This is a genomic window from Flavobacterium sp. (genome assembly GCF_027484705.1).
Classification (GTDB): domain Bacteria; phylum Bacteroidota; class Bacteroidia; order Flavobacteriales; family Flavobacteriaceae; genus Flavobacterium.
This window is the reverse complement of the sequence record NZ_JAIXSL010000004.1, coordinates 1-115,343: the sequence shown is the minus strand read 5'-3', so window position 1 is coordinate 115,343 and position 115,343 is coordinate 1. Positions and strand designations below refer to the sequence as shown.

At 37.7% G+C, this 115,343-nt stretch carries 107 protein-coding genes, 1 tRNA gene and 1 pseudogene; 72 read left to right on the top strand and 37 right to left on the bottom strand.

Features of this window, described 5'->3' with window-relative positions; all coding sequences use genetic code 11:
* Positions 1–171 precede the first annotated feature (171 nt).
* The 12 genes from Q0058_RS01420 to Q0058_RS01365 all read left to right on the top strand — a co-directional run bounded on the left by Q0058_RS01420 (position 172) and on the right by Q0058_RS01365 (position 10,671).
* Positions 172–753, top strand: coding sequence for a Crp/Fnr family transcriptional regulator (locus Q0058_RS01420; protein WP_298220948.1), 582 nt, complete (start codon positions 172–174; stop codon positions 751–753).
* A 67-nt stretch (positions 754–820) separates the two neighbouring features.
* Entirely contained in the window at positions 821–1,588 is a 768-nt protein-coding gene (locus Q0058_RS01415) for an MBL fold metallo-hydrolase (protein ID WP_298220946.1), read from the top strand.
* A 119-nt stretch (positions 1,589–1,707) separates the two neighbouring features.
* On the top strand, positions 1,708–2,496 hold the full coding sequence (locus tag Q0058_RS01410) for a PhzF family phenazine biosynthesis protein (protein ID WP_298220944.1): 789 nt from the start codon (positions 1,708–1,710) through the stop codon (positions 2,494–2,496).
* A 251-nt stretch (positions 2,497–2,747) separates the two neighbouring features.
* Positions 2,748–3,275 (top strand): hypothetical protein, encoded by a 528-nt coding sequence (locus Q0058_RS01405; protein ID WP_298220942.1) that lies wholly within the window; start codon positions 2,748–2,750, stop codon positions 3,273–3,275.
* Positions 3,276–3,455: 180 nt separating this feature from the next.
* The gene (locus Q0058_RS01400) at positions 3,456–4,169 is read left to right on the top strand and encodes a DUF3667 domain-containing protein (RefSeq protein WP_298220939.1); all 714 of its coding nucleotides are present in this window, start codon (positions 3,456–3,458) and stop codon (positions 4,167–4,169) included.
* A gap of 379 nt (positions 4,170–4,548) precedes the next feature.
* Complete coding sequence (locus tag Q0058_RS01395; RefSeq protein ID WP_298220937.1) at positions 4,549–5,634, top strand: S41 family peptidase; 1,086 nt, start codon at positions 4,549–4,551, stop codon at positions 5,632–5,634.
* A gap of 166 nt (positions 5,635–5,800) precedes the next feature.
* Positions 5,801–7,258, top strand: coding sequence for a S41 family peptidase (locus Q0058_RS01390; protein ID WP_298220935.1), 1,458 nt, complete (start codon positions 5,801–5,803; stop codon positions 7,256–7,258).
* 180 nt (positions 7,259–7,438) lie between these two features.
* On the top strand, positions 7,439–8,080 hold the full coding sequence (locus Q0058_RS01385) for an FMN-binding negative transcriptional regulator (RefSeq protein WP_298220933.1): 642 nt from the start codon (positions 7,439–7,441) through the stop codon (positions 8,078–8,080).
* Positions 8,081–8,152: 72 nt separating this feature from the next.
* On the top strand, positions 8,153–9,040 hold the full coding sequence (locus Q0058_RS01380) for a hypothetical protein (protein WP_298220929.1): 888 nt from the start codon (positions 8,153–8,155) through the stop codon (positions 9,038–9,040).
* Between the two features lie 261 nt (positions 9,041–9,301).
* Positions 9,302–9,745 (top strand): DUF1801 domain-containing protein, encoded by a 444-nt coding sequence (locus tag Q0058_RS01375; protein WP_298220927.1) that lies wholly within the window; start codon positions 9,302–9,304, stop codon positions 9,743–9,745.
* Positions 9,746–10,080: 335 nt separating this feature from the next.
* On the top strand, positions 10,081–10,296 hold the full coding sequence (locus tag Q0058_RS01370; RefSeq protein WP_298220925.1) for a hypothetical protein: 216 nt from the start codon (positions 10,081–10,083) through the stop codon (positions 10,294–10,296).
* A 201-nt stretch (positions 10,297–10,497) separates the two neighbouring features.
* A complete protein-coding gene (locus Q0058_RS01365; protein ID WP_298220923.1) occupies positions 10,498–10,671 on the top strand; it encodes a hypothetical protein in 174 nt (57 codons plus the stop codon).
* A gap of 560 nt (positions 10,672–11,231) precedes the next feature.
* Here Q0058_RS01365 and Q0058_RS01360 read toward each other — a convergent pair.
* From Q0058_RS01360 to sigZ, 19 genes are all read right to left on the bottom strand, one after another.
* Positions 11,232–14,378: a hypothetical protein gene (locus Q0058_RS01360; protein ID WP_298220921.1), complete on the bottom strand. Its 3,147-nt coding sequence runs from the start codon at positions 14,376–14,378 to the stop codon at positions 11,232–11,234.
* Positions 14,375–15,292, bottom strand: coding sequence for a toll/interleukin-1 receptor domain-containing protein (locus tag Q0058_RS01355; RefSeq protein WP_298220919.1), 918 nt, complete (start codon positions 15,290–15,292; stop codon positions 14,375–14,377). Before Q0058_RS01355 ends, Q0058_RS01360 begins: the two co-directional genes overlap by 4 nt.
* A gap of 13 nt (positions 15,293–15,305) precedes the next feature.
* On the bottom strand, positions 15,306–16,055 hold the full coding sequence (locus Q0058_RS01350) for a hypothetical protein (protein ID WP_298220917.1): 750 nt from the start codon (positions 16,053–16,055) through the stop codon (positions 15,306–15,308).
* Between the two features lie 3 nt (positions 16,056–16,058).
* Positions 16,059–18,716 carry a hypothetical protein gene (locus tag Q0058_RS01345; RefSeq protein WP_298220916.1) on the bottom strand — a complete coding sequence of 886 codons (2,658 nt, stop codon included), beginning with the start codon at positions 18,714–18,716 and terminating at the stop codon, positions 16,059–16,061.
* Positions 18,717–18,764: 48 nt separating this feature from the next.
* A complete protein-coding gene (locus Q0058_RS01340; RefSeq protein ID WP_298220914.1) occupies positions 18,765–20,051 on the bottom strand; it encodes a toll/interleukin-1 receptor domain-containing protein in 1,287 nt (428 codons plus the stop codon).
* Between the two features lie 7 nt (positions 20,052–20,058).
* Complete coding sequence (locus Q0058_RS01335; protein ID WP_298220912.1) at positions 20,059–20,646, bottom strand: hypothetical protein; 588 nt, start codon at positions 20,644–20,646, stop codon at positions 20,059–20,061.
* A gap of 12 nt (positions 20,647–20,658) precedes the next feature.
* Entirely contained in the window at positions 20,659–21,846 is a 1,188-nt protein-coding gene (locus Q0058_RS01330; protein ID WP_298220910.1) for a patatin-like phospholipase family protein, read from the bottom strand.
* 27 nt (positions 21,847–21,873) lie between these two features.
* Positions 21,874–22,194 (bottom strand): hypothetical protein, encoded by a 321-nt coding sequence (locus Q0058_RS01325; protein WP_298220908.1) that lies wholly within the window; start codon positions 22,192–22,194, stop codon positions 21,874–21,876.
* Between the two features lie 60 nt (positions 22,195–22,254).
* Positions 22,255–24,789, bottom strand: coding sequence for an Hsp70 family protein (locus Q0058_RS01320; protein ID WP_298220906.1), 2,535 nt, complete (start codon positions 24,787–24,789; stop codon positions 22,255–22,257).
* Between the two features lie 17 nt (positions 24,790–24,806).
* A complete protein-coding gene (locus Q0058_RS01315; protein WP_298220904.1) occupies positions 24,807–25,289 on the bottom strand; it encodes a hypothetical protein in 483 nt (160 codons plus the stop codon).
* A gap of 11 nt (positions 25,290–25,300) precedes the next feature.
* Positions 25,301–26,794, bottom strand: coding sequence for a hypothetical protein (locus tag Q0058_RS01310; RefSeq protein WP_298220902.1), 1,494 nt, complete (start codon positions 26,792–26,794; stop codon positions 25,301–25,303).
* Between the two features lie 3 nt (positions 26,795–26,797).
* Positions 26,798–28,144: an SUMF1/EgtB/PvdO family nonheme iron enzyme gene (locus Q0058_RS01305; protein ID WP_298220900.1), complete on the bottom strand. Its 1,347-nt coding sequence runs from the start codon at positions 28,142–28,144 to the stop codon at positions 26,798–26,800.
* 929 nt (positions 28,145–29,073) lie between these two features.
* The gene (locus Q0058_RS01300; RefSeq protein WP_298220898.1) at positions 29,074–29,508 is read right to left on the bottom strand and encodes a DUF3995 domain-containing protein; all 435 of its coding nucleotides are present in this window, start codon (positions 29,506–29,508) and stop codon (positions 29,074–29,076) included.
* Between the two features lie 13 nt (positions 29,509–29,521).
* Entirely contained in the window at positions 29,522–30,010 is a 489-nt protein-coding gene (locus tag Q0058_RS01295; protein WP_298220896.1) for a hypothetical protein, read from the bottom strand.
* Between the two features lie 324 nt (positions 30,011–30,334).
* On the bottom strand, positions 30,335–30,715 hold the full coding sequence (locus Q0058_RS01290) for a hypothetical protein (protein WP_298220894.1): 381 nt from the start codon (positions 30,713–30,715) through the stop codon (positions 30,335–30,337).
* Between the two features lie 7 nt (positions 30,716–30,722).
* Positions 30,723–31,244, bottom strand: coding sequence for a hypothetical protein (locus tag Q0058_RS01285; protein WP_298220892.1), 522 nt, complete (start codon positions 31,242–31,244; stop codon positions 30,723–30,725).
* A 206-nt stretch (positions 31,245–31,450) separates the two neighbouring features.
* A complete protein-coding gene (locus Q0058_RS01280; protein WP_298220890.1) occupies positions 31,451–32,044 on the bottom strand; it encodes a Crp/Fnr family transcriptional regulator in 594 nt (197 codons plus the stop codon).
* A gap of 259 nt (positions 32,045–32,303) precedes the next feature.
* The gene (locus Q0058_RS01275; protein WP_298220889.1) at positions 32,304–32,447 is read right to left on the bottom strand and encodes a hypothetical protein; all 144 of its coding nucleotides are present in this window, start codon (positions 32,445–32,447) and stop codon (positions 32,304–32,306) included.
* 181 nt (positions 32,448–32,628) lie between these two features.
* Entirely contained in the window at positions 32,629–33,177 is a 549-nt protein-coding gene (sigZ, locus tag Q0058_RS01270; RefSeq protein WP_298220887.1) for an RNA polymerase sigma factor SigZ, read from the bottom strand.
* 846 nt (positions 33,178–34,023) lie between these two features.
* Here sigZ and Q0058_RS01265 point away from each other — a divergent pair.
* From Q0058_RS01265 to Q0058_RS01245, 5 genes are read left to right on the top strand one after another with little or no spacing between them, the layout of a single operon-like run.
* On the top strand, positions 34,024–37,095 hold the full coding sequence (locus Q0058_RS01265; RefSeq protein ID WP_298220885.1) for a type I restriction endonuclease: 3,072 nt from the start codon (positions 34,024–34,026) through the stop codon (positions 37,093–37,095).
* Between the two features lie 19 nt (positions 37,096–37,114).
* Complete coding sequence (locus tag Q0058_RS01260) at positions 37,115–38,737, top strand: class I SAM-dependent DNA methyltransferase (protein WP_298220883.1); 1,623 nt, start codon at positions 37,115–37,117, stop codon at positions 38,735–38,737.
* Entirely contained in the window at positions 38,730–40,028 is a 1,299-nt protein-coding gene (locus tag Q0058_RS01255) for a restriction endonuclease subunit S (protein ID WP_298220881.1), read from the top strand. Before Q0058_RS01260 ends, Q0058_RS01255 begins: the two co-directional genes overlap by 8 nt.
* A 2-nt stretch (positions 40,029–40,030) precedes the next feature.
* Positions 40,031–42,109, top strand: a complete 2,079-nt coding sequence (locus Q0058_RS01250; RefSeq protein WP_298220879.1) for a hypothetical protein — start codon at positions 40,031–40,033, stop codon at positions 42,107–42,109.
* On the top strand, positions 42,087–43,040 hold the full coding sequence (locus Q0058_RS01245) for a hypothetical protein (protein ID WP_298220877.1): 954 nt from the start codon (positions 42,087–42,089) through the stop codon (positions 43,038–43,040). Before Q0058_RS01250 ends, Q0058_RS01245 begins: the two co-directional genes overlap by 23 nt.
* A 940-nt stretch (positions 43,041–43,980) precedes the next feature.
* On the opposite strand, the gene Q0058_RS01240 is transcribed toward Q0058_RS01245, so the two are convergent.
* Positions 43,981–44,364: a hypothetical protein gene (locus Q0058_RS01240; RefSeq protein ID WP_298220876.1), complete on the bottom strand. Its 384-nt coding sequence runs from the start codon at positions 44,362–44,364 to the stop codon at positions 43,981–43,983.
* On the bottom strand, positions 44,361–44,747 hold the full coding sequence (locus Q0058_RS01235) for a hypothetical protein (protein WP_298220874.1): 387 nt from the start codon (positions 44,745–44,747) through the stop codon (positions 44,361–44,363). Before Q0058_RS01235 ends, Q0058_RS01240 begins: the two co-directional genes overlap by 4 nt.
* A gap of 131 nt (positions 44,748–44,878) precedes the next feature.
* Between Q0058_RS01235 and Q0058_RS01230 the strand changes: the two genes are divergently transcribed.
* The 40 genes from Q0058_RS01230 (at position 44,879) to Q0058_RS01035 (ending at position 73,639) form a co-directional block, all read left to right on the top strand.
* Entirely contained in the window at positions 44,879–45,136 is a 258-nt protein-coding gene (locus Q0058_RS01230; protein ID WP_298220871.1) for a hypothetical protein, read from the top strand.
* Positions 45,137–45,307: 171 nt separating this feature from the next.
* On the top strand, positions 45,308–45,529 hold the full coding sequence (locus tag Q0058_RS01225) for a hypothetical protein (RefSeq protein WP_298220870.1): 222 nt from the start codon (positions 45,308–45,310) through the stop codon (positions 45,527–45,529).
* 3 nt (positions 45,530–45,532) lie between these two features.
* The gene (locus tag Q0058_RS01220; protein WP_298220868.1) at positions 45,533–45,709 is read left to right on the top strand and encodes a hypothetical protein; all 177 of its coding nucleotides are present in this window, start codon (positions 45,533–45,535) and stop codon (positions 45,707–45,709) included.
* 228 nt (positions 45,710–45,937) lie between these two features.
* Positions 45,938–46,228: a hypothetical protein gene (locus tag Q0058_RS01215; protein ID WP_298220866.1), complete on the top strand. Its 291-nt coding sequence runs from the start codon at positions 45,938–45,940 to the stop codon at positions 46,226–46,228.
* A gap of 27 nt (positions 46,229–46,255) precedes the next feature.
* The gene (locus Q0058_RS01210) at positions 46,256–46,459 is read left to right on the top strand and encodes a hypothetical protein (RefSeq protein WP_298220864.1); all 204 of its coding nucleotides are present in this window, start codon (positions 46,256–46,258) and stop codon (positions 46,457–46,459) included.
* Positions 46,460–46,465: 6 nt separating this feature from the next.
* Positions 46,466–46,807, top strand: a complete 342-nt coding sequence (locus Q0058_RS01205; protein WP_298220862.1) for a hypothetical protein — start codon at positions 46,466–46,468, stop codon at positions 46,805–46,807.
* Positions 46,808–46,812: 5 nt separating this feature from the next.
* Complete coding sequence (locus tag Q0058_RS01200; protein ID WP_298220860.1) at positions 46,813–47,325, top strand: hypothetical protein; 513 nt, start codon at positions 46,813–46,815, stop codon at positions 47,323–47,325.
* Positions 47,326–47,350: 25 nt separating this feature from the next.
* Positions 47,351–48,106, top strand: coding sequence for a hypothetical protein (locus tag Q0058_RS01195; protein ID WP_298220858.1), 756 nt, complete (start codon positions 47,351–47,353; stop codon positions 48,104–48,106).
* 2 nt (positions 48,107–48,108) lie between these two features.
* Complete coding sequence (locus tag Q0058_RS01190) at positions 48,109–49,653, top strand: replicative DNA helicase (protein WP_298220856.1); 1,545 nt, start codon at positions 48,109–48,111, stop codon at positions 49,651–49,653.
* On the top strand, positions 49,653–49,988 hold the full coding sequence (locus Q0058_RS01185; RefSeq protein WP_298220854.1) for a hypothetical protein: 336 nt from the start codon (positions 49,653–49,655) through the stop codon (positions 49,986–49,988). The genes Q0058_RS01190 and Q0058_RS01185 overlap by 1 nt, the downstream gene beginning before the upstream one ends.
* An 86-nt stretch (positions 49,989–50,074) precedes the next feature.
* On the top strand, positions 50,075–50,551 hold the full coding sequence (locus tag Q0058_RS01180; RefSeq protein WP_298220853.1) for a P27 family phage terminase small subunit: 477 nt from the start codon (positions 50,075–50,077) through the stop codon (positions 50,549–50,551).
* Between the two features lie 38 nt (positions 50,552–50,589).
* Positions 50,590–51,066 (top strand): hypothetical protein, encoded by a 477-nt coding sequence (locus Q0058_RS01175; protein WP_298220851.1) that lies wholly within the window; start codon positions 50,590–50,592, stop codon positions 51,064–51,066.
* A gap of 10 nt (positions 51,067–51,076) precedes the next feature.
* On the top strand, positions 51,077–51,457 hold the full coding sequence (locus tag Q0058_RS01170) for a hypothetical protein (RefSeq protein ID WP_298220849.1): 381 nt from the start codon (positions 51,077–51,079) through the stop codon (positions 51,455–51,457).
* Between the two features lie 3 nt (positions 51,458–51,460).
* Entirely contained in the window at positions 51,461–51,847 is a 387-nt protein-coding gene (locus tag Q0058_RS01165) for a hypothetical protein (protein ID WP_298220847.1), read from the top strand.
* A gap of 261 nt (positions 51,848–52,108) precedes the next feature.
* Positions 52,109–53,113, top strand: a complete 1,005-nt coding sequence (locus Q0058_RS01160; RefSeq protein WP_298220845.1) for an RNA-directed DNA polymerase — start codon at positions 52,109–52,111, stop codon at positions 53,111–53,113.
* A complete protein-coding gene (locus tag Q0058_RS01155; RefSeq protein WP_298220843.1) occupies positions 53,040–53,336 on the top strand; it encodes a hypothetical protein in 297 nt (98 codons plus the stop codon). Before Q0058_RS01160 ends, Q0058_RS01155 begins: the two co-directional genes overlap by 74 nt.
* Before the next feature lie 23 nt (positions 53,337–53,359).
* Positions 53,360–55,156: a DNA cytosine methyltransferase gene (locus Q0058_RS01150; RefSeq protein ID WP_298220841.1), complete on the top strand. Its 1,797-nt coding sequence runs from the start codon at positions 53,360–53,362 to the stop codon at positions 55,154–55,156.
* A gap of 17 nt (positions 55,157–55,173) precedes the next feature.
* A complete protein-coding gene (locus Q0058_RS01145; protein WP_298220838.1) occupies positions 55,174–56,922 on the top strand; it encodes a terminase TerL endonuclease subunit in 1,749 nt (582 codons plus the stop codon).
* Positions 56,923–57,030: 108 nt separating this feature from the next.
* The gene (locus tag Q0058_RS01140) at positions 57,031–57,285 is read left to right on the top strand and encodes a hypothetical protein (RefSeq protein ID WP_298220836.1); all 255 of its coding nucleotides are present in this window, start codon (positions 57,031–57,033) and stop codon (positions 57,283–57,285) included.
* Positions 57,282–57,473, top strand: a complete 192-nt coding sequence (locus Q0058_RS01135) for a hypothetical protein (protein ID WP_298220834.1) — start codon at positions 57,282–57,284, stop codon at positions 57,471–57,473. The genes Q0058_RS01140 and Q0058_RS01135 overlap by 4 nt, the downstream gene beginning before the upstream one ends.
* A 296-nt stretch (positions 57,474–57,769) precedes the next feature.
* Positions 57,770–59,023 carry a phage portal protein gene (locus tag Q0058_RS01130; protein WP_298220832.1) on the top strand — a complete coding sequence of 418 codons (1,254 nt, stop codon included), beginning with the start codon at positions 57,770–57,772 and terminating at the stop codon, positions 59,021–59,023.
* Positions 59,016–59,666 carry an HK97 family phage prohead protease gene (locus tag Q0058_RS01125; protein WP_298220830.1) on the top strand — a complete coding sequence of 217 codons (651 nt, stop codon included), beginning with the start codon at positions 59,016–59,018 and terminating at the stop codon, positions 59,664–59,666. Before Q0058_RS01130 ends, Q0058_RS01125 begins: the two co-directional genes overlap by 8 nt.
* Complete coding sequence (locus Q0058_RS01120; RefSeq protein WP_298220828.1) at positions 59,667–60,965, top strand: phage major capsid protein; 1,299 nt, start codon at positions 59,667–59,669, stop codon at positions 60,963–60,965.
* A gap of 53 nt (positions 60,966–61,018) precedes the next feature.
* Positions 61,019–61,501: a hypothetical protein gene (locus tag Q0058_RS01115; protein WP_298220826.1), complete on the top strand. Its 483-nt coding sequence runs from the start codon at positions 61,019–61,021 to the stop codon at positions 61,499–61,501.
* A gap of 21 nt (positions 61,502–61,522) precedes the next feature.
* Positions 61,523–62,083, top strand: a complete 561-nt coding sequence (locus Q0058_RS01110) for a head-tail connector protein (RefSeq protein ID WP_298220824.1) — start codon at positions 61,523–61,525, stop codon at positions 62,081–62,083.
* 99 nt (positions 62,084–62,182) lie between these two features.
* The gene (locus Q0058_RS01105; RefSeq protein WP_298220822.1) at positions 62,183–62,515 is read left to right on the top strand and encodes a head-tail adaptor protein; all 333 of its coding nucleotides are present in this window, start codon (positions 62,183–62,185) and stop codon (positions 62,513–62,515) included.
* Positions 62,508–63,086 (top strand): hypothetical protein, encoded by a 579-nt coding sequence (locus Q0058_RS01100; protein WP_298220820.1) that lies wholly within the window; start codon positions 62,508–62,510, stop codon positions 63,084–63,086. The genes Q0058_RS01105 and Q0058_RS01100 overlap by 8 nt, the downstream gene beginning before the upstream one ends.
* Positions 63,083–63,448, top strand: coding sequence for a hypothetical protein (locus Q0058_RS01095; protein WP_298220818.1), 366 nt, complete (start codon positions 63,083–63,085; stop codon positions 63,446–63,448). The genes Q0058_RS01100 and Q0058_RS01095 overlap by 4 nt, the downstream gene beginning before the upstream one ends.
* The gene (locus Q0058_RS01090) at positions 63,448–63,873 is read left to right on the top strand and encodes a hypothetical protein (RefSeq protein WP_298220815.1); all 426 of its coding nucleotides are present in this window, start codon (positions 63,448–63,450) and stop codon (positions 63,871–63,873) included. The genes Q0058_RS01095 and Q0058_RS01090 overlap by 1 nt, the downstream gene beginning before the upstream one ends.
* A gap of 1 nt (position 63,874) precedes the next feature.
* A complete protein-coding gene (locus tag Q0058_RS01085; RefSeq protein WP_298220813.1) occupies positions 63,875–64,246 on the top strand; it encodes a hypothetical protein in 372 nt (123 codons plus the stop codon).
* Positions 64,247–64,713: 467 nt separating this feature from the next.
* Positions 64,714–67,263 carry a hypothetical protein gene (locus Q0058_RS01080; protein ID WP_298220811.1) on the top strand — a complete coding sequence of 850 codons (2,550 nt, stop codon included), beginning with the start codon at positions 64,714–64,716 and terminating at the stop codon, positions 67,261–67,263.
* Entirely contained in the window at positions 67,260–69,632 is a 2,373-nt protein-coding gene (locus Q0058_RS01075) for a hypothetical protein (protein ID WP_298220809.1), read from the top strand. The genes Q0058_RS01080 and Q0058_RS01075 overlap by 4 nt, the downstream gene beginning before the upstream one ends.
* Before the next feature lie 153 nt (positions 69,633–69,785).
* Positions 69,786–71,003 (top strand): hypothetical protein, encoded by a 1,218-nt coding sequence (locus tag Q0058_RS01070; RefSeq protein WP_298220807.1) that lies wholly within the window; start codon positions 69,786–69,788, stop codon positions 71,001–71,003.
* Positions 71,004–71,026: 23 nt separating this feature from the next.
* Entirely contained in the window at positions 71,027–71,584 is a 558-nt protein-coding gene (locus Q0058_RS01065; protein WP_298220805.1) for a dockerin type I domain-containing protein, read from the top strand.
* Between the two features lie 18 nt (positions 71,585–71,602).
* Positions 71,603–71,764 (top strand): hypothetical protein, encoded by a 162-nt coding sequence (locus Q0058_RS01060; RefSeq protein WP_298220803.1) that lies wholly within the window; start codon positions 71,603–71,605, stop codon positions 71,762–71,764.
* 68 nt (positions 71,765–71,832) lie between these two features.
* Positions 71,833–72,165, top strand: a complete 333-nt coding sequence (locus Q0058_RS01055) for a hypothetical protein (RefSeq protein WP_298220801.1) — start codon at positions 71,833–71,835, stop codon at positions 72,163–72,165.
* On the top strand, positions 72,162–72,389 hold the full coding sequence (locus Q0058_RS01050) for a hypothetical protein (RefSeq protein WP_298220799.1): 228 nt from the start codon (positions 72,162–72,164) through the stop codon (positions 72,387–72,389). Before Q0058_RS01055 ends, Q0058_RS01050 begins: the two co-directional genes overlap by 4 nt.
* 10 nt (positions 72,390–72,399) lie before the next feature.
* On the top strand, positions 72,400–72,957 hold the full coding sequence (locus Q0058_RS01045; RefSeq protein WP_298220797.1) for a hypothetical protein: 558 nt from the start codon (positions 72,400–72,402) through the stop codon (positions 72,955–72,957).
* A gap of 18 nt (positions 72,958–72,975) precedes the next feature.
* Complete coding sequence (locus tag Q0058_RS01040) at positions 72,976–73,320, top strand: hypothetical protein (protein ID WP_298220794.1); 345 nt, start codon at positions 72,976–72,978, stop codon at positions 73,318–73,320.
* Entirely contained in the window at positions 73,244–73,639 is a 396-nt protein-coding gene (locus Q0058_RS01035) for a DUF6808 domain-containing protein (RefSeq protein WP_298220792.1), read from the top strand. The genes Q0058_RS01040 and Q0058_RS01035 overlap by 77 nt, the downstream gene beginning before the upstream one ends.
* Before the next feature lie 63 nt (positions 73,640–73,702).
* On the opposite strand, the gene Q0058_RS01030 is transcribed toward Q0058_RS01035, so the two are convergent.
* The 5 genes and pseudogenes from Q0058_RS01030 to Q0058_RS14510 all read right to left on the bottom strand — a co-directional run.
* On the bottom strand, positions 73,703–74,869 hold the full coding sequence (locus Q0058_RS01030; protein ID WP_298220790.1) for a tyrosine-type recombinase/integrase: 1,167 nt from the start codon (positions 74,867–74,869) through the stop codon (positions 73,703–73,705).
* A gap of 133 nt (positions 74,870–75,002) precedes the next feature.
* Positions 75,003–75,087 (bottom strand) — tRNA-Ser (locus Q0058_RS01025).
* 223 nt (positions 75,088–75,310) lie between these two features.
* Entirely contained in the window at positions 75,311–75,733 is a 423-nt protein-coding gene (locus Q0058_RS01020; protein ID WP_298220788.1) for a hypothetical protein, read from the bottom strand.
* Between the two features lie 126 nt (positions 75,734–75,859).
* Positions 75,860–76,252: a hypothetical protein gene (locus Q0058_RS01015; RefSeq protein ID WP_298220786.1), complete on the bottom strand. Its 393-nt coding sequence runs from the start codon at positions 76,250–76,252 to the stop codon at positions 75,860–75,862.
* 15 nt (positions 76,253–76,267) lie between these two features.
* Positions 76,268–76,399: pseudogene (locus tag Q0058_RS14510) on the bottom strand (helix-turn-helix transcriptional regulator); the annotation flags it as partial.
* 223 nt (positions 76,400–76,622) lie between these two features.
* Between Q0058_RS14510 and Q0058_RS01010 the strand changes: the two are divergent.
* The 5 genes from Q0058_RS01010 to Q0058_RS00990 all read left to right on the top strand — a co-directional run bounded on the left by Q0058_RS01010 (position 76,623) and on the right by Q0058_RS00990 (position 79,291).
* On the top strand, positions 76,623–76,943 hold the full coding sequence (locus Q0058_RS01010; protein ID WP_298220784.1) for a metalloregulator ArsR/SmtB family transcription factor: 321 nt from the start codon (positions 76,623–76,625) through the stop codon (positions 76,941–76,943).
* Complete coding sequence (locus tag Q0058_RS01005) at positions 76,940–77,437, top strand: SRPBCC domain-containing protein (protein ID WP_298220783.1); 498 nt, start codon at positions 76,940–76,942, stop codon at positions 77,435–77,437. The genes Q0058_RS01010 and Q0058_RS01005 overlap by 4 nt, the downstream gene beginning before the upstream one ends.
* A 598-nt stretch (positions 77,438–78,035) precedes the next feature.
* A complete protein-coding gene (locus tag Q0058_RS01000; RefSeq protein ID WP_298220781.1) occupies positions 78,036–78,476 on the top strand; it encodes a DinB family protein in 441 nt (146 codons plus the stop codon).
* A gap of 20 nt (positions 78,477–78,496) precedes the next feature.
* The gene (locus tag Q0058_RS00995) at positions 78,497–78,889 is read left to right on the top strand and encodes a DUF1801 domain-containing protein (protein WP_298220779.1); all 393 of its coding nucleotides are present in this window, start codon (positions 78,497–78,499) and stop codon (positions 78,887–78,889) included.
* A gap of 102 nt (positions 78,890–78,991) precedes the next feature.
* Positions 78,992–79,291 (top strand): DUF1905 domain-containing protein, encoded by a 300-nt coding sequence (locus Q0058_RS00990; RefSeq protein ID WP_298220777.1) that lies wholly within the window; start codon positions 78,992–78,994, stop codon positions 79,289–79,291.
* Positions 79,292–79,312: 21 nt separating this feature from the next.
* Here the strand turns inward: Q0058_RS00990 and ribB are convergent, their stop codons facing one another.
* The 6 genes from ribB to tpx are packed head-to-tail and all read right to left on the bottom strand — an operon-like array spanning position 79,313 to position 85,926.
* A complete protein-coding gene (gene ribB / locus Q0058_RS00985) occupies positions 79,313–80,446 on the bottom strand; it encodes a 3,4-dihydroxy-2-butanone-4-phosphate synthase (RefSeq protein ID WP_298220775.1) in 1,134 nt (377 codons plus the stop codon).
* 9 nt (positions 80,447–80,455) lie between these two features.
* The gene (locus Q0058_RS00980) at positions 80,456–81,889 is read right to left on the bottom strand and encodes an LptF/LptG family permease (protein ID WP_298220772.1); all 1,434 of its coding nucleotides are present in this window, start codon (positions 81,887–81,889) and stop codon (positions 80,456–80,458) included.
* Positions 81,890–81,895: 6 nt separating this feature from the next.
* Positions 81,896–82,537, bottom strand: coding sequence for an outer membrane lipoprotein carrier protein LolA (locus Q0058_RS00975; protein ID WP_298220770.1), 642 nt, complete (start codon positions 82,535–82,537; stop codon positions 81,896–81,898).
* A 1-nt stretch (position 82,538) separates the two neighbouring features.
* Positions 82,539–85,013 (bottom strand): DNA translocase FtsK, encoded by a 2,475-nt coding sequence (locus tag Q0058_RS00970; protein WP_298220768.1) that lies wholly within the window; start codon positions 85,011–85,013, stop codon positions 82,539–82,541.
* A gap of 30 nt (positions 85,014–85,043) precedes the next feature.
* On the bottom strand, positions 85,044–85,418 hold the full coding sequence (locus tag Q0058_RS00965) for a diacylglycerol kinase family protein (RefSeq protein ID WP_298220766.1): 375 nt from the start codon (positions 85,416–85,418) through the stop codon (positions 85,044–85,046).
* 10 nt (positions 85,419–85,428) lie between these two features.
* Positions 85,429–85,926 (bottom strand): thiol peroxidase, encoded by a 498-nt coding sequence (gene tpx, locus Q0058_RS00960; RefSeq protein WP_298220765.1) that lies wholly within the window; start codon positions 85,924–85,926, stop codon positions 85,429–85,431.
* Positions 85,927–86,142: 216 nt separating this feature from the next.
* Between tpx and Q0058_RS00955 the strand changes: the two genes are divergently transcribed.
* The 3 genes from Q0058_RS00955 to Q0058_RS00945 all read left to right on the top strand — a co-directional run bounded on the left by Q0058_RS00955 (position 86,143) and on the right by Q0058_RS00945 (position 92,718).
* Positions 86,143–88,065 (top strand): cytochrome c peroxidase, encoded by a 1,923-nt coding sequence (locus Q0058_RS00955; protein WP_298220763.1) that lies wholly within the window; start codon positions 86,143–86,145, stop codon positions 88,063–88,065.
* Entirely contained in the window at positions 88,049–88,414 is a 366-nt protein-coding gene (locus Q0058_RS00950) for a hypothetical protein (RefSeq protein WP_298220762.1), read from the top strand. The genes Q0058_RS00955 and Q0058_RS00950 overlap by 17 nt, the downstream gene beginning before the upstream one ends.
* A 140-nt stretch (positions 88,415–88,554) precedes the next feature.
* Positions 88,555–92,718, top strand: coding sequence for a fibronectin type III domain-containing protein (locus Q0058_RS00945; protein WP_298220760.1), 4,164 nt, complete (start codon positions 88,555–88,557; stop codon positions 92,716–92,718).
* A gap of 103 nt (positions 92,719–92,821) precedes the next feature.
* On the opposite strand, the gene Q0058_RS00940 is transcribed toward Q0058_RS00945, so the two are convergent.
* Positions 92,822–93,199, bottom strand: coding sequence for a hypothetical protein (locus Q0058_RS00940; RefSeq protein ID WP_298220758.1), 378 nt, complete (start codon positions 93,197–93,199; stop codon positions 92,822–92,824).
* A 213-nt stretch (positions 93,200–93,412) separates the two neighbouring features.
* Positions 93,413–93,535, bottom strand: coding sequence for a hypothetical protein (locus tag Q0058_RS00935; protein WP_298220756.1), 123 nt, complete (start codon positions 93,533–93,535; stop codon positions 93,413–93,415).
* A gap of 97 nt (positions 93,536–93,632) precedes the next feature.
* Here Q0058_RS00935 and Q0058_RS00930 point away from each other — a divergent pair, with 97 nt between their 5' ends.
* The 4 genes from Q0058_RS00930 (at position 93,633) to Q0058_RS00915 (ending at position 103,380) form a co-directional block, all read left to right on the top strand.
* Positions 93,633–95,414, top strand: a complete 1,782-nt coding sequence (locus Q0058_RS00930) for a sulfatase-like hydrolase/transferase (RefSeq protein ID WP_298220754.1) — start codon at positions 93,633–93,635, stop codon at positions 95,412–95,414.
* 171 nt (positions 95,415–95,585) lie between these two features.
* Complete coding sequence (locus Q0058_RS00925; protein ID WP_298220752.1) at positions 95,586–101,378, top strand: fibronectin type III domain-containing protein; 5,793 nt, start codon at positions 95,586–95,588, stop codon at positions 101,376–101,378.
* A 143-nt stretch (positions 101,379–101,521) separates the two neighbouring features.
* Complete coding sequence (pepT, locus tag Q0058_RS00920; RefSeq protein WP_298220750.1) at positions 101,522–102,796, top strand: peptidase T; 1,275 nt, start codon at positions 101,522–101,524, stop codon at positions 102,794–102,796.
* A gap of 2 nt (positions 102,797–102,798) precedes the next feature.
* Positions 102,799–103,380 carry a DUF1801 domain-containing protein gene (locus Q0058_RS00915; RefSeq protein ID WP_298220748.1) on the top strand — a complete coding sequence of 194 codons (582 nt, stop codon included), beginning with the start codon at positions 102,799–102,801 and terminating at the stop codon, positions 103,378–103,380.
* Between the two features lie 117 nt (positions 103,381–103,497).
* Here Q0058_RS00915 and yajC read toward each other — a convergent pair whose 3' ends face one another.
* From yajC to Q0058_RS00900, 3 genes are all read right to left on the bottom strand, one after another.
* On the bottom strand, positions 103,498–103,770 hold the full coding sequence (yajC, locus tag Q0058_RS00910) for a preprotein translocase subunit YajC (protein ID WP_298220746.1): 273 nt from the start codon (positions 103,768–103,770) through the stop codon (positions 103,498–103,500).
* A gap of 57 nt (positions 103,771–103,827) precedes the next feature.
* Positions 103,828–104,739, bottom strand: coding sequence for a transcription antitermination factor NusB (gene nusB / locus Q0058_RS00905; RefSeq protein WP_298220744.1), 912 nt, complete (start codon positions 104,737–104,739; stop codon positions 103,828–103,830).
* Between the two features lie 254 nt (positions 104,740–104,993).
* On the bottom strand, positions 104,994–106,097 hold the full coding sequence (locus Q0058_RS00900) for a Glu/Leu/Phe/Val dehydrogenase (protein ID WP_298220742.1): 1,104 nt from the start codon (positions 106,095–106,097) through the stop codon (positions 104,994–104,996).
* Between the two features lie 195 nt (positions 106,098–106,292).
* On the opposite strand from Q0058_RS00900, the gene Q0058_RS00895 reads away from it, so the two are divergent.
* From Q0058_RS00895 to Q0058_RS00885, 3 genes are all read left to right on the top strand, one after another.
* Entirely contained in the window at positions 106,293–108,053 is a 1,761-nt protein-coding gene (locus Q0058_RS00895; protein ID WP_298220740.1) for an ABC transporter ATP-binding protein, read from the top strand.
* Between the two features lie 99 nt (positions 108,054–108,152).
* The gene (locus Q0058_RS00890) at positions 108,153–108,530 is read left to right on the top strand and encodes a PUR family DNA/RNA-binding protein (RefSeq protein WP_298220738.1); all 378 of its coding nucleotides are present in this window, start codon (positions 108,153–108,155) and stop codon (positions 108,528–108,530) included.
* A 431-nt stretch (positions 108,531–108,961) separates the two neighbouring features.
* On the top strand, positions 108,962–115,343 hold a 6,382-nt coding region (locus Q0058_RS00885), incomplete at its 3' end, for an Ig-like domain-containing protein (RefSeq protein ID WP_298220736.1).

Sequence of the window (115,343 nt, the reverse complement as noted above, 5' to 3'; positions counted from 1 at the left end):
TTTATTCAAAAAAAATAATCTAGTTTTATTTTCGAATTTTGAAACCAAATCTTTCAAAATTTGGTGGAAAAATCCGGAAAATAAAACGGCAAATCACAAACTGGAAAAATTGCGCTAGCAACTTGAAACCGCCTTCCGAAACCAACCAGAAAATCAACTTTAATAATAAAAATGACAGAAACCGACAAATTATCTTTATTTTTTAGCAATGAATTTCCTTTTAATAAAGAAGGTTTAGATGAATTTGTATCTACTTTTGTTGTTAAATCATTCAAAAAAGGGCAAATCATTTTAGAAAATGGAAATATAGATAATGAACTTCGTTTTTTAGATCAAGGAATCATTCGAGAATATTATGCAACCACCGACAAAGAAAAAAACATCAATTTTTTTACAGATGCTGGTTTTATAACCGATTTTTCCTCATTTACCCATTCTACCGCTACAAAAAAACACCAAGAATGTTTAACTGATGTAGATTTGAGGGTATTATCGAAAGAAATATTTTCGACTTTTATCAACCAATATAATTGTGGTAAGTTGTTTGTAGAAAGCATTTTCCAACGAATTGTTGTCAATAAAGAAACCGAAGAATTTAACCATTTTGTAAATACCGTGGAAGAACTTTATCATGACATTATGAAGTCAAAACCAGATTGGTTACTAAAAATCCCTCAATATCACATTGCCTCTTATTTGGGAATTACACCCGAAACGTTAAGTAGAATCAGAAAAAAAAAAATGATTTCTTGATTTGAATCAATGGACTCTATTTTAGTATTGAGCAACTTTGCGCTTTCAATTTAAAAATATAAAAACAATGAAAGTACATCATTTGCGAAATGCCACTATGGTAATAGAAACCGGAAATAAAGTCATTTTAGTTGATCCAATGCTTGGAAAAAAAGGAACAGCAGGTCCAACTTTTACACTTTTTCGTTTTAAACCACAACGAAATCCAATTGTAGCTTTACCAACCAATGCAATGAATATCGTGGAAAAAACTACACATTGCTTAATAACACATCTGCACCCAGACCATTTGGACAAGGAAGCGGAACATTTTCTTCGCACTAAACAAATTCCTGTCATTTGTAGTATAAAAGACGAAGCTACATTAAGGAAAAAAGGATTAAACGTTTCCCAAACGGTTGAATATTGGAAAGAAAGCTCTTTTTTAGGTGGAAAAATTCAAGGTATTCCAGCAGTTCATGGATACGGATTTGTAGCAAAACCAATGGGAAATGTGATGGGCTTTTACATAGAATTACCGAATGAAAAATCGATTTATTTGAGTGCCGATACCATTTATACTGATGACGTTCACAAAGTTTTGACACAATTAAAACCTGAAATTTCAGTTGTCGCTTGTGGAACGGCTCAACTAGATATTTTTCAACCTTTATTAATGCGAATGGACGATATTTTAAAATTCGTAAAAAATGCACCGAATCAAGTAATCGCAAATCATTTAGAAGCCGTAAATCATTGTCCGACAACAAGAAAACAATTAGATGCAGAAGTATTAAAAATTGGACTTTCTGATAAGGTTTTTATTCCCAATGATGGAGAAAGTTTAGTGTATTAATAAAGCCTATTACCAACTATGCATTATCATTTTGAGCTATTTTTAGAAACGACATTGTCACATCCGAGAAATGTATGAGTATTGAGTTGAAAATTTGAATACAAACTATAAAAATAAAAATGGAATTAAAACTTTACCAAATTGACGCATTTACAGACACCATTTTTGGTGGAAATCCTGCATGCGTGGTGCCTCTTGACAACTGGCTATCAGACGACATCTTATTGAAAATAACTAAAGAAAATGCAGTGGCAGAAACCGCTTTTTTTGTGGATAAAGGAGATAAAATCCATTTACGATGGTTTACGCCAGAAATTGAAATGGATTTGTGTGGACACGCTACACTTGCAACAGCACATTGTTTAAAGACAATACTTAATTACAAGAAAGAAGAAATTATTTTTGAAACATTAAGTGGCGACTTGATTGTCAAAGCTGAAGATGGACTATACAAAATGGACTTCCCAGCAAGAATGCCTATTGCAGACAATTTACCAGATACCATTTCAAAATCATTAAACTTACAACCTAAGGAAATTTTGAAATCAAGAGACTATGTTTTGGTTTATGAAAACGAAACAGCAATCAGAAATATTAAAATTGATCGACAATTATTTGACCAAATCAATCTTGATCCAGGCGGAGTAATTGTAACCGCAATTGGAGATAACTGTGATTTCGTTTCTCGTTTTTTTACACCACAAGCTTCCATTCTAGAAGATCCTGTAACAGGTTCTGCTCATTGTTCTTTAGTGCCATTTTGGTCAAAAAGACTTGACAAAAAAGTACTTTATGGGCAACAAGTTTCGGATCGAATGGGAAAACTATATTGTGAAGACAAGGGTGACCGAGTTATTATTAGCGGAACAGCAAAAACCTATTCTGTTGGGAACTTTTGGATAGAATAAAACTATTGCCAACACGTGTCAAAGCAATCGCTAAGAATTCGATTTCGAGACGCTTATTTTCCTAACTTGGTTTTCTACTAGTGGAGAAAACCAAGTTCTTCAGCCGCTACCGTCGTCTGGCGCCGGAACGTTATATGACATTTCATGAAAAAATCGTAAATTCAATAACTTAGTGCAAGAAACGAAAAATCTTAAACTTGTTTCATTTGGAAAAAAAGTTGTTTCTTAGCAAACCTTTGAAGTAAATTCTTATGAAAAAAGTACTTTTTATTCTTCTCATTATTTCTGCATTAGGCTGCAATAAAGATGAAAGTAATCCTGTAACTGATCCACTCACTATGAATTTAGTCACTGGAATAAATTTTAGACAAACTACAGATGACTTACCATTGAAACTTGGAAACCCTAACATTTTGGTAAATAACAAGTTTTTAATTTATCCAAATCCAGCAGGACAAGCACTTAATTTTTTAGCCGAAGGAAATGTTACAAATATTTGGTTTGTACCAGCAAATCCTGAAAAAATTCATCAAAATGTAAACTTTAGCAATATTTTGAATACTAATATCTATAGTGAACAATCAATTATTTCAAACTCTGATCTTTCATCAGCCCAACAATCTTCAAATAATATTATTGTAAATATTAAAACTCTTGAAAAAGGATATTATAAAGTATTCGTTAAAATCGGAGGAGAAATTTATTGGGATAATTTTTATAAACATGAAACAGATTGGGACGAAGAAAAATTATCAGAAATTACCAATTTTTGGGATTAAAAGATTAAACGTAAGAACGCTTGCTAAGAGCTCTCAAAAGCAATCGCTCCTACTCTGTTCGTTGTCAGCTTTTTTTCCTATCTTCGTTTTCCAAGCTGCCACTAGGCCTGGCGTAGGAACGCTAGTGGAAGTTTTACCTAACCAACTGAAAAAAAAATTGACAAAATATTTACGAAGTAAATGAACTGTAAAAACTGTAACAACGAAGTAAATTCAAACTTTTGCCCCAACTGCGGACAACCTACAAGCCTTAAAAGAATTGACGGACATTACATTGTTCACGAAATTGAACATATTCTGCATTTTGAACGTGGGATTTTGTATACAATTAGAGAACTCGTAACCAATCCGGGGCAAAACATAAGGAATTATCTTTCTGAAAACAGAAGCCGACTCATAAAACCAATTATTTTCATAATTCTAACATCATTAATATATACCTTAATAAGTCATTTTTTCCATATTGAAGATGAATATGTAAAACATGAAGGATTTGAAAAATCAACTATTGGTAGTATTTTGAAATGGATACAAGCAAATTATGGCTATGCAAGTATTTTGACAGGAGTATTTGTTGCGATTTGGCTAAAAATCTTTTTTAAAAAATATGGATATAACTTTTATGAATTGCTAATAATGTTATGTTTTGTGCAAGGAATTTCCATGTTAATTTTTGCGGTTTTTGCACTTTTAGAGGGAATGCTACATTTTAAATTGCTAAACATTGCAGGTATGATTGGTGTGGCTTATGTAGTTTGGGCATCTGGAAATTTCTTTGAAGAAAAAAAATTGGGAAACTATTTAAAAGCACTATTTGCTTTCCTTTTAGGGACAATAACATTTTACATTATTATTTTTGCAATCGGATTAACCATTGACACGATAACACATTAAAATATGGAAAATAAAAAAGGACTGAATTGGTTTTTTGTATTTATTGCATTTACATTAGGTTTGACATTGATTAAGCACATTGACTTTAAGAACTTAACACTTAAAGAACCTGCTTTAGACATTTTATATATCATTGTGTTTTTAATTTCGATTTTCTTAATCATAAAAGACTATCCAAAACGACCAAAAAAATAAAAAAACTGTCACTAACAGCCGTCAAAAGCAATCGCTGAAGATTTGGTTTATTGTTCGCATTATTTCCCTATTTTCGTTTCTCCTAATAGAGAAAATGCAGTTCTTTTGGCGCAACTACTCCTGGCGCCGGAACATTGTAGGCTATTTTAGAGCAACGGAATCTAAATTGAAATTCAAAATTGAAATGAAAATAAACCACATTGTTTTAATCTTAAGCTTAGCATTTTGTCTAAACGCTAAAGGTCAATCAAAAAATAAAGCGAACCAACCCGAAAAAGATTTTGAAAAATTTTGGACAACTTTCAGAGATCACTATGCGTTTTTTAAACTCAAAGGTGTTGATTGGGACGAAGTTTATAAAAAATATAAGCCACTAATTAAAAAGCAAAGTAAAGAAAATGAATTAATAAAAATATTCAGTGAAATGGTTGAACCATTAAAAGATGGCCATATCATTATTTCTAAAGGCGAGGACATTTTATATAAAGTTAAAAAACCATCCGTGTTTAAAGAAGAATTCAAAGGAATTGAAAAAGATTTATGGAAAACTAGTTTTGCAACTTTAGAGCATAATGGTTTTCAGGAAGTAAAAGGTATTGGGCCCATTTTTAAGGATGAAAATCTTTATTATGTCTCGCACAATTCTCAAATAGGTTATATTAGAATTTCACGTTGCTTTGCCAATCCTGAAAGTATTTTTGATGACGCTAAAGAAATAGAAGACACAAAACTAATGCTCTCTGTATTCGATAGTATTTTAAATTCGCTTTCAAAAACTAAAGGAATTATAATTGATATTCGGGCTAATGGCGGTGGGCATGGCGGAGAACAATTGGCCAGTCGGTTTGCTTTAGAGAAAGTTATAACGCATTATAAAGCCATTAGGCAAAAAGGTGGTTATGAAAATTTTACAGCACTGGAACCGGTTTATATAGAACCAAATACTGGAATCAAATATGCAAGCCCGATAGTAATTTTGACAAATGACAAGACTGCAAGTTCAGCGGAGGATTTTACAATTGCGCTTTACCAACAGAAAAACGTAACAACCATTGGAACCAATACTTCCGGAATGTTGTCTGATATGTTTAGCACTGATTTATCCCATAAAATTTCTTTTACACTTTCAAATCAAAGATATTATTCCACTGACAAACAACAACTTGAAGATATTGGTGTTCCTGTGAAATTTGAAATTAAAAACACAAAAAAAGACCTTGAAAACAAATCAGACCCAATGATTCTAAAAGCAATTGAAATACTGCAATAGACAGAAAAACAGCCTGCAACAGCGGTAAAAGCAATCGCTAAAGATTCCGTTTATTGTGCGCTTTTTTCCCTACTTTAGTTTTCACCAGACAGAGAAAGCGCCTTCGCTGATTCGCAACTGCTTCGGAAACGAAACATTATGCGTCATTCCAAAAAACCATAGTGAAATGAAAAAGACTAAAATGAGTTTGAAGATTTTATTGCCATTTTTATTGCTTATCATCAATTTTGCTTTTGGACAAAATACAGAAGCAAAAAAAATATTATTGGACAAAACACTAAAAAAAGATAGCGTTAGTGCTGAATTTACGGAACTGTACCATCTGACCAATACCATTCATCCGGGTCAGTTGATGTTCTGTACCAAAAATGAATTTGACAAAACTTACTTGACCTTAAAAAATTCAATCAAGACAGACCTTTCAGTTGTAGAATATTATAAATTGACCGCTACTCTGATGGCAAAAATTAAAGATGGCCATACAGCTGTTGACAGAAGTCAAATTAGCGCTTTACTGAAGGAAAGATTGGTTTTCCCATTTAGCATTTACAAAATTAAAAACCACTTTTATTTAGACAAAACAACAGCAGAAAATAAAAACTATTCAGGTTTAAGAATTCTTAAAATAAACGGAAGCGATATCCATTTCATTGCAAATCAAATTCAAAAATACATTCATCTTGAGGGAAAAAACGAAACAGGTTTAAACACAAGATTTAGAAATTTTCCTTTTTATTACTTTATTTTCAATCCAACTGAAAAATTTGAAATAGAATATTTAGACGAAAATAAACACCAACATAAAACAATCTTAAAAGGAATTTCTTTTGAAACTCATACAAAAAATCTAACTGAAAAAGTAGAACCTTTAACCACTGAATTTAAATCAAAAGATATTGCTGTACTTAAATTTCAATCTTTTGAAAACGGATATAACGAAACCGATAGAAAAATTGCAGAAAAGCAATTGGATGTTTTTTTTGCGCAACTTGATAGTTTAAAAACAAAAAATCTAATTCTTGACTTGCGCGATAATGGCGGTGGTTCAGCTGAGATCGCAAACTATTTGTTTTCGTATTTAACAAATAAACCTTACTTCTATTTCGATTATATAGGCGCAAAATACAATAGTGTAAAAGCTTGGAAACATTATGCCCAATATCCTGATAATATCGAAGAAATAAACCTCAATGAAACAAAATCCAAGAATGGGCTGAATTGCTACACAGAAACAGACGCCACAGATTATTGGTGGTTTGAACAACAACAAGGCAAGTCAAATTATTACAAAGGAAAAATTAGCGTATTAATAAACGGTGGCTGTTTTTCCACAACAGGACATTTATTATCTTTGATGAGAGCATATAGAATTGGAAAGTGTTATGGCGAATATTCACAAGGAAGCAATTATAGCAATTCAGGCGGACAGGCATTTGTTCTTCCATATTCTAAAACACTTGTTTGGATACCTACTTTTCAATACAAAATGAGAACACCGAATTTCGTATACGACCCTAAAGGAATAAAACCAGATGTTGAAATTCAAATGCAACCCAAGGACCTAAAAACGCAATTTGACAGACCAATGGATTTTTTAATAAAACAAATAGCAACCAATAAATAAACGAACGCTTAACAGTTGCTAAATCTCATGGCTGGTTCTTCGATAAGTGGTTCGGTTCTTTTTTCATAAATTTGCTCAATCGGTTATGGAAAAAAGATTTTCATAAGCCAACACTAGTTCGAGCATGGAATCGTTACAGGCAACCAATAGAAGATAGAAACTCAAATTAAGACTTATTTTATGTACGATTTACCGTATCACAAAGCACATAATGAAAAAGAAATCAATGATTTCATCAATCAACATCCTTTTGCTTTTATCACGGGTTGTGATATAGAAAACAAACCAATTGCTACACAAATTCCAATATTCATCGAAGAAAAAGAAGGCAAAAAAATATTGCGTGGGCATATCATGAAAAATACCGATCATCATAAAGCATTTTTAAGCAACGAAAATGTGTTGGTGGTTTTTACCGGGAAAAGCACTTATGTAAGCGGAACATGGTATAGCAATCCTTATATACCTTCAACATGGAATTACATGAGCGTTCATATGAAAGGAGCCATTCGTTTTCTGAACGATAGTGCCTTGGAAGAAGTTCTCAGGATAACTTCGCTTCATTTTGAAAACAATGATCAAAATTCCAGTACTATCTATGATAATCTTCCAAGCGAGTTTAAAAAACGGGTTATGAATGCCGTCGTAGCTTTTGAGATTGAAGTTTTGGAAACAGATACCGTTTTCAAATTAAGTCAAGACCGAGACGCAAAAAGCTATCAAAACATCATAGCGCAATTAAAACTCGGAAGCCATGACGGACAAGTGATTGCGCATGAAATGGAAAAAAGGTTTCAAGACGTGTTTGAAAAAAAACAATAGCATTTTGGCGGCAAGCATTGCGCAAGATTGGAGAAAACGAATATGAATAAAATCTATCAAAAAAAAAGTGCCATGAAAATTAAAAATTGTTGTTTACTATTCACAATAGTAATTGCATTATTCTCTTGCTCAAGTGATCATGACAATCCAAATCCACAAAATAATGAGCCTATAGAAAATATTGTTATCGAATTGAATACTGTTCGGGATATTTTTCCCACTTGGGCAAAATTTAATGGAACTATTGCACAAAATAGCGACAATAACCGATTGGTTGGTTTTGTCTATTCTACAGCACAAAATCCGGTCGTTGACAATAGCAACACCAATACCGTTAGTGATTTTAGAAGTGGGAATGCGACATTTGAATTTAGTCCGTTATCCTTACTACCAAACACAACGTATTACATTAAAGCATTCGTAAAAAAAGCCGATAATAGTTATCTGTATTCTGCTGAATATACGTTTAAGACCACCGGATATTTTGGGCCCGCCGGCGGATATGTTGCCTATGATAAGGGAACCATTTCTGATGGCTGGAGGTATATGGAAATTCATCCGACAACTTTAAACTATAGCAGTTCTGGTGTAGGTGGCCAATGGGGAAATATGAGTAATTTTATTGCGTCAACGTATCCGGATTTTGGAAAAGGTTTAGAAAATACAATGGCTATAGTAAACGGAACTACTGATGCAAATTGTGCAGCTAAATTATGTTATAACCTTACTCTAAATGGCTATTCTGATTGGTTTCTGCCATCGATACAGGAATTATATCAAATGAGTACGGAATTAAGGAAAGCCGGGATTTCTATTCATTACAGTGCTTGGTCGTCAACACAAGTAGATGCAGATTTTGCCAATTGTACTTCAAATACTTTAAGCGATCCATCAACCATTATAATTAATATGAATTCTAAAGCGATGTCAGAGCAAATATTGCCGGTAAGAAGGTATTAATTTACTGAATTCCTAAAGAAAAAATATTTTGAAGCAAATAAAAAGACCTTAAAGGGCAGCGCCTAATAGCTGTTACACACAATTGCTTTCAGTATTAATTTATTATCGTTACTCCTATTGATGTTGAATGCTTTTGCAGACAAAGCCGAAAACCCTGAATTGCTTCGGCCTGAATGAGAATATAATTTCAGCGAACAAATTGGTATTACAAGAGTGAATATTACTATTTTTAATGAATCCTTTGAACGTATTATATATTCTATGAACGTACCGGAACAAATCCAAAAGTATATTGATAGCCAACCCGAACCAAAACGAAGTGATATGCTGGAGTTGCACCACTTCATTCTGGAAATAATGCCAGCATGTAAATTATGGTTCTTGGATGGAAAAAACAGTGAACATAAAACGGTTTCTAATCCTAACATAGGATACGGATCTCACCATATAAAATACGCAAACGGAACCACAAAAGCGTTTTATCAAATTGGACAAAGTGCAAACACAACCGGAATCTCTGTGTATCTTATGGGCATACAAGATAAGAACTATTTAGCCCAAACATATGGGAAAGAACTGGGCAAAGCTAGTTTGAGCGGCTATTGCATTAAGTTCAAAACGCTGAAAGATATCAACATGAATATCCTTGAAGCTGCAATACGTTATGACATTGAAAATCAAAATGATACAGGTGAGTTGGTGTAAAAATGAAACATTATCCATCTTTTTTCAGTAGACAGCACTATTTAAGGTTCCTATTTTGGAATGTTAGAGAACAAATTTGATATTGAATCGATGGTAAACTATGAAACAATAAAATACTATCGCAACCAACAACTCGCAAATAACTGATAGTAAACACAATCGTCAGTATTCGATGCATTGTAAATATATTTTCCTATATTCGTTTTCTGCTAACTTGAGAAAAGGCATTCGACAAGCCACGACGCTATATATGCCGGCAGAATCTTAGGGCAATAGAAATGCGAAAGTGCGGGCAAAAGACCTAAATACTAGACTAACAATTAAAATATACCATCATGGAAAATAAGGAAACAAAGAAAAGTATTTTTTTAAAGGCGCTAGAGGAAACTAAGAAAAAAGAGTTTAGAAATGCATTAATGGTATTCTTTTGCTGCGTGATCATAGGGTTAGTCATCGGATTTATATATGATACTCTTCAGCTTTCGGCTACTTTAGGAATTGGCCTGGGTTTAGTCTGGATGGGCGTTGCTTATTTTAATCAAAAGGAATAACGACTTACCCTGATTTTTATCCAACTTTAGCAACTGTTGTCCGATAAAAGTAATTTCTGAAAAGCTTCTAAGTCAATTGTAAAGCAAGAATTTTAAACACTGAAATTCTGAAATGTACTCTCTGAAAAATAATGATTTGATAATGCATAGAAAATTATAAACCCATTTTAGTTTTTGTAATTTTATTAAAAATTAAACCTAATGGAAATCAATTGGATTATAATCAGCGTTGTAGTAATTTTTGCAATTCTTTTAATTCTTTTTCTTATCAAACGAAACTTAAAAGATGAAAAAGATTTAGAAGTATTTTTAAAAAATAATGATCTTCCCATTGAAAAAGAAGAAGATGATGATGAAGTAAACAATAATCTATAAAACAGGTAAATTTTATAATTTTCGATAATTCGTAAAAAATAAAAACCCTTTAAACACTCATGTTTAAAGGGTTTTTGTTTTTTTATGCTTCTTTTTAAACATGCTTCCAACGGAGAAAAAGTAATTTCAACCTTTTATTTTAGAGCGCATAAATAGTATCAAAAATCAAATCATCAAATCACAACCAACAGTTTAAATATATATCTTCTTAAAATAAATAGGGTATTTTTTATAGTAACTGTTATAAAATAAAAAAGTCTTGAGACATTAAAACCACATAGAATATAGTAAGTTCTTAATAATTAGAAAAGTATAAAAAACCCTACCTTAGTTAAACAAAACCACAATAAATTACATGAATAAAAATTTTACTATATCTTTTTATTTCAACAAATCGATTACATTATTCATGTTGATGGTATTCACTTTTGGTTTTGCTCAGGTGGCATCACAAAATATTCCCTCTGGCATAACGGGTGGCTCAGCAATTAACCCTAATTTTTCAGTAACCAAAAATGGGGTAAGATAATGATTTGCGACATTTCATTTAAGACAACAAATTAGCGCGAATTTATATAAATACTTTTCCATATCTTCGAAAAAATTATCGAATTTCCAAATGATGCCAAATCACTCATATCGGAAAGTATTTTAGTATTAGATGGCATCAACAATCTCGCAATGTATAACTCCTGAAGGCTGTTTTCTTTTATCATCTCATCAACAACTTCCTTCGTAGTTATAGTGGCATTCGGAGATATTTTTCTTTGCTCCCCTACTGCATTAAACCATGTGCGGATCTGATTTGAAATTCCATCAGTCAGACTCGACATTTTTTGAGGATATTGCGAAGGATCTAGCGCTTGCTCAACATTATAATCGTTTAAGCTTTTACTCACGCTTTTCTCTGCTATTTCTATGCAGGTTTCAGCCAAATTATCATTCTCTCCTGTAACGATATCCCACATCATTACTTCCCCATTTTCACCCAATGTAAGCAGCCTGTATCCGCTGGGATCTATACTCATACATTTGACATTCGATTGCGTGACGATTTGATTCGTAATCAACTGGCTAGTATTCACATCCCATAAACTGATTACATTTCCTGAACTTACTATGGCAACTTTACTGTTAGGTGAAAAAATAGCATGTTTGACTGATTCGTTATGTACTAACGGCTGACCACGCTGCGTAAAATCTTTCGTATTGTAAAGAAAACACTTGTTGCTTTCACCGTATGTTAAAAGGAAATTACCGTCGGGGCTTTGAACGCTGTTATTCACTACATCGTCATTCAGTAGTTCGACAGTAGGATATCCTGGTTTTGCACTCCATATTTTTGCCGTTTTATCCCACGACGTCGTAACGATGAATTTCTTATTTTTGGATAGCGTACACGAAGTAATATCTTTGTTGTGTAGCAGCGTATAGTCTAATTTTGCTGCTTTAACATCCCACAATTGATAGCCGTCAACAGTAAAGTCGCGGATTCTTGAAGTCATTACTGAAGATCCCATATAGCCATAGGTCACTAATATGTTATTATCGTCTGCAGTAAACTTGAGATCGACGATATCATCAGGATAATATTCTTTTTCTCCATTTTCATTGATTGTTGGCGCTGCAGTAAAATTGGTATCGATTGGGCCTTTGAGAAGTCTGCCTCTAATGTCCCACAAATACATCGAATGCCCGCAGGATGTCATTACAAAATTATTGTCATTACTGAACGTACAGGAATATACTGCTGAAGGATGGGATAGTTTAATGCTTTTAGCCTTATTGATATTCCATATTACTGCGGTAGAATCTTCCGAAGCCGTCGCAATGTATTCGTCGTTACTGTTGAAAGTTGCCTGGTAAATATGCCCGTTATGGGTGCGCTGAATACTTTGCATATCGCCAGTTTTTGAATCCATAATCTGCAATCCATTTGCAGTAATGATCGCATTGTATTTTTTATTATGGCTAGTTTCTGCCAATTCCTGATTTTGATTTAGCAACACGATCTTGAGTTCCAACTTGATTGCGGAATCAACAATTGAATCCTGCTTTAGAATAATATTCTCAGTCGCATATTCCGCGAAACTTGATTTCACTGACAATACTGTCGGCATCATTCTTCTGAGTGACGGATCCCATTGATGAATCTCACCATTGGCACAAATAGAAATCACAACATTGCCTATAGCATTAAAATAAGCATCGATAACCTCAGCATTATGGACTCCGGATTCGCTGTACGGGTTTCCCGATCTATCCCATATTTTTATGGTGCGATCACTTGAAGCGGTTACTATGAGCAAACCATCGGGACTAAATCTTGCACTGTTTATCGGTCCTTGATGTGACATTTCATTTTTCAATTCTCCAGTATCGGCATACCATACTTTTGCAGTATTGTCAGAAGATGCCGTAACAATCAACGTACCGTCTGGACTGTAATCAATGGTGTTGATCAAATCATGGTGATCTAACGGGTTACTTATCATCGCTCCCGTTTCCGCATTGTATATTTGGGCAAACCCGAATTTGGCTTTACTCAACGTCAAAAACTCACTCATTGGAGATGGACTGGTAATTGTTACGGATTTATTGTCAGGTGAAAATTTTGCCTGATAGAAACCATACTCGTTATTAATTGGATCACCTGTTTTATCGAGTTTATCGCAATGATATATTTGCCCACAGCCATTACCGATGAGGCCTGACAGTGTTATGATTTTCTCTGCATTATCACTTACTGCCGCATTGGCGTAGGAATTATCGGGAGTTTCTGTTTTATCTTTGCAATAATCGATAGTAGTTTTAGGAGTTCCTGTTTGACTTTCGAACAGTTGTGTATCAAAAGCCGTAGCCACAAAATATTTGCTGCCTTCGGGGCTATAATGTGCATTCCATAGCATTCCTTCAACCTTTTTGATATCATAGAGTTGCTTTCCGGTTTCAATATCAAATTCTGAAAATTCGCCATAACCCTGTTGACGCATATTACCATCAAATCCGCCGGCGATCAAAATCTGTCCGTTGGTCGGGCTTATCACCGCGGCGGTAAGGTAGCATGAAAAAGGGTTAGGAATGTTTTTTACAGTATTAGACGAAAGGTTGACGATTGACAAAACTTCGTGCGAAAACACAACAATGTATTTCCCGTCATTACTATGCGATACCCCTTTCACATTATTATTTCCGGTCTTAATCGCCTTACTGATTTCAATGGGAAAAGAACTAAGCGTAAGCTTCGCATATAAAGCTGATAATGCCCCTACATTAGAAGGCATGGTTTTGAGAGATCTTATCAGATTGAGCGTACCCGACTGATCGTTACCGCTTTTTATATTCGCATTATACTGTGCGAAATCTGCATTTGAGAAGGTTTTTTTGACATTTTCTTTTTCTTTGATAGCTTCATTTTTTGCTGAATTTGCCAATGCCTTTTGTTTTAACGCTTCTTGTTTTGCTTGAATCGCGTCTTCCTTTTGCTTGTTTACAGTTTCATAAATTTTGAGTAGTAAATCATCAGCTTTTTTATTTTCAAATGTCTGCGCGCAAATTTTATATGCCGATATTTTTTTTATGGCCAATGCATAATCCCCTTTTTTGCATAACGAATCTGCCATGGAATAAATCCGCTCACATTTATGGGTTGACTGTGAATGTATCGTCAATGAAAAGAATAATGCGATTAATAAATAGTATTTCATTTACAGCTAGATTTAGATTTACATACACTAGAAATAGAATCGAGATATTTGATTTTTGATTTTGGAAACAATTCTCTATAATCCTTATTTTTTGTGGTTTTAAGGGCTTCCGAAAAACAACTGTCCGCAAAGCAATATTCTTCAGCATTCAAATAAGTATTGCCATTTTTGAAGTTTCTTTCGAACTCTTCTAACTTAAATCTTTTAAGGTTGTTCAATGCTTCTTTTGTTTTGGCTTCCGCGAGATTTTTTTTAGAAACAGCTTCGCCGCGCAAGTAAAAAGCAAATGCAGACAACATGACCAGTAAGGAAATTACAAAGCCTGTGATAATTCGAAACAATCGTTTCTCTTTTGCAACTTCATCAATTATTTCATCAGGACTTTTATCCAACAACAATGCTTTCACTTTCGCAATTTCCCATTCATAGTTGGGGTTTTTAGTCTGAATTTTACCGTCTTTACAGTAGTTTTGGACGTTAGCCCAAATGGGTTGTGCGTTGAATTTGATATTGCCAAAATTCGGAAGTGCTGAAGAATCGACGCTGAATGCTTGCGCCTGACTGTCCCATTTTATAGAACCATCCAATACTATTAGATGAAAACTACTGATGCCACCAGTAGAATTATTTTTAATGGCGTACCAATATTCTATTTCCTTGATGACCCAAGAGTCAGTACTCGCTGAATTCGGAGAGGCAATCACGATCAAGTATTTGGAATCCCTTAAACCTTTCTTAATTTCTTCGGACAAATCTTCGGAAACTTTCATTTTCTTTTCGTCAATGAAAAAGCTTACATCGGATTTCCATTTCTTATGAAAAGGCAGTCCTAAAGTTTCAATCGACTTTTGTATGGCTGAAACATAATGCTTATCGTTGTGTGAATAGGATATAAAAGCGTGGTATTTTTCCATGGTGCTTGCTGGATTAGAATTCTATTTTTCCCGTCACTTTGTTTTTTTCGGTTAGGATGCCTGCGAATGGCATTTTAACGGTCACTGTTTTTTCTTTGACTTCCACTGTTTCTTCTTCAGTTTCTCTATTGACATAAGAAGTCGATTTTACTTTGTTAGGCAAGTGAAAAACAATGGTTTGATACGAGTTCATGAACATTAGTTTTCCTAATTCCAAATCCGTTTGCGTAACAGGAAGCCCTCTTGAAAAATCCTCAACTTTATTTCTTTTTAAGGCGCCGTCTTTTAATTCATAAAATTGCGCCGCCTTTGTTATGGTATCTGCGAAAGCGTTCCTAAAAATCGACAGTTTCATAAACCTGAAATTGGATATGCCTTCATTCAACTCAGCAATATTCTTAAATGGAATTTGAATCCTGAATTTCAATTCCTGAATCTTATGGTCGCTTTTTAAATTTAATGTTGTCTTATTGAACATATTAGGGAAAGCCGGTTGCAGCATATTTGAGTACTCTTTTTGAGGCAATATGGTATCAATATCTTTTTGCGACATGATCTCCAAAACATCGGATGCTTTTCCTTCTGCCGGAAAATTAGAAGTAAACAGTTCGGTTGCTTTTGGATCGGTAACAATCTCATAAGTATATTTTCCACTACCATTCTTATTGAGCCATATTTCTTCACGGATATTACATGAAGGAAAAACAAAAAGTAAACCAGTAGCACAAAAAACAAAGCATCTGTATTGAATCAACTGTTTCATAATTTATTGTTTTATATAGGACAAAATTTTATCGGTAAGGGTTAATATTTTTAAAGTCCCGTCGTTTTCTTTCTTTTTGCAGGGTACAGCCAGCAGATAATTTCCATCTGAAGTCACTATCGATTCCGGATTGTGAGGAAATGTCATTTCAGGAAAATATTGCAGAAGCTCGCCTTTTAAATTATAAATTGATACATCTCCACTGTCACCGTCATAGCCCGTAGAACTTATGGCAATAAGATTTTTATCAAGGATTGGATAAATATGCGTTGGATCATACATGCCACGATATATCATCCCAGTCCTTTTTCTCTGTGGAACATTCCATACTTCTAAAACATCTTGTCTCTCGAGAACAATATAAGCATCATTTACCCAGGCAAGCATTGTAATCTTATCGATGCCTGTTGTTATTATTTGTTCTGTATCGCTCGCAAGATCTATCAATTTAATTGTATGTGATCCTGAAACTGCTATGATTTCATGGTTTGAATAATGTACAAATTCCGGTTCAGCTATATAGGATTTCAGCAAGATGATTTTATTTGTTAGGGAATTGTGCATTGAAATCGATCCCCTTTTATTTATGATTAGAATGTTCACATTATCAGTGAAATAAATTTTATCGATTTCAGATGGCACAATGTTTTCGAAGATCGTTTCCTTGCTGTCACACTTTATGATTCTAATTTTCGCGGAATTGGCAAAGCACAGCAATTTTCCATCGGGTGAAAAGGAAGTGTTTGAAAACACGATATCTTCCATATCGAAATAGAAATCTTTATCGTCAGCAAAAGAATATAATGCGATTTTATCATTTGCCTTTTTGAAAGCACAAAATTCTCCATTACCGGAAAAAATGATGCTGTTTTGAGGCATCTCAATTATAGATGATTTGCTTTTATTTTCAGACTCAACCTCAAACTTCTTCAGGAATTTATTGTTTTTGCAATCCCAAATCAGCAATATACCATTGGAATATTTAAACAATACATAGTTGCCATCAGGGCTAATGGATGTATAGTCAACATTCGTGCTGCTCAAATACATTCTTGATGTTTCATTTAAAATTTCATCAAAAGTTAAGTTTGCATCTTTAAGATACCTGCTGTGGGAGAAAGTATCGAGCAACTTGCCTCTTTTATCAAAAAGCTTTACATCATTATCTATACTACCTGTAACCATATATTGACCGTCAGCTGAAAATGATGCGCTGCTGATATACTTTGTATGGCATTTTGGAGTTCTTTGGTTCTCTTCAACCACCCAGGTTATCGCATTAGAATAATCAGTAATTATCACCTTTTGATCATTCTCTATAAAATCAATGCTTTTTGGGGTCGACTCATTGCGAAGTACTTTAACTGGACGATCATCACCTAATTCATATAAGATTGATTTACCATTACTGTATGAACCGACAACAATTTTATCATCTGCCGCTGAAAACCCTATTGCCGAAGTACCTCCATTATTTGTTTTGAAGCGATATTCGGGTTCCTCCGGCTTTTGAACGTTATATACGACAATGCTATCGTTATTGTATCGTGCAAAAGCTAAATATTTACCGCTAGGTGATAATTTGCTTATCGTTGAACCATTACTAAACGTGGGTTTTTTATTGATAATATTCCCATTAAAATCCATTGTAAGAAAACCTTCAGAATATTCAAGATAGAATCTGTCTTGCTTTTTAGGTACCATGATTGACATTATTTGATATTCTTTTTTTCCGGGCATGCGCGAAACCTTCATTTTATTATCGTTTACAGAATATATACACAATGATTCCTTACAGGAATAAATGAGTTCACTTCCATCATAGGATATTGCAATATTTTTATGATCTGAATAGTCACGATAATCCTTATTAGCTTCAGGCGTTATAAAACTTAACTGTCGGCATTCCGGATAATTCCAAATCGTAATTTTGCCGTTTTTATGTAGTGTTGCAAAACTTTTTCCGTCACCTGAGAATGAGAGCTGTTGTATCGTTTCCTGAACAGGTTTGATAAACTTTATAATAGTGTCGGTTAGGCTATAAAAAACAAGGTTATGGTAGGCCGAAATTAAGAATTTTTCATCGGGTGATATAGTAATTTCATTTCTGGATAACGAAAAATCCATGTTCCCGGAAACACTCCTTTGCTTTTCGAAAAAGATAGCGTCAGAATCACTGGTGATGGCTTTTAATATTCCTATAGCATCTTTTCCGGGATAAATTGTATAGGCTTGGTATGCTTTCTTTAGTGCATTGGTATAATCTTTACTACCATATAATTCGTGGGCTTGAATAGCAAGGCTTCCGGATTGTAATTCAATATTGGCTTGGGTGATTCTTTTGTTTGAAACTTCTAATTCTTTTGCCCTATTTTCTGCTAAATACTGCTGTTCTCTTGCAATTTTTGTTTGAAGTTCTGCTTCTTTTTTTTGCTGGTTTACGGTGTTGTAAATTTTAAGGAGCAATTCATCAGCTTGTTTATTCTGGGCAGTATTTCCGCACAATTTATAAGCCGACAACTTCTTTATCGCGAGCGAATAATCACCTTTAAGGAACAGACTGTTTGCCGCATGATAAACATCATCGCATTTCTTTTCCGGATGTTGGGCGAATGCATTCGACAATATGAAAAAAAGTAATAGTGGTAATGCTCTTTTCATTTTTCAAAATTTAAAATTATTAATTTCAAATCCAGTCAAGACAATTGTTCAATTCAAATGCTTAAACGCAGCCAATACCCATGATTTTTCCTCTTCGGTGGCTTTTAGTTTTTCTAATAATCTTAAGGCTTGTTTTTTTGTAGATTCTTGACTTCCAAAAGATTTTGGTTCGATTTGAATGGCTTCTGCATACATTGCCCCCGCTTCTTTATATTGCTTTTTAATCAACATCACTTCTGCTACAGTCGCGGTTTTCCAATAATCGTCGGGAACCATCTGATCACCTACAATTTTTTGAGTGCGATCCGCATAATCGTATGCCGTTGCAATATCTTCATCTGTACCAATGAAAATACTTTTTGCTGCTGCATTAATCCCCGTGTAATAATCATCCGGAGATCTTTCAAAAGCCTCGGCATAGAGCGTTCGAGATTGCAGCAGATCATTGATGTCTTTGCTTTTTTCATAGCGGTCCATCCATGTCCTTGCATAAATGCCCGACGACTCCGTATCTAAATAATTGAGCCTTTTGAGGATACCCAAAATTTCTTGCGAATCTTCAGCGTCATTTCCTTCATTTCTTCTTGCTAATGCCAAAGCTTTCAGTTGTTTGGGTCTTAATGATTTTGGGAATGCTTTTTCAAGCTTGTCGAGCATCGTTATTGCTTCAGTATATTTTTTAAGGCTAATCAAACCATTCGCGGCTTTACAGCCGAGTGCCGCTGATGTTTCCCATGGAAGGCCACCTGCATCAAACAATTGCAACAATCTTTCATCCCTGCCATTCCTTATCGATGCATTGACCTGTGCAGAAGCCATCTCGGAGGATTCGTCAAGCTCGTTTGAGAATTTAACCGCGGCCGCGCTCAAAGGCTGACCGACAATCGCATGCAACAATCTTATCAGATCACCGCCATTCGGCCCGTCAGGATATGCCGAAAAATCAATAAAAATCCTGTTACTCGCGAAAAGTGGCAAACTCACCTGATTTACCCTTAGGGGGACAAAATGAAATGATTTGTCTTTGGTGACCTTACTTTCCATGGTATAGTATTCCTTTTTGACCCACTCTGAATCCCTTGCTTCGTTCGACCAAACAAGGATTCCAGCTTGGCTTTTTTCCAACGCATTTTCGAGCTGTTCTATCAATATATCCCCGGATTTCATAACATACTGGTCTAAGAAAACCTTGTGTCCTAATTCCGTCAGTATATCATAGAGGTTTAAAACCCAAGACCTGTTTACCGAGCGATAAGAAAGAAAAACATGCCATAGATTGCCATTGATTAACGGCGTGGGTTCAGGTGCGAATTTTAATAATTCCGGATGTATCATAATTTATTTATTTTTTTGCTTTGTTTACTGTTTCTGATGCAATATGCAGTCTATCTATAATACATTTAATGTCTATTGTTTTGACCTTAACATCAGATTGCGTTGCGGCTTCAATGAAATGTGCCACACCGCCCGGGCCGTCTCCTTCTTTACCATCCCATAGTGCTAGCAGGGTTGCCTGCCTGGGTCCGTCTTTCATGGCGCTGCGCAGCATCCAGAGGTTGGTTTGCTCCCATACGTTCTCACCTTCCTTCAAGCCCTTGTAAATGTGCACTGGCAATGTATCAATGAGATTCATGTATCGCTTTTCCCAATGCGCTCCAGCGGGGGAAACTGATTCAGACATGAAATCTTCAACCGAAAGTCCAAGATAGATTTCCGTCGGGATGTTTAGCATAGCACATATTTCATGAAATAATATGTCACCACCACTAGCTCCGCCTGCAATGCCTATGAGATTAGTGAACTGGGCATTGATTTCCATAATTTGGTTTGTCATCGCATCTTTGACCAACGATTCCTTTTCTGCGGGAAAGCGTGGTGATTTTCTATTTTTTGAATCAATCAAATGCCCGGTAAACAAAAGTGTATGCATGGATTACTAATTTTAGGATTCGTTCTTAAAATTAATAAAATGCTCGCTTACTTTTACCTGTTTCTTTGCGGTTATCCTTCCTACAAGTCTGAGGTCAGTAATATTCTTAACATTGTCCATTGCTCTGATTTCGGAACTATCGATATCATCAAGTCCGAGGGCATTCAATCCTTCCTGACTCAGATCAGCATTGTAACGAACATAACTAAAATGGCGGTTCGCGTCACTATCTAACGGCAGTGCTTTATTATTAGCATCCAGTGGAATTAGGTCTCCCAATTCCCGGTCGATTGGAGCGCCATATATGCAACGCCCGACGGTACGACAATTAATGTCCTGATCGGTCTGCATCGCATACATGAGATTGGTCGGGAGTTCCGTCAGTGTCTCCAAAAGATTGTCATACACCCCCGGACTTGCCGCCGATCCTGTTCCGACCGACACAATCAGCAGATTTTTTTCACCAGTATGCCAGTTTAATTTATACGGACTTTGGGTTGCCATACGATACATCAGAAAAGCGGGATTGTTGTATGGTGTAACGCCTCCATCAACAAAAACAAAGGTTTTATCAGGATCGGCAGGATCCCATTGCAGGGTTTCAGGCCGGAAATATGCCGGTGCCGCAGTACTTGCACGAACCAGTTGGTATAGCGGTATTTTGAGATTGCAATCGTTTTTTTCCTTGTTGTTATATTTGGCGTCGGGATTATTACTGATGGGCCATGGAGAATCTGTAGATCTGTTCATCGTTACCACCAACAAAAGTGTTTTAAAAGGTTTTTCGCTTGCAGAGAGAATATCGATGCTTCCGGTGCCGAACGTATTTTTCAATTCATTCAGAAGCGGTCCGTCTTTATAAAAAGATTTGACTTTTTTAAACAGAAAAGACTTATCGAACATTGCTTCACCGCGCTTCTCATAAAAATCAAGCAATTCAGTAACCGACATCCCAATTGATAATCCGGCAGCAATAATAGCACCTGTACTGGTTCCGCCGATATAATCAAAGTAATCGCTAAGCCTGAAATCTTCTTTTTTTGTTGAAGTGGCTTTTAGTTGCGTTTCGAGTTCGAGCAGGATTTCGAGTGTCAATACGCCACGTATCCCGCCACCATCGAGCGACAATATTTTTCTGGGTTGCTGCTTTTCATATCTCTGGGCCAAATGCCCCCAACGCGAAGAAAATGTTGTTTCCATATTATCCTTTGAATTAAAAGTTTGATTTTAGTTTTGCGAAAAACCTTTGAACAATTTATAAATCCCAACAAGGATGGCCCCATAAAAAACCGTATGCCCATCGGAAGCTGACGTTGCAATTACCCCTACTAATATCAGAAATAATCCCCAACCTATATTGCCTGAAGACTCAGAACTTTTTATTTTATCATCGTAACGGTAGACATTGCCGAGGATTTCGTTGCATTTGACCTCATCAATGCCCTGTTCTGTCAAGCTCAATTTGATTTCAGCTTTAGTCTTGCCGTTTCTTTTCATATCCACTACCTGATTGTAGAGTACCAAATCCTGATTTTTAACATCTTCCATTTTTAGCTAATTAAGGGATTAATAAATAAGCTCATAAATCATTCTAGATTGCGTTAGAGTTTAATTCATCCGTGGTTTGTAATTATTTTTAATTGGTCTCAGGATTTCCTCATTCTCTTCGTTTGGCAATAAGGAAAACAGTTTGAGGACAGAACTTTTCACTACGGCAGCGTTGCTTATATTCTGGAGTGCATAATCCATGGTGTCCTTCGCCAATTGCCTGTCATTCCAGGAATAAAGGTCAAACTGCATCTCAAAGTTTTCTAGTGCATATACCCATGACTGCGGATTGCGGTTGATCAATTCCTGCCTGAAATCCATAATTTTTTCTATGAGCAACTTAGCATTGGGAATATCCTTTGTAACCAATATCTGATTGGCCATTTTCTGCAGCAACGCAAATTGTTTTGCATGGTTCTCATCGCCATAAGTCTGGATGATCTCGCCCATGCTTTCAAACCCTTCGCGCAATACTTCTTCGACTTTAGGCCATTCGTTCTGGTATTTCAAATTATCGATTATGATGCAGATTTCGCGTAGCCGCTCCACAACCTGGGTTTTAGTATTGTAATCATTCGCGCTGTTTTGCAATAGCGTATTGATGACATCGAGCTCGTTGCTAAGTTTCAGGACCTTTTCGTTTTGCCCTTGCTTTGGTTCTCCCTTAAGGTGGAAAAGCTCGTCCCTAGCAGTATTGATCTCGGCCACGATATTCTCGGAATCATACTCGTTCTGCTTCATCTCAGGCAAATCGAAATCGATCGATTCATCGATATAAGGCAAATAAACCGACAACTTCATCCTGCGCGAACTGTCCACTTCAAGCATGACCTCTATTTCCTGATGTGCCGGAATGAAACGGTTTACATGCTCTCCGGTAACAGAAAGTTTGCCTATGGGTTCATTATAGACCGCGCGGGTTTCAGGATCGCCTTCATAAATCGTAATTTCTATCCTGTCTTCATTGTGTCCTGGCCTGATATCAGATGGTGTATAGAACAGCGCTTTCCCTTTGGCCGGAAGCTTTTGGTTTTTTTCAAGTCCTGGGAGTAACGCTAATAAATCTGCCTGGCGCTTGGAATTGAATACATCGATACAGATCGAATAGGGCAATGTGGCATTGGCGATATCCATTCCTTGTATGATGGAGAAATAGTTTGGGTGGAAAGCTACGATATCGCCCTGATCTGATATCATGGTTATTTTGAATGTATTGATGGTGTCCTTGAGTAGTAGCACCGATAAAACTGCCCTGTCGTTATTGAACTTAATGGTCTCACTTGTCCAGGCACCATCGTTGCGCGCCAATTGATAGCTGTAGTTCTTCTCGTCTTTGTTGAGGATTTTAATCCCAACCTTTACTTCCATTTCTGTCGTTGTGCTTGGATAGGTGATATCAAGTTCCAAGATGTCGTTGGAATCTCGCTGCTGGTATGGTTGCTGAGCATCATTGTTGGTATCGGTAATTTGTGCATCCCTTGTAGAGGCATACACGGCCGCACCTTTGGCTATGGCGAGCATAGGATCTATACTGGTGTCTACATTCGGGCAAATCTGCGCGGCAAGCATTTCCCTGATGAGCCTGCAATAGGTGGCACCTCCTACGAGTATTATCGTATTGAGCTGGCTTTTGGACATATTGTTCCTGTCCAGTATTGTCTTGATGATATCGACAGACCTTTGGTATATAGGCCTCACTACATCGTGGAACTGCGCAACGTCAAGCTGCAGGTCAACTTCAATTTCCTCACCGACATCATCCAGACAGATAGGCTCGTCGGTCAGAATCTCATACTTATCCTTTACACTGAGCTGGATTTTGGCTTCTTCGGCCAATGATTTCAGAGCATCACGCAACAGTGCTTTTTTTAGCGGATTGTTTTCGAGTTCCTGGATCTGGTAGTTTTTGCGCAGGAAAGGAAAGAATATCTCATCGACAACTTGGTAATCGATATTCTTACCGCCCAAGTGGTTATCGCCTTCGGTATCTATGACCTTCATGACGCCCTGGTCTACTTTCATGAGTGCGGCATCAAATGTTCCTCCTCCGAAATCAAAGACAATCCAGAAGCCATTCAGGTTTTTGCTTTCCAATCCGTAAGCTATGGAGGCCGCTATGGGTTCCTGCAATAAATCCACATACTTGAATCCGGCGAGTTTTGCTGCCCTTTGCGTGGCGTCGAGCTGGTTCTGCCGGAATTTTGCGGGCACTGTGATTACAGCTGCATCAACCGTTTCATTATCGACATAAGTCTTTAGCTTTTTCAGGACTTCCGCTGACAATTGCTCGGAAGAGAACTGTTCGCTGACATTGGAGCTGTAATACACCTTGTCAGTGCCCATTGTCCTTTTAAATTCCAGAAAGGTATTTGAAGTATTGTCATCGGTTTTCCGCAAGGCGAGCCTCATATCACTGCGAAAACCATTGAGCGCTCCATCCCCGACCCTGATATTTCCTTTTTTGTTGAAACTGACACACGACGGTGTCGTATCTTTCTGGAATTCACTTTTGTATACCATCAACGACCCTTGGTTTACCTTTACCAATGCGGAATTTGTAGTGCCCAGGTCTATACCAAAATTAATTTTTTTCATTGCCATCTTATAAGAATTTATTCTCCAAAACTCACCTCGACTTCAGCAGGATGTATCAGGATGTTTTGAAAGTTTACTTGAGGGATTATCACTTTTGTTATTATTTTTTCGTCGGGGTTCAATGTTTCAGAAGGCACGAAATGCGCAATCAGGTTCATGCCCTCATCATAAGACACGCCTTCGTAATCAATGATATAATAGCCTTTCTCCTTGAAGAATTCTTCGATCCGCTCGAGGGCTTTTTCTAAATGCTTCCTGTCCTTGAATTCCGATTTGACGAGTCGTTTCTTCATCCTTGTAATTTCTATGGACATCTTGATAAACGGTGTATGGTCAATCTCGAGAATGGCTTCAGCGGGTTCCAGACTGGCAGGCTCCGACTGCAGTTCTCCGGGAACAGGAATGTATATTCTCATCGCAGCCATAAATACGGCCGACAATGCGAAGAACATCAGCAACAGTATTGCGAATATTATGAGTAAGAAAATTTTAGGGTCCATAAGCTTGATAATTACATTACTGTTTGCATTAGTGCGAAAAAAGCCAATCCGGTTGATACGATCATGATCACCAACACGCCTGCGCAACCGGAATTATCTGTGGCTTTTTGCATATTCTCATTGTAGACTTTTATGTTCTTGTTGTAGAAGCTGGCCACACTTTCAGACATCGGATAAGTACACAGCTTGTTTAAAACCTGTAGCATTTCCTTATTTTTCCCTGTGTGGTTTATATAATCAATTATAAAGTTGAAAACCGTAAAGACCAGCTCATCATTGAGGTCGATGCTGATTTCATCAAATGTTATCTCACGGCTTTTCAATTTTACCATCAGGGCATCATACTCAATGAGCAGCCCTAATATTTTTCCGGGTATCGCATCTATTTCAGCGTTGCTTAAGACATAAATATTATCGGGCAGTTTTGTCGTAATGGCATCAACCTGTAGTTTTAGTTTATTGGAGCGATAAACTTCCAGATTGGCCGTTATGGTTTCCCTGGTACTGGCATCCATGCATATGCTCAATGCCTTTTCCGAGAGGCTGATCGTATTCTTTGTCACGACTGCCCCGTTCTTTTTTTTGTAGTTTTTATTGTAATGCTTTACCGCACAGAAATTGAGCGTTGAGGCAAGCATATCTGAAATCAGGGCATACTCTGTTTCAAGCATCAACGCAGCCGAACTCTGGTAGAGATGAAGAACGGAATCCAATAGTCCGGCGCCAATCTTATAACCGTTTTCAAAATCATTCGCCTCATCCTGTTCTAAAGCCTGGTCGGCTTCTTCTATCTTTTTTTTGAGCATTTCCAGCGGTATGGTCGAATACTCTTTCGTGATGACATCAATGACAATCTCAATTTTTGGCAATTCCGGGATGGCACCGATGATCTCGCTCAATTTGAACCGTTTTCCTTCACCGACGAATGGCTTCAGAATCATGGCAATCTCTTTGGCAAAACGAACCCTTACCGTCGTAAGGTCTGTTATATATTCTGTTCCAGGCAGGAAGGTATGGTTCTGGTTTTCGGTAAAAAAATAGATCGATTCGAAAGCCACCGAAATGCCCCTTAGGACATTGGTTTTAGAAGTGGCCTGCCCTGAAAGCGAAATCAAGCTCAACAATGCGAAGTTCTTGTAGGAAGAAAAGTTCGTGTCGGTAAGCGGCTTGGCAGTTTCATTTTGCAACAGCGCGAGGCCATGGGAAAAGTTGTTTTGCTTTACCGCCTCGAAAAAAGCCGAGTCTGTCTGATTGTTGATCTGGAACCAAAACAACGAATGAAAAAGCCTGTCATTATCGTTTGATATTTTGTGATGGGCATCATTGATGAGTGTCTCAGAGTATTCTATCCTGGGCAGAATACCTTTCCAACTGTCATCGATTTGGTTAATGTCATCGAACTTTATGCACATTTGCAGGTCGGAATAATTCCTGTTTATGTTTTTCTGGTCCGCAGCAATGGAACTGTTCAGGATTCTAAAAGGATTGTGTATAATACTGTTCATACCTTATCTGTTTAAAATTTCCTTTACAATCCTAAAACCCAGGCTGCTGCTACGCTCATCTGCGAACGATTCTTTTCTTTGGCTATGGGAGCGGTTCCTGGTATCGTCAAACGGCCAGCCCTTTACGACTTTTGTGATTCCCCGCATCGGCCCTCTCGGGTTGATTTTCCTACCCGAATCATAATCCGCATAAAAATCATAGCACCACTCATTGATGTTGCCACCCATGTCATATAGTCCTATTTTATTGGCCTCATAGGTCGCAACTGGCATGGTTTCCGATTGCTTGCCAATAGATCGTCCGGAAAATTCAAGCTGTCCTAAAGGCGCAGATTCTTCAGATTTATGGGCACCTTTGGCGGCATATTCCCATTCGGCTTCAGTAGGTAGCCTTCCCCCTGCCCATTCGCAATAAGCAAAAGCTTCGTGCCAGGTTACGTTGACCATAGGATGGATGTCGTTCCAACCCCACTTGGGCGCGCCAGGCATAAGCTTACCGGTTTGCAAACAATAAGTACGATACTGCCCAACTGTTACGGGAGTTCCTGAAATGGCATACCCCTGTAGACTAACCTTATGTGGAGGTTCCTCATTTTCTGTTCCAAAGGATCCCATAATGAATTCACCTCCTTTAACGGTGATGAAGACATTGTCGAGCTTTTCATGGGTTTCTGTAGTAATTTCTGTTTCCTGCGACTCAATATCGTCCGCTATAAATTTTTTCCTGATGGTTTCAATCTTGCTTTTGGCTTCGGCAGCATACTTCCCGTTGGGGAACTGCTCCAGATAAGATTTATATCTTTTTATAATGTTTGTTTTCTTGGCGTAACTCCATAAGTTTTCCTCTGCCTTTACGTCTTTATTGACTTGTGCAGCATCAATAAGGGCATTATCATTAGAAATAAGATCCTTAATTATACTTGTCAGACGCTGCATGTCCGGAGTCCAATCAGGATCTACCCGAACCTTAGCGGCATTTAAAGGTAGTATTGTGTGAATACTTTCCGGAACTGAGTCTGTTTTAGGCATTTTAGCATCACCAATCAGAACAGGGATTATCCGTGTGCCGTTATGCAACGCACATTCTATTTCCAACCTGATGTAATCCTCCTTTTCAAATAACCTAAACAAGCCTTCCTCATTTTGCTCATTCCAATTTTCACCAATAACTGTCAAAAATATCTGCGCTTTGCTGATATGGTTAAAAATTACTTCCTTGAAATTGTCTCCAAACCTTATGTTATCTACATCCTTGAACAAAAACTCTTTACCAAATGTATGGCTAAGGTCCGTAAAAATCCTGCCTGCAGCAAAAGGTTCGTCTTTTCTCCTGTAAGAAATGAATATCATAATAATTAAGCAATAAGTTTGACTATCCGAAAGGGATATGTTGCTATTCCTCCCGATGATTTTTCAAGTTAGATCTATTGACAACACAACACTTCCGCTAAAAATTTGTGTTCCTTGTATAAGAACCTGTAAGCTTTTTAAAACATTCACAGCCGAAAATATTCGCATTTCCACCTTCCAATTCTGGATTTTCTTTCCTGAATATATTTACAGCTAATGCTGCCCATGACTTCCCATAGCAGCAATTGTGGCATTCTTTGTTAACTGGCAGGTAAAAATTACAGCTTAAAATCTATAATAAATATAATGATGGAATTTTAAAATGCACATGACCTTCAGGACTTTATATGTATTTACAATAAAAATTACGTATTTACACTAACAGAATAATCTTACTTGAATACTTCTCCTGTTCTAAATTATCCGAATTCTTTCAAATTCAATGATCAAAAAACTGTAATTTATTGAGGCTCCGGAACTTGTTTGGTCTCAATAATGTTTAGCACGAATTTCGAGACTTTGATTTGTTGGTTTAATGGATAGGGAACGGACTTGACTACTAACTAAATATTTAAAATGACAATTAATATTGGGGAGTGAAAGTCAACAACTGTTGTCGGCAATGATCCGGAAACTAAATAGTTCCAAAAGAAATTTCTATTTGAATTTGAAACATGAGCTTGATAAATAAACCTATTAATGGGTTCACTTTCGCTTCTTTCAATTCATAACCATTACCCTTGAGTTCTGCCATGGTGATAAGAAACTTCTTTGAATATTTTAAAACCACTTCCCCTTTTTCGTTTTTGCAACTTTCTCGAAAAATCCTGTGAGCTGTTTTATATAATTCTTCAGGTTATTGACGATTGAATAAATTGGGGGTTGCGTTTCTGTAACTTTTTCTGGATCATTACCGGAGTAATATTGACTTAGTGGGCATGGTAAAATTTTAAAAGAGTTATCGTTATTCCCAATATACCAATGATTAAGCATAAAGGAGTGTATATTTTTGTGTCTGATTTGCCGAAGTTTGTTTCTTTTACAGATTTGAAGAAACCAACAAATTTAAATTCACCAATGGCTCTTAAAATAAAAATTATTGGGATAATCCAACTGACATAACTTATTATCCATTCTGATAATTTAAAAACTATAAGTCCGGATTCAATGGCATAAAAAACGCCAAATAAAGTTAGCACGAACGCTACAATCAAGCAATCTATTTTTTTTGGATTTAAAACTTTCTCACCAGTTATTTTGGTGGGTAGTGTTCGGGCAAATCCAAATTTTCCGCCAAAAGCCCAATAAAAATGAATGGATCCAAGCCCGATTAAAATGCAACTTAATAAAATTGATAGTACCATCACTATGTTGCTTTTATTTCTTTTTAGGTTTCATTATTTTTCTCAGTATTCGAACCCAAAGGCTCCACGCTGTTGTTTTTTTTGAAGTGACAAAATGATTTTCAACTTTGTCAAATGCATCTTCAATATAGGCGTCGTGTAGCCAACGAATGGTAAAAATCCATTTGAATGTAGCAGAACCTGATGTGACCATTTCAATGGTATGTGAAATCTCGGTTCTATTTTGATCGGTTTCCAAAATATTGAATTTGTGTGTTCCATCAAATCCTTTTAAGTCAAACTTAAAGAGTATCGACTCATCCCATTTATAATCGATAACATGATATTTTATCGGACCATGACCACCCTTTGAGCCAACTTGCAGACCTTTATCTAATTTCATTGGTGGCCATTTATCAGTTGCAATCATCAGGTCGTTAGCAGATGCCAATGTTTTGAATAAAGCAACAATCTCATTTTTTGGTTGATTAATTTCTCTTTTATGGATATTTAATACTTTCATAAGTTGTTTTCTATTTAACGTTTGCAGCAGTTTTTCCTTTCTTACGCCATCACGCTAATGCCATTATAAAAATTATAATGAGCACTACTCCGACTTACGCAATTTTAATTGCATTCCCTAACAGCATAGTAAATAGTAAAGTATCTACTTTTCCTGTTTTCAAATAGACCCGATCACTAGCCATTCTTGAAACCAAATCTGGATTAGCTGTTTTCGGAATAATTATTCCGTCACCTGAACATGGTTAAATTCAGATGTTAAAATTAAGGTGGCTATTGTATATTTAAAAAATCGCTTCCTATTGCTCTCTTTTTGATAAGCCTATTATTCTTTTTTTGCTTTTAACTGAAAAACATTTCCTTCTGCGTCTTCCCCATCACATAGCCAATAGGGATAATTTTCCCAAGACATTACTTCTTTAAGTTTGATGCCTTTTGACGTCAGGTTTTCTCTAAAAACGTGAATATCGCCTTCGATTTCAAATACTATTTTAGTATTGTTATCAAATTTAAACGCTTCTTGATTTTCTTCGATGTATTCTGCACCAATCTTATGCAGTCCTATAGTACAACTGCCCGCATTTAGCAACAGCCAACTGGAACTGTTTTCTTCGACAATTTCAAACCCCAACATATTGACATAAAATGCTTTTAAATGGTCAATATTTTGCACAAAAAGGATTATGGAATCTACTTTTACTTTCATTTGGTTTTTATTTTTTAAGTTCTACAAACGTATCTGTTAAACCAAGATTTTGTATATGTTTATATAATTTTTCCGACGCTTTACCCCCTTTTTCCGCATGATGCAATAACGTAAATCCGTGTGGGCCTTGTGCGTTCAATAAATTGGGGTATTCTTTCAACATTGCTTTTACAATGGCAGTTTTCCCAAGCATAGTCAATACGAAAATATCTGTTCGTGCACCATGAGATATTAAAAAATTGGCCGTTTCTTTTTGCCCCATATGAGCCGCAGCGCCAAGCGCTGTCTCAAAATCACCATGGCCCCAATCCCAGGCAGCGTTAAGCAATAAGGGATGTGCTTCAAGCATTTTTTTGACTGCATCAAAATTTGTATGTGCCTCGTTTACAAATTCATAAACGATTTTAGCATCAATACCCTCATTTGCTTTTTCACTTTGTGAAAAAATTAAATTTGGCGCAATCGTAATTCCCGTTGCCAAAAACAAACTCTTCTTTAAAAAATCTTTTCTTGTTGTTGCGTTGCTCATCTCTCTTTGTTAAGTTAATAATATACTTTTCTGGCTTGTTGCTCTTGCGGATTTTCAGGTCAAATGCTGAATAACAGAATTCTGCCACAAGGTCTGCAGGATAATGCTTAAAAAACCGATCTATTGGCTATTAAAACTTCAGTATACATTTCCCTAAAAATTTATGTAAATATGTACCGAAATAAATGAAATCTATTTGATATAAATCAAATTCGATTTTTGGGGCTGCGAATTCTGCTTAGGGTTTCGAGTGTGATCCCTAAGTGGGAGGCTATAAAGGTTAAAGGCACTCTTTGAAGTATATCAGGACGCAATTTGATAAGATTTTCATATTTTTGTTGCGCGGTCTCAAATTGCATGGAGACAATTCTTTCCTGTAATTGAAGCATTGTTTTGGTTATGGCAATTCTGCCTAACCGCTCAAAACAATGGTGTTTGTCTAGAAGTATTAAAATTGCTTCTCTTGATATTTCTAAAAAAGTAGTTTGCTCCAATAATTCAATATTGTAATTGCTTATTACTTTTTGATAGAAACTGTTTCTTGAACTAATAAAATCACCTTCAAAAGCAAACCAATCTGTAATCTCTTTACCATCCTTATTATAAAATGCTCTGACGCAGCCGTTCACAATAAAATACAATTTGTCTGCAAACTGGCCTTCTTTTACAATTTCTGATGATTTGTCAAGACATACTAATTTGCTGGCCTTTTTTAAGTCGTTTTTACAGTCAACAGTCAAAGGCGAATAATTTTTGCTAATGGTTTCAATTGCGATTTCCAGATCGTTCGTGTGGTCCATAATAACGTTTACTTTTCGTATTTGATTTATTGTAAAACAGTTTTTGCAATCAAATTTGAATCACAAAAAAACCAATTTTAAGAAAAACTAAAAATTTGTTATTCAAACAAATACTCTACAAAGTATGGAATGCAATGCTTCAAAACTATTTAAAAAAAAGACAAGACAACCAAGTTATCTTATCTTTTTTTTTTAACAACATGTAGATTTTGACTTTGAATTTTCGTTTGGCGAATTGCATCCGCAACCCTCTTCCCCTTCAGCTTTTTTTGTCTTCATCCAGTTTGCAGCAAGCCTTTTCATTGCTTGTTGGAGCACCACCACAACAACCTGATACGGCTACTTTTTGACCCTCTTTTTCGATTTTGTTTTTTCCTAAAACTTCAATTGATTCTGTTTTCATGTTTTATCATTTTTAATGTTTATAGTAAGACGATGGTAATCTAATTTAGACGCAAGTTTAAAAGCTCTTTAGTTAGGTTGAAAAAACAATTTATTAGATTTTTTAATAGTGAGTTACTGATAAGTTGGTAATAATACCGTTCAATAGTAACACTAAACCATCTTAAAAAAGAAGCAAAAAATTAGGAACACTTACAATTTTCATCATCATTTTGAACCAGATTGCCATACTTATCGCTTTGATAAGAACAACAATTAAGGATTAGTTCTTTTAATTTTTCTCTACCGCGTTGAACCCTTGATTTTGCGCCAGAATAGGAGATGTTTAATTTTTCTGCTAATTCTTTCTGAGAAATGTTTTGGAACTCCGTGATTAATAAAGCTTCCCGATAATCGTTTGGCAGTTTATTGATGAAAGGTTTTATGCAACACTCAGCAATAGTCATATTTAAAGATTGGGTATCTTCTTCAGTTATTTTTTCCACCATTTCTAAGTCATCACTTACTATTTTCTTATTTCTGAAATAGTCGTTAATGGAGTTTCTAACGATACCATATAAATAATTTCTCAAATTTTCAGCTTGATTTACCTTTTCAATATTGCGTATGATTTTGATGAATACTTCCTGTAAAATATCATCAGTGTCAGCCGAATTTCTTGTCTTATTCAAAATAAATGCTTTCAATTCTTGATGAAAGTCAATCCATATCGTAGTTACTTCAGTTGTCATTTGTTTGGAATTATAAATAGGATGACGTGGTTACAATCAAATAGACGCAAGATTTGTGTAAAAAATCCAGAGCGTCATGTCTTTATATCTTATCGTCTTTAAGCAACGCATGGTAAGGCGTAGTCGGAAACAAAAGTGGCGAAAGATATAGTGTGTCAAATGTATTAAAAGTAATGAAATGGTGTTAAATTATAGAATGTTGATCGGTTTTGCACTGCTTAGGATTTTTGTTTTTAAATTTGTTTTGGTTTTATTGTACTCATGACTTTCTTTTGTCTTGATGTAATTTGACGCTGGAGGTTCGGCGAGAAATTTTTCTTAAACAATGACGTTTCTTTCTTTTGTCTTGATACAAATCGACGAAGGAGATTCAGCGAACACCACTGACAAATAATACCATGGTGAGCTAAAAGAAACAAAAAATCAAGTCTTTGATTTTTGTGTTTATGTAATTGTTGTGCTAATGGCTTTCTTTTGTCTTGATACAAAAGAAACAAAAAATCAAGTCTGATTATTTTATTCTGTAAATCATCCCAATCCATTTTCCCTATCGCGACCGCAGCCGTTCGTCGCGGGCTCCTCAACTCCGCGGTCACTCCCTAAAGCCAACGCGCAAAATGCATTGGGTGATTTACGACGAAGAAAATAATAAGACGGGGCTTGCGGTGGGTTGGGTTAATCGTTCATTAATGGCGTTTTGTTTGCGGAATCAATAATCTTTATTGATTTTACGTATTAACGCGGTAAAAACACCTTTCAAAATCCGTGTAAATACTATTGTTGGTGTGGGTATTTATTGGTATGTTTGGTGAAACTACGGATTCAAATTTTTATAATAATTAGCCTATGGCTTTTAACGAAGACTCTCGTGTAAAAATACCTGCTATACTGCACCTTATGCGATTAGGGTATAAGTACTTATCGTTGTCAGGTCAGCTATGGGATGAGAATACCAATATTTTTACTGACATCTTTAACGAAAGTGTTAAGAGGCTGAATCCTGAGTTAAGTAATAGCGATGTTTCCCGTTTCTATGATGAAGTAGCACTTACTTTGGAAAATGAAGATTTAGGAAAAGCCTTTTATGAAAAGCTTACCAGCCAATCTGGAATTCGTTTGATAGATTTTGAGAATTTCAATAACAATACTTTTAATGTTGTGACTGAATTGCCTTGTAAAAAGGACGAAGAAGAATTCAGACCCGATATTACGTTATTGATCAATGGAATACCGCTGGTTTTTATTGAGGTTAAAAAACCTAATAATCAAGATGGTGTTTTGGCGGAACATAAGCGAATGGAACGTCGGTTTCAAAATAAGAAGTTCCGGAAGTTCATTAATATTACTCAGTTGATGGTGTTCTCTAACAACATGGAATATGATAATTCGTCACCACAACCTATAGAAGGAGCCTTCTACTCTACCTCTTCTTATCATAAACCTAGCTTTAATTATTTCAGAGAAGAAGAAAAATTTTCTTTAGACGTATTGCTTATTGATATAGATGACGAGCTTGAAACAAATGTTTTAAAAGACACCAATTTAGTCGGAATTAAAAATGCCCCTGAATTTATCACGAATAAAAATCCAAATTCACCTACTAACCGAATTTGCACGTCGTTATTTCAAAAAGAACGTTTGCAATTTATGTTGCAATATGCCTTTGCTTATGTGAAAGGCAGTAAAGGATTGGAAAAACACATCATGCGTTATCCGCAACTTTTTGCTACCAAGGCCATTGAAGCAAAACTGGAGGATGGAATCAAAAAAGGAATTATTTGGCACACCCAAGGCAGTGGTAAAACAGCTTTGGCTTATTACAACGTAAAGTACTTAACTGATTATTATCAGAAGAAAGGTATCATTCCTAAATTTTATTTTATAGTTGATCGAATTGATTTACTGACGCAATCGGCGAAAGAGTTTAAAAGCCGTGGTCTTGTGGTTCACGAAATTAATTCAAGAGATGCTTTTGCAAAAGACATTAAGTCTACAAGTGTAATTCATAATAATTCCGGAAAGCCGGAAATTACAGTTGTCAATATTCAAAAATTTGAAGACGATCCGAATGTTATAAAAAATATGGATTATCAGTTGAACATTCAGCGTGTATACTTTTTAGATGAAGTGCATCGTAGTTATAATCCCAAAGGAAGTTTCTTAGCCAACCTGAATGAATCAGATAGTAATGCCATAAAAATCGGACTAACGGGAACGCCATTATTAGGTGATGATTATAATTCTAAAGCGTTATTTGGTGGCTATATTCACAAATACTATTACAATTCATCGATTGCTGATGGTTATACCTTACGCTTGATTCGGGAAGAAATTGAAACCAGTTATAAATTAACGCTGAAAAAAGCTTTAGAAGAAATTGAAATTCTAAAAGGACATGGTGACCGAAAACAAGTTTATGCGCACCATAAATTTGTTGAACCGATGTTGGATTATATCGTTCAGGATTTTGAGAATGCCAGAATAACCATGAATGATAATTCTATTGGTGGCATGGTGGTTTGCGATTCGTCAGAACAAGCCAAAATGATGTATGAAATCTTTCAATCTAAATATGAAGAAAAGGCTGTCGAAGAACCTATTGCAATAGCTGCTGAACCCAATAAAAGCTATGGCAATCAAAAGAAAAACGACAGTAAGGTAAAAACTGCTGCTTTGATTCTGCACGATATCGGAACGAAACAAGACCGCAAGGATCAAGTTGAGGATTTTAAAGACGGCAAAATAGATTTTCTGTTTGTCTTCAATATGCTGCTGACTGGTTTTGATGCGCCCCGATTGAAAAAATTATACATCGGACGCGTTGTAAAAGCACATAATTTATTGCAAACCCTAACAAGGGTAAATAGAACTTACAAAGACTTTCGCTATGGTTATGTAGTTGATTTTGCTGATATTCAAAAAGAGTTTGATAAAACCAATCAGGATTATTTCAGAGAGCTGCAATCGGAATTGGGCGATGAAATGGAGCATTACTCCAATCTATTCAAATCCGCAGAAGAAATAAAAACGGAAATAGATGAAATTAAAGAAGTGCTATTTCATTTCGATACGAGAAACGCTGAAATTTTCTCGCAGCAAATTACCCAGATTCAAGACCGGAACGAGGTTCTAAAAATTGCGCGTGTGCTTAACAATGCAAAAAGTCTTTACAACTTAATCCGTCTTTCAGGAAATTACGAATTATTAGACCAACTTGATTTTCATAAACTAACAGTGCTGTCACGAGAAGCCAATAATCACTTGGCACTGATTAACACTAAAATAGCGTTAGAAACCAATGTAGACACAACCAATTTGTTAAATATTGCTCTAGAAGACGTGTTGTTTGCTTTTGTAAAAGTAAAAGAAGAAGAAATGATATTGGCCGACCAATTGAAAGATATTCTTCAAAGAACACGTGAAATGCTAGGCGGCAATTTCGACCAAAAAGCACCCGAATTTATTTCACTAAGAGAAGAATTGGAGCGCTTGTTTAAAAAGAAGAACCTCAATGAGGTAACCAAAGAAGAAATGGAAAGCAATATTGCTGCTTTGGAAAAAATATACGCGCAAGCCAAAGAACTCGAACGCAAAAACCAATTGCTTAAAGCCAAATACGACAACGACGAAAAATATGCGCGCCTGCACAAACGCTTGATGGAAAAAGACCCATTAACCGACAGTGAGAGTAAATTGTTTGAGGCTTTACAAGGATTGAAAAAAGAAGTCGATAACCAAATACTGCAAAACTCCAAGCTTTTAGAAAATGAAAGTTTTGTAGAACGTATGATGATGCGCCTAGTCATTGACCAATTTAAAAACAAACAACACATAGAAATTGACGCTGCTGCAACCAAACGCATCAACGGATTGATAGTAAAAGAATACATGAACGAATTTTACGGCAGGGTTGCCTAACAATAATTAAAAAACAAAAATGACCACCACAAAAAATTTCGAGAAACAAACCGAAGCACTCATTGACGATTTAAAAAGCGTTTGTGCCAATTATGGTTTGGGAAACGATGGCAATGAATTTAAAATTATTACCCAAGTATTTCTATATAAATTCCTGAACGATAAGTTTGTTCATGAAGTAAAAAAGCTAGACAAAAAAATTGCCGAAGCCGACAATTGGGAAACCGTATTAAAAAGCTATAACGAGAATGACTACGAAATGCTGATGATGCAAATGAGCGAAAGCACGGCGCGGATTCAGCCTTCACAATTTATATCGACTTTATTTGAAAAACAAAACGAACCTAAGTTTGCCGACATTTTTGACAACACCTTGTTGGATATCGCTAAAGAGAACAGCGACATTTTCTCGGTAATTACAGAAGGTGGCGAAAAAATAGTACTGTTTGAAAACATCAGTAAATACGTAACCGATAAACGCGATGACTTTTGCAGGGCAATTATCAACAAACTAATACACTTTAGTTTTGAGAATATCTTCCATGAGAAGTTTGATTTTTACGCGAAGATATTTGAGTACTTAATCAAAGATTACAACACCAACAGCGGCGGAAAATACGCCGAATACTTTACGCCACATGCCGTTGCTAAAATCATGGCGCGTTGCTTGGTGCATGAAAAGGTAAGCAATGTAACTTGTTATGATCCTTCTGCAGGTTCGGGAACATTGTTGATGAATTTAGCCCACCAGATTGGAGAAGACAAATGCACGATCTATACTCAGGATATTTCGCAGAAGTCCTCTAACCTATTGCGCCTAAATTTAATCCTAAACGATTTGGTGCATTCAATACCCAATGTAGTAAAAGGCAATACCATATTAGAACCATTTCACAAAGACAAAAACGGACGCTTGCAGCAGTTTGATTACATTGTGAGTAACCCACCGTTTAAATTAGACTTTTCAGATTTTAGTGCCGATTTAGACACCAAAGAAAACCACGAACGCTTTTTTGCCGGAATACCGAATATACCTGCTGCTAAGAAAGAAAGCATGGCGATTTATTTGATGTTTTTGCAACACATTATGTATTCGTTAAAACCCAACGGAAAAGCGGCTATTGTAGTACCCACAGGATTTATAACGGCACAAAGTGGTATTGACAAAAAGATTAGAGAAAGAATGGTAGCCGATAAAATGTTAGCAGGTGTGGTGAGTATGCCCAGTAATATTTTTGCCACTACAGGAACTAACGTTTCTATTATCTTTTTAGACAAGCAAAACAAAGGCGATGTTGTGCTGATTGACGCTTCTAAACTAGGAACTACAGTAAAAGAAGGTAAAAACCAAAAAACACTTTTATCTACAGAGGAAGAAGATAAAATTATTAAAACCTTTAACACCAAAACGGCGATTGATGATTTTTCGATAGTAGTGAGTTATGAAGACATTATTGCCAAAAATTACAGCTTGAGTGCCGGGCAATATTTTGAAGTAAAAATTGAATATACGGATATCACTCCTGCTGAATTTGCTAGTAAGATGAAAGCTTTTGAAAGTAATTTAAGTGAATTATTTGCTGAAAGTAAATCGTTGGAAAAAGAGATTCAGAATAATTTGAAAACTGTAAAGTATGAATAATTGGAAATACGAAAAGTTATCAAAATTATGTTTTAGAATTGGCGATGGATTACATGGTACACCTGAATATTCTGAAGATTCAGATATTTACTTTATTAATGGAAATAACTTAAAAAATGGGAAAATTGAGATTAATGAAAATACTAAAAAGGTAACTTCAGAAGAATTGTCAAAAAATTTTATTGAACTAAATGTAAATACTCTTTTACTTTCCATCAATGGTACTTTAGGCAGTATGGCTTTTTTTAATAACGAAAAGGTTATGTTGGGAAAAAGTGCTGCCTACTTAAATTTTAAAACAAGTATTAATAAATTTTATTACTATTATTTTCAATTACCAGGAGTTCAAGAACATTTTTATAATGTCGCAACTGGTTCTACAATTAAAAATCTATCACTAAAATCTATTCAAGATTTTGAAGTCCCTGTACCAGAAAAAAATATTTGGCAAGGAATCTCTAAAATTCTTAGTTCATTAGATGCCAAAATCGAACTCAACAACAAAGTTAATGCTGAGCTAGAAGCAATGACCAAAACGCTTTATGATTATTGGTTTGTGCAGTTTGATTTTCCTGATGCTAATGGTAAACCTTATAAAACCAGTGGTGGTAAAATGGTTTGGAATGAAGAGTTAAAGAGAGAAATTCCTGAGGGTTGGGAGGTTAAAAGAATCAAAGATATTGCAGAAACAGGCTCAGGTGGAACTCCTTTGAAGTCTAAAAAAGAATATTTCGAAAACGGAACTATTCCCTGGATTAATAGTGGAGAAGTAAATGCATCTTTTATTATTTCATCAAAGAAATTTATTACTCCAAAAGGCCTAGAAAATTCAAGTGCAAAGCTATTTAAAAAAGGAACAATTTTAATGGCCATGTACGGTGCAACAGCAGGTCAGGTCAGTTTAATTGATATTGAAGCCTCAACTAATCAAGCAGTTTGTGGAATTATGCCAAAAGATAAAAAATTGATTCCATATTTAAAATTTGGTTTACACCAATTGTATGATTATTTAATAAATCTAAGTTCAGGCTCAGCAAGAGATAATTTGTCACAGGATAAAATTAAAGAACTCTATTTTGTTATCCCTGAAGATGAATTAACTGAAAAATTCTACAAAACAGCAAATTCTCATTTCAAATTGATTTTAAAGAATCTCAAACAAAACCAAGAACTAGCGTCACTCCGTGATTGGTTGTTGCCTATGCTAATGAATGGGCAAATTAGTGTTGGGGAGGTTGAGAATGAGTTGGGGATGGTTGCGGAGAATAGTGTTGAATATAAAAAGAATTAGGGATGAGTGGATTTAAGTTATTAGCAATAAGGCCTCTATGGGATTGCGACCCGTGGTTTTTAAAAAATCTCAGAGCAGGGCAACTATACAAATTCTACAATAATATCTCTTTTAAAAATGGTGATGAAAACTTTGATTTACTCACTGATTCTAACTTCGACAGCAATGTAACCGAAATTCATGTCAAACCGAACCCGCTAGAAAATTTATATTCAGTAATCAGTAATGAAAAAAATATATCAGTAAATATTTCTGCAATAGTTGGTGCAAATGGTTCAGGAAAAAGTGCGTTGACAGAATTGCTATTATATATTCTTTTCAATGTCTCAAATAAACTCAGATACGTTAAGAAAGAGAATTTTATCTTTAATGAATTTGAGAGTATACGATTTAAAGAAGATCTTGATAGAATTAAAACCGGACTTAAGGCAGAACTTTATTACTCAATTAACGACAGCGTAGAGATTATAAAAATTGATGGAAATAATATATTAGCCTGCATTAAAACGGAGAAGAACGGAATAACAACAATTGACAGAAAATCTTACAACACTATTACTAGACGTGACCAATTGGCAGATTTTTTTTATACTATGATTGTAAATTACTCGCTTTACTCCTTTAATACGAATGAAATCGGAATTTGGATAAAATCGATTTTCCATAAAAATGATGGCTATCAAATGCCTGCTGTTGTTAATCCATTTAGAGAAGAAGGAAAAATTGATATTAATATTGAGACCTTTCTTACAAGGTCTAGGTTTCTTGCAAATGTTATTAGCATAAACGAATACAAAGAAATTGATACAAATTTACAAGTCTCGAAAGTTAGTTTTTATAGAGATGAGAATAAAATTGAACGACTATTCTCTTTATCAAATCGCAATCAAGAAAGATATTCTGAACAATTTATTCGAAAATTCAGAAAAAGAATAATCATACCTCTTTATACTAAGATGTATGGTTCTAAAGGAAAAAATAAAGTCTTAGAATCAGATTACCCTGTTAAAGGACATGACTCAGTAAATATTCAAAACATCGTTGAGTTATATCTGATAAATAAGCTAATCACAATACCTTCAAAATATACCAATTTTGAAGAATTCAATTTTAAACTTGAGAAGCAGGACGAAATAGAAGACAACTTTGATCTGGACAATGAACTCATTGATGATTTTATTAAGAGGTTATATGAAGACAGGAGCCATGTAACTGTAAAAGTACGGCAGGCATTAAACTTTTTGGCATTAAACTTATTTCAAGTCGAACTATATGACGGCTACTTTGAAGTTAAACTTGACGAGATTGAGACAAAAGTTGAATCAATACGACAAAGGAAGTTATTTACTGATATAATTGATTATTTGCCTCCCCCAATTTTCTTTAGTGAAATTGAATTTACAAATGAAAGCTTGTTTAAAAATCTGAGTTCAGGTCAAAGACAGAGTATTTATTCGTTAAACTCCATAATTTACCATCTAAAAAATATTGATTCTGTTCATAAAAGTTCTACCTCAAAAAAAATAAAAAGGTATCGTTCTGTTAATTTGATTTTAGATGAAATTGAATTGTATTTTCATCCTACTTTTCAAAAAAATTATATCAATAATTTATTGTTACTGATTAAAAATTGTCAACTAGAATACATAACTAATATTAATATCCTTTTTTTAACCCACTCACCATTTATTCTGTCAGATATCATTGCAACTAATGTGTTAAAATTGAATGATGGTTCTCCTGAACAATGGAAAGAAAATGAATTAACATTTGGCGCAAATATTAGTGATCTTCTTTCAGATTCTTTTTTTCTTTCAGATGGACTAATTGGTCAATACGCAAAAAACAAAATTCAAGATATTATAGAATATATAAATTACAATGCCGAACGTTCTAAAAAAGAATGGATAAGCGAACCTCTTGTTGCCAAAAAAGTTATTGAACAAATTGGAGAACCGTATTTAAGTGAAAAACTTAATGATATGTTTTTAGAGGCATTTCCTGAGTTTAAGGGCGAAGAAATTAAAAAACTTGAGGAAAAAATTAAAAAATTGAAAGATGATACCAATACAAATAAATAATTTTTTTGCAGAGGAACATTATGAAAATGTAAAAGATTTGATAGTACATCATATCAATAGAATACTAAACAAAGGAAGTGTTAAATACAAAACAAACACCTATAATGTTTCAGTAGACTTAAGAGTAATTTTATTGAGATTAAGTGACTTAAATAATAATTCTTTAAAAGAATTAATAACAAAAAGTCCTTTTGAATTAAATAATTTTGTTTCACACCAAAATGTGATTAATTCAACTTTTATAAATATTAACCATAGAGATAATATAGTATTAAGAAATATTTTTATTAGTAATGGTTATGAAAATGAAAAAGCATTAGATAAATGGAAATTTATTAATAAAGTATGTATTGATACTTGTCCTTACTGTAATAGAAATTATATATATACTACAAGTAAAAACAAAAAAACTAAACCAGAAATTGACCACTTTTATCCAAAATCAAAATATCCAATTTTAGGTTTAAGTTATTTCAATTTAATACCATCGTGTAAACCTTGTAACGGTTTCGGAGCTAAAGAAGAGAGAGACCCATTTATTGAAGGTTTATCAAATCCTTACCTATTAAACTACAATGACTTTGAATTAAGTCACAAAATAAAAAACATAGCAATTATTAACCCTTTATCTGGAAAATCCGAGATTGAAGTTTATTTTAAAAAATCCATTCCAGGGCATTTAGAAGTTTTTAATTTAAAAGATTTATATGAATTACACTATGATCATGCTATTGAATTAATTATAAAAAGAAATTTAAAGTACTCTAAAAAATATAGAGAATATTTAAGTTCTTATAAAGGATTGCAGTTTAGTAAATCTGAAATTGACAGAATGATATTAGGGAATTATGCCTTGGAAAAAGAGCAGCACAAAAGACCGTTGTCTAAAATGTATCAGGATATTGGTAAAGAATTAGGTTTAATTAAATAGTTATGCAAATTCCAATCGTGCAAATGTTCCTCGAACGAAAAATAGAGCGGACTTGAGGTTTGTGACCACAAACACCAGAAGACAACAAATTAAAAACACTGATTAAAAAAAACCACAGTATCCAGATAGCCCCCAATACACAAATACACCAAACCAATTACCCCTCCCCTCAATTATCCACAAGTTCAACCCACCCCAAAAACCCGTCCTCATATTTTCTCCGTCGTAAATCACACAACGCATTTTGCGCGCTGGCCTTAGGGAGTGACCACGGAGTTGAGGAGGCACGACGAACGGCTGTGGTCGCGCGAGGGCCGAGCGTTGAGAAAATGTCCGGTGGACATTTTTAGCGAAGGAGCCAGGTGGCGCGTTGGCCGGGTTGTGATGATTTACAGGTGAAAATATGAAGACTTGATTTTTTGTTTCTTTTAGCTCACCTAGATATTATTTATCAGTGGTGTTCGCTGAATCTCCTCCGTCGATTTGTATCAAGACAAAAGAAAGAGGGATTCCTTAAGACACAACTTCGTCTAACTATATCAGAATTTATTCATTAATCTGTACAGCTAAATTAGAACCATACATTACCTGTCGATAATGTATAGATACTGCATAAAATACGATTTCAGATATAGCTAATGGAAGTTTAATGATTGAGGGATTAACTTCGTTGATCCCTAGCGCGGGGAACCTGCGAAGAAAAACCAATCGCTTGCAGCGATTGTGTTTTTTTGTTTTACAGCTGCTTACGAAAGCGGAGCTTTCGACGCTGCCGTAAAACAAAAAAACCGAAAGCTTACACTTTCGGTTTTTCTTCGCGGAGAAAGAGGGATTCTCTGCACGTAAATTATTAAAATAGTAAAATGTTGGTTTTTAATGCTTTACAAACAAATTAAAATGTTTAATTATTAGTTTTTGTTCACTTTTTTGTTCACTGTATTTAGTTGATTTTTCCTTTAAGTTCGCGGGTTTCCAAAGCAGCTTCGTAATCGATAACTACCGGTAATAATCCATAGCCGGAAAAAAACATGTAAGCCTTATACCCTCTTTTTGGGTTGCCAATGGATTTTATTTTTGTTACAACAACTTTGGTATTTGCTATTATCACTCCGGCCGGTTCGTTCCCTTGTGTTATAAAATTGAATCTCGATCCGTTACCTGGGTAACCGATTTCGATGGTGTCATTTACTTTGATTGATTTGCCGGATTTTGAAAAATATTCGGTGAATTTACCTTCTTTGGTTATTTTGTTGAAATGTGCTGATTGCGAAAATGTACTACACCAGTAAAAGCAGAATGCTGTTATTAATATTTTTAATTTCATTGTTGATCATTTTTAGATTTTGAAGTATTTAAGATGGTATCTATTTTTTCTGTAAGTAAATTGATCACCTGATCCTTTAAATCAGAAATTATTTCTAGTTCTCTTATTCTTTCTTGAAGTTGGGGAATTGTTGTGTATGATTGTGATGGATCATTTATGATATTTTCTCTAATATAAATAGCATACTTTTCTTGAGAATTTAACCAATTAAATATATTATCCACAGTTTTTTTATGTGGTTTCTTCACAGATTTGTCTAATATTCTGTCAATACCGGATACATTTTGGCTGGTGTTTGAGCCTATTTCGTAAGCCGTGAGTTGAAATTTTTCTGCAATTTCTAATATAAATTTCAATTTTTTTTCATAGTCTAATTCATTCATAGGCAGTGCTTTACATTAATAAATTTAAAAAATAATATTTTTTATAATACTTTTTTGTTTTTTGTATTATAATTTATATTAGGTTTGTATCATAATTATACACAGAATTATAATACAAATATACAAAGGTTATGCCAATCACTGATACTTCTAATTTGAAACAGAGGGATTTGAAAACTTTCAAAAGGATTGAAAGCGCTCAAAATTCTGCTCAGGTTTTAAGTGATTTTTTCGATAAAGGGTTTCAAAGTTTTGAAGCTTTAAAGGCGATAGTGAAAAATTATTTTCCAAATACTGATGAATCCCGGTTATGGGATTTTTGGCATTTTAGAAATTTTGATTCTGAAATTCTTACTGCTTTAAAAGATGTATTGAAAAAACTGAATTGATATGAGATTATACACACTTTCTGAAATCTTAATCGCTTTAGGATTATGTAAAAATAAGGGTGAAGTGATGAATATTCGATGTGCTTTAATCGTGAACCGTGATAAATATCCGGTGATGATTTGGGATGTTTATTGGTGTATGAGTGAAATTGTTAAAAAACAATTTGCCTGATGGAAAGAATGGTTTCAATATCGGCAACAGAGATACAATGTCTGCGGGGGCATTTAACAGCAGTTTCTAAAATTTTAGGAATTGCGGATTTTGAATTTGGGAGCAATGCAAGCGAGCGTGTTGCTCCTGAATCAAAGTCAAAAGTAACCAAACAGCAAAGGGTTGATAAGTATAAAAGGCTAATTGATTCCGGCGAAAGAAAGTTCAAATCTAAAAAGTAAATGATGGAAAATAATAAACAGGATATTCCGAAAGATAACATTCCGTTTTCGGGTACAAATCAAAAGGTTGATCATTCAGGCGATATAGCTGAAAGTGGCTGTAATTCACCTGTATTATGTTATCCTGAAAACTTCTTTGAACGAATTGAAATGTGTCGTTTATGCAACCGCGTAATATAGAAATTCTGAGCGATGTGTTATTGGCTTTGACTATCCTATTAATCAGTCTTGTTGTGGTTTGGTGGCTTTGGTTTTTTTGCATCGGATTAATTGATAGTTATCTTTTTAAAAGATCATCAAAAAGGGTATTGAAACAGGAAAAATGCGCACACTATCGATGTAAGTATATAAAATCTGAATCTATAAAAACCGAATGGTTGTGTAACGAATGTGGTTTAAAATTTTAGTATGAAAGCAATTAAATCAGAAAATAGGATAAATGTTTTGGTGAACAAAAATTTTGTGATCAGAGTTTCGGAAATGATCGGTGAATATTGGTGGCCTGTTGATGATGATTTCACGGAATTTCAATTGCTTCCTGTTTATTCTGAACCAAAATTGACAACGGCAAAAAAGCTATCAAAATTTGTCGATGATGATCTGAAAAGTAAATTTTTCGAAAAAGCATTAAATGGTAAAGATTTATGCTATGTGTTCAAAATCAGAAAAAAATTGAGAATAGAGTTTCACGGTAAATAGGAGTATTAATTTTTAAAAAATATATGAATGGCTAAAGAATTTATGAAAGTATTTGCGACTGTTTTTGTCGAAAACGGTGCACATAAAGTTATGCTTCCGGATGGTCATGTAATTTCTCATCTGGTTCAGACTGTTACCGATGATGGTATTGATTCAGCTACAGTTACTATGCGGATGGTTTGTAATGTTGTTGCTTCAAAGGCAGAAGCTATTGAAAAATATAATCAATAATCGTCGATGGTAGCTGCTGCTTACAATAGTGAAACTGTTAAAAAATTAGAAACTGCTGTATGTCAAATTTTCGACTGCAAATATTCTGATATTATTGGGTTTGCTGATACTGTTCCTAAAAAAGTCGTGGTTTTTATTTTATCAAAGCTTTATGGTTTTAGCAAATACAAAATCGCTTCGGAATATAAAATGACTGATTTGTATGTTCCGACCGTAGTTGAAAAAATGGAATTACAAATGTTACGCAATGCCGTTTTTCGGGATAAAATAATTTCAGTTTGTCATCAAATGAATTTCAAATGTAGTATTAATCTGGAAAGCTTACAAAAAAGCTACTCCGCAATATAAAAATAATGCCCGATAATCTCCATACGCCTAATTCTATCCGAACTAATTCGGGAAAATATTTCGATTTGTTGATAATGGATCCTGATACAATCGATATCGAAGATATCGCACATGGATTGAGTTTTATGCCGCGCTTTGGTGGCCAACTTGATGAATTTTTGAGTGTTGCTCAACATTCAGTTTACGCTTACATGATGGCTGAACCTCAAAACAAGTTAGCTGCATTGCTTCATGATGCATCGGAAGCTTATATGCTGGATATGCCTTCTCCGTATAAAAAATTATTACCCGATTACCAGGCTATAGAAAAAAGATTATCAGGTGTTATTGCTGAAAAATTTGGATTTCAATTTCCTTTTGCAGATCAGATAAAACAAATTGATTCTGAATTATTGGGTTTGGAATGGCGGGCTATGGTACTGAAAACTGAACCGAATTATGTGGTTTGGGATTCTGCTGAAGCAAAGCGCCGGTTTATGGAAGCATATGCAAATTGTCTTAATGTAGTTGAATCATAAAAATCAGTAAATGCGCTTCAATATCGTGATTAATCAAAATCGGTGTATCAAATTTAAGCTAAATGTAAATCAAGCGGCTTTAATGTCGGTATTGACTGAAGTTAGCAGTTGGGCAACTGAAAAAGTTATAAAAGGAAAAACGTATTGGTGGGTTTCGCGAAACAAAGTGATTGAGCAGCTGCCGCTATTTTATGAAAAACCGGATACTGTTTACCGTCATTTCAAATATTTGGCCGCAATTGGTTTGGTCGATTATGAAACAGAAAATCGTCGGGATTATTTACGGTTAACCGAAAAAGGTAAACGCTGGAACAAACTCGGAAATGAATCCGACTTTATTTCAAACTCGGAAATGAATCCGAGTGAACTCGGAAATGAATCCGAAATCGCAAAACAGGTTAAGGTTATTGATTTTAAGGTAGTTAAGCCTGATTTGTCGGAAATGAATCCGACAAATAATATTATTACTATAACCAAAGATAAGAGTGAGGAAAACGACGCGCTCACTTTTTTGCAAAATGAATCGCCTTCGCTTTATGAAACTTTTATGATGAAATATCGTAACCGATTTTCTGAAGCTCAATTTTCAGAATTCTGTATCAAATTGAATTCTAAAATTCAAATTGAAGTTTCTCAACGAAAATTAGAGTTTGTTGGTGTGCAGATTTTCTATCGGGCTGAAGCATTTGTTTTGAATTATTTAGGAAATGAAAACGCGAAAGAATCGAAGTCTGAAATAAATAAAGATGTCGCGCCGGTGCGAAAAATATTTAAAGGTTGATCATGGAGCAATTTAAAAATAAGGAAAAATCGAATACTGATTTTAACATGAAAGTCGTGCAACTTGAACAGGTTAAATTACCGCCGTCAGTTATCGAATTAGAAGAAGCGGTTTTGGGTGCAATGATGATTGATGTGAAAGGTGTTGATGAATGTTTGATGGTTCTTAAAAATTCCGATTGTTTTTATAAAGAAGCTCACAAATTTATTTTTGATGCTATCTGTGATTTGTATAATGATAATCAGCCTATTGATATTTTAACAGTTTCTGCGCGCTTACGATCAGTCGGAAAATTAGAGGCTGTTGGTGGTGATTTCTTTCTGATTCAACTTACTCAAAAAATATCTTCATCAGCGCATATTGAATATCATTCGCGAATTATCCTGCAAATGTTTATTAAGCGCTGGATTATTAAATCATCGGCTGAATTCATGTCGCTGGCCTATGATGATGAAATAGACAGTTTGGAGTTGTTGAATGATTGGTCGAATGCTTTGGATTCAATTGTTGAAATGTCCATGCAGGGCAAAAAAAATGTAAGCTATTCTGAGGCCTTAGAGGTTGTGGAAAAGCGTGTTGAGTTTCTATCAAATAATCCTGAAAATGAAGTTACCGGTATAAGAACTGGCTTTCCTGTAATGGATCGCTTTACTGGTGGTTATCAGCCGGGCGAACTTGTAATTTCTGCTGCAAGGCCAGGAATGGGAAAAACCGCGGAATCTTTAAAAATGGTGGTTGAGAACGCTAAAGCTGGCGTTCCGGGTGGCATTATTTCTGCTGAAATGAGTATTTACTCACTTGTTGCCAGAACTGTAGCAATAGATACAAACTTTCATCTTTCTCAATTAACTAAAAAAGGGTTCGGCGATAATAAAAATTACTTCCAAACTCTAAACAGGCATAAGCATCGGATGAAAGAATTTCCGATTTACATTGACGATTCGCCTAGTCCTGATATTCGAAATGTAATTGCAACTGCGAGGTTATGGAAAAGAAAGTACAAAATAAAATACTTGGTTGTTGATTATCTGCAACTGCTTTGTGATGCTACAAAAGTGAACCGGTCGGGTAATAGAGAACAGGAAATCGCTTCAATTTCTCGAAAGTTGAAAGCATTGGCTAAAGAGTTGGAAATTCCTGTTATAGCCTTATCGCAAGTATCACGTGAGTGTGAATCTCGAAGCGGAAACAAACGCCCAAATCTAAGGGATTTGCGTGAATCAGGAGCAATTGAGCAGGATGCAGATATTGTGAAGTTTATTTATCGTGCCGGATATTACGGTTTTGAGGTTGATGATGAAATACTACAGGCTGGTGCTGATACTGAAATCATCTTCGCTAAGTATCGTGAGGGTGCGCCTGATACTACTATTGGTTTAAAATGGATTGGTGATAAAACAAAGTTTATTGATCCTGCTGAATGGGTTGATGAAAAGGATCCAAACGAAAGGCATAATGATAGAGTTCCGACGGCTCAACCTTCCGAAGCTTTTGAATCCGGTGATAAAAACATGAGTGATGATAATGGTCTTGATACTCCTTTCTGATGGCGAAGAAACTAAATAAGGTAAAAAGGCCGTGGGTTGGTGAAAGGAAGCCTTTTGATCGTGAAAGGCATGATGATGATTTTGATTACAATGGCCGAAGATGGAGAAAGGTTCGTAAGCAACAATTAGAATCTTTTCCTTGCTGTTGCGATTGTGAAGCGGAAGGAATAGTAACTATTGCAACCGTAGCTGATCATGAACCTCAGGCAAAAGTTTTGATTGCGCGTGGTGATGATCCTTATGATATGAAGTGGTTAATGTCAAGATGTAAAAAGCACCACGATAGTAAATCGGGAAGTGAAGCGCATAAGGGGTATGGGGTAAAATCTCGATAAGTCAATAAATGCGTACATCGCTGTTTAGTTAGGATTTTACTCGGTGTAGTTTTTTGGTGGGGGGGTCTAATTTAATAATGTTAGTTATGTCAAAAGCAAATATGAAAGTTTTAAGAAATGACGGTGAAGTTGTGGAAGTGAACAAAAATCTGTATGAGATTTTAAAATCCCTACCGGCACCAATGCCTAAAATTAATTTGACTGATAATCAAAAATTCTGGTATCGTTATTTCGGAAAAATGTTGGTAGAATCAAACAAACTTACAAAGCCTGATTTAATTCATCTTCATGCATTAGCTCGATCTGTTGATTACTATTTACAAGCAGAAGAACAGATAAATACTCGTGGCTATAATGGAGGTTTAGTTCAAACTTTTGGCTCTGGAGCCTCAAATGTTTCAGGACATGTTACGCTTCGGGAAAAAATGCTAAAAGAAATTGAATCATTTTCAAAGCATTTTGGATTTAGCTTTAAAGATCGTCTGAGTTTAAAAGAAACTGGAAGCGATGATAGTTCACAGCTTTCGCTTTTTGAAAAAGAAATGCTTAAAAAACAAGGGTAAAAACCCAAACAACAATTATAAAACCTAAAATTAATCTAATGAAAAAAACACTTAAACTCAAATCTTCAGATGCGGATAAAGCATTCGCGGTTGCTGATTCTGAAGGTAAAAAACTTTTGATCAGTCTTTATCCTGATCACCAATTTTTAAAAAATGTTGAAGATCGTGTGCTAACGCTCGATGATGTTTTTAAAGAAACTGGTGCTAATCCTGAAGATTATAATTTTCCAGCAACAAATAACCGTGATGTTATTGCTGGCAATAATATGGTTTTATGGCTGCTAATTGTTTACTGCTTCAATGGTTGTAAAGATGCTGATTGGTCAACAGGAAATTACTTTTATTTCCCTTATGCTAAATATTCTTCCGGTTCCGGCTGGGCGTTCGACGTCTCCGTTTACTGGGTCACGAGCACGGATGCCGGTGCCCGCCTCGGATTTATCAATCCTGATCACGTAAAAATTTGCGTAGAAAGATTTCCGGAAATATATAAAAAAGCTTATCAATTAATTTAAAACCAACAAAATGACTACAACAATTAACTCCTACGAAGCTGCATGTGTAGCTTTGGGAAAAGACCCAAATGTTCGTCCAGATTTTTCGATGTTACCTGAGTTACAAAGAAATTACTTTAATGAACTTTTTGAACTAGATACCATCGTTGAAGCAAAAAACAATGAAGGTTTAGAAAAACCTTGGAATGGCCTATCAAGAAAGTATTGGCCAGTATTTACTAAAGATTCTTCTTCCGGTTCCGGCTGGGCGTACTACGTCTACGTTTTCTGGTACACGATCACGGATGCCGGTGCCCGCCCGTTCAGATCATACGAAATGATGCGGGAAACTGTTGATCAGTTTTTCGAAAAATACGTGCATATATTGAATTACTTAAATCAAAAAAAATAAGACATGGAATCAAAAATCAAATCATTCGAGGCCGCTTGTCAGGCTGAAAAAATCGATATGCAAATTGTTGGGAAAGATCTTGCAATTTTGGAACAACTTTCGGAGCCTGCTAGGTCACGCGCTATTGCAAATTATCAACTCGACATTATTATTCCTGCAAAAAATAATGAAGGTCAAGATAATCCTTGGATTCCCGATTATGAAAATTATAGCCGGTATAAGTATAAACCATATTTTAGACCTTCTTCTTCCGGTTCCGGCTGGGCGTCTTTCGACTACGTTCGCTGGCTCACGTACTCGTATGCCGGTGCCCGCCGTGAATTTAGATCGTACGATGTAATGATTGACACGGTTAAAACATTTCCAGAATTGTATAACGCAGTTCTATAGATAAAAAGGGTTGTGCATCGTTACTGTTGTTCTGTTCTTCTTCCAGTTCCAGCTGGGCGTACAACGACTACGATAACTGGAACACGAACACGAATGCCAGTGCCCATATTTGTAATATAATTGCTCGGTGCAGACCTTGCCTCTAGGCAAAAAACATAAAGAATAAAGATGTCCGCTAGTATTCAATAATTTGTTAAGAACGTGGACTGAGAAACAAAGGCTATGAAACGCATAAATAATCTTTTCGATAAAATTACTCATATGGATAATCTCATTCTGGCTGATAAAAAAGCCAGAAAGGGAAAATCTAAACAGTATGGTATTCGATTATTCGATAAAAATCCCGAAGGGTTCTTAGTTGCGTTACGAGAAATTCTTATCAATCAGGATTACCATACATCAGAATATTCAACTTTTAAAGTTTTCGAGCCAAAAGAACGTATCGTTTATAGGTTGCCATATTATCCTGATCGCATAACACATCACGCAATAATGAATGTGCTTGAACCTATTTTTACAGGAATGTTCACAAATGATACGTATAGCTGTATTAAAGGAAAAGGTATTCATGCAGCTAAAAAATCCTTGCAGAAATCGCTTTTAGATGAATCGAGTACAAAATACTGTTTGAAACTGGATATTAAAAAATTCTATCCTAGTGTTGATCACGAAATACTTAAAAATCTTTTACGAAGAAAATTTAAAGATTATCGCTTGTTAAAACTGCTTGATGAAATAATTGATAGCACTGATGGTATTCCAATCGGTAATTATTTAAGTCAATATTTTGCAAATTTCTATTTGACGGGTTTTGACCATTGGATCAAAGAAACTATTGGAGTAAAATACTACTGGCGTTATGCTGATGACATCGTGATTTGTGCAGATAACAAAGATTATTTGCATAATTTATTTTTTAAAATTTCTCAATACTTTGATGTAAATCTAAAACTTATAGTTAAAAATAATTATCAGGTTTTCCCAATCGCTAAAAGTCGCTACAGTCTTGATGGTCGTGGAATTGATTTTCTAGGCTACGTGTTTTTTCGTGATCACATCATGATTAGGAAATCGATAAAGAAAAACTTCGTGCGAAAACTCAAAAGACATCCTAAGCATGAAACTATTGCAGCTTATTGGGGATGGTTGATACATGCAGATACCAAAAACTTACAAAACAAACTTCTAACCCATGAACAACTTCAAAGATTTCAAAATAGAACAAAAAAGCGCCGGGTTCGCTGGCGAAAAAATAAAGATTGCTAAAATATTGAATGTTTTAATAATTGTGCATGATTTTAAGATTGGTCCATCAAAGTATGAAGGTCTAAGGCTGGATATGCAAATCGAATATAAAGGTGAAAAACGTGTAACCTGGACAGATTCTTCTTATTTAATGGATACAATTAAACAAGTTCCAAAACCTTCAGGTTTTCCATTTAAAACAACAATCAGACAGGAAGATGATGGCAGGTATATTTTCGATTAAAATTTAAAAATGAATATCAAAACATGACAAAGTTTGAATTAAAACAAAACGTAAGTCTTTTTATCGAGCACGTTAAGAAAAGTTACGATCCTGCAAAACCTTTGGTTTTTTGGATTGATTTGTTTTGCGGTGCTGGTGGAACTTCTACTGGAATTCATTTTACTGATATTGAAAATATGTTTGTTGCAGCTTGTGTAAATCATGATGCAAATGCTATATTAAGCCATGCTTTAAATCATCCAAATACACTTCATTTTACTGAAGATATTCGTGATTTTGAGGTTGTTAAAAAATTAAAGTATTTAGTAAATATACTTCGAAAAGTTTTCCCAAATTGTAAAGTAAATATATGGGCTTCATTGGAATGTACGAATTTTTCAAAAGCTAAAGGCGGTCAGGCTCGTGATGCTGATAGTAGAACTTTAGCAGAACATATGTTTATGTATTTGAAGGAATTAGATCCAGATTATTTCTGGGTTGAAAATGTTCGCGAATTTATGAGTTGGGGTCCACTTTCTGAAAATGGCAAACCAATTTCAAGAACTGAAGGAAAAGATTATGTTAAATGGATTGAAGAAGTAAAATCGTATGGTTTCCGATACGATGCTAAACTTTTAAATTCTGCGAACTATGGAGCTTATCAAAGTCGTGAACGATTGTTTATACAGTTTGCTAATTATGGTTATCCTATTCAATGGCCAGAGCAAACACATACAAAAGATAAGATAGTTAGTCCTTTATTTCCTATGTTTAAATGGAAAGCAGTTCGTGAAGTTTTAGATTTAGATGATGAAGGCGAAAGCATCTTTACTCGAAAAAAACCTTTATCAGATAACACTTTAAAACGAATCCATGCTGGTCTTATAAAATTTGTGGCCAACGGTGATGATATTTTTACAAAACGTTACAACGGTGGTAAAATTAATCCAGAACAAAAAGTTAATTCAATCAATAGACCGATGGGGACCATTTGCACAAATGGAACTCATGCGCTTGTAAAAACTAATTTCATTAAGAAATACTATTCGGGTAGACCAGCAGGAAAAGTAATTGGTGTAGATGGTCCAGCAGGATCGGTTACAACGGTTGGCGGTCAAGCTATAGTTACAGCATCACAGTTTATTCAACAAAGAAATTCCGGTGATCCTAATTCAAAGTTGGTTGATATTAATAATCCTTCAAGAACGATTACACAGACAGGAGGAAATCAGGAACTTGTTACAGCATCACATCTAAATACTTATTACGGTAATGGTGGTGTTCATTCAATTGAAAGTCCTTCACCAACAATAACTACAAAAGATAGAGTTGCTAAAATTGATGTCAATTTTATAGATCAACAATACACAAGTAGTGAACCAATTGGCATTGACCAGCCATGTAATACACTAACTACAGTTCCGAAGTTTTCAATTATCAAAACAAAAAATTTCATTCTCAATCCTTCATGGGGTGGAAATAATGGAAGTGTTGACAATCCATGCTGCACGGTTGTAGCGCGTCAAGATAAAGCGCCTCTTTATATTGTATCTACTTCATTAGGTGAGTTGCAAATACCAATTTATGATGATGATAGCGAAACAATGATTTGTATTAAAGAATTCATGGCTTCTTACGGTATTTATGATATTAAAATGAGAATGCTCAACATTCCAGAATTAAAACAAATACAAGGATTTCCAAAAGACTATAAACTTGTTGGCAACCAAACTGAACAAAAAAAATTTATTGGTAATGCAGTTGAAGTAAACCAAGCTAAAGCATTAGTAAGTTGTAATTATTTATCACTACATAATTATTTTCAAAAAATTGCTGTATAAATTAAAAACCACCTTCTATGATTATTTCTGATGAAATGAAATCTTCGGTTCCTTTCCAATACGCTCAGGATGTATTAGATGGAAAAATCGTTTGTGGAAAATACATAAAACTAGCGGCAAAACGCTTTTCTGAATGGATTGATCAAGCAGATGAAAAAGGTTTTTATCTTGATCATAAAGAAGGAATGTTTGTTATTGAATGGTTTCCTAGATATTTGGTTCATACAAAAGGTCCATTAGCAAAATTGAAAGCACCATTTGTTTTATCGCCTTATCAGCAGTTTACAATATACAATATTTTTGCATGGAAAATAAAAGGGTCAGGACTTCGTCGTATCAACTTTGTTTATGAAACTGTTGGCCGTAAAAACGGTAAAACAACACAATTATCGGGTTTAGGTTTGTATTGTGAGGCAATGGATGGTGAAGAAGGTGCGGAAATATATGTAGGAGCTACGAAAGAAGCTCAGGCTAAAACGCTTTGGGAACAAGCTTATAATTTCGTTGAAAAATCTTTAAAACTGCGTACGTTAGGTTTTCGTAATACGATGCGTGAAATACGTTTCGCTAGAATGTCTGCGGTTTTCAGGTTTTTAGGTGGTGACAGTAAAACGCTTGATAGTCTTAATCCTTCTGTAGCTTTCATTGATGAGTATCACGCACATAAAGATGATGGGGTTCGTGAGGTTTTAGAATCTGCAATGGGAGCGCGTGAAAATCCTTTAGTATATATTATCACCACTGCTGGATTTAATTTAAAAAGTGTTTGTAAGCATGCAGAAGATTCTTATAAAGATATTTTGAACGGTCTGAATGTAGATGATCATACTTTAATTATGATCCATCAGCTTGATGATGATGATGATTGGGAGTTAGAAGAAAATTGGGAAAAAGCAAATCCTAATTTGCAGCATAGTACTACACTACTCGATTTTTTACGCCGTGAATTTATAAAAGCAAAAAACCAACCGTCAAAGATTCCAAATTTTAAAACAAAATCTCTGAACATGTGGGTTGATGGAAATAATATCTGGATTCCTTCTGAAATTTGGAAAATGTGTGATTTTAACAAAGGTGCTAAGACTGCAAATGAAAGAAGGGCTTTGCCTATTGAAAAATTTCATCAGTTTGGTTCTTATGCGGCTGTTGATTTATCTACAACTACAGATATCACTGCTTTTGCTATATTATCTGAACCCGATGATGAAAATAAACGCTACCTAAAAGTTTTTCTATTTTGTCCTGAAGATACAGTTCAAAAACGTAGTAAAGAAGATGCTGTTCCTTATAGATATTGGGTTGATTCTGGGTTTATGATTGCAACACCTGGTAATCAAGTTGACTACGCAATTATTGAAGATTATATCCGTAGTCATTATTTGTCTCATTCAATTAGACGCATTGAATTTGACCGATATAATTCCAGTTCATTGGTGAACCGCTTAGATGATGAAGGATTTAATTTGTCTGAGTTCACGCAAACATTACCGAATTATTCGCATCCTACTAAAACTTTTGAAAGTTTGGTATATAAGTGTGAAATCATCCACGAAGGTAATCCGGTGATGGAATGGATGCTTTCAGGTTGTGTGAAGATTGAAGATACAAATGAAAATATCAGAATTTCAAAAGGTAAGAGCCATGCGAACGGCAAACGCATCGACGGTATAATTGCGTCTATTATGGCTTTAGGTGGTTCGCTTTCGCCTCCAGAAGATACAAATGAAAGTTATTACAGTAAGGAAGGTACAACCTTCGAATGTTAAATCAATAATCAATCTAAATATCTAGTAGTTAACAAAATACCAATATTGCAACAAAATAATTAATTAATTGTTAAGTTATTAATTTTCATCCCAAAACAAACAACATATATGACACCAGAAGAAAATGCATTGCGTCTTCGGATTCAGAAGCTTGAAGAAGAAGCCGAAGTCATGAAACGCCTGTCTGCTCGGCAAGGTTTTTTTGAAATGTATTATGAGGCATTACCATCTCATACAACTTATGAATCCGCTTTTAATAGCGTGAACGAATTGCATTTTCAATTATTCGGTTTTTACCGATATTCTGATTACGTTTCTTTTAAAAATGTCATTAATTATTATAACAGAAAAAAACAAAAATGAAAATAATTTATATAATAATCGTTACTTTTTTAGTTGCTATCGCAACGTCTTGGCTTTTAGAGTTTGAATTTTTTAAAAATCCAGTTCGATATGCTTTAGTTGTTTTGATGATTTTATTTGAAATAGCAACGGCAATTTTTTATATCAAATCTGAGCTAACTAAAATAAATTCAAAAGATGAAGAATAAATTGTTATTTGGTTTTTATCAGCGTATGATTATTATCGAGTACTATAAAAATAAAAAATCTTTTAATACTCAGCCTTTATGTGTTTCAATTTTTGAAAATTTAAAGGCGCGAAGGGAGCTTCAGCAACATCTTGATAAAACTGTATTTTTCAAGTTGATTAATTACTTAGCTAAATATTTGAATCGAATCTTTTTTTAAAAATAGGGAATATCTGAACTCGCTTATAAAGTACAAACTTTATACCTTCGTAGCAAAGCCGTAAAAATACTTTTACAGGGTTAATATTATATAACCCATGTCTTTAAATCAGGCTTTTTCAATGATGTTTTCTTCAGGTGAACAAAGAAGCGCGGAAAACGTTTCTTTATTCAATGATTTCTCATCATTTTTTATCGGTGATTCAAAGGCTAAAACTTCTTCACTTAACTATAAATCTTCTTTAAAACTTTCGGCTGTTTTTAATGCTGTTGAGCAGATTAGTAATGACATAGCTAAGATTCCATTTTTTGTATATAAAGTTGTTGAAAACGGCAGCGAACGTTATAAAGCGCATCCTGTAGATTGGCTTTTATCTACTGAGCCTAATCCGTTTATGACATCGTTTATTTGGAAAAAAGTAACCGGAATTTCTTTGTTGCTTCGTGGGAACTCGCTTTCAAAAATAGAAACGAATTACAAAGGTGATATTACAGAATTGACCTTCATTGATTGGGATGATGTTATTGATATTAAAAAAGTTGATGGTGAACTTTTGTATTATGTTCGTGGTTATAATAAACCGCTTTTATCATCTGAGGTTCTGCACTTTAAAAATTTTACTCATAACGGTTTTGTTGGCGTTGGTGTTATAACCTATGCGGCGCAGCAAATGAATTTAGCAATTGAAGTTCAACAATTTTCAATTACAAATTTTGAGAACAAAGGTGTTCGTAATGGAGTAATTGAAACTGATAAAACCTTAAATGGTAATCCTGATAAACCGAATGAAGCAACACCAAAGCAAAAAATAAAATCGGCGTGGAGTTCTGCAATGGCCGAAAAATCACCTGATAGAATTGTAGTATTGGATGATGGTTTAAAATTCAAAGCTATAAATATCACGCCGCAGGAAGCTCAAATCATCGAAATGAGCCGATTTACCGTAGAAGATATTGCGCGCTGGTTTAACATAGCGCCACATAAAATCAAATCACTTCAGCAATCCACAAATAATAATATCGAGCAGCAATCATTAGATCATGTTTCTGATACAATGCAGCCTTATGTTACCAATCTTGAACAGGAGTTTTCTAAAAAATTGTTTTCCGATGTTGAGCGTAAATCCTTTTTTATAAAAGGAAATATGAATGTACTGCTACGTGCTGATATGAAAACCCGTTCGGAATCTTTATCGCGACAAGTGCTCACTGGTATCATTACGAGAAATGAAGCTAGAAGATTTGAGGATTACAATCCGGGACCAATAATGTTAGATGAATACCTAACACCTGTAAATACTTTCACAGAATCTCAAATAAAAGACAATTTAAAAGACAAGGGAAATGGATAAGGATTATATCAAAAACATTGAAGGCGCTGAACGCCGTTTTTTTGATTCTGAAGTTCGCGCGGTTCGAATGGATGAAACAAATACAGAAGATTTGGCAGTGATTGAAGGTTACGCTGCAAAGTTCAATTCTGAAACAATTATTGGACATTATTACAGATTTCGTGAAAAAATCCTTCCTGGAGCTTTTGATGAAGTTTTAAATGATGATGTGCGTTGTTTGTTTAATCATGATCCTAACTATGTTTTGGCTCGTTGCTCAAAAGGAAAAGGTACGCTTACACTTTCTGTTGATCAAATTGGATTGAAATATAGTTATACAACACCTGATCGCCAATATGCAAAAGATTTGGCTAATGCGATTGCTAGTGGTGATGTTTCTCAATCTTCTTTTGCTTTCGAAGTTGAAACGCAAACTTGGACTGAGCCTGATGGTGAAGAAATCGGAACCCGTGAGATTGTGAAGTACAAAAGGCTGTATGATGTATCTCCGGTAACTTATCCAGCTTATCCTGATACCGAAGTTGCGAAACGCAGCTTTGACCAATACAAAAAAGAAAATCCGGGCGAAGAAATTCGAACCGATAACGATACTGAGCTGGATGAAGTCGAGGCTCAAATTATTATTAACTCAAATTTAAAATAGATGAAAAAGTCTGTTCAATTAAGACAGGAGCGCTCGACAAAAATTGACGCTCAAACTGCTTTGGCTCAGAAAGCTAAAGACGAAAAAAGAAAAATGACACCAGATGAGACTACTCAATTCAGGGCGATTCAAACTGAAATTGAAGGGCTTACATCTGAAATTGAGATTGAAGAACAAATGGAAGAAAATCTTCGAACTCAAAAGGACGGAAAATCATTTACGCCTGATGGTGATAGTTCGGAAAAGCAAGAAAAGCGCAAATTGTATGCTAATTTCGACTTTTCTAAAGCGCTTCGTAGTGCTCCAAGTGGAAACTTTGATGGTGTTGAAAAAGAAGTGCATGATATCGCTGTTGAAGAAATGCGTGCCAATGGTAAATCTGCGCCTGCATCATCTTTTACAATTCCTTCTGATATGGTTCGTGCATCTGCTCAAACCGTTTCTGAGGATTCAGGTAACTATGGTGGTCAATTGGTGGTTAATCAACAACCGCGTCCTGTTGCTGGTTTCTTACCTAAATTGTTCTTAGAGCAAATGGGTGCTACTGTTTTGACTGGTGTTGAAGGTGGTCCATTGCCTTTGCCTGTAGTTGAAGAATACGATTTCGGATGGTATGCTGAAACGGCAACTATTTCTTCTCAGAAAAAAACAATTACTGGTCCTGTTGCATCTGCTAAACGTGCTGGTGCTGTTGTGTTGATTTCAAACAGACTTTTGAATCAATCATCTTTACCTGTTCGCCAGATGGTTATGAACATGTTAGGCGCTGGTGCCGCAAAATGTTTGAATGGCGCTGCTATTTCAGGTACTGGACTTGCAAACGATCCTACAGGGTTGATTAACATGTCTGGAATTTTAACTTCATCACAAGCAGATGATGCTGCTGCGACTTGGGCAAGAGTAACGGAACTTCAAGGTTTAATCAAAAAGAATGATTCTACAGAACAATCTTTGGGTTATTTACTTGATCCTGTTTTGGAAGCATCAATGATGACGCTTAAAAAAGATGCTGGTTCTGGTTTGTTCTTATCGCAAGATGGTAAAATCGGTGGTTATAAATCTGTTGCAACTTCGCTTGTGCCTACAATTGCTGAAGCGGGTGGTAATCCTGAATTACACCATTTGATTTTTGGTGATTTCTCACAAATGTATGTGGTTCAATGGGGTGGTATTTCGTTTGTTGTTGATCCTGTATCGGCTGCTGATTCTAACAGCTTGAAAGTTGTTGTAAATATGGATGCTGATGTTCAGGTTGCGAACAAAAAAGCATTTGCAATCAATAGCTGGTTAAGCGTATAAAACTAAAGTCTAACTAAGAAAAGCCTTCGGGCTTTTCTTTAATATTTATAACAATGTCAAATAAAAAAATCTTAATTGTTGCCTTACTTCCACTAGCTGTGTTTGGTTTTCCGCATCGTGAAAAGCAAATGGTGGTGGTAGATGATAAACAAGGGCAGGAAATCATTGAAGCTGGTTATGCGCGTGAGGCTACTTCAGATGAAGAAAAACAGTTTAAATCTGAGCAAAAAGGCAAAAATAATGCTGATAAAAATGTGAATGATGCTGAAAACACTCAGTTAAAAGCTGATTTGGAAACTGCTAAAGGTGAACTTGAAACCGCTGCTGGTGAAAACACTCAGTTAAAAGCTGATTTGGAAACTGCTAAAGGTGAACTTGAAACCGCTGCTGGTGAAAACACACAGTTGAAAGCTGATTTGGAAACTGCTAAAGGTGAACTTGAAACCGCTGCCGGTGAAAACACACAGTTGAAAGCTGATTTGGAAACTGCTAAAGGTGAACTTGAAAAAGCAAAAGCCGCTTTGAAAAAACAATAAAAAAAATCTAATCTCAAAACAATGGTTACAGATGTTTCAATAATTCCGTTTCCTGATGAAATCAGTTTAATCACACTTGTTAAAGCAAAGAAGCAATTACGCATAGAAGCGTCAATAACTGAAGAAGATGAAATTATTCAGGTTTATATTGATGCGGCGCAATCAGCTGCTGAAAATTACATCGGGCGCGCAATCGGTCGGCGTAAATTGATTTTGAAAATGAATTCTTTCGACCTGAAAGAAATTGAAGCAAGTTCTAATGAAAAGATTGAAAGCGTCGTGTACTTTCCGGCTGGTGAAACAGAATCGGTTATTATGGATGCTGATCAGTATAAGTTGAAATCTTCTAACGTGATCAATTGTTTTGAGATTGGTTTTTTGTCAACTCCTGAAGTTGCAGATCGGCCAGATGCAATTACAATAACTATTGTTCAGGGCTATGCTTTGGCTGAATGTCCTAAAGCGATTATTCAGGCTATGAATCTTCTGATTTCTGATTACTATGAGCGCCGTGAAGATCGTGAGCAGGGTAATAATCCTGCATCGAACAATTTACTTCGTCCTTACAGAAGATACAATTAAAATTAAGGCGTGTAGAAGCCTTTCTTATTACCTGATATGTCTTTATATAGTTTCAATACAAAAGTAGCTTAAAAACGAAATTCGCAAAAAATAATTTTTATGGATAGAGCGCCTTTTATTGGAACGATGGATAGGATTGTAAAGATTGTAAAGCTTGAAAAGTCACAATCAGGTACTGGTTCTGTTTCTTCTGCTGATGATGAAATATGCAAACCTTGGGCAAAACTTGAAAGTGATTCTGGGTTTGAGGAATTGCAAGGAAAGATTAAGCATACTGTTAAAAGAATTTATATCATACGCCACAATGCAAACGTGGTGGCCAATGGTAAAAATTATGTTCTTATTGATAGCGAAGTTCGTTTTAGGATTACACATGTTGAGCCGTTAGGTCGTAGAAGTCATTTAAAGTTATATACTGAATTGTATGAATAGTGATGGCTTTCATATCGATGTAAAAGGCTTTCCTGAGCTGAAGCGAAAAATTCAGCAACTGGATAAAGATCCTGCAAAGAAAACCGAGATACTCGGAATTCTAAGGTCTGTTGCGAGTGCTACTGTTTCGAAAGCAAAAGAACTGGCGCCGGTATCTGAAAAAGATCATTTAGTTTCTGGTAAACGTACTCGGAAAATGATAAGACCAGGCAATCTAAAAAGGTCTATTGGTACGATTACGGGTAAACGCGGTGCGGCTGTTATAAATCCGACAATATATGTTGGTCCACGTGCAAAAGGAAATTATGATGGCTGGTATGGAGCGATGGTTGAAGCTGGCCATAATGTTTACCGAAATGCTAAAAAGTATGAGGTATATAAACGAAAAAAAACAAAACGTAACCGTAATAGTTTAGAGCGTATAAGGGGCAAAGGTGTGAATAACAAAGTAGGTTTTGTACCGGGTTGGTTCTACCTTAAAAAAGCTTACGCGGCTACAAATGGAAATGTAACAGCTGAATCTGCCAGTAAAGTTGCAAAATATATTCAGCGTAGAATTGATAGATTATGAAAGAAGCAAGTGAATTATTATTTAGTTTTTTGATTGGTCAATCAGTGTTTACCGATGTAGTTGGTCAATTTAATAATGCATGGAAATTATATCCAATTGCTGCTGATAGTGATGTGCCTGAGCCTTTTGCAACTTATCGAATCCGTGAACAATCAGGTGCGACAAAAGATGCTTCTTCTTTTTTAGTTTCGTTAGCTGTTTTTTTTACCCCTGAAAAATATGATGAGTGTGTTGCTTTTTGTGATGCAATCACGCCAGTAATCCGCTCTCATTCTGATTTTGAATGGATTACTACAGAACCGGATATCGATGATGAAGATGGTTCTTTTGTTTCAATTATTAATTTTAAAATAACAATTTAATGGCATCAACAATTTACAAAGGTAAAGACCTTAGATTAAAAGTTGCGGGTAAAGTGGTTTATCATGCAACAGAATGTACTTTCGCTTCAAATATGAAGATTGAAAGTATTGCAACCAAAGATACCAACGGTGAAGTTGGTGTGACATCAAACCTAAGCTGGAGCATGACTTCAAAGGGTTTGATTGCAAATAAACCAGTTGGTTCAACAACACACCAGGATGTAAAATCATTACTTGATTTGCATAAAGCCGGAACTGAAGTAGAAGTTTCTTTTACAACAGGCGTAGAAGGCGATGTAATTATCACTGGAAATACATTTATTGAATCAGCTTCTTTAGGCGCTCCGGTTGAAGGTAATACTTCATTTGACGCATCGTTCAAAGGGAACGGTGATTATACTGTTGAACTTGTTCCGGCGCCTTAGTATGAAAAAAGTAATTATAGAATTTGGAGCGCATAAATTTGCGCTCCAATTTGATTTCTTTACATTTCTCAAAATTTCAGATTTATGGGAAGTGGAAGGTATGACGGCTTTAGGTCAAAAAATTGCTTCTTTCATCACTCCTACTGGTGATTTTAGTCTACGTTCATATGCCTATATAAGTGATATCTGTTTTGCAGCTGCGGTAATTGAAAATCCTGATGCCGAAAATAGCTTTGATAAAAATGAATGTCAAAAGTATCTCTTTGAAAATCCATTAAAGCTTCAGGAAATTATGGAAGCTTTTTATGCGTCTATGCCTATTACAAAATCCAGTGAATCGGGAAAGCGGAAAGCGGCGAAAGTGTTGAAATAAAATCTGAAACATGGGATGATCTTGAATCTTTTGCGTGTGGTTATGTAGGTTTACAGATTAATTATTTCTACAGTTTAACGCCGCGTCAATTTGATAATATTGTATATGGTTTTAATAAACGTGAAGAAAGTAAATCGCGTGAATCATGGTTACAGACCAGATGTATTTTTTACCGATGCATTCAGCCGTATTTAACTGAGCAAATAAGTGAACAGGAATATTTCCCTTTTGAATGGGAAACTGTAACTCAAAAACTTTCTGTTGGTTATTTAGATGAAATTGAAGAAAGTAAAAAACGATGGGAACTTCGTGATCTAAAGAAAGCAGAAAACCAACAAAACTAAAATTTTAAATTATAATAAAACCCGGCTATTTTGCTGGGTTTTTCTTTATATAAAGTACAAACTTTATACCTAAATCTGAACACCTCAAAACTACTTTTATCGGGAATAATAAACCCGATTTCTGTGGCTTCATTAGCTGAAATAAACATCAAATTTACTGCTGATTTACGTGGTTTCAGTACTGAAACTCAAAAGGCGTTACGTATTATTGGTAAAGTTGGTGATGATATGCAAAAGCTTGGTAGATCCATGTCTTTGTATATTACGGCGCCGCTTCTTTTAGGTGGTGCTGCTGCTATTAAATTCGCATCGGATTATAACGAATCTTTAAATAAGGTTGATGTTGCTTTTGGTTCTGCATCTGATAAAATTAAAGAATTCTCAAAAACATCATTAGATAGTTTTGGAATTGCCGAAGGTAGTGCGCTTGATATGGCTGCTTTGTTTGGTGATATGGCAACTTCTATGGGATTGCCAGTTGAAAAATCAGCGGCATTATCAAAGTCATTGGTTGGTTTGGCTGGTGATCTATCTTCGTTTAAGAATATTGGTATTGATGAGGCTACGACGGCTCTAAATGGAATTTTTACCGGTGAAACGGAATCTTTAAAAAGATTAGGGGTTGTGATGACTGAGGCAAACTTACAGCAATTTGCGCTTACAAAAGGAATCCGAACTCAAATTAAAGATATGACGCAGGCTGATAAAGTAACACTTCGTTATGCTTATGTCATGGAGCAAACTAAAAATGCTCAGGGTGATTTTGCTCGTACTGGTGGCGGTGCTGCTAATCAAATGCGAATTTTTCAGGAAAGTCTAAAACAAGCTGGTGCTGAATTTGGTCAGGTTTTAATACCGGCTTTTACCAAAGGTATTAAGATTGTCAATGAAATCATCAAAGGTTTTTCAAGTTTATCTGATGAAAGTAAAACTACTATTGTCGCTGTTGCGGGTATTGCTGCGGCAACTGGTCCAATGCTTACTATTTTTGGTTCGCTTTTAACATTAATTCCAAATACAATATCAAAATTTAATCAGTTAAAGGATAATTTAACTGCTTTAAAAGCTTTGGTTCTTGCTAATCCATTTACGGCAATAGCTGCTGTTTTAGCTACTATTGCGGCAATTACGATTATTTCTACTTCGCGTTTTACTGAATTAGCCAATGCAACAAAAAGCTTTGCAGAAATTCAACAAAAAGCTTCTGATTCTGTTGCTTCAGAATCTGCTGAACTTCAAAAGAATTTAGCTATTGCGAAAAACAAATCTTTGACTGATGAGTTGCGTCAAGATGCTGTAAAGAAGATTAATGTACTATCTCCTGAACTTTTAGGAAACATCAGGCTAGAAAATTTATACACTCAACAAACGGCGAATTCGGTTAAAAAATATACTGATGCTTTGTTGCAAAAGTCTAAAGTTCAGGCTGCTGAAGAAAAACTGGTTGACGTTCAAAAGAAATTACTCGAATTGCAGTTAGGAAATACTGATGCTATTAAGCCTTCAGTATGGCAAAACTTTTCTAATGCGTTATTATCTGGTGGTAATAGTATGACTTATGCTGCAAAATCAGCTTTGACAGTTGCTGAAAATCTAGGAACTGAAAATACTGAACTAGCAAAATTGCAAAATATTCTATCGGCTTTTATCGCAAAAAATAAAGACGTATCGAAGTCGAATGAGGAAGTTGCTGTAACATTACAAGATATTGCTAAAGCTGCGGGTGTTAAGTTTGGTACAATCATTTTCTTTGAGGGTCAGATTGAGGATTTACAAAAGCTTCAAAAAGAAGTTTCTACTACAAATAAGTCATGGCAATTATACCAGGATAGGATTGATGTAATTCAAAAGAAAATTGATGCGATTGAAGGTAAAGGCCCTATTAACCTACCTAAGCCAGAATTACCAAAATTAGGTGATTTTGAAGCGCCTGTTTCGATTCAATTTTCTTTGGAAGATCTCAATAATCAAAAGGCATATTTTGAAAAATTACGGGAACAATTTTCGACAACTGATCAGCAGTATCAGGATTTAACCGATAATATCAATAATACTGAAATTAAGATTAAAGCGATTGAGGGTGTTGAGAATTTTGATGTCGCAAAAAATGCTGTAGAAGATTTAGTCGCATCACAACAAAGATTAGCAGAAATCGGCGAAGCTGTTGGCGAATCAGTTGCTGGCGCTTTTGCTAATTTATCAACTTCTATAGTAGATTCTTTAGGGTTAGCAAAAACCGGTTTTGAAGGTTTTATAGGTGGTCTGGTTCAAACGATTACAAAATTGGTTGCTATGATGCTGGCTTCTGCAATTTCGCAATCTATTGCCGGTGCTGCTGCTTCGGGAACTGCTACAGGACCATTGGCGGTATTTACTACACCGGCTTTTATTGCTACGGCTGTTGGTGGTGTTTTAGCTGCTTTTGCTACAATTCCGAAATTTGAATTTGGTGGTATTGTTGGTGGTTCGTCATTTTATGGTGATAAAATTTTAGCGCGTCTTAATAGTGGAGAAATGGTTTTAAATAACGGCCAGCAAAGAAGCTTACATAATCAATTAACGAATAATGGTTCGCAAGTAATTTTTATTGATGGTGGTTTTCAGCTTGAAGGTACAACTTTAAAGCTTCTAATGAATAGAGTTGATAGGCAATCAGAAAGAACGGGATTATGAACGCATTATTAAATCCATTGAATGTAAAACAGTTGTCAATCGAAGTTATTGATACTTATAATAATTCATTGCCTTTAATTGAGGAATATACTCAACAAGGTTCACCTGTTTTAAGTTGGGGTTCAGATGAAGATATATATAGTCAGTTTATGATTTCAAAGCTGGTTTTTAATATGCTTGTTCCTGATGCAGATGATGCTCATTTCTTTCATTTATTTACCGGTGATGAACGTCGATATAAAGTAAAAGTGTTTACAAACGACCCTATTACTTTGATAAAAGAACTTATTTGGCAGGGTTTTATGTTGCCAGACATCTACAAAGAACCTTATAAAAACGGATGTTTTTTTGTTGAGTTTACAGTAGTTGATGGAATTCAATCTTTAAAGGATAGGGTTCTAAATCAATGGTGGTATTTTAATCGTATTCCGATGTATAAAGTATTGTCAATGTTATTAAAAGAAACCGGATTAAATCAAAATCTTATAGTTGCTCCGAGTATAATCCCAGATAATTTATCTTATAACTGGATGAATATTACAGTGCCTTTGTATCATTATTTTGATGAAGATGATGGTTATAAAGATGTATTTACGATGTTGGAAGATATATTAAAATCTAATGGCTTTACACTTTATAGCTTTCGTGGTTATTGGTTTGTTACCGGTATTTCTAGGAAATCTGAAATGATTAATTACGGATGTTTCGAATTTGATCCTGATGGTAATTTTATTCAAAAAGTTGATGTTATAAATAACGTAGTGATGCCTATGAAAGCCACTGATCCGATAATTAGTGTGGCTTCTCCTTTTAAGCGTGTTATTATTGATTTTAAATTATTACAATCAAAAAAACTGTTTTCTGATAGTGTTGTTACTGCGCCAATCGAAACTACGTCTTTTATTTCTGATTTGCCTACGGGTTTTTATAATTCAAAAGGATTTGTTTTTTCTCACCCTTCTACTATTTCCTTTTTAGATCCTGGATTCTCAACAGATTATTCTAAAACCTTTTGGATTGGTCAGGTTAAGCCATGGATAAAAGTTGGTAGTGACTTAAATTACTTCGTTAGTGAATCTAGCGGATGGGTAGAATCTGAAGTTTATTTTGCTGCACAGTTTCGTGCGGCTTATGAATTAGGTGGTGTTGCTACTGAAGAAATAGCGCTCCGAAATTATTATGAGTGTCCTGAATATCCGTCAGTGGAGGCTGGAGTAAAGTATAAATTTAAATTTGGATTAGATAACGTTTCGTTTTATACAGGTTCAATATCTGAACAGGATTTAAAGACTGGTTCTTTTGATGGAATGGCTCCATTTCAACTATTTATTGATAATAATGAATTCATATCAAAACGTCCGAGTTTTACAAATAATGCTTATCGTTATGAATACCAAATTACGCCTCAAACTAGTCTTGTAACGGATGTTAAGTTCAGTTTAGAGCACGAATTCGTTGCGCCTGTTTCTGGAAAGTTAACTTTCAGATTATTAGCGCCTATTAATGCTGGTTTAGGCTTAGGTGTGTTTGACCATAGAACAATTACTGAATTAAGTTGTGAGATTGTTAAGGATGCAAAAAATGATAAACTGACCGCAATCCGAAATATAAACTATAGTACTCAGCAAAAAATTGAAATCGATTTTTTATCAACAAATTCTGAAGCTATTAAAAATAATTTTGGAGTTGATCAGTTGGTTGATCCTTCTTTTGTGCAATCTGTAGATTTTGAAAATAATGCTTTGGACGCTTATGGAACTAACTCATTTTTCGTGATGTCTACAAATCCGTTTTATAAACATCTGTTTCTAAAATCTTTTGAATTATCTGAAGGCGAGTATAATAAAATTATTTATAAAAACCTAAAATCAAATTTTTTTATTGAAACCTCTGGGGGCTTACTAAAATATATTCATAGTTGGTTTTTTAGAAAAGATGATGATGATACTTGTAGGCTTGCTTATTTAAAAGCATTTGATGAAGGGGTTATGCTTCCTGATGGTTATACTCAGGAATATGAACTTCAAACCGGTGATAGTTTAAAATATATTTTTTTTGACTATGGTGTTGAAAATTTATCAAACAGAACATCATGGAAAATATATAACTACGTCAATACTGATGGTCACAAAAAATTTAATGAAATATTAGCTAAACTATATCATTTTTCGCGCCCGCGTCCAATTTTTACAATGGATGTAGAATATAAAAAAATGGTCTGGCCTAATGAAATTATGGCAATGACTTATAAAAACCAGCTACGCAATTTTATTCATCCAACGGTAAAAGTTAATCTGGCAAAAGGGATTACAAATGCTTTAGCTGTAGAAGCTGTTTTTGAACCTGTAAATGATATTTCTTATGAATAATAATGTAATACATATTATTTGGATAAGTCCTCAGCAATATAATGATATTGAAAGAAATCGAAATTACCTGGCTGCTGAAAGTGGTGATTTAATTATAACTGAAAAAAATGAAAATATAGTAGTGTTATGATAAATGAAATAAAACTTAGCCAAATGGATTGGCTTCTTAATGTTCCTGGTGATGCATTATTGTATATAGTTAAAGATGGTGTAGATTATAAAACTACGAAAGATGCGCTTCTTTCTAGTTTTGGGATTGGTTTATTTGTTCCTGAAGGTTTAAGTATGTCTATCAATCGGCCTATTTTATGGATTCAGGATAATTTTGAAATGGATGATACTTCGCCAAATTATTTACTAGGCAAAAATAATATGGTTGGATGGCGAATTAAACTTCAAAATGGTGGCCGTGTTTCTGTGGGGTGGCATCCGACTGATTATCCGACACTAGGTGCTACTGGAGGTGAAGAACAGCATACTTTAACTATTCCTGAATTACCGGTTGTAACTCCTGAAGGTGGTACGAGTATTCATAAAGGCGGAGGAAGTGGTTCGGGGGGGTTGACAGCAGATGATGGAAATGGTGGCCCGTTTGGTCCCGGTGAATTTATTAAACCTTTTGGTGGTGGTAATGCTCACAATAATATGCAACCATATATTGTCGAATTGCATATTGAAAGAGCTTTTGATGCTTTTGTAGGTGGTGGTGGTAATCGTGGTCATAGAATATTATCAGGTGCCACACAGACTATTCAATCTGATGATGTATTGAAAGATTTGATATTGGATAATTTGGATGAAATCGTAGTTGATCCAGCTTTGTTTAGTCAAGAAGATAGTTATGTAAAATTAAATGCCTTTAATAAAAAAGGTAAAATTACATTCATTAATGGTGCTGAAGCTAGTTGCTTTGGTCAAAATGGTCTAACTGAAATTAACTACAGTAAAGGAGATGATATTCTAATTATAAACATCGGTAATATAGGATTATACTACGTTATTATAACTAATAAATCTAATGTATTTCGTTGTCAAGTAACGCAATCAGGAACATCTGCTCCTGAAATAGTTGCAGGAACGTTAGAAGGTAATTACGGGGCTGTATTTACTAGTAATTATGATTACGCTGGAAAATATACTTTCACTTCAGATTTACCAATTTTTGCCAATGTAAAACAATTTTATAAAAATTCAACTTTTACTGATATTAGAATAATTGGGTTTTTAGTTGCTGGAAGTCCAATTGGTGCGTGGTCTTATAAGGTTGTTAGTGACTACGCATTTGAAATAATATCGGTAAATGATTTTTACTCGCTAACCTTATCGGATGATGTGTTAAATGAACCACAACAAATTGAAATAGAACTTTAATATTAATATTTAAACAACAGAAAATGAAAAAAGTAAATTTAAAATTTTTCGTACAAAGTTACTACAAAGGTAACGGTACAATGGAATCAGTAAAGTTTAATCAGGATGGTATTTCTCCAGCTGATGAAGTCGAAGAAGTGAAAGTTGGTATCTGGGCTGGGGCTACTTTGGTTGAAGAAAAAACCGGAATGTTAAAAATAGATGGTAATGTCACCGTACAAACTGAAGTAAGTGGCGGTAATAATTATGTTTCTGTAGTTGGAAAAAACTCTTTAAGAGTTTACACTCCTGTAGCTTTAGACTTTGGAAATGATGATGTAGATTATGATTTTACAATTGCCGCGGAACAAGCAGCTGGAGCAAACCAAATCGAAGTTGAAAGCGGTGTTTTTGCTTTGTATTCAGGCGACGTAAACCAAGATGGAGTGATTGATGATGCTGATGAAGTGATTATTAAATTTGCCGCTGAAAACTCACAGTATGGAATTGCTGTTTGCGATTTGAATGGCGATGGTGTAGTTGATAATTCCGATACAGATAACTTCTGGAATAACAAAGGGAAAGCTGTAATTCTTCCGTAACAAATTAAAATCGAGAATATGAAAAATTGGAAAACGAGCCTTTTTGGTTCACTAGCCGCAATTTGTGGAGCTGCTGCAACAGTAGATACTCCATACAAAAGTTACTTTGTGCTTGCAGCAACTGTTTTTGGAGCTGCTTTTGCTTTTTTCTCAAAAGATAGTAACGTCACCGGAGTGTAAGTATAAAAAGGCGTGATCCTACTCACGTCTTTTTTTATCATTTTTAAATAATTCCCAAATCAAAGCAGATGGATATCGAAAATAATAGGTTTCAATGGTTCTTTACTTTTATTGGTAAAAGTGCCCAAACTAGACTTATTGGTTTTACAACTGCGACAATAATTTTTTTATCACTTATTGCTTACTCGCAATGGAAACAACACCTTTCAGACGATAAGGAAACGATAAAAAATCTTAAAGAAGAAATTTCACGCTTAACGAAAAGCGTTCAATATAAAGATGAAAAATATAATGAGTTATCTGTTGACTTTATAAACTACGTGAAAGATGTTACTAAGCGTAATGACAGTATTGCTGAGGATAATCAGAAATTTTTAAACGAATTAAGAATTAAAAAATGAGAACAAAATTAATACTTCCACTATTTGCTTTGGTTTTTCTACTCAGTAGTGTTAATCCTAAAATTGAGCTTCAGAAATCAAGACAGGTTTATATTGATCATTCCGAATTGAAAAATGATTCAATCAGGATGCGTATAAATAAAGTAAAACTAGAAGCCTCAAAAGCTTTTGAGAAAACACTTATGCAGCGAGATACTATTAAAGATTTGACAACTTTAAAATAAATAAAGTACTATGGAAACACCAAAATCAAAACCAAAAATGCCTAGCGCACAACTTCATGAGTTGATTTCGCCATTTAATATAGACCGTATTAAATATCCAGTTCTTGTGATTGGAATTCGCGGATATTATAAAGACACTTTAGGGTTACCCGGCAAGAATGATATTGGAATTTACGATGATGCTATTTTCATCGATTCAAAAGAAGCTTCAGTTTCTTTTAATGCCAATACTGATCCATCTGTAAAACGCCCTGGAATTGCTACGCTTGTTGCAAATGCAGTTTATTTATATAAAATTGGCATGCATAATATGAAAGCACCATACAAAGCACTTCGTCAATTTGGGCGTGTGACAGTAATTCGTGCCGGCCAAAGTAAACCTGAAACTGATACTTCGGCAGCGCCGTTTTATATTGATATCCATAAAGGAGGATTCAACACTACTTCATCGCTTGGGTGTCAAACAATTCATCCTACACAATGGCCATCTTTTATTGCTCTTGTTGAAGGTGAAATGAAACGTAATAATCAAACAGTTATTCCTTATATTTTAATCGAGCAGTCGTAATAATTTAATTCGATTTTTATGGAAATTTCAACTAATGTCACTGATAAACTTCCAAGCTGGTTTAAAGCCATTTTGTTTGTTTTATTCTGCATCTTAATTATTGTGCTGCTCAGAATGTACTTCCAGAATATGGATGACAAAATGAATCAGGCCACAAATGACCATGCCAAAACAGGAAAAAAAATTGATACACTATCAGCGAAAATGCATGCTGATAATTCAAAGTTAAAAGCTTCGGCCGTCAGCTCGTCGAAACAAGCTACAACTCTAACCAAAAAAATACAACATGAAAAAAATATTTTTAGCAATCCTGGTACTGATTCCATTGCTAGGTATATCGCAGAGTACCGTTACTCCGAATAATAATCTTGATGTATATCAGGGTTTAATTAATGGCGATTATTGTAGAAAAACAGAACTTCCTAATTGCTTAAAAGTTGCCGCAGACCTCAATCAGATCATTCAGGATCAATCAAAAACAATTATTGAGCTATCTGATCAGCGAGACAAAGATCAGTGTGAATTGGAATCCTTACACAATCTGAAGGAAACGCAAGCTGTAAAAGTTGAGCATTTTGAGAATAAATCAAAACGTTTTGGGGTTGGGATATATGCTGGGTATGGTGCTGATTTAAAACCTAGCGTTGGGATTGGTGTTACTTATAATGTCTTTAGATTTTAAAATTAAATTGGGTGTTTAGTTGTTGGTTGAGTGCGCGGAAGTTGTTAGCCGCGCACTTTCTTTTTAAAATTCTGGTGAATTTTCTCTAATTTGTTTCCTGTATTGTTCTTTTACTACTTTAGCATAAGTTTCGGTCATTAATTTAGACTTGTGTCCGTAAAGTTCTCTTAAAACATCTAAATCCATTCCTGAAAGAATTTTGGCATCGGCTCCAGCATGTTTATTCGAATACATGCTAACGTTTATATTCAATCCGCTTTCACTTTTGATTAAACGATTCCAGCGCTTTGTTGCTGTATCTCTTTTTATTTTAGTCGGGCCAGGAATGAAATCTTTTTGCTGATCACGAAAACCGGTTCCGGGTTGCCTGAAGCTACCAAAAACATAATACTGTTTGGGGTATTTGTGCAAGTTCATTTTTTCAAAATATCTTAGTAAATGATTGTTGATCGGAATGATTCTGTCTTTTTTGGTTTTGGTAATGCTGCCTGGTAAAATGATTTCCTGAGTACGAATATTTATCATTTCGTTTTTGATATTCAATATTTCTTCTGGCCTCGCGCCGGTGTGGAAAATAGTGATTATAAAAACAAAAAATTCTGGGTGCTTGGTTTCTAAGAATTCCTTTATTATTTTGTGTTGTGCTGGTGTCGCTGGAGTATTGGCAATAGTTTCATCTACAGGCAATCGCTTAATTTTATGCGCAGGGTTATTGTTTAGGATATTCCATTCCAATAATTCACTAAGAATAGCTTTGAGTTGATTTAGGTGTTTATTATAAGCCTTGTTTGACCAATTTTGTTTTTCTTTTGCTTCTGCTAAAATTGATTTTATATGCTGTCTTTTAATTTTCTTAATAGGTGCGTCTTTATATTTCAATGATATTCCGGCCTTAATGATGAAACGGCCAGTACATGAATAATCCGCGAAAGATTTTGGTTTTAAAGATGATTTCTTTTTGAGTAACGCAAAGTTGATCGCGTCTTCGAATAAAACTTCGGGATCTTCTTTGGTTATGTTTGGAATATTAGGATTCCAATCATCTTTTAATTTTTGCCAAAGTGCATCGGCCAAAGCATTTGCTTCGCGTTCGCGTTCCTTTAAATCTTTGATGTAATTGATTCCTAATTTATACCGTTTAAGTTTATTATCGTATCTGAACCATACGAACCACGGTTTACTAGGGTCAGCTGGTTTACCGACCTTAGGTTTTGTGAAAATTGGTTTCATTTTAATTTGTTTAAAAATTAAAATGTTTGCGGGGACATTTGACCAACGTTAAGGAATTTTTGTTCCTTATTTGTTCACTATTTTTTTTAAAACTTTTGGAAACCCGCATATATACGGGCTTCCTGAGTTTCTGCGGAGAAAGAGGGATTCGAACCCCCGGACCTGTTACAGTCAACAGTTTTCAAGACTGCCGCAATCGACCACTCTGCCATTTCTCCAATAAGTCGTGCACCAATTGCTCAATGCGGTTGCAAATATAGCAACCTTTTTTGATTACAGAAATATTTTTTCGGGAAAAGTGATAGTTTTTTGACGCATGACAGTCAAGTGTTTCATTTTGTTAGCATTACAGCAATCGGCAAGGCTTAGAAACTGCCTGAATAAATCATGTCAAAAAAAAAGCGAGTTTAAAACTCGCTTTTCCTTACTAATCTTCCGGGCTTATGCCTGCGCCAGAAGTTCGGTTTTTCTCGCTTCAAGCGTACTGATAAAAGCATCCACCTCGGTAAGCTCCTGCAACACTCTGGCTAAATCCATTTCTTTTTCGAGTAAAGCTACCGTACCATAACTCTCTTTACGGGTTTCTAAAAGAAACTTTTTGTACTCGAGTCTTGTTTTCTTGTTGAGGGCATCATCTTTCGAAGGACCTTCGGGCAAAACCCCAATGATGGTCTCCGTAGCCGATAGTTCTGCAAGTACGCCTTGCAGTACGGCATCAAGCTCCTGAGAAGTCTCGGCGTATTTGGTGGTTAAACGTTCGTCTGAAAGGCGTTTGAAATTCAAATCCGCTTTTTCTTTCGCTGCCCAAGACAACAATACGTTGCAATCGGCTACCTGTGTCAGGTTTGTAATAGAATAGTTCATGATTAAAAAAATTAAATGATTAATAATGCAGCGGCATTTTCAAACAGCAGACCATTTTAGTTAAGTTTATTTGAATTTAATATCTATTTAACATTTTTTAGTAATTATACGTAATGACCAGCAGTGTTAATTGCGTATAATCCCTGAATCTTTACTTGCATTTCTGAGTTGCGATTGTAGCAACAGCTTTTCGAGTTCGAGCAATTCCAGTTTGTGTTGTAATTCCGCTACGGTATCTTTAACTCCGGCTTCTACTAATGTAGCTTTTCTCACTAGAGCATTAGGAAGCCCTGATACACTGCCTCTACCCGATTCGCGGCTTGCCAAAAATTCGGTGAGCAGCATTAACCTGTCCTGCGCCTGTTGCTTTTTAGTAGCTGCGGCGATTCTTCTTACGGTAAGCACTTTTTGGTATTCATTTTCCTTAAGCAGGCGCTCAATCCGCTCTGTTATGGCTTTTTGCTGAGCAGGATGCACAGGTCGTGAGGTCGTATCAGCGGATTGTATGTAAACTAGCATTTCAGCAAGCAACTGTTGGGCGTGGGGTGGCAGATCGCGCTTGCCGGTTTCAAACATGGCACACTGGCTGCGACTCACGCCGAGAAGCATCGCAAGGTCTTGCTGGGTAACCCCCAGTAAAGTCCGGATGGTATTTTCTTTTTTCATGGCTTGAAGGGTTGTGACATTTTTTTCGCAGACAAATATTTTGCCACAGTTTTTGTGACATTTTTTTTGAATGAAAAAATTTTGTCACAGATTTTGTTGCAAATTTTCTGGATTAATAAAATTTGCAACAGTCGGGGAAAAATAAATCCAAATAAATTTGCGCAATCAATTCATTGCATATATATTTGCAACCAATTCGTTGCGCAATAAATTATATATAAAAATGAGAAGAGATGTATTTCAGGCATTAGCCGACCCCACACGAAGAGCAATATTGCTTTTACTTGCCTCACAAGCCATGACCCCTAATGCCATTGCAGAAGAATTTCAAACCAGCAGACAGGCCGTTTCCAAGCATATTCAAATGCTTACGGAATGCGAACTGGTAAAGCAGGAACAACAAGGCAGGGAAATTTATTACTCCCTTGAAATTACAAAAATGCAAGAGATTGATCAATGGTTAGCCCAATTTAAAAAGATCTGGGAAAGCCGTTTTGATCAATTGGACAACGTATTATTAACCATCAAAAAAAATAAAAAATGAACAACAAGCTGCCGTTTGATTTTACCGTAGACAAAACGACAAAAACGGTCACTGTAAACCGGGTATTTGATGCCGAACTTGCTTTGGTTTGGGATGCCTTTACGAAACCGGAAATTCTTGACCAGTGGTGGGCACCTAAACCCTGGGTCTCCAAAACAAAACATATGAATTTTGAAGTGGGAGGTCGAAGATTTTACGCCATGGTAAGCCCTGAGGGGCAAGAGCATTGGTCCATTCAGAAATATACCTCTATCAGTCCGAAAACCAATTTCAAGTATTGGAGCGCTTTTGCTGATCAGGATGAAAACCCCAACTTGCCGGGGTCTGAATGGGATTTGAATTTCAGCGAAGAACATGGGGTAACGACGGTGGATATTGTTATTTACAATGAATCGCTTGAACGTATGGAGAAGATGATTGAAATGGGTTTCAAAGAAGGTTTCACCATGACATTAAATGCCTTGGTCATCTTAATCCAAAGCTTAAAAAAATAGTCCGATGAAGGCAACAACACTTTTAGCCAATAGCACCATTACGTTCGGTATCATAGCTGTTTTATGCCTTGCCACTTTACATTTTGTTAGTTCCGAAATGAAGCCTAGTTTTCGTATGGTCAGCGAATATGCACTTGGACATCACAAATGGTTAATAACATTGTTCTTTTCCGGTCTCTCCGGCCTCGCATAAAAACAGGCGTTAAAAAATTAAACTCAAAAGCGTTAAGAGCTAGGTTCAGTTTGTGCCGCAGGAGAAACCTTTAGGTTCACGAACACCATAGGCAAAAAACAATAACCGTGTGAGTAGTTGAGCTAGCTTAGCTTTTGAATTTATTTTTTAGCCTGTTTTTATGCAGCCTTGAATTTTTGCTTCTTTTAGCTCACTGGTTAATATTTTAGTGGAGTTCGCTGAACCTCCTCCGTCGGTTTGTTTCAAGACAAATCGTAGCGCCAGCGAAGATTAACCAAACTCCGCTTAGAATTATTATCAGTGCGGTAAAAGAAGAAACACCTGATGCAACACAATTGCATAACATTAAATTCATTAAAAAAATATTTTCTTATTTTCGTTTGATCCAAATTAAAAAAATAAAAAATGTTAGCACCAACCATACAACGTCTTGAATACTTAACAACCATCATTCCCGCGCTTCTTACCGAAATTGGAGCAGAAAACTTCTCGCTAAAAACCCAACCCGACAAATGGAGTAAAAAAGAAATCATCGGACACTTAATCGACAGCGCGACCAACAACCATCAAAGATTCATTCGCGGTCAGTTCGAGCCACTTCCTGAAATCAGTTATGATCAGAACAACTGGAATAAATTTAATGCCTATCAGCACATCGATGCGGCTCAAATCATAGCATTCTGGACTTCTTACAACAAGCATCTTATAGAGATCATCAAAAGAATTCCGTCGGAAAACTTGCTAAACGAAGTAAAAATCGGAGCCAATACTGTTACCCTGAAATTCATCATAGAGGATTATGTCGCCCATTTAGAACATCATTTGAAACAAGTAGTCGAATACTAAAAAAGCAATATTGAATTACCATGAACCCGGAAATTAAAAACTACAACAGCACCCAAAACAGCAGCGATCAGGACATTTGCGACCAACTCGCCACAATCATTGACAGCGAACTCCAAAAAGCGGAAAGCAAAATTTGGCATGCGCATCCGGTTTGGTTTTTAGACGGAAATCCTATCGTAGGCTACAGCAAACAAAAGCCCGGAATCCGGCTGATGTTCTGGAGTGGTGCCGATTTTAATGAAGACGGTCTCAATGGGAGAGGTCAAAAATTCAAAGATGCTTCTATATTTTATAATCATGCTGCGGAGATCAAACCGGAGGATTTAAAAAATTGGCTTAAGAAATCAATAGCCATTCAATGGGATTATAAAAACATCGTCAAAAGAAAAGGCATATTAGAAAGACTGACCTGAACAGGAACAACACAGCCCATCATCATGAGGGTTTCAACATTCCTGATGATGCCTACAAGCTCAATTGCGTTTACTCATAACAGCAAACACTTTTATCACATCATGAACGGTAAAATCAGACACAAATTTTCATCAACATCATGGCAACATAACGCCCCGGGCGGATGGTACTTTGTTTCAGTTCCGGAGGATATAGCCAAAGAAATACGGGAAAATTTGAAATGGCAGGAAGAAGGTTGGGGAAGATTAAAAGCGGCTGCCAAAATCGGCAATACCCACTGGGACACGGCAATCTGGTTCGACACCAAACGAAATACTTATTTACTGCCTCTGAAAGCCGACATCAGAAAAAAAGAAAATATTGAAATCGGCCTTAATGTAGCCGTAACGATTTGGGTTTAACAGGAATCCAATGATTCTGAATCAATAAGCCACATAGTCCGTAATCTCCAGACCATACCCTATCATCCCGACTCTTTTGGCGTGCTCGGCATTAGAAACCAAGCGTATTTTAGAAATATCGATATCATGCAAAATCTGCGCACCGATGCCAAAATCCTTGATATCCATCTTGATCTGCGGCGCTTTAAAAATGCCTCTGGATTGCAATTCTTTAAGCTCCGAAATGCGGTTCAGTAAATTGGAAGTCTGCATTTCCTGATTGATAAACAAAATCGCACCTTTGCCCTCGTCGTTCACCAGCTGAAACATATCATCGAGTTTCTTATCGGCATTGTTGGTCAGCGTTCCCAAAATATCATTATTGACTAAAGTCGAATTGATCCTCGTGAGGATCGGCTCGCCAATATTCCAGGTGCCTTTGGTCAGCGCAATATGAATTTGCTTGTTGGTCGTCTGCTGGTAAGCGCGCAATCTGAATTTCCCGAAACGCGTCTCGACATCGAAATCTTCTTTTTTGACAATCAGACTGTCGTGCTGCATGCGGTAAGCGACCAAATCTTCTATCGAAACGAGTTTGAGGTCAAACTTCTTAGCCACTTCGACGAGTTGTGGCAAACGCGCCATCGTGCCGTCTTCGTTCATGATTTCAACGATCACACCTGCCGATTTGAAACCGGCGAGTCTGGCAAAATCTATCGCAGCTTCGGTATGTCCTGTTCTTCTCAACACACCGCCTTGTTTGGCAATCAACGGAAATATATGCCCCGGTCGTGCCAATTCATAGGATTTAGTATTCGGATCGGTCAATGCCAACACCGTTTTTGCACGGTCAGAAGCCGAAATCCCTGTCGTGACGCCATTGCCTCTCAAATCCACAGAAACGGTAAAGGCAGTTTCCATCGGATCGGTATTGTTGCTTACCATCGCATGAAGTCCGAGTTCTTTGCAACGGTTTTCAGTTAATGGTACGCAAATCAATCCGCGTCCGTGGGTCGCCATAAAATTGATCATATCTGGTGTCACCAATTCTGCCGCAGCAAGAAAATCGCCCTCATTTTCCCGGTCTTCATCATCCACCACAATGATCACTTTGCCCTGACGAATATCTTCAATAGCTTCTTCAATGGTGTTTAGTTTTATTTTTTCAAGTTCCATGAATGACAATTAATTTTGAGATGGGAAAAGTTTTTTAAATAATTTTTGAAAAGGAGCCATAATCGAATCAATATTAATCAAGCCGATATCATTAGTAGCGCGATAAGTAAGCAAAATGGCTAAAGGCATCAATATGAAAGTCGATAGCCAGCATCCCAAAAATGGGGTAATTTCATTTTCCTGTGCCACTTTTTTACCAAAAGTGTTGACAAAGTGAAAGATGATAAAAATGGTCATGGCAAAAACAATCGGAAGCCCAAGACCTCCTTTCCTAATGATCGCGCCCAATGGTGCTCCGATAAAAAACATCAACAGACAGGCAATGGCAATGACAAACTTTTCATACAAGGCGATCCAGTGTTCGTTGATGGTTTCTATTTTAGAAAATAATTCGTTCTTATAACTTTCCACCGAAAAAGTGCTGCTAATGACATTGTTCGAAGCCATATTTAGGATTTTGGCGCGTTCCGACGAAGGAAAATTATCGAGTAATTTTGGCTTGAACACCTGGCTTGGATGGTTTTTGTCGTCACGCTTATTTGACATCATTCCCATTCTCAGATACGTATTGTCAGAAATCGAAATGATATCCTTGCGGTAATTGGCATTCAGCGAATCCAACGTATACAACAATTCACTGATATTAAGCATTTTGTCCGTGTCTTTAATCTGATCTTCATTTTGGTCGGTCGAATTCAGCTTGGACAAATCAATATTGATGATGTATTTTTTAAAACCACTTTTGGCAAAAGGAATCTTGTTGCGTTCCTCATATTTTTTGGGCACCAGATCTTCGTAATAATAACCGTCATTCAAAACGAGTTTAAGGATGTTGGAATTTTCATTGCTAACAAGTTCCCCGGTTTTGGCCTTAATCACATTTTTGCTGCCGTCATAGCTGTTGATCTTTTTGTGGATCGTAACACCGGTAAGGAAATTCCCGTTATAGCCCGACTTCTTTTCCACTTTGATGTTATACGCGCCCACGTCGCTGAATTGCCCTTCTGCAATAGCCATAGCGGGTTTCATCTGGGCGATGCTTTTCCTGAAATTGATAAACTTATATTCAGCATACGGAATCACATTGTTGGCAAAAAAGAAAGCGGCAAAACTTAGAAACACAATGAATACCGTCAAACCTCTCATGATTCTTTGCAGCGAAATACCGGCCGATTTCATAGCAGCAAATTCGTAGTTCTCCGCCAGATCGCCAAAAGTCATAATCGATGCGAGCAGCACCGACAAAGGCAACACCAAAGGCACAAGGCTTGGCATTTTAAACAACAGGAACTTCAGAATCATCATGAAATCAAGGTCGCGACCCGCCAATTCGGAGATGAAAAGCCAAACGGTCTGAAGGATAAAAATTAATAAGAGGATTACAAATACGGTCGCAAATGTAGTGATGAATGATTTTAGAATGTATCTGTCGAGAATCTTCACGTGCGGTTAATCTAGCTTATTGATGTAGTATTTTGGATATTTACCCGCCTCAAAGGTAAATTGATTTTTCGATAAAGGTTGGTTGGTTTTAAAAGAATTAACGGTCAAGGTGGTTTTCGTACCGTTTTTCCCAATCTCAATCAGGTTATAGATGTTTTTGGTCTGGGTGTCAATGCCTAAAAGAATTTCCTTTCTTTGGTCTTTACCACTCGTAGGCACCAATTTGACGTATTGGATCTGGCGCCCTTTCACATTTTGTTTGATGTCCCAGGTATATTTGTAACCGCTGTTGTAAAACGTCAGCATTTTGGAAGGCGTGATCGCATTGTCGTCTTTCTCATTGAGTTTTGAGATTGAAACTTCCTCATCTTCCGGATTGATCGTGTATATTTTTTTGCCGTCGAAAATCTTGGTCACGCCCATGAGGTTCAGCACATACATATTGCCTTTCATGGTCACATTGCCTTTACTTTCCTGATTGATGTTCTCTTTGACATTGTTCAGGGCATATTTGAAATCAATCACGACATTGTCGTAACTTTTGACTTTGGCAGTCACCTGGTCTAATAAATCTTTGGCTTTTTTGTCCTGGGCTTGTAGGCTGAAACCCATGAAAAGGAATAAAACAATTGAGGCAAGCGTTTTCATGCTATAGGTTATTTTGTTCATTGTTAAAAAATTGATCTAAGGCGCTGAGATCGGTAATATTCACATTTCGGGCTTTGCTTCCTTCAAAAGGGCCAACGATTCCGGCAGCTTCGAGTTGGTCAATCAACCTGCCTGCCCTGTTATACCCTAATTTTAATTTTCTTTGAAGTAAGGAAGCGGAACCTTGTTGTGCAGTTACGATGATCTCTGCGGCCTCCCGAAAGAGTGAATCCCTTTCAGAAATGTCGATATCAAGATTGATGCCACTTTCATCCCCTACAAACTCCGGAAGCAGATACGCTTCAGGATACGCTTTTTGTGAACCAATGAATTCCGTAATTTTTTCGACTTCAGGCGTATCGACGAAAGCACATTGCACACGCACGACGTCATTTCCGTTGGTATACAACATATCGCCTCGCCCGATGAGCTGATCAGCTCCTTGCGTATCGAGAATTGTCCTTGAATCAATTTTGGAAGTTACCCTGAAGGCAATCCTCGCGGGGAAATTCGCTTTGATAATCCCGGTAATGACATTCACAGAAGGCCTTTGTGTAGCAATAATCAAATGGATTCCGATGGCTCGGGCCAACTGCGCCAAACGTGCAATCGGGGTTTCCACTTCTTTTCCTGCGGTCATGATCAAATCGGCGAACTCATCAACCACCAAAACGATATAAGGTAAGAATCTGTGCCCATTTTCCGGATTCAGTTTTCTCGATTTGAATTTTTCGTTGTATTCCTTAATGTTGCGCACCATCGCATCTTTAAGCAACGAATAACGGTTGTCCATTTCTACGCAAAGCGAATTCAACGTGTTGATTACTTTAGTGTTATCGGTAATGATTGCATCGCCTGAATCCGGTAATTTCGCGAGGTAATGTCTTTCAATTTTATTGAACAAAGTCAACTCTACTTTCTTCGGATCGACCAAAACGAACTTCACTTCGGCCGGGTGTTTTTTATACAACAACGAAGTCAAGACCGCATTCAAACCAACCGATTTTCCTTGTCCGGTAGCTCCCGCCATCAACAAGTGCGGCATTTTCGCCAAATCGACCACAAAAGTTTCATTGGAAATGGTTTTCCCCAAAGCAATCGGCAATTCCATTTCAGCTTCCTGAAATTTTGCAGAACCGATGACGCTTTTCATCGAAACCATCGTCGGGTTTTTGTTCGGAACTTCAATACCAATCGTACCTTTTCCGGGAATCGGCGCGATGATACGGATGCCCAACGCAGAAAGCGATAACGCGATATCGTCCTCCAAACTTTTAATTTTTGAAATTCGGATTCCGGCTTCGGGAACAATTTCATAAAGGGTTACCGATGGGCCGACCGTCGCTTTAATTTGTGCAATCTCGATTTTGTAATTGCGCAGCGTTTCAACAATGTTGTTTTTATTTTCTTCCAATTCCGCCTGATTGATGGTAATGCCGCCACCGGAATATTCTTTTAAAAGGTCAAGCGTCGGGAATTTATAATTCGACAATTCCAAAGTTGGGTCGAACAAACCGAAATCGGCAACAAGACGTGCGGCAAGATTTTCATCTAAAGTAGCTTCTTCGGGTGCTTTTTCAATGACGAACGATTCGTCATCTGTGGCAATGATTTCCTTAACGGGTTCGGCTTTTGATTCTGGTTTTTGCGGAACCATTTCAAGCGTCGGTTGCGGCTTTATGGACGGTTCGAGCACAATTTCAGAAGGATGATCTATTGTAGGTTTTAAGGCTTCTTTGTTGATTTCAAATTGAGAAACAGGCTTCAAGGTCGGTTCTTCAATATCGTCCTCTTCTTCTTTGACGGCAAACTCTTCAAGGTTGTAAGTGCTTTCAGAAACTGGCACCTGCAATGAGGCTAAATCGTCGTCCAGCTCTTTTTTATTGCGTTCAAAAAACGATTTGACGGTATCGGGAGAAATCTTGATTTTGAATATCAGATAAATGATAATGCCAAAAATCAAAACCAATAATGTTCCGATTCTGCCGATGTAATCCTGAGAAAACAAATTCATTTCATAACCAATCGTTCCGCCGAGTTCGGGCAATGAATTGGCGAAAAAACCGAATAAAACTGAAATCAGTACAATGGCGAACAAATCCCAAAACCAGATGTTTTTGAGTTTTTTCAGCGGAATATCGAGTGCGAGAAAAGCGCCCGTAAGGAAAAACAATTTGACGAAAAGAAATGAAGCCGCACCAAAACCTCTGTAAATGAAGAAATCAGAAAGTATAGCACCAAATTTACCAAGCCAGTTTCTAGACTTTTCAGCGCGATCCGCCCACAGCCCAATGGTACTTTGATCTTCGTGTCCGTATACGAAAAACGAAACAAAAGCCACAAACAAAGCAATCGAAAATAAGACAAACACACTACCAATCAGGAGTTTGTGCTGTCGGGTGATGCGCCAGGACTTTTTAACCTCGGGCTGCCCATCCTGCTTTTTGTCTTCGGTTTTCTTTACTGTTTTGGCCATGCTTTTTGCGGTGCTTTCATTAAAAGTAAACTATAGAAATTTCGGAATGTAGATCATCAAAATCACTGCAATCGCGGTCATCGCTGCAAAAAACACAGCGCCAGCCGCAATATCCTTGATGAATCCGATTTTTTCGTGGAAATTCGGATGGATGAAATCAGCGATTTTTTCTACGGCGGTGTTCAATCCTTCAACGCTCAAAACCAATCCGATGACTAAAGTCTGAACCATCCATTCGGTCATTGAAATATTAAAATAAAACCCAGCAATGATGAGTAAAACGCCTAGTGAAGATTGCACCATCACGCTATGTTCTGTAGTAATCAATTTAATCGCACCTTTCAATGCGAATCCCATGCTTTTTAATCTTCCTGTAAAAAAGGTATTGTCTTTTTGAAACTCCATGCGTGTAATATTAAAGTGCCGCCAATGCGTTTTCGTAATTGGGTTCGTCGGCGATTTCAGCCACCTGCTCAGTATAAACGACTGTTCCGTTTTCATCGAGCACCATGACCACTCTGGAATGCAAACCGTTGAGCGCGCCATCAATCATTTCAAGACCGTAATCTTTACCAAAACTTCCGGTTTTAAAATCCGATAAATTCATCACATTCTCGATGCCTTCAGCGCCGCAGAAACGTTTTTGTGCAAACGGCAAATCGCGCGAAATGCAAAGCACTTTGGTGTTTTGAAGTTGGCTCGCTTTTTCATTAAATTTTCTGACTGAAGTAGCGCAGGTTCCTGTATCGATACTTGGGAAAATATTCAGCACCAACCGACTTCCCGAAAAATCGGCTAAACGCACCGTGGATAAATCATTTTTGACTAATGCGAAATCGGGTGCTTTGGTGCCTGTTTTTGGCAATTCCCCTGAAGTGTGTATCGGATTTCCTCCTAATGTTATTGTTGACATGGCTTATTTTTAAGGCTCAAAAGTATGAAAATTATTTGAGATTCGGTTTTAGAAATTGCATCTTAAAATTTAAAGTCGTGCCATCAATTTGAAGCCTGATGGAAGTAAATTCTGTTAAAGGTTTTTCCGCAACGGCAAAGTGACTATTTTTGTCGAAAATTTTTACATTACTTTGTGTTTCAATTGCCCTGAAATGCAAAAGCGCAGCAGACTTACATGACCAAAAAGATTATTATAACATTCGTTGCAGTATTGGGGATCGTTTCTTTTTATTCGTTCAGAAATGAAGAAGTTTCGCCTTACCAAACATTGTATTCCCAAAACCTGTCCGCCAGCCTTCTGCAACAAAAAGAATTGTTTCATTTGATTGAAAGTGTAAAAGTTTTAGACAGCGCTTCTAAAAAAACCATCGCAAGCCAAATCAGTAAAAACAGAATACAGCTCAAAAAAATCGATTTCTGGCTGCGGTATTTCGAACCCAACGTTTATAAGAAAATCAACGGCCCGTTGCCCGTAGAATGGGAAACTGAAGTTTTTGAGAAATTTGAAAAACCCTACAAAAGAGAAGGCGCCGGATTGACTGTGGCTGAGATTTACATGAACGGAAATGATGTTGAGAAAAATATTTTGCTTGATGATGTCCGGATTTCAATCAACGCTATAGAAACTTACAAAGCCGAAGCCATCACCAATAATTTGAAAAGCGCCGACGTTTTTTATCTTTGTAACCGATTGTATTTGTTGAATTTAGCAACTATTTATTCGACTGGATTTGAATGTCCGAATACTGAAAATATCATTCCTGAATTGCAGCAAATGTTATCCGATGTGAATGAAATTTACGCTGTCTACAACTTATCTTTCCCTGAAAAAAAACTGCCGAACGATTATCTGAAGTTGTATCATCAAGCCATTGATTTTGTCAAAAAACAACCAAAAGATTACACAAAATTTGATCATTTTACTTTCATTAAAGATTATGTCAATCCGTTGTTCAGGCTGAATCAACAATACCTTACAACCTATCAGGTCTTGTCCAAAAGCAATATGGATTATACCCTGAACGATCACGCAAACTCTATTTTTGATAAGTCATTATTTTATGCGCAAAACCAAAACGGCATTTATTATAAGATTAAAGACACTTTGGTATTGAAAGAAATTGACAGCATCGGGAAACTGCTTTTCTACGATCCAATCCTCTCGGGCAACAACCAAAGAAGTTGCGTTTCGTGCCACAAATCAGAGGATTATTTTACCGATACTTCTGTTAGAACTGCTCTGCAATTCAACGGAAAAGAGGCATTAACGAGAAATACGCCGAGCCTGTTAAACGTGCCATACAATCACCTGATTATGCTCGATGGCAAGCTGCTGACTTTGCAGGAACAAGCCAAAACAGTGGTTACGAACCCAATCGAAATGGGCAGTAATGAAGAGGAAATGCTCCAAAAAGTACTGAGTTGCCCGACTTATAAAAAGGCTTTTAAAAAGTTCGCGAAATGCACACCGGTCGAAAATAAAATTTCGCTGAACCACATCTATTCCGCACTCACCACTTATTACAGCAAATACAGCCAATACTATGCGCCTCTTGATGAAGCGATGAACAAGAACAAGCCTTTGAAAGAAGACGAGATCAAAGGTTTCAACCTGTTTATGGGCAAAGCGCAATGTGCGACCTGTCATTTTTTGCCGACTTTTAGTGGCATCAAACCGCCTTATATCGGGAATGAATTTGAAGTCATCGGCGTGCCGTCAGACACTACTTTTGCTTCGCTTGATAGCGATAAAGGCCGTTACGAAATCAATCCTGCGACAGAAACCATGAATGCGTTCCGTACGACCACAATCCGGAACTCCGAAAAGACAAAACCTTACATGCACAACGGTGTTTTTAAGACTTTAGAGGAAGTGATTAATTTCTACAATCGCGGCGCGGGTTCAGGACATAAACTCGTGGTTCCAAATCAGACTGCGACAGCAGATTCGTTGCATCTTTCCTTGATAGAGAAAAAACAACTGATCCGTTTCATCAAATCGCTCAATGAAAACATCCGTTTTGAAAAACCGCCATTACATTTACCACAATCAAAAATCAACGCTTTAAATACGAGACAAGTTGGAGGAAAATACTAAATACATCAAAACCGGGCTGTTCATTTTCATGCTCGGACTTCTGATTACAGCCTGCGCCACGCAAAAGAAAGCGCAATATGACATGCCACCCGGATTGCAGGAAAAGAACCAAAAACAGTTCATACAGTTCTTTACCGAAGGCGAAGCGTATTATGCCGTGAGTTGTGCCGAATGTCATAATAAAAAAGTGAATCATAAAGTGGTTTTGCCACAATTCACTCCCGAGCAACTCGAACTCTACATCGTCCGGGTCAAAAATCCAGAGCATACCAAACGATTGACTACAAAAGACGTTTCGGACGAGGAGTTGCAAAAAATCATGTTTTTCCTCAAATACAAAAAGAAATAGAAAGCAATCCTTACGTTTATTGACCTTTAACGAGTATTTTTGGCGTTCATCGAAGTTTGTTTTTAATTCCTTCATTCTACTTTTACTTTGCACGAGCAAAGTTGGCAAATAGCCATATTTAGTGTTTTTTATAAGTCAAAATGAAGAAAACCTACTTCTTATTTTTCGTTTTTTTGTACGCCGTTTCGATCGGGCAAAACCTATCCGTTTTTCCGCAGGGAAGTGCTTGGAAATATTTAAATGACCAGAATGATCTCGGAACATCCTGGAGAACTATAGGCTTTAACGACAGTGCCTGGAGCATCTCAGCAGGCGAAATCGGTTATGGCGATGGCGATGAGATGACGATCATCAATCCGCCTACAGGCACCAATAAACACCACACCATTTATTTTAGAAAAACATTTACCGTAACCAATCCGACTGCTTATCAGTGGTATGCGTTGGGTTTGCTTCGTGATGATGGTGCCGTGGTTTATCTGAATGGAAAAGAAGTCGCCCGAAGCAATATGAGTAACAACGATATGGCCTACTCTAATCTGGCTGCTTCCGAAGTAAAGGATGGCGCTGAGGCTACTTTTTACGGATTCAATATCAGTCCGTCTTTATTTGTGGAAGGCGAAAACGTGCTGGCGGTTGAGCTCCATCAGGCGCAAATTGATGATCCTGATTTGAGTTTTAATGCAAAACTGGATGCCGTTCCTTATCCGGATTGTGTCACTCCCAAAGTGACCGTGTCATCGACGACTACAACCTCAGCGTTGCTTTCATGGACTTCAGTTTCAGGAGCTTCATCTTACACCCTTCGCTACCGACGCGCTTTGACCGGTATCTGGACCATGGCGACAACTTCAAATACAACCTTCAATATTACCGGTGTATCGCCAGCCACAAATTATGAATTTGACGTTCAGGCAATTTGTGCTTCACCAAGTGATTATAGTGTTTTAGACCATTTTACGACGCTGACCGCCTATTGTAACACTCCAACCTCACTTCTGGCTAACAATATTACGGCAGCAACAGCTACGATTTCATGGGCAGCTGTGGAAGGTGCTTCAACATACAACATCCGATACCGACGCATCGGCACCAACGAATGGACCACGGCTACAGCCGATTCCAATACAAAACTCATTTCAGGCTTGTTGGAAAACAGCAGTTATGAAGTTCAGGTGCAGGCTTCTTGTGTCATTACAAGTGCTTTCAGCGCCTCGGAAAATTTCACGACGCTAACTTCTGGAACCGCTTATATTATCCCGGCAAACGGAACTTGGAAATACCTCGACAACGGAACAAATCAAGACACAGCTTGGAGAAATACAAATTTTAATGACAACGCATGGTCTAGTGGCAATGGCAAATTCGGTTATGGCGAAGGCGATGAAACCACTATCATCAATTATGGAAACAACCCCCAGAACAAATATGTGACGACTTATTTCAGAAAATCGTTTTCCGTGAGCAATCCTTTGGCTTATGCTTCGATGTTGTTTGAAGTCATGCGCGATGATGGTGTGGTCGTATACCTCAACGGAACGGAAATCTTCCGCAACAATCTGCCAACAGGCACGATTAACTATAACACTTATGCTATTGTTTCTGTAGGAGGCACCGATGAATCCGCTTGGTATAGCGTTCCAATTGATACCGCCACACTGCTGACCGGAAATAATGTCATCGCGGTTGAAATTCACCAACAGTCTTTGGCCAGTTCAGATTTAACTTTTAACGGCCGTCTGTCCTCGACCATTCCTGCATCCTGCGGCACGCCCGATGCTTTAATAGCTACTGATATCGCTTCTGCTACAGCTACTTTGAACTGGCAAGCGGTTATTGGGGCGTCAAGCTACAATGTGCAATATCGATTGTCTGGCGCTGAAGAATGGACTACAACAACGACAACAGCAGCTTCAAAAGTAGTAACAGGACTAATATCGGAAAGCGCTTACGAATTTCAGGTTCAGGCAGTCTGCACTATTGCCGGTGCTTACAGTCTGAAAGCCAATTTTTCTACCGTCGGATTGAGTTGTGGTATTCCAAGAGGGTTGAACGTTCCACAGGTTACCGGAACCACTGCAAAACTTCAATGGCAGTCCGTGCCGAATGCCGTAAGCTACGACATTCGTTACCGTCAAATTGATACGGAAGATTGGAACACAGCCGAAACTACTGCGACCTCAATTTCAGTGAACGCACTAACACCACAAATTGCATACGAGTTCAAAGTTCAGGCGGTTTGTACGATACCAAGCGGTTATAGTGAAACCTATAATTTCATTACCACAACCGCCAACTGCACGATACCAACAGGGCTCAATATAATTTCTAATAGTTCCTCAACGGTTTATCTGAACTGGGACGCCGTTACCGATGCCTCAACTTATAATGTACAATACCAATTGTCCGGAACCAATGCCTGGGTGACCATAACCTCATCGACCAACTCCAAAGTAATTTCGGGTTTGAATCCGTCAACGCATTACGAATTTCGCGTGGAGGCGGTTTGTCCGTTTAACAGCGGGTACGGTCCGGTAGTTCACTTTACGACTTATCCTTCGGGAACCGATACTTTTGTGGCAGCCAACAGTTCCTGGAAATATTTAGACAACGGAAGCAATCAGGGAACCGCCTGGCGTAGCAATACCTTCAATGACGCTTCATGGTCGACAGGAAATGCCGAATTCGGTTATGGCGATGGCGATGAAGCTACGATTATTAATTACGGTACTGACCGTGAACGTAAATACCTAACTACCTATTTTAGAAAAAACTTTACGGTCATCAATCCTGCCGCTTATACTGAACTTACTTTAGGAGTTGTCTTTGATGATGGTGTAGTGGTATACTTAAACGGAAATGAAGTGTATCGGGCGAACATGCCTGCCGGAAACATCAACTATAATACACCGGCAAACGCAACGGCTAATGGCACAGAAGAATCGGCATGGCATACGATTGCTTTGAATTCATCACTTTTTTCAACGGGTACTAACGTATTGACTGCGGAAGTGCATCAGGTGGCCTATGACAGTTCGGATCTGAGCTTCAATGCGCGCTTGGTGGCTCCGAGTGGAACACCTTCCATTTCCGTGACGCGTGGTGCTTACCTGCAGAAACTTAATTCCAACGGCGTTACGATTCGTTGGCGAACAGATCTTGCCTGCACCAGCAATGTCAAATACGGAACCAGCGTGGCTTACGGAAGTAATATTTCGGATGACAGCCTAACCACCGAACATGAAATTACCCTGACAGGGCTCACACCGGGAACTAAATATTACTATTCCATCGGAAGTATTACGGAGAGTTTTCAGGGCGATCTCAAAAACAATTTCATCACGGCGCCGGTTACGGGCAGCACTGCTCCTGTTCGTATTTGGGCGATCGGCGATTTCGGAAACGGCACCAACAACCAGTTGAATGTGCGCAATTCCTATGTGAATTACACAGGATCGACACCAACCAATTTATGGATTTGGCTCGGTGATGACGCCTACTCTACCGGTCAGGATGCAGAATTTCAAAGCCGTGTATTCAATCAGTATCCGGAGCAGTTCAAAAGTATGCCGTTGTTCCCTACTTTGGGGAATCACGATTATGCCGATGTTGGTTATCTCAGTGCTTCTGCATTGGGCACCAATTTTCCTTATTTCGCGAATTTTTCTTTACCGGAAAATGGGGAATGCGGTGGCGTACCTTCGAATTCCCCTAAATATTATTCGTACAATTATGCGAACATTCATTTCATCTCGATTGACACTTATGGTTGTCCGAGCACTGAAGGAAGTCCGTTGAGAAATTGGCTGGAAAGCGATCTGGCGGCCAACACCCAACGCTGGACAATCGTTTACCTGCATTATCCGCCTTACACCATGGGAACCCACAACAGCGACACCGAATTGGAACTCAAGCACGTGCGTCAGAATATCGCGCCGTTATTGGAAAGCTATAAAACCGATCTGGTACTTGCCGGGCACTCGCACGTGAATGAGAGAAGTTATATGATGAAAGGCCATTATGATATTTCCACTACGTTTGCCGAAAGCATGAAAGTGAGTCCGCAGACCAACAATTTCGTAAAAACTGCGCCTTATGACGGAACCGTTTACGCTGTTTGCGGAACTTCCGGACAGAATCCTGAAGTGGTAAATCAACCCGGTTTTCCTATGCCGGCGATGTATTTCAACAACAACACCAACAATTGCTCTTTGGTGATTGATGTCAATGGCGATTTCTTGTCTTGCAAATATCTTACTTCTACTGGTGTAATTGCCGATGAATTTACGATTACCAAGAATTAAATTCCTGATAAAAATAAAACCACGGATTCAAGAATATTTAGTTCTTAAATCCGTGGTTTTTGTTTTGGCAATGGATCAATAAACCCCTTTTTCCCCAAGTTGTTTAACTCATTTCGATGCCGTTCTTTTCTAATAATTCGATTAAATAACTGCTATGGTTCGGATCGTATTGTTCGATGCCGCTTTGGTACCATTGCAGAATGATGTGCAGTTGGAACGAAGTATAATCTTCCGTGTCGATGCTTAAACCCAACATGCCGGCGAGCAGAAAATCTTCGAGAATTTTGGTATTCACGATACGTTTGGGCACGCCGTTGCGCAGCGAACCGTTCATGCTCTCAAATTCGAGTCGGCCCAGATTAAATCCTGTGGTAAAAGCGTCATTGTCTCTTTTGGTGTTGATGCGAATCTTCGGATTCAGACCGTTGGAATATCCTTCAAAATAATCCAAACGGTAAATCGGGCTGTGGATATTTTTCATATAAATAGGTTGACGCATTTGTAAATCATACCCAAACTTAAAAACTAAATTCCAATAACGATTTTAAAATCGTTGAAATGGAAAAATACTCTTCAAATCACAATTGCAGTGACGTTTATCGGTGAAATATGTTCTAAAAAGATAAGGTTAAAAAACCGTTATTATTTCATGAGCCAATGACAACTTCTTTTTTATATCTTCGCTTCTCTTTATTTAAATAAACCTTTCGGTGATATTGAAGCAATACAAATCATACATCAGATAAGCAATGAACAACAAATGGGAAAAATTTCTGAAAGAACTGGCTAACCTTGGCTTCTTTTGGTTTTTTGGCATCTTGTTTTTTTTGGTATTCCGGATCGCTTTTATCTGTATTTACCATAAACAGTTAACCGAGCCAGTAGCCGCGAATGAATTCGCAAAAACCTTGCTGATGGGTTTTCGTTTCGATTGCACTGCCGTTTCTTATTTCCTGATATTGCCTTTCCTATTGTTATTGTCGCTTTCGTATTTCGATCGGTTCAAAGTCATCCAATGGGTTCGTATCGTATGCCAGTATTTGTTTGTGATATTCTCGACAATCATTTGCATCGTGACCATCAATTATTTTGCGGAATACCACAACCAGTTCAACAACTTTTTGTTTTTGGGTTTGTATGACGATCAGAAAGCGGTATTCAATACGATCCTTGAGGATTTCCATCCGTGGTGGAATCTGATTGCGATCATACTGTCGATTGTAATTGGTATTTTCATTTTACGCTATTTCGAAAACAAAGACTTCATTTACAAGCAACTTTCGAAGCTACATTTCAAAGGAAATAAAATGATTACCGTTGTTGTTGCCTTGATTTTATTTGTTTTCAGCATCCGCGGTTCGGTAAACGATGTTCCGGCTTTGAGGAAATGGGCCGGTGTTTCTAGCGATCCGTTTCTGAATAAAACCATCATCAATCCTTACCGCTCCTTAATATATGCGTCCGAAGATTTTAATGAAATCAATATCCTCGATGGCAAAAATCCGTATTTGAGTGACAACGAATTCCACGAGATTTTTTCCAAACCGGCTGTGAGCGATTATTTAAAAAAGACTGCCCAAGGCGCTATGATCGAAAAACCAAAACAAATCTTTCTGGTCATCATGGAAAGTTACGATTCGTGGCCGCTGATGGACAAATACGCTCCGTTTAAATTCTCCACCCAACTCAGCGCGCTTAAAAACAACGGCACGCATTTCAATTATTTTCTGCCGGCTGCCGATGCGACTTTCGATTCGTTTGGCGGTATCGTGACGAATGTTCCTTATATGGGCGTCAACATCAGTAAAATTGGGGAACTCCATGAGCCGTTTGTCACTTCAATCTTTTCTCAATTTAAGAAACTTGGCTACCAGACCAATTTGTTTTATGGCGGATTTTCGAGCTGGCAAAATATCGCTGATTTTTCGAGATATCAGGGTGTCGATCGTTTTTTCTCGGCTACCGATGCAGGAGGCAACAGCGATTCCGGAACCTGGGGCGTTGAGGATGAAAAACTCTTCGATCTTGTCGTAGCCAAAACCGATACGACGAAATATTCGCTGAACATTATATTGACTTCAAGTTACCACGCGCCTTACACCGTGGATGTTTACAAAAAAGGATTTCCATACCACAGTGCGAAAGATTTCCCTGAAGCAATGAAAAAATACTACGATGGAAGCATGACGATGGAAGAACTCGGGCATTTGTGGTACAGCGATTACGCGATCGGAAAGTTTATGGAGAAAGCCACTAAAAAATATCCGACAGCCATTTATTCTTTTACAGGTGATCATTTCGGAAGAAAGTTCCCCAACAGCAGGCCAAATCTGTATGAAAGAAGTTCTGTTGGTTTGATCATGTACGGTAAAAACATTCCGAAATCCTACAACCAGACACCGGGCTCGCATATCGATATCATGCCGACATTAATTGAAATGATTGCGCCCAAAGGTTTCGAATATTACAGTTTCGGAACTTCGATGTATGCGCCACAGAAAGCGATGAGCATTTCGTACAACAAAATCGTTACAAAAGACCAATTGTATTACCTGCCTAAAGAAGCTCAAGTCGAAAAAATCGAACTGGCCACGATGAAAGCATCGCAAACCAGCAACACCCCTTTGTTAACGGACTACAACAAACAGATGGGATTGGCCTGGTACTACACGATGAAAGGCAATAAGATTCGGTAAACGGCGCCGTTATTGACTATTACTCTAAATCAACGAGTTTTATTGGACTTCGTCGGAGTTCTTTCGCACCCTTATATTTCTTCTCGAACTTTGTTTGCTTTTAGTTGACAGCTTATTCCTCATCAATAAGTGATATTCTGAAGTCCCTAAACAAACCTTTTTTATCAAAGTATGAAGAAAATCTACCTCATCATCTCACTGGTTTTAAGCCATTTATCTGCTCAAAGTCAAACCACTATTATTGCTCAAAACAGTTCTTGGAAATACCTCGACAACGGGAGCAACCAAGGCACCAACTGGCGCGGAGCTTCTTTCAGCGATACTTCGTGGGCTTCTGGAAATGCGGAACTCGGTTATGGCGATGGCGGTGAAGCAACAGTAGTTGGCAGTACCACAAAACCTGTCACTACTTATTTCAGGAAAACCTTTTCGGTGACCAATCCGGGAACTTACTCCAATTTCACCTTGAACGTATTGCGCGATGATGGCGCTGTAGTTTACCTCAACGGCGTAGAGGTCGCCAGAAGCAACATGCCGACGGGAACTATCAGCTACAATACCTTAGCCAGTTCGGAAATCACGGGAACCGGCGAAACGGCTTATTCGAGTTTTTCTATCAATCCTTCGATGTTCAGTGCGGGAAATAATGTGCTGGCGGTAGAATTGCACCAAGCCACTGCGAGCAATATCGATTTGAGTTTTAATCTAAAATTAGAAGCTAGTACCGGACTTTGCGGAACGGCTATCGGACTAAACACTTCGTTCGTTAATGCAACTTCAGCGACACTCAACTGGACTGCCGTTTCGGGTGTTTTAAGTTACAGCATCCAATACAGACCCATCGGAGCAACTATTTGGACGACTGTTAGTTCCTCAACCAATAATAAATCGATTACAGGACTTGCTTACGGAACTACTTATGAATATCAGGTTAAAGGAAACTGTCTGTTAGGCGGAAACTATAGTGCTCCGGCGACTTTTACAACCATAATGCCAACCTGCGATACGCCGACGCTGTTGACAGCAATAAATATTACAACGTCCTCCACTACGCTTACTTGGGCAGCCGTTACTGGCGCTACGAGCTATAACATACAATACAGAAAAACAGGAACAACCAACTGGACGACGACTACAGCGACAACAAACACTAAAGCACTTTCAGGTTTGACAGCGGGAAGCGGTTATGATTTTCAGGTGCAGGCGGTATGTTTGATTACAAGCGCGTATAGTGCTGTGGCTAATTTTACTACGTTGGCTTTAAGTTGTAGCACGCCTACAAACATCAGCGTTTCAGCGATTACTGCCACGAGCGCCACTATTTCTTGGACTCCGGTTTTAGGAGCGACGAGTTACAACATTCAGGGTAGAATAGTCGGTACCACCACTTGGACACTAATTCCTTCTACTACTGCATCCTACTCGGTAACAGGATTGACGCCGAACACGACTTATGAATTTCAGGTGCAGGCGGTTTGTGCCATTACCAGCGCATATAGTGCGATTTCTAATTTCACTACGCTGATATTAAGTTGTGGAACACCCACAGGTTTGAGTACCAGTTCAATCACAAGTTCTGGAGCGACGCTTTCCTGGACGGCAGTCAGTGGTGCGAACAGTTACAACATTCAATACAGAAAAACCGGAACCACCACTTGGGCAACGACGACATCGACAACGGCGAGCAAATCATTAGGCGGTTTAACCAACGGAACAGTATATGAATTTCAGGTACAAGCCGTATGTGCCATCACAAGTGTTTATAGTGCACCTGCTACTTTTACCACTTTGGCTTTAATTTGCGGAACACCAAGCGCATTAACTGCGAGTGCATTGATGACATCTTCTGCTACACTTTCATGGACGGCAATTAACGGAATTGCGAGCTACAACATCCAATACAGAAAAACCGGAACCACCACCTGGACGACGACGACCTCAACCACAAATAATAAATCAATAACCGGTTTATTGGCTGCTACAGCTTACCAATTTCAGGTACAAGCGGTTTGTGTTTTTAATGGATCTTATAGTTCAATAGCTGGTTTTACCACACTAGCCGTCTGCGACACACCTGCTTCTTTGAACGCAAGTGCTATTACGACGACTTCAGTCACTGTTTCTTGGGCAGCGGTTTCAGGAGCAACAAATTATAATATCCAATACCGACCGACCGGGAGCGCAACTTGGTTGACCACAACCTCAACGACGACTTCGAAATCACTCACCAATTTATTGGCTGCTACGGCTTATGAATTTCAGGTGCAAACCGTTTGTGTAGCCATAAGTGCTTTTAGTGCTTCTGCTAATTTTACTACGCTGACGCCTTGTGGAACGCCCGCAGGTTTGAATGCAACGAACATCACAACGACATCAGCAACCCTTTCTTGGGCAGTGGTAAGTGGTGCGAATAGTTACAACGTACAATACAGACCAACCGGAACTTCTATCTGGACTGCATTAACTGCGACCAATACGACTGTTGATTTGCCAAACTTGGCTATGGCTACCGGCTACGAATTTCAGGTGCAAGCGATGTGCTCGTTTACCGGAGATTTCAGTGCCATAACTAATTTTAATACGCTGACGCCGAGTTGCGGAATACCTACTGCTATGGAAGCTTCGAACATCACTGCTTTCTCTGCCGTTTTATCTTGGCAGGCTGTTACAGGAGCCACGGGATACAACATCCAATACAGAAAAAGCGGCACTTTAACTTGGGATTTGACTACTTCGGTGGGTAATTCCCTTACATTATTAGGATTGTCAGAAAGTAGCCTTTATGAATTTCAAGTACAGGCGGTTTGTACGGTCAATAATATTTATAGTGCGCCGAACAATTTCACAACGCTTACTTCGGGCACCAGTTTTATATTTCCTGCAAACTCGGCTTGGAAATATCTAGACAACGGCACCGATCAAGGAACAGCATGGCAAGCATCTTTCTTTGATGATAATACTTGGGCCAGTGGCAATGCTGAATTCGGATATGGCGATGGCGGTGAAGCCACTATAGTAAGTTACGGGCCAAGTCCGGGCAACAAATACATTACGACTTATTTCAGAAAAGCTTTTCAGGTAAACAATCCGTCGGCTTACTTTAGGTTTACCTTCGATCTTATCCGTGATGATGGCGCGGTAGTTTATCTTAACGGTACGGAAGTGTATCGCAACAACATGCCCGCAGGAACGATTGCTTACAACACTTTGGCATCAGCCGGAGCTGGAGACGCTGATGAGTCGGCTTGGTATACCGTTGCGTTGAATCCTTCGCTTTTTGTTGCAGGAACCAATGTGATCGCGGTCGAAATGCACCAACAATTTTATGACAGTTCTGACATCAGTTTCAATGGCAGATTATACGGAACCATTCCTTCAGCCTGTGGTACGCCAAGTGGTTTGAGTACGAGCGCTGTGGGTGCTTCATCAGCAACGCTTTCATGGCAAGCCGTTTCAGGAGCCACAAGTTATAACATCCAATACCGTCCGCTTTTGAGCGACAACTGGTTCACGGCTACAAGCGCAACGAATACAAAAATCTTAACAGGATTGACACCAACCACTAGCTATGAATTTCAAGTACAGGCGGTTTGTATGATTACAAGTCCGTTCAGCCCGATGGGTAATTTTACCACCAACGCTTTCACTTGTGGTACGCCGGCGAATGTCACTGTTTCTTCCAATAACGCGGCTACTGTTTCAGTACATTGGCAAGCGGTGGAAGGCGCTTCAAGCTACAACATCCAATACCAATTGGCAGGAACTAACGCCTGGATTACAACAACAGCAACCACCAATTCAAAAATCATTAGCGGATTGATTGCCACGACCACTTATGAGTTCCGTGTGCAAGCGGTTTGTTCTTTGAATGGAGATTACAGCGGTACTGTGAGTTTCACGACTTACACCAACGGTATGGATTATTTCATCGCACCGAATACCACTTGGAAATATTTAGACAATGGCACCGATCAGGGAACCGCCTGGCGCAATCCTTCATTTGATGACACTTCTTGGGCCAACGGCAATGCGGAATTGGGTTATGGCGATGGCGACGAGACTACCGTGGTCAGTTACGGATCGAATGCTAGCGCTAAATACCTGACGACTTATTTCAGAAAAACCTTCACGGTGATCAATCCGGCTTCTTATGCGGCAATCACTTTAGGATTGGTTCGCGATGATGGCGCTGTCGTTTATCTGAACGGCTCGGAAATTTACCGCACCAATATGCCTGACGGAACCATTGCTTATAACACTACCGCTACTGTTGGCGTGAACGGCGCTGACGAATCTGCATGGAATACGATTTCGCTGAATCCTTCGCTATTTATCGATGGTGAGAATACGTTAGCCGTGGAAATCCATCAGCAATTTTACGACAGTTCCGACATCAGTTTCAATGCAAAATTGACTTCCCCGAGCAGCATTACGGCTCCGGTGGTTACAAGAGGCGCTTATCTTCAGAAATTGAATTCGACCGGAATCACAATACGCTACAGAACCGATATACCATGCAATACGCAAGTGCAATATGGAACCAGTGTGGCTTACGGTGCAGTAGTTTCAGATGCGAATCTCGTGACCGATCATGAAATTACCATAACGGGCTTAACCCCAAATACAAAATATTTTTATACGATCGGAACTTCGACGCAAACACTACAAGGCGATCTGAAAAACAATTTCATTACGGCTCCGGTTACCGGAAGCAATACGCCGGTGCGCATTTGGGGAATCGGCGATTTCGGAAACGGAACCAACCACCAATTGAACGTACGCAATTCTTATGTGAATTACACCGGAGCTACACCAACCAATTTGTGGATCTGGCTCGGCGACGACGCCTACAGCAACGGACTCGATGGCGAATTTCAAAGTAGGGTTTTTGAACAATATCCCGATCAGTTTAAGAGCATGCCTTTGTTTCCTACTTTAGGCAATCACGATTATGCCGATATTGGTTATCTGAGTGCCGCAGCGCTAGGCAGCAATTTCCCTTATTTCTCCATTTTCTCTTTACCGCAAAATGGCGAATGCGGTGGCGTTCCTTCGAACTCGCCTAAGTATTATTCGTATAACTATGCCAACATTCACTTCATATCGATAGACACTTATGGTTGTTTGACTTCAGAAGGAAGTCCGTTGAGAACCTGGCTTGAAAGCGATTTGGCAGCCAACACCCAACGCTGGACCGTAGTTTATACGCATTTTCCACCTTATACGATGGGAACACACAATAGCGATACCGAGTTAGAGCTTATTCACGCGCGCCAAAATATAGTGCCTTTATTGGAAAGTTATAAAGTCGATTTGGTATTGGCCGGACATTCGCATGTGAATGAAAGAAGTTATATGATGAAAGGCCATTTGGGCAATGCTGCGACCTTCAACAGCTCGATGAAAGTTGGTTCACAAACCAACAATTTTGTCAAATCGCCGCCTTATGACGGAACGGTGTATGCCGTTTGCGGTACTTCCGGTCAGGATCCTGAAGTGGTCAACCAGCCTGCTTATCCGATGCCCGCGATGTTTTTCAACAACAACACCAACAATTGTTCTTTGGTGATTGATGTCAATGGTGATGAATTGTCCTGTAAATATCTAGCCTCAACCGGCACTGTGGTAGACAACTTTACCATCACGAAAACCGGTGGCAGCGCGAGAAACAGTAGCACAACAAATGAAACAGCAAGTTTAAGAGATGCTTTGAATGTGACGGTCAATCAAAATACGATTCATTTAGAGTATACTTTAAGCAAGGATTCTGAAGTGGCTTTTGAATTGTTGACCTTGATGGGCGAACGCATTACGACTTTCAATCAAATTCCGACCTCGCAAGCCGCAGGAATTTATAATTTCGATGTAGCCATGACCAAGAATTATTTGGTGGAAGGGCTTTATTTCATCCGAATGACCACGAACGGAAAATCGACGGTTAAAAAAGTATACGTAATGAAATAACCATTGCTATTATATAAAAATCTTAGTGAATTTCACTAATCAGCATGATTTCATAAGTGCAGGTTAGTGAAATTTGTACTTTCAATACCTACTACAATCATACGATTTGTATATTTACGTGCTTAAAATCTAAACTCTAAAAAATGAAACACCTTATAGACCGTTTTATCAGTTATGCAACTATTGACACCGAATCTGATCCGAATTCCACCACTACGCCAAGTACGAAAAAACAACTTGTACTCGCCAAACTGTTGGTCAAAGAACTCAAAACCATCGGGCTGACCGAAGTGACGATTGACAAAAACGGTTATGTGATGGGAACGCTCGAAAGCAACGTCGCCCATGAAGTACCAACCATTGGTTTTGTAGCACATTACGATACGACGCCGGATTTTACAGGTTTGAATGTGAAACCGAAAATCGTCAGGAATTACGATGGTGGCGATATCGTATTGAATAAAGCGAAGAACATCGTCTTATCGCCAAGTTATTTCAAAGATTTGTTGCTGTATAAAGGACAGACCTTAATCACGACCAACGGACTCACTTTACTCGGAGCCGACGACAAAGCCGGACTGACAGAAATTGTTTCTGCTATGGAACATCTGATCAAAAACCCGAACATCAAACACGGAAAAATACGCGTTGGTTTTACGCCTGACGAGGAAATCGGACGCGGTGCCGATTTGTTCGACGTTGAAAAATTCGGAGCCGCTTGGGCATATACGATGGACGGCAGCCAGATTGGCGAACTCGAATACGAGAACTTCAACGCTGCGGGCGCGAAAATCACGTTCAAAGGAAAAAGCGTGCATCCGGGTTATGCGAAAGGAAAAATGATCAATTCGATGCTAATTGCTAATGATTTCATCAACGAACTTCCGAAAAATGAAACGCCACAGGAAACCAAAGGTTACGAAGGATTTTTCCATGTGCATCATCTAAATGGTTCGATTGAAGAAACGGTATTGGAACTCATTATCCGCGACCACGATGCGAAGAAATTCAAGAAACGTAAAGAACTCATCCATTCGATTGCCAAAAAATTCAATAAAAAATTCGCAAAAAAATTCGGCGAAGATATCGTGATTGCGGAAGTGAAAGACCAATATTACAACATGAAAGAAAAGGTAAAACCTGTAAAATTCATTGTTGACCTTGCTGAAAAAGCGATGAAAGATTTGGGCATCAAACCGCTGATCAAACCGATTCGTGGCGGAACGGACGGTTGCAGGTTGTCGTATATGGGATTGCCTTGTCCTAACATTTTCGCGGGCGGACACAACTTTCACGGCAAATACGAATACGTTCCGGTAGAAAGCATGCAGAAAGCTGTTGATGTAATCATCAGAATTGCCGAATTGACCGCTACGACCGATTTCACCAAAAAAGAAAAAAAAGGTAAAAAGAAATAGCTTTGGAACAGGAGTCAAAACACCGCTGGGATAAAACCAACAGGTGGGGCGAGGAACTCGAACGCCTAAAGGAAATTCTTATCCAAACACAACTCGTCGAAACTACGAAATGGGGCGCTGAAGTCTACACTTTCAACAACAAAAATGTGGTCGGCATTGGCGGTTTTAAAAACTATTTTGCGATTTGGTTCTTCAACGGCGTATTTTTGAAAGACCCGAAAAAAGTGTTGGTCAATGCGCAGGAAGGCGTCACGAAATCGCTCAGGCAATGGCGTTTATATTCCAAAGATGAGATTGATGAAAAAGCGATTTTGAGTTACGTGAACGAAGCCATCGAAAACGAAAAACTCGGCAAAAAACTCGCGCCGGCAAAAAAAGAAGCCATCATTTCAGACTTCTTTCAAAACCAACTCATCGCAGATTTAGAGCTTAAAAAAAGTTTTGAAAAACTCACGCCCGGAAAACAGCGCGAATATCTGGAATACATCGACACGGCCAAACGCGAGGAAACCAAAATCACACGCATGGAAAAAATCAAACCGATGATTCTTTCCGGAATCGGACTGAATGACAAATACAAATAAACCAACACAGATTACAAAGATTTAATCCGTGAAAATCAGCCGAATCCGCGTCTTCCGCGTTCCATAAAAAAAGCCTCAATATTACTTGAGGCTTTTTATTTTCTATAATTCGAAAAATTATTTCTTGGCCAAAGCCGCGCTCAATTCCATAGAAATGGCAGAACGCTCCATTTTTAGTTTTCCTGACATGGTTTCGATGACAATTGTTGTCTCGGCCAATTCCGCGATTTTGCCGTGGATACCGCTTTTGGTGACGATCTTATCGCCTACTTTCAAATCAGATTCGAATTGCTTTTCCTGTTTGGCTCTTTTCTGTTGCGGACGTATCATAAAGAAATAAATGACGACGAACATTAAGATAAACGGCATAAAAGTTTTAAGTTGTTCCATAATATTGATCTGGTTATTTTATTGATATTGAGTTATTAAGTAAATTTAAGATTGCTTTTACATCAGACCGCGTCCGGTTTTAGTAAGTCGGTTGGTCGATTGGAATTCCTTGACCAGATTGTCGAGTATTCCGTTGATAAAAATACTGCTTTTGGGCGTGGAATATTCTTTGGCGATTTCGAGGTATTCATTGATCGTGACTTTAGCCGGAATCGATGGGAATTTTAGAAACTCACAAATCGCCATTTTAAGGATGATTGTATCGATTTCTGCAATTCTTTCGGTGTCCCAGTTTGGGGTTTTGTTGATGTATTCTTTGGCAAGCTCGGTTTCGTTGAGAATCGTTTTTCGGAACAAATCAATCGCAAACTGCGCATCTTCGCTGTCTTTGTAAATTTTTGGCACGGAAAAACTATCGATGGCATTGGGTTTCAAAGCCCTCAACTGTTTGATGATTTGCGTGTTGACTACCGGAATGTCATCTACCCAAGTGAGTTTGTAATCCTCGAGATAATCGTAAAGTTTTTCGTTGGCGGCAATCACTTCCATGAAAAGCGAGACAGCAAATTCCTGGTCTTCCTCAAACGTATTGACGCGGTTTTTCATGTAATTGGCATACAAGTCGCTCTTTTTGATGTCGGCCAAAAGCAATAAGATGTAATCGTCGTTGAGCGTCCAGTTTGTGATTTTGCGGTCTTCAATCGCTTTGAGTAACGATTGGTTTTCAGACAACATCCGAAAAATGGCGTTGTTGACAAACTTTTTGTTCGCGTTTTTTTCTTCAGCGGTCGCTAAATGTTTTTGGCTTGATTTGTCTAGAAAATGCGATTCTTTCTTGGCGATTTCAATCAACGAAGAAAGCATGAGCAAATATAAATCCAGGATATTGTCGATACTGTAGAGCAGGAATTTTTCCTGTTTTTCAAGGTTATCGGAACCACTTTGATGCATCGCGTAGATCGATTGCATTACTTTAACACGGATGTGACGTCTGTTTAGCACCTGGTAAGAACTTTTAAATTAGAATAGCCGAAAGGAATCCAATCGCCCGGCAAAAATAAGAATATTATTCAAACTTAAAATCATTTCGGAACTTCTTTTTTTGGTTTCGGGAATTAAAAATCGAGCGTTTCAATAGTAACTTTTTGTAATAGATTCGAGCCCGGAAATAAAAAAGGAGCCTATGTTACTAGACTCCTTTATGTTGTGATAATTATCGGAAATTATTTCGCGTTTTCTTTTTTTCTGTCTTCAATGCGTTTCTCTGCAATAGATAAAGCCGCCTGATGTGTTGTGATGCCTTGTTGTTCCGCAAAACTGAAAATCTCTAAAGTAGTGTTGTAGATATTTTCGGTTCTTTTCATCGCTTCTTCTTTACCGTAACCTACGATTTCGCCGTAAACATTGATGATACCGCCCGCATTGATTAAGAAATCTGGCGCGTAAGCAATACCTTTATCTTTCAAAATCTGCCCGTGGATTTTCTCATTGGCCAATTGGTTGTTCGCAGCTCCGGCAATGACTTTCGCCTGGATTCTGTTGATGGTGTCATCATTGATGGTCGCTCCTAAAGCACATGGCGCATAAATATCTACGTCGGCGCTGTATAAATCGTTACCTGTATATATCTGAGTGTTGTATTTTTTGCTGATTTCCGCTACCCTGCCCTCATTGATGTCAGTAATCTGAACCAAAGCACCTTCTTTGGTAAGATAATCCACAAGGGTTTCACCGACATGACCAATTCCTTGCACCAAAACCTTTTTACCGTCGAGTTTATCCGAACCAAATTTGTACTTCGCTGCGGCTTTCATTCCCATGTAAACTCCGTAAGCAGTCACTGGAGAAGGATTTCCTGAGCCGCCTCTAGATTCTGAAATTCCAGTCACGAATTTGGTCACTTCATGAATTCTGTCCATGTCTTCTGTGGTAGTTCCGACATCTTCGGCCGTGATGTATTTTCCACTCAACCCATTGACGAACTCACCGAATCTAGTGATCATTTCGGGTGTTTTTTCTGTTTTAGCATCAGCGATGATTACGGCTTTTCCGCCACCAAGATTCAACCCTGAAATCGCGGACTTGAAAGTCATTCCTCTAGAGAGTCTTAGTACATCATTTAATGCTTCCCATTCGTTGGCATATTTCCACATTCTCGTACCACCTAAAGCGGGTCCTAAAACTGTGTTATGGATTCCTATTATTGCTTTTAATCCAGTATCTTTGTCGTTGCAAAAAACGATTTGTTCGTGGTCATTGAAAGAGATTTGTCCGAAGACAGGATCCATTTTTTGAAGCTCTTTTGGCGTAACGATTTCTGTGGTCATAATTTTGAGTTTGCTATTCGGGGATTATCAAAAATGCTATGCAAATTTATTATTAAAATCAAAATATCATAATATATTTGGCTTTAATTGTTGATTTACTAAAATATTTTCAATATGCAGGATTTTATTCAATTACCAATAATGATTTAATTTTAACAGAACAACCGAATAATATTTTTATATTCTCACAATAAGATGAAAGAACTACAATATTTAAATAAATATTTCGTCAAATACAAATACAGTTTTTTAATAGGAATTATCACCACAATCGTGGCTCAGATTTTCTCGTTATTCACGCCAAAACTGATCAGCAAATCGTTCAAGGCAATCGAGGATTTTTCGAAACAAACTTCCGTCGATTCTTCGATCATCCAAAAGGAATTGATTCACAACATTTTACTCATTATCGCCACGACCATCATCGCCGGATTTCTGACTTTTCTGATGCGGCAAACTTTAATCGTCATGTCGCGCCACATAGAATTCGATTTGAAGAATGAAGTCTTCCGCCAATACGAAAACCTCTCGCAAAATTTCTACAAACAGAACCGCACCGGTGATTTGATGAACCGAATCAGCGAAGATGTCGGCAAAGTGCGCATGTATGTTGGGCCGGCGGTGATGTATACAATCAATACTTTCATCCGTTTCGCGATTGTGATTGTATATATGTATAATGTTTCGCCGCGACTGACTTTATATTCGCTGCTACCATTGCCGATATTGTCGTATGCAATTTTTAAATTAAGCTCCGAAATCAATACGCGCAGTACGATTTTCCAACAATACCTTTCTAAAGTGTCGAGTTTCACGCAGGAAGTATTTTCGGGAATCCGCGTGATTAAAGCCTATTCATTAGAAAACCAATACCAAAACAATCTCGTCGATTTGTCGGAAGAAAGCAAAACCAAAAGCCTGCACCTGGCCAAAGTGCAATCGTTGTTCGGGCCGCTGATGTTGGCCTTGATTGGCGTGAGCAACCTTGTCGTGATTTATTTCGGCGGCATGATGTATATCAACGGTAGCATCAAAAGTATCGGAACGATTGCTGAGTTTATTTTGTATATCAATATGCTCACTTGGCCGGTAGCTTCGTTGGGTTGGGTTTCATCGATGGTGCAAGAGGCTGAAGCTTCTCAGAAAAGGATTAATGAGTTTCTCAAAATCCAGCCGGATATTCAAAACAACCAACCTGAACATTCCAATATTGAAGGTTCCATCGAATTTAAAGACGTAAGTTTCGTTTATGATGACACGCTTATCCGCGCGTTGGACCACATCAGTTTTTCGATCAAAAAAGGGGAAACTCTGGCGATTCTGGGAAAAACCGGCTCGGGAAAATCGAGCATATTGTCTTTAATCAGCAGACTTTACGATGCAACCGAAGGCGAAATTCTCGTCGACGGTAAAGCAATCAGCCAGGTTAATCTTTACGATCTCAGAAACAGCATTGGGATTGTGCCGCAGGACGCTTTTCTGTTTTCGGATTCGATCAAGAACAATATCAAATTTGGAAAGGAAACCGCTTCGGATGAAGAAGTTCAGGAAGCCGCTAAAAAAGCCGTGGTGCATGCGAACATCATGGGCTTCAATAAGGAATACGAAACCGTTCTTGGCGAGCGTGGCATTACGATTTCAGGCGGACAAAAACAACGCGTTTCCATTGCGCGCGCCATCATCAAAAATGCTCCGATTTTGTTGCTCGATGATTGCTTATCGGCCGTGGATACTGAGACCGAAGAGGCCATCCTGAATAACCTATTGACTTTCTGCAAAGACAAAACCACGATCATTGTGAGCCACCGCGTTTCGTCTGCGAAAAATGCGGATCAGATCATTATTCTCGATGAGGGAAAAATTATACAACAAGGTTCTCATAATCAATTAATAAACGAAAAAGGCTATTATGCGGAACTCTATCTGAAACAACTTTCGGAAAAAGAATTGTCATAATTTTTGTTTTGTAATACATTTTTTACCATTTTTGACACGAGCGTTAGTCGAATCGGCGAAGCAAATGAAATTATTACCAAACTAATTGATTCTAGGATTATGAGAGAACATGATATGTTAGAAAAAGAAGAGATTTTTTCTAAAGTTTTAAGAGCCGGAAGAAGAACGTATTTCTTTGATGTAAGAGCCACAAAAGCTGATGATTACTACATTACGATTACAGAAAGTAAAAAATTTACCGAAGAAGACGGATCGTTTCATTTCAAAAAACACAAGATTTATTTGTATAAGGAAGATTTCGCTGCTTTTACAGAGATATTAGAGGACATGACTTCTTACGTGCTTAACCATAAAGGCGAGGAAGTGATTTCTGAACGCCACCAAAAAGATTTCAAGAAAGAATATTCAACAGAAAAAACAGAAGAAGCATTACCAAAGGCCAACAGCTTTACCGATATCGATTTTGACGATATTTGATTATTAAATTCAGAACGATATGAAAAGTCCGAAAGCGTTAAGTTTTCGGACTTTTTTTATGCCGTTAACAGAAAACACATCAATTTAATGCAACCTTAACATGGCGGCATTGCAATGTGAAAATCAATGCATTACACTTTAAACTAAGCGTTTTTCTATGCCTTGCCTATAAAAAAAAACACAGCTAAAAAATAAAATTAACATTTATTTTAAATTTATCTTTTTGTTCCGTTGGTTTATAATGAAAATAATTTAATTTTGAATCGGAAAAATTAAAATTGAACGTTTCAAAAGGTTGTCTATACCGACTGAAAATTAAGTTTTTAATCCCGGTATTTTTGGAATAATCAGTCGTGGTTTTTCAAACTGAATGTCCATTGAATTAATGTCGTTGCATGGCTCTTTTATAAAAAGAAGTATCTATAAATATTATGAAAATTATTGCCCACAAATTGAATATAAAAATCTTACTCGCCTTTTTCTTGCTGACCAGTAATTTGTTCGCACAACAAAGCACTGTAGCGTTGAAAGAAAAATCAGCAGCTTCTGTTTCAAAACATCGTTTAATATCCGATAATGCCGATACAAAATCTGAAGCGCGCTCAAGTTTGGCACCTAGCGCAGCCATTACTGGGAATTTTAGTATCTGTTTGCCCGGACCAAATACTACTCAATTAACCGGCCCTGGAACACCGGCAGCAGTAAATCCGTGGGTGTCATCTGCTACGGCTGTTGCTACTATTGACAATGCAGGTTTAGTAACCGCTGTTGCTTTCGGGGTTACAACCATTCAGTACACGGATAACTTAGGTAATATTTTTTCCGCCAATGTTTACGTATCTACATTTCCGACCATCACTTCTCCGAGCGGATTATTCAAAACTTGTGCAGCTGGAACACTTCAATTGGCAGGATCGAATTTCCCTAATGCCACATTGCCATGGGAATCTCTGGATCCGGGCATAGCAACAGTAGATAGTTTTGGTTTAGTAACAGGTGTTTCAGGTGGAGTCGCCAGAATTTTATATAGGAATTTGGGAGGATGTACGGTAATCCAGAATGTTACCATCGATCCTTTATTGTCTCCAACTATTACTTGTGGCGCTACTACTTTCAATCAAATTATATTCACTTGGCCCGGCGTTTCCGGAGCTTCAACTTATACCATTGTATATACCGTCAATGGTGGACCGTTCCAGTTTGGTGGTTTTGGAGTTGCTACCAATTATACCAAATCAGGATTATCACCGGGTGACCGTGTTGACATTTATGTAACACCATCCGGACCAGTAGGCTCTTGCTTTACTGCGGGTACAACATTTTGTTTTACCACCGCTTGTACCCTTGCGACCAGTCCGTTGGCACCTAGCATAACACCAACCAACCCAACTTGTGCTACCTCGACAGGATCTGTAGCGATTACTCCAGTTGCGGGAGAAACTTATAATTTTGATGGTGGTCTTTTCAGCGGAACGCTAACCTACAGCGGATTGACAGCTGGGACTTCTCATAATATCATTGCTAAAAATGCTGTGGGATGTACTTCTCCGGCTTCCAATTTTACTTTAGGACCACTGTTGGCGACACCTGCTGCTCCTGTTTCGGGTGGTAATATCACCCAATGTGTGCAATCGCCAATCCAGACTTTGACCGCTACGGCAACGGTACTTGCAGGGGAAACCATCACTTGGTATAACGCTGCTTCGGGTGGTGCTGTAGTAGCTTCACCTACATTAAACGCTATTGGAACCGTTACTTATTATGCCGAAACCAATAATGGAAGTTGTAATTCGGCCACCAGAACAGCTGTCACTTTAACGATTAATGGAGCTCCAGTAGCTCCAGTTTCTGGGGGTAATGTCACGCAATGTGAACAATCACCGATTCAGACTTTAACGGCAACAGCCACCGTACCAGTTGGACAAACCATCACTTGGTATAACGCCACTACTGGTGGCGCCACTGTTGCATCGCCCACTTTAAATTCGACCGGGACTGTAACTTATTACGCAGAAGCAGGGAATGGTTGTCCATCATTGACCAGAACTGCTGTGACTTTAACCATCAATGCGGCTCCGGCGGCTCCGGTTTCTGGAGGTAACATTACGCAATGTGAACAATCACCGATTCAGACTTTAACCGCGACAGCTACTGTACCTGTGGCACAAACCATCACTTGGTATAATGCCGCTACGGGTGGCGCTACAGTTGCTTCACCTACATTGAATTCGACTGGGACATTAACCTATTACGCAGAAGCTGGAAATGGTTGCGCATCTTTGACCAGAACTGCTGTTGTATTAACCATTAACGCGGCTCCCACAGCTCCGGTTTCTGGAGGTAACATTACACAATGCGAACAATCACCGATTCAGACTTTAACCGCTACTGCAACTGTACCTGTTGGACAAACCATAACCTGGTATAATGCCGCTACGGGTGGCGCTACGGTGGCTTCCCCAACTTTGAATGCTACAGGGACTGTAATTTATTACGCTGAAGCCGGTAATGGTTGTGCGTCTTTGACCAGAACTGCTGTGACTTTAACCATCAATGCAGCTCCGACGGCTCCGGTTTCTGGGGGTAACATTACACAATGTGAACAATCTCCTATACAAACTTTAACCGCAACCGCAACGGTACCCGTTGGGCAAACCATCGCTTGGTATAATGCCGCTTCGGGTGGGGCTACGGTGGCTTCCCCAACTTTGAATTCGACAGGAACAATTACTTATTATGCAGAAGCGGGGAATGGTTGTGCTTCATTGACCAGAACCGCTGTCATATTGACCATAAATACTGCTCCGGGTGCTCCGGTTTCAGGTGGTAACATTACACAATGTGAACAATCACCGATTCAGACTTTAACGGCTACGGCAACTGTACCCGTTGGACAAACGATCACTTGGTATAATGCTGCTTCGGGTGGCGCTACAGTGGCTTCCCCAACTTTGAATGCTACAGGAACAATTATTTATTACGCAGAAGCTAATAATGGAAGCTGCAATTCTACAACCAGAACACCTGTGACGCTTACCATCAATACGGCTCCGGCGGCTCCGGTTTCTGGTGGGAATATTACACAATGTGAACAATCACCGATTCAGACTTTAACCGCTACAGCAACCGTACCCGTTGGACAAACCATCGCTTGGTATAATGCTGCTACGGGTGGCGCTACGGTGGCTTCCCCAACTTTGAATGCAACCGGAACAATTACTTATTACGCAGAAGCTGGAAATGGCTGTCAATCACCGACCAGAACGGCAGTCACACTAACGATTGATGTGGCTCCTGCAGCTCCGGTTTCGGGTGGCAACATCACCCAATGTGAAATGTCTCCGATTCAGACTTTAACAGCAACTGCCACAGTGCCTGTTGGACAAACAGTGATTTGGTATACTGCCGCGAGCGGTGGTGCGACCGTAGCTTCGCCTACCTTAAATACTACCGGCACGGTTACTTATTATGCTGAAGCCGACAACGGTTGTCCTTCCCTAACGAGAACAGCCGTAACCTTAACGATTAATTCTGTTCCTGCTGCCGCTCCGGTTTCTGGCGGAAATATTACGCAATGTGAACAATCGCCGATACAAACTTTAACGGCTACCGCTACGGTTCCGGCTGGACAAACGATTACTTGGTATGATGCCGCTACCGCTGGAAGTGTTGTTGCTTCCCCAACTTTGAATACTACAGGAACCATCACGCATTATGCAGAAGCTAATAATGGTTGTCCGTCGCTAACGAGAACTGCAGTGATCTTAACGATCAATCCTGTTCCTGCGGCTGCACCAATTTCTGCTGGTAACATTACGCAATGTGAACAATCACCGATACAAACTTTAACGGCTGCCGCTACGGTTCCGGTTGGGCAAACGGTTATTTGGTATAATGCCGCTACCGGAGGTGCAACGGTTGCTTCGCCAACTTTAAATACTACCGGAACCATTACTTATTATGGTGAAGCCAATGATGGGACTTGCAGTTCATTCAGCAGAACTGGAGTTACATTAACCATCGATACGGCTCCGACAGCTCCGGTTTCTGGAGGTAACATCACCCAATGTGAACAATCACCAATACAAACTTTAACCGCTACCGCAAGCGTCCCTGTGGGGCAAACCATCACTTGGTATGATGCCACTACCGCTGGAAGTGTTGTTGCTTCGCCCACTTTAAATACTACAGGAACCATCACTTATTACGCAGAAGCCAGTGATGGAACTTGTGCTTCACTAACAAGAACCGCCGTTGTATTGACCATTAATGCAGAGCCGAATGCTCCTGTTTCCGGTGGCAATATCACCCAATGTGAACAATCACCGATTCAAACTTTAACCGCTACAGCCAGCGTTCCGGTCGGACAAACCATCGCTTGGTATAATGCCGCTACTGGTGGTGCTACTGTTGCTTCACCTACTTTGAATTCAACTGGAACGATTACTTATTATGCGGAAGCTGGAAATGGTTGTCCGTCGTTGACCAGAACTGCAGTAATATTAACTATTGATGCGGCTCCGGTAGCTCCGGTTTCTGGCGGAAATATTACACAATGTGAGCAATCACCGATTCAGACTTTAACCGCTACGGCAACCGTACCTGTTGGACAAACCATTACTTGGTATAATGCCACAACTGGTGGCGCTAGTGTTGCTTCGCCAACATTAAATACTACAGGAACCATTACTTATTATGCGGAAGCCAATGATGGAACTTGTGCCTCATTGACGCGAACTGCTGTTGTATTGACCATCGATGCCGCACCTACGGCTCCGGTTTCCGGCGGTAATATTACACAATGCGAACAATCTCCGATTCAGACTTTAACCGCTACGGCAACTGTACCTGTGGGGCAAACCATCGACTGGTATACTGTTGCTACTGGTGGAACTGCAGTGGCATCGCCAACCATAAGCACAACCGGAACCACCACTTATTATGCAGAAGCCAATAACGGTTGTCCGTCTTTAACCAGAACCGCAGTGATCTTAACAATCAATCCTGTTCCTGCAGCGGCACCAATTTCTGGAGGTAATATTAAGCAATGCGAACAATCTCCGATTCAAACTTTGACCGCAACAGCAACGGTGCCTGTTGGAGAAACAGTGATTTGGTATGATGCTGCTAGTGCTGGAAATACGGTAGTCACTCCGACATTAAATGCAACCGGAACCATTACTTATTATGCGGAAGCCAATGATGGAACTTGTAGTTCATTCAACAGAACTCCGGTTACTTTAACCATCGATGCAGCTCCGACAGCTCCGGTTTCCGGTGGCAATATCACCCAATGTGAACAATCGCCGATTCAAACTTTAACCGCTGCAGCTACTGTGCCCGTCGGACAAACCATCACTTGGTATAATGCTGCTACTGGCGGCGCTACTGTTGCTTCGCCTACATTGAATACAACAGGAACCATTACTTATTACGCAGAAGCCAATGATGGAACTTGTACTTCACTGACCAGAACCGCTGTGACCTTAACCATAGATACGGCACCGGCAGCTCCTGTTTCCGGCGGTAATATCACACAATGTGAAATATCACCGATACAAACTTTAACAGCTACTGCTACTGTACCTGTCGGAGAAACCATCACTTGGTATACTGCTGCTATAGGCGGAACTACGGTCGCTTCACCCACTTTAAATACTACAGGAACAATTATTTATTTTGTGGAAGCTGGAAATGGTTGTCCTTCTTTGACCAGAACCGCAGTGACTTTAACCATCAATGCAGCGCCGGCAGCTCCGGTTTCCGGTGGGAATATTACGCAATGCGAACAATCGCCGATTCAAACTTTAACTGCTACTGCAACCGTGCCTGTTGGACAAACCATCACTTGGTATACTGCTGCTACTGGCGGTGCTACTGTTGCTTCGCCTACATTGAATACAACAGGAACCATTACTTATTACGCAGAAGCCAATGATGGAACTTGTGTTTCACTGACCAGAACTGCTGTGACTTTAACCATCGATGCGGCGCCGGCAGCTCCGGTTTCCGGTGGTAATATCACACAATGTGAAATATCACCGATACAAACTTTAACCGCTACAGCAACCGTACCTGTTGGGGAAACGATCACTTGGTATAATGCGGCTACTGGCGGCGCTACTGTTGCTTCACCTACATTGAATTCGACCGGAACCGTTACTTATTACGCTGAAGCTGGAAACGGTTGTCCGGCTTTGACCAGAACGGCTGTGACCTTAACCATCAATCAGGCTCCGTTCGCACCGGCTTTGAATGGTAATATCACGCAATGTGAGCAATCGCCAATACAAACCTTGAATGCCGTTTCAGCCATCACGCCGCTTCCGGGACAAAATGTAACTTGGTATACGACACCAACGCTCGGAACTGCTGTGACTATTCCGACTTTAAACACTACTGGAACCATTACTTATTATGGGGAATCAAACGATGGCACCTGCCCTTCTTATTCGAGAACGGCGGTGGTTTTAACCATCAATGCGGCTCCGGCGGCTCCGGTTTCTGGAGGTAACATTACGCAATGTGAACAATCACCGATTCAGACTTTGACCGCGACAGCGAGTGTTCCAGTAGGACAAACCATCGCTTGGTATACCGCTGCGACTGGTGGCACTACTGTGGCTTCACCAACTTTAAATACGACTGGAACCGTTACTTATTATGCGCAAGCCGGAAATGGTTGTGCTTCATTGACCAGAACACCAGTAACATTAACAATAAACGCAGCTCCGGCAGCTCCGGTTTCCGGTGGTAACCTGACAATATGTGAAGTATCACCGTTACTAACTTTAACCGCTACTGCAACTGTAC

Coding starts and splice junctions, on each gene's coding strand:
- Q0058_RS01420 (WP_298220948.1), top strand. CDS start 172: ATGACAGAAACCGACAAATTATCTTTATTTTTTAGCAATGAATTTCCT.
- sigZ (WP_298220887.1), bottom strand. CDS start 33,177: ATGACAACTGAAGTAACTACGATATGGATTGACTTTCATCAAGAATTG.
- nusB (WP_298220744.1), bottom strand. CDS start 104,739: ATGCAATCGATCTACGCGATGCATCAAAGTGGTTCCGATAACCTTGAA.
- Q0058_RS01200 (WP_298220860.1), top strand. CDS start 46,813: ATGCCCGATAATCTCCATACGCCTAATTCTATCCGAACTAATTCGGGA.
- Q0058_RS01360 (WP_298220921.1), bottom strand. CDS start 14,378: ATGAAATACTATTTATTAATCGCATTATTCTTTTCATTGACGATACAT.
- Q0058_RS01035 (WP_298220792.1), top strand. CDS start 73,244: ATGAAAAAAATATTTTTAGCAATCCTGGTACTGATTCCATTGCTAGGT.
- Q0058_RS01100 (WP_298220820.1), top strand. CDS start 62,508: ATGAATAGTGATGGCTTTCATATCGATGTAAAAGGCTTTCCTGAGCTG.
- Q0058_RS00970 (WP_298220768.1), bottom strand. CDS start 85,013: ATGGCCAAAACAGTAAAGAAAACCGAAGACAAAAAGCAGGATGGGCAG.
- Q0058_RS01000 (WP_298220781.1), top strand. CDS start 78,036: ATGTTAGCACCAACCATACAACGTCTTGAATACTTAACAACCATCATT.
- Q0058_RS00930 (WP_298220754.1), top strand. CDS start 93,633: ATGGGTTTTCGTTTCGATTGCACTGCCGTTTCTTATTTCCTGATATTG.
- Q0058_RS00925 (WP_298220752.1), top strand. CDS start 95,586: ATGAAGAAAATCTACCTCATCATCTCACTGGTTTTAAGCCATTTATCT.
- Q0058_RS01065 (WP_298220805.1), top strand. CDS start 71,027: ATGAAAAAAGTAAATTTAAAATTTTTCGTACAAAGTTACTACAAAGGT.
- Q0058_RS01410 (WP_298220944.1), top strand. CDS start 1,708: ATGGAATTAAAACTTTACCAAATTGACGCATTTACAGACACCATTTTT.
- Q0058_RS01220 (WP_298220868.1), top strand. CDS start 45,533: ATGGAAAATAATAAACAGGATATTCCGAAAGATAACATTCCGTTTTCG.
- Q0058_RS01010 (WP_298220784.1), top strand. CDS start 76,623: ATGAGAAGAGATGTATTTCAGGCATTAGCCGACCCCACACGAAGAGCA.
- Q0058_RS01225 (WP_298220870.1), top strand. CDS start 45,308: ATGGAAAGAATGGTTTCAATATCGGCAACAGAGATACAATGTCTGCGG.
- Q0058_RS01130 (WP_298220832.1), top strand. CDS start 57,770: ATGTCTTTAAATCAGGCTTTTTCAATGATGTTTTCTTCAGGTGAACAA.
- Q0058_RS01370 (WP_298220925.1), top strand. CDS start 10,081: ATGGAAAATAAGGAAACAAAGAAAAGTATTTTTTTAAAGGCGCTAGAG.
- Q0058_RS01015 (WP_298220786.1), bottom strand. CDS start 76,252: ATGCTAGTTTACATACAATCCGCTGATACGACCTCACGACCTGTGCAT.
- Q0058_RS01230 (WP_298220871.1), top strand. CDS start 44,879: ATGCCAATCACTGATACTTCTAATTTGAAACAGAGGGATTTGAAAACT.
- Q0058_RS01355 (WP_298220919.1), bottom strand. CDS start 15,292: ATGGAAAAATACCACGCTTTTATATCCTATTCACACAACGATAAGCAT.
- Q0058_RS00940 (WP_298220758.1), bottom strand. CDS start 93,199: ATGAAAAATATCCACAGCCCGATTTACCGTTTGGATTATTTTGAAGGA.
- Q0058_RS01365 (WP_298220923.1), top strand. CDS start 10,498: ATGGAAATCAATTGGATTATAATCAGCGTTGTAGTAATTTTTGCAATT.
- pepT (WP_298220750.1), top strand. CDS start 101,522: ATGAAACACCTTATAGACCGTTTTATCAGTTATGCAACTATTGACACC.
- Q0058_RS00945 (WP_298220760.1), top strand. CDS start 88,555: ATGAAGAAAACCTACTTCTTATTTTTCGTTTTTTTGTACGCCGTTTCG.
- Q0058_RS01115 (WP_298220826.1), top strand. CDS start 61,019: ATGTCAAATAAAAAAATCTTAATTGTTGCCTTACTTCCACTAGCTGTG.
- Q0058_RS01280 (WP_298220890.1), bottom strand. CDS start 32,044: ATGGACCACACGAACGATCTGGAAATCGCAATTGAAACCATTAGCAAA.
- Q0058_RS01300 (WP_298220898.1), bottom strand. CDS start 29,508: ATGGTACTATCAATTTTATTAAGTTGCATTTTAATCGGGCTTGGATCC.
- Q0058_RS01390 (WP_298220935.1), top strand. CDS start 5,801: ATGAAAAAGACTAAAATGAGTTTGAAGATTTTATTGCCATTTTTATTG.
- Q0058_RS01175 (WP_298220851.1), top strand. CDS start 50,590: ATGAAAAAAACACTTAAACTCAAATCTTCAGATGCGGATAAAGCATTC.
- Q0058_RS01205 (WP_298220862.1), top strand. CDS start 46,466: ATGGTAGCTGCTGCTTACAATAGTGAAACTGTTAAAAAATTAGAAACT.
- Q0058_RS01170 (WP_298220849.1), top strand. CDS start 51,077: ATGACTACAACAATTAACTCCTACGAAGCTGCATGTGTAGCTTTGGGA.
- Q0058_RS00890 (WP_298220738.1), top strand. CDS start 108,153: ATGAGAGAACATGATATGTTAGAAAAAGAAGAGATTTTTTCTAAAGTT.
- Q0058_RS01285 (WP_298220892.1), bottom strand. CDS start 31,244: ATGAGCAACGCAACAACAAGAAAAGATTTTTTAAAGAAGAGTTTGTTT.
- Q0058_RS01135 (WP_298220834.1), top strand. CDS start 57,282: ATGAAAATAATTTATATAATAATCGTTACTTTTTTAGTTGCTATCGCA.
- Q0058_RS01155 (WP_298220843.1), top strand. CDS start 53,040: ATGAACAACTTCAAAGATTTCAAAATAGAACAAAAAAGCGCCGGGTTC.
- Q0058_RS01005 (WP_298220783.1), top strand. CDS start 76,940: ATGAACAACAAGCTGCCGTTTGATTTTACCGTAGACAAAACGACAAAA.
- Q0058_RS01330 (WP_298220910.1), bottom strand. CDS start 21,846: ATGGAAACAACATTTTCTTCGCGTTGGGGGCATTTGGCCCAGAGATAT.
- Q0058_RS01045 (WP_298220797.1), top strand. CDS start 72,400: ATGGAAACACCAAAATCAAAACCAAAAATGCCTAGCGCACAACTTCAT.
- Q0058_RS00975 (WP_298220770.1), bottom strand. CDS start 82,537: ATGAAAACGCTTGCCTCAATTGTTTTATTCCTTTTCATGGGTTTCAGC.
- Q0058_RS01110 (WP_298220824.1), top strand. CDS start 61,523: ATGGTTACAGATGTTTCAATAATTCCGTTTCCTGATGAAATCAGTTTA.
- Q0058_RS01240 (WP_298220876.1), bottom strand. CDS start 44,364: ATGAAATTAAAAATATTAATAACAGCATTCTGCTTTTACTGGTGTAGT.
- Q0058_RS01055 (WP_298220801.1), top strand. CDS start 71,833: ATGGATATCGAAAATAATAGGTTTCAATGGTTCTTTACTTTTATTGGT.
- Q0058_RS01405 (WP_298220942.1), top strand. CDS start 2,748: ATGAAAAAAGTACTTTTTATTCTTCTCATTATTTCTGCATTAGGCTGC.
- Q0058_RS01305 (WP_298220900.1), bottom strand. CDS start 28,144: ATGATATTCATTTCTTACAGGAGAAAAGACGAACCTTTTGCTGCAGGC.
- Q0058_RS01040 (WP_298220794.1), top strand. CDS start 72,976: ATGGAAATTTCAACTAATGTCACTGATAAACTTCCAAGCTGGTTTAAA.
- Q0058_RS01125 (WP_298220830.1), top strand. CDS start 59,016: ATGGATAAGGATTATATCAAAAACATTGAAGGCGCTGAACGCCGTTTT.
- Q0058_RS01310 (WP_298220902.1), bottom strand. CDS start 26,794: ATGAACAGTATTATACACAATCCTTTTAGAATCCTGAACAGTTCCATT.
- Q0058_RS01255 (WP_298220881.1), top strand. CDS start 38,730: ATGAATAATTGGAAATACGAAAAGTTATCAAAATTATGTTTTAGAATT.
- Q0058_RS01265 (WP_298220885.1), top strand. CDS start 34,024: ATGGCTTTTAACGAAGACTCTCGTGTAAAAATACCTGCTATACTGCAC.
- Q0058_RS01090 (WP_298220815.1), top strand. CDS start 63,448: ATGGCATCAACAATTTACAAAGGTAAAGACCTTAGATTAAAAGTTGCG.
- Q0058_RS01395 (WP_298220937.1), top strand. CDS start 4,549: ATGAAAATAAACCACATTGTTTTAATCTTAAGCTTAGCATTTTGTCTA.
- Q0058_RS01160 (WP_298220845.1), top strand. CDS start 52,109: ATGGATAATCTCATTCTGGCTGATAAAAAAGCCAGAAAGGGAAAATCT.
- Q0058_RS01295 (WP_298220896.1), bottom strand. CDS start 30,010: ATGAAAGTATTAAATATCCATAAAAGAGAAATTAATCAACCAAAAAAT.
- Q0058_RS01380 (WP_298220929.1), top strand. CDS start 8,153: ATGAAAATTAAAAATTGTTGTTTACTATTCACAATAGTAATTGCATTA.
- yajC (WP_298220746.1), bottom strand. CDS start 103,770: ATGGAACAACTTAAAACTTTTATGCCGTTTATCTTAATGTTCGTCGTC.
- Q0058_RS01335 (WP_298220912.1), bottom strand. CDS start 20,646: ATGCATACACTTTTGTTTACCGGGCATTTGATTGATTCAAAAAATAGA.
- Q0058_RS00965 (WP_298220766.1), bottom strand. CDS start 85,418: ATGGAGTTTCAAAAAGACAATACCTTTTTTACAGGAAGATTAAAAAGC.
- Q0058_RS01095 (WP_298220818.1), top strand. CDS start 63,083: ATGAAAGAAGCAAGTGAATTATTATTTAGTTTTTTGATTGGTCAATCA.
- Q0058_RS01210 (WP_298220864.1), top strand. CDS start 46,256: ATGGCTAAAGAATTTATGAAAGTATTTGCGACTGTTTTTGTCGAAAAC.
- Q0058_RS01150 (WP_298220841.1), top strand. CDS start 53,360: ATGACAAAGTTTGAATTAAAACAAAACGTAAGTCTTTTTATCGAGCAC.
- Q0058_RS01145 (WP_298220838.1), top strand. CDS start 55,174: ATGATTATTTCTGATGAAATGAAATCTTCGGTTCCTTTCCAATACGCT.
- Q0058_RS01275 (WP_298220889.1), bottom strand. CDS start 32,447: ATGAAAACAGAATCAATTGAAGTTTTAGGAAAAAACAAAATCGAAAAA.
- Q0058_RS01250 (WP_298220879.1), top strand. CDS start 40,031: ATGAGTGGATTTAAGTTATTAGCAATAAGGCCTCTATGGGATTGCGAC.
- Q0058_RS00955 (WP_298220763.1), top strand. CDS start 86,143: ATGACCAAAAAGATTATTATAACATTCGTTGCAGTATTGGGGATCGTT.
- Q0058_RS01400 (WP_298220939.1), top strand. CDS start 3,456: ATGAACTGTAAAAACTGTAACAACGAAGTAAATTCAAACTTTTGCCCC.
- Q0058_RS01385 (WP_298220933.1), top strand. CDS start 7,439: ATGTACGATTTACCGTATCACAAAGCACATAATGAAAAAGAAATCAAT.
- Q0058_RS01050 (WP_298220799.1), top strand. CDS start 72,162: ATGAGAACAAAATTAATACTTCCACTATTTGCTTTGGTTTTTCTACTC.
- Q0058_RS01260 (WP_298220883.1), top strand. CDS start 37,115: ATGACCACCACAAAAAATTTCGAGAAACAAACCGAAGCACTCATTGAC.
- Q0058_RS01320 (WP_298220906.1), bottom strand. CDS start 24,789: ATGAAAAAAATTAATTTTGGTATAGACCTGGGCACTACAAATTCCGCA.
- Q0058_RS01165 (WP_298220847.1), top strand. CDS start 51,461: ATGGAATCAAAAATCAAATCATTCGAGGCCGCTTGTCAGGCTGAAAAA.
- Q0058_RS01060 (WP_298220803.1), top strand. CDS start 71,603: ATGAAAAATTGGAAAACGAGCCTTTTTGGTTCACTAGCCGCAATTTGT.
- tpx (WP_298220765.1), bottom strand. CDS start 85,926: ATGTCAACAATAACATTAGGAGGAAATCCGATACACACTTCAGGGGAA.
- Q0058_RS01245 (WP_298220877.1), top strand. CDS start 42,087: ATGATACCAATACAAATAAATAATTTTTTTGCAGAGGAACATTATGAA.
- Q0058_RS01105 (WP_298220822.1), top strand. CDS start 62,183: ATGGATAGAGCGCCTTTTATTGGAACGATGGATAGGATTGTAAAGATT.
- Q0058_RS00995 (WP_298220779.1), top strand. CDS start 78,497: ATGAACCCGGAAATTAAAAACTACAACAGCACCCAAAACAGCAGCGAT.
- Q0058_RS01290 (WP_298220894.1), bottom strand. CDS start 30,715: ATGAAAGTAAAAGTAGATTCCATAATCCTTTTTGTGCAAAATATTGAC.
- Q0058_RS01340 (WP_298220914.1), bottom strand. CDS start 20,051: ATGATACATCCGGAATTATTAAAATTCGCACCTGAACCCACGCCGTTA.
- ribB (WP_298220775.1), bottom strand. CDS start 80,446: ATGGAACTTGAAAAAATAAAACTAAACACCATTGAAGAAGCTATTGAA.
- Q0058_RS01345 (WP_298220916.1), bottom strand. CDS start 18,716: ATGAAAAGAGCATTACCACTATTACTTTTTTTCATATTGTCGAATGCA.
- Q0058_RS00935 (WP_298220756.1), bottom strand. CDS start 93,535: ATGCCAAAAAACCAAAAGAAGCCAAGGTTAGCCAGTTCTTTCAGAAAT.
- Q0058_RS01315 (WP_298220904.1), bottom strand. CDS start 25,289: ATGGACCCTAAAATTTTCTTACTCATAATATTCGCAATACTGTTGCTG.
- Q0058_RS00990 (WP_298220777.1), top strand. CDS start 78,992: ATGAACGGTAAAATCAGACACAAATTTTCATCAACATCATGGCAACAT.
- Q0058_RS01020 (WP_298220788.1), bottom strand. CDS start 75,733: ATGAACTATTCTATTACAAACCTGACACAGGTAGCCGATTGCAACGTA.
- Q0058_RS01180 (WP_298220853.1), top strand. CDS start 50,075: ATGTCAAAAGCAAATATGAAAGTTTTAAGAAATGACGGTGAAGTTGTG.
- Q0058_RS01375 (WP_298220927.1), top strand. CDS start 9,302: ATGAACGTACCGGAACAAATCCAAAAGTATATTGATAGCCAACCCGAA.
- Q0058_RS01350 (WP_298220917.1), bottom strand. CDS start 16,055: ATGAAACAGTTGATTCAATACAGATGCTTTGTTTTTTGTGCTACTGGT.
- Q0058_RS01215 (WP_298220866.1), top strand. CDS start 45,938: ATGAAAGCAATTAAATCAGAAAATAGGATAAATGTTTTGGTGAACAAA.
- Q0058_RS00895 (WP_298220740.1), top strand. CDS start 106,293: ATGAAAGAACTACAATATTTAAATAAATATTTCGTCAAATACAAATAC.
- Q0058_RS01070 (WP_298220807.1), top strand. CDS start 69,786: ATGGATTGGCTTCTTAATGTTCCTGGTGATGCATTATTGTATATAGTT.
- Q0058_RS01185 (WP_298220854.1), top strand. CDS start 49,653: ATGGCGAAGAAACTAAATAAGGTAAAAAGGCCGTGGGTTGGTGAAAGG.
- Q0058_RS00900 (WP_298220742.1), bottom strand. CDS start 106,097: ATGACCACAGAAATCGTTACGCCAAAAGAGCTTCAAAAAATGGATCCT.
- Q0058_RS01235 (WP_298220874.1), bottom strand. CDS start 44,747: ATGAATGAATTAGACTATGAAAAAAAATTGAAATTTATATTAGAAATT.
- Q0058_RS01030 (WP_298220790.1), bottom strand. CDS start 74,869: ATGAAACCAATTTTCACAAAACCTAAGGTCGGTAAACCAGCTGACCCT.
- Q0058_RS01085 (WP_298220813.1), top strand. CDS start 63,875: ATGAAAAAAGTAATTATAGAATTTGGAGCGCATAAATTTGCGCTCCAA.
- Q0058_RS01140 (WP_298220836.1), top strand. CDS start 57,031: ATGACACCAGAAGAAAATGCATTGCGTCTTCGGATTCAGAAGCTTGAA.
- Q0058_RS01190 (WP_298220856.1), top strand. CDS start 48,109: ATGGAGCAATTTAAAAATAAGGAAAAATCGAATACTGATTTTAACATG.
- Q0058_RS01325 (WP_298220908.1), bottom strand. CDS start 22,194: ATGGAAGATGTTAAAAATCAGGATTTGGTACTCTACAATCAGGTAGTG.
- Q0058_RS01075 (WP_298220809.1), top strand. CDS start 67,260: ATGAACGCATTATTAAATCCATTGAATGTAAAACAGTTGTCAATCGAA.
- Q0058_RS01120 (WP_298220828.1), top strand. CDS start 59,667: ATGAAAAAGTCTGTTCAATTAAGACAGGAGCGCTCGACAAAAATTGAC.
- Q0058_RS01415 (WP_298220946.1), top strand. CDS start 821: ATGAAAGTACATCATTTGCGAAATGCCACTATGGTAATAGAAACCGGA.